The sequence below is a fragment of the Halomicrobium katesii DSM 19301 genome (assembly GCF_000379085.1).
Classification (GTDB): Archaea; Halobacteriota; Halobacteria; order Halobacteriales; family Haloarculaceae; genus Halomicrobium; species Halomicrobium katesii.
The window spans coordinates 1,015,711-1,126,335 of sequence record NZ_KB905378.1; the positions used below are offsets into that span (position 1 = coordinate 1,015,711).

Genomic DNA, 110,625 nt, shown 5'->3' on the forward strand with positions numbered 1-110,625 from the left:
CGGCCATCTCCCGGCGGAGCGGATCGGCCAGCACGCCGGTCTCGCCGCCGAAGAACCGCTCGACGCTCGCCACGTCTTCGGCGTAGTCGGCGGGGCCGATCTCGCCGGTACAGGGCGCGGTACAGAGCCCCATCTCGTAGTCCAGACACGGCCGGTCGCGCCCCTCGTACTTGTGGTCGGAACACCCCCGCAGGCCGTAGGTCTCCCGCAGGGCCTTGACGACGGTCTCGACCCGGCCTTTGTCGGTGAACGGGCCGTAGACGGTCGCGCCCTCCTCTGGGTCGCGGGTGACCTCGATCCGGGGCACCGGGTGGTCGGTGAGCTGGACGAGCGGATACGACTTGTCGTCCTTGAGCCGGACGTTGTACGGCGGCTGGTGACGTTTGATCAGGTTCGCCTCCAGCAAGAGCGCCTGCGTCTCCGTGTCGGTGACGCTGAACTCGATCGACTCGGCGCGCTCGACCATCTGTGCGATCCGCGCGGACCGCGGGTCGGCGTAGGAGCGGACCCGGTCGCGCAGGTCGACGGCCTTGCCGACGTACAGCACGCGGTCGGCGACGAAGTGGTAGACGCCGGGCTCTCGGGGGAGGGCGTCGGCGGCCTCGCGGACCCCGGTCGCGTCCATCGCGGTGTCGTTGGCACTGGGCGGCTTTGAACGTCACGCACCGGGACCAGATTTATCAGCCATCTGGGAACCACTCCACGTATGTGCGAGTCTGGTTGCGGAGACGAGGCGAGCGGTGCGAACGCCGACGGGGAGACCGACGAGGACGGCCAGACGCTGCTGGACGGACTCTCCGACCGGCTGGCAGAGCAGGGCGTCGAGCCGTCGCGCCTCGAAACGGCGGTCGACCGCGACGCGTCGCCACTGGACGCGCTCGTCGAGACGGCCGCCGAGTTCGACGCCGTCGTCATGGTCGAGTCCGACCCGTCGCTCCCGGCGTTCGTGTTCGGGATGCCGACCGACCAGGTCGCCGAGCGGTTCCTCGCCCCGGTCCTCGTCGTCCAGCGCAGCCCCGAGACGGACGCTCGGTGACGCCCGGCGTGGATCACGACTCGCGCGGGAGGATCACGGACTCCAGTCGCGCGGCGACCTCGGCGGTGTCTTCCGGCGCTGGCAGCCGCAGGTCCCCCTCGTCGCCGGCCACGGAGACGACGAGTTCGGCCTCGCGCGACCAGGCGTAGACGCCCAGTACGACCGCTCCGAACAGCAGTGCCAGCGCACCGAAAAGCGTCAGCAACTCGTCTAGCTGGGCCATCAGCGAGAGGAACGTCTGGAGCAGTCCCAGCATGCCCCCCATCCCGACCTGTCCCGCGCTGGCCCCGATCTCGATGCCCTCGACCATCGAGTCGAGGCTCACCGTCTGGCCGGCGACCAGCAACACGCCACCCACGACGAGGGCCTTGATCGCCCGCTGGAGGAAGGCCCACTCGCCGCTGGTCTCGGCGGCGACGCCGACGACGTTCGGTCGGTCCACGTCCCGGAAGTTCGCGCCTTCACCGCCGGGCGTAAACACCAGCACGCGGTGGGACGTGACCACGACGCCCCCCTCACCGATCCGGACCCGCTCGACGGACTCTTCCCCGTCGTACAGGAGTTCGTCGGCCCGGTCGAGCCAGCCGGTCATTGTCGGCCGTTTGCGAGCCCCCGATATGAATCTGCTGGCGGGAGTACCAGAATCGAGAACGGCGGCCACGCCAGCGGGGAAGGTTCCCTCGGAGAAGCTACACCAGTTCCCGAAAGAGAGAGCGTGAAAGCGTTCAAAGTCGCCGACGACCACATCTCGAAGCGACTGCAGGAACTCCCCTCGCGCCGGGAGGTGCAGTACCGGCTCATCATCCTCGGCGGCGTCCTCGTGTCGGTCGTGGCGCTGCTGCTGACAATCGCCTCGTTCAACGTCGGCGTCCTGTGATACGGACGGTTGTAGGCGTTTACCTAGTCGACCGCACGACGGCGTGCGGTCGATCTGGTAAAGACCTACAACTGTATGAGGCCGCCGGACCCACAGGCCCTAAACCGTCGGCGGCGAAGGGAGCGTCATGACCGAGACCGTGCGGTGCTGGCTCGTCGAACGGGACTACTGGGACAAGAACCTCGTGACGCTGGTGTACGCGACGCCGGACGGCGAGCGCGCACAGACGAGTCAGCGCTCGACGACGATGTTGCGCCAGCAGCCACCGACCGCGGCCACGGAGGTCCCGGTCGAGGACCTAGAGCCCGTCGAAGACAGCGACGACCGCGAGCGGTACGCCCGCGAGGTCGAGCGCGTCCGAGAGCAGTTTGGGCCCGACGACGAAATATAGCGGGCAGTTCGAGCGGGACCGGCAGCGTCAATCGATGTATCGGCGCGGCTCGGTCTCGTCGCCGCCGTCGACGGCGATCCGCTGTGTCGGTTTGAGATAGGTGACCCGGACGTGGCCCGCCGTCGCCAGCGGCTCGACGCTGACGTTGCTGGCCTCGTCGGGAATGTCGACCTGCTCTCCGTCCGTTCTGACTTCGGACACGACGCGATAGTGCTGTGACATGGTTCGACAGTGTCCGTGTGCGACCGGTTCACGCACGGCGCTCTTACACACGGCTTACTCGGTGGGTTAGAAAAGGATTTCGCCCGATGCGCGAACACGAACGAATCCCGGCGACGGGACGCCCGTCACCGGTAAGAACGGCTTATACTGCCGGCCGTCACTGTTTCGAGATATTTGCGACCACGGGGTCGCAATATTCTTCACAGATTACAGCCGGCAGTGTCACAGCGTGTTTGCGGGCCGCTCGGCTACTGGAAGCCGATGCGGTGATGGTTATCGCGTGCCTGCTCGGATTTGGGCAGCGTGATCCGACAGACGCCGGCTTCGTGTTTCGCCTTCGCCGCCTCGATGTTCGCGTCGACCGGTAACTGGAGGTAGCGCTCGAAGCGGGTCGGGCGCTCCTGGGTGAGCAGCGTCTCGTCGTCGTCGATCGAGAGGGTGCGGCTGGCGGCGATCCGCAGCACGTCGTCGTCGACGTCGAGCTGGATGTCGTCCTCGTCGAACCCCGCCATGTCGACCAGCACGAGCAGCTCGTCTGGCGTCTCCAGCACGTCGACCGGCGGCTGCTGTGTCGATATCTGGGTCGGCGTTGCCGCCGCCCGTGCCGGTTGCTGTCCCTGCATGGACTGCACACCGGCGGATTGCTGGCTCGCCTGTGCGGGCTGCTGGACGCCTATCTGCGTCGCGCTCCAGCCCTGCTGGGCCGCGCCGGTCGCGGCCTGTGAGAGTTGCCGGGCGTCGGTCACGTCGGGCACAGTTCCCTGGGCGACGCGCTGTGGTGACTGGACGGACCGCCACCGGGGAACCGCCTGAGAGGGTTGCCGAGACATCGTGTCGTTACCGGACCCCGCCGGTGGGGCTTTGCTGGCCGAGCGGTGGCTGTGTGGCGAGATCGGACTGGATCGGGTCGCTTCCGGACTGAAAGGAACTACCCACCTCGCCGGTCGACGGCTCCAGTTGGTTCGGGAACTGGCCCGACTGAGCGGCCCCGGCGAAGCGGCCGGAGTGCTGTCCGGTGGACTGGTCCGTCGGGAGTTGCTGAGACGAGAACTGATAGTGGCCCGCCAGGGTGGGCTGCTGGGCGGCCGGCTGTTGAGCGGCTTGCTGGGCGGCCGGCTGTCGAGCGATCGGCTGTTGTGCGGCTTGCTGGGCGGACGGCTGCTGAACTGATGGCTGCTGGGCGACCGGTTGCTGGGCGATCGGCTGTTGAGCGGCTTGCTGAGCGGCCGGTTGCTGTCCGGACGCCTGCTGGGCGGCCGGCTGCTGGGCGACCGGTTGCTGGGCGATCGGCTGTTGAGCGGCTTGCTGAGCGGTCGGCTGCTGAACTGATGGCTGCTGGGCGGCCGGCTGTTGTGCGGCTTGCTGGGCGGCCGGCTGCTGTGGCGGGTCCTGCGTGTTCGGGCGCTGGGGTGGCACCTGTGTGGCCGGCGACTGGCCCGCTATCGGCTGTTGGTTCGGGAGTTGCGCGGCCGCCGGCTGCTGACTCGCCTGCTGGGCTGCCTGCGGGACGGCTCCGCCGGCAGGTTCCATCGTCGAACGCGGTGGGATCTGCTGCTGTGTCGGCTGTGTGGTTGGCTGCTGGCTCGCGCGGTTTGGCTGGCTATACATGTCACTCGCCATGGGCTGCTGTTGCTGGTGTGTCATCGACGTACCTCCGGTGGCGCGCCGGTGTCCCACGTCGGGAGCCGACGGCGCAGTCGGCCGTACTACCGGCCCCCGTATTAAACGTAGAGACGGTTAGAGCGTGTTCAGGCCGTAGCTCCGAAATACCGTCGGATAACCGACTCTATCTGATCCGAGGGAATCGAGAAAGGTCGCCGATAGAGAGGGGCACGCCGACGTTACCCGAGTACGTCGTTCCTGAGCGGGTCCGCGTGTCCTCGGCGGCTGGGCGTGACGAGTCAGTTCCACGAAGATTTTACGTCACCGGGGTAAATTCGGCGCGTATGGCTGCAATAGAACTGGACGGAGTAACGAAGCGGTTCGACGGCGTGACCGCGCTACAGGAGGTGGATCTCACCGTCGAAGAGGGTGAGATCTTCGGCTTCCTCGGCCCAAACGGCGCGGGGAAGTCGACGAGCATCAACATCCTGCTGGACTTCGTCCGGCCCACGGAGGGTCGCGCGGAGGTACTGGGCTACGACTCCTACGAGGACTCCACGCGGATCCGCGAACGGATTGGTGTCCTCCCGGAGGGCTACGACGTGTACGATCGGCTTACCGGCCTCCAGCACCTGGAGTTCGCGATCGAGTCCAAGGACGCCGACGACGACCCACACGCCCTGCTGGATCGTGTCGGACTCAGCGAGGAGGACGCACAGCGCAAGGCGGGGGGCTACTCCAAGGGGATGGCCCAGCGCCTCGTACTGGCGATGGCGCTGGTCGGCGAGCCCGATCTGCTGATCCTCGACGAGCCCTCGACCGGGCTCGACCCCAACGGCGCGCGGATGATGCAAGAGATCGTCCGCGAGGAGAACAAACGCGGCGCGACCGTCTTCTTCTCCTCGCACATCCTCGGGCAGGTCGAGGCCGTCTGTGACACCGTCGGGATCCTCAGAGAGGGCGAACTGGTCGCCAAAGACACTATCGAGGGGCTGCGCGAGGCCTACGACACCGGCCTCACGCTGACGGTCACCGTCGGCGGGACCGCCAGCCAGATCGACGACGGGGTGGCTGCCGTCCGGGCACTGGACGCCGTCTCCGACGTGCGCGCGGACAGTGACACCATCACGGTCACCTGCGAGGGCGACCAGAAGATGGCGGTCCTGAACGCGCTGGAAGACGCCGAAGTCAGCGTCGAGGACTTCGAGACCGAGGAGGCGTCGCTCGACGACGTGTTCAGCTCTTACACCGAGCGCCAGGAGGCCGAAGCATGAGCTGGCAGGCCGTCGCGCGCAAGGACTTTCGGGACGCCTCGCGATCCTACCTCCTCTGGGGCCTGACGATCGGGTTCATCGCGCTGGTCTCGCTGGCGGCGGCGGTGCTCGGGTGGGTCCAGTCGAACCCCACCTCCACGGACATCCTCAACGTTCTCCACATACTGTTCCAGTACGTCGTCCCGCTGATCGCGATCGCAATCTCGTTCGGGGCGATCGTCAACGAACGAGACTCCGGGTCACTGAAGATCCTGCTATCGCTCCCCCACTCTCGGACGGACGTGATCCTGGGGAAGGTGCTGGGCCGGACGGCCGCGTTCGTCGTCCCGCTCGTGCTGGGTATGGTCGTGCCCGCCGTGGCACTCCTGGTCGTCGGCGTCGAGTTCGAGGCCGCGAAGTACTTCGGCTACCTCCTGTTTGCGACGCTGTTCGGCGTCGCGTTCGTCTCGGTGGCCACGGGGATGTCGGCGACCTTCGAGTCCCGCTTCCGCGTGCTGCTGGCCGTCTTCGGCTTCTACTTCCTGTTCAACATCCTCTGGCGGGCGATCAACACCGCGTCGTTCGTCATCGTCCTCGCACTCAGCGGCAAGTGGCCCAGCTGGATGCCACTGACCGTCCAGGAGACGCTGCGCGTATTCCGGATGCTCAGCCCGACCGGCGACTTCCACATCCTCCGACAGGCGCTGATGAACGACGTGCTGTTCGCCTCCGAGGTCCCCCAGGGACTGCCGGACGTCCGGCTCCAGCTGGGCGCGATGGCGATGCTGCTCGTCTGGATCACGCTGCCGATCCTGATCGGTATCCTCCGGTTCGAAGAAGCGGACCTGTAGCCGTCTCGGGACCGCGTTCTCATACGGAAAGTTGTAGGTCTTTACCAGATCGACCGCACGCCGTCGTGCGGTCGACTGGGTAAACGCCTACAACCGTCCGTATCAGTTCTCGATCCCGCGGTCGGCGAGCAACTCCTCGAACGATTCTTGATCGATCGTCTCGACGCCTTCCGCCTCGGCGTCGTCGCGCTTGGACTGTCCGGGGTTGTCGCCGACGACGAGATAGTCGGTGTTGCCCGAGACGCTGCTTGTCGCAGAGCCGCCGTGGGCCTCGACGAGGTCCTGTGCCTCGCTGCGGGTGTATCCCGCCAGCGAGCCCGTGAACACGAACGTCAGCCCGTCGAGCGCGTCGCCGGTCTCCGTGTCGGCCGGCTGGGGATCGACGTGGTCGAGCAAGTCGTCGAGCACCGCCTCGTTGCGCTCGCCGCGGAAGAACTCGCAGATGCTCTCTGCGACGATCGGCCCCACGTCGTCGACGGCCTCGAACGCGTCCGTGTCGCCGGCCACGCCGGCCTCGCGGATCGCCTCGAAGCTCTCGAACTCGCGGGCGAGATTCCGGGCCGTGACCGTCCCCACATCGTGGATCCCGAGCGCGACGAGGAAGTTCGCCAGCGGCGGCTCGCGGCTCGCGTCGACCTCCGCGACGAGAGTCTCGGCGCTGCGCTGGCCCCACCCCGAAAGGGCGGCCAGTTCGTCGCCGGTCAGATCGTAGAGGTCCGCCGGGCTCTCGACGAGCCCCGCGTTCAGGAGCTTCGCGACGGCCTTCTCGCCGAGGCCTTCGATGTCCAGCGCGTCGCGGCTCGCGTAGTGTTCGATCGCGCGCTCGCGCTGGGCGGGACAGGCGAGTCCGCCGGTACAGAAGGCCATCGGCCCGTCGCGCTCGACCGCGCTCTCACAGACCGGACAGCGGTCGGGGAACGAAAACGTCGCTTCGCCGCTCGACTCGACGACTTCGACCACGTCCGGGATCACGTCGCCGGCTCGCTTGATCCGGACCGCGTCACCGGCGTTGACGCCCAGTTCCTCGATCTGTGCGGGGTTGTGCAGCGACGCTCGCGAGACGGTGACGCCGCCGACCTCGACGGGATCGAGCAGCGCGACCGGCGTCAGCCGACCGGTCCGGCCGACCTGGACGGCGATGTCGCGCAGCGTCGTCCGTTCCTTGCGAGCGGGGAACTTGTAGGCGAAGGCCCACCGCGGGGCGCGGCTGGTCGACCCCAGCAACTCACAGGCCCGGCGGTCGTCGACCTTGATCACGACGCCGTCGATCTCGTAGTCCAGATCGTCTCGCGCGTCGAGTTGCCGGTCCCGGTAGTCGATGGCGGCGTCGATGTCGTCGACGACAGTCGTCCGGTCACAGACGCGCAGTCCACACTCCGGAAATCGCTCGTGGAGCGCGCCGTGGGAGTCGAACTCGACCGACGAGTCGAGGACGCCGAAGAAGAAAATCGAGAGCGGTCGCTCGGCCGTGATCGACGGATCGAGCTGTCGCAACGTCCCGGCCGCGGCGTTGCGGGGGTTCGCGAAGGGGTCCTCGCCGCGCTCGATGCGCTCGCTGTTGTAGGCCGTGAAGGCGTCCCGGGGCATGTACACCTCGCCCCGCACGGCGAGGAAGTCGGGGAAGTCACCGCGCAGGCGCTGGGGCACGCTGGCGATCGTGCGGACGTTCTCGGTCACGTCCTCGCCGACCGCGCCGTCCCCGCGGGTGGCGGCCCGCCGGAACTGCCCGTCCTCGTAGACGATCTCGACGGAGAGCCCGTCGAACTTCGGCTCACAGAAGTAGTCGACTTCGCCGTCGTAGTCCGTGTCGGCCAGGCGATTCCGGACCCGGCGGTCGAACTCTCTGACCTCGCTGGCCTCGCCGCCCTGGTCGATCGAGCCCATCGGCGCGACGTGCTCGACTGACTGGAGTTCGTCCAGCGGTTCGCCCCCGACGCGCTGGGTGGGACTGTCCGCGCGGTCGAGGGTGAACGCGTCTTCGAGGGCTTCGAGGCGGGCGAACAGCGCGTCGTAGGCCCGGTCCCCGATCACCGGATCGGCCAGCACGTAGTAGCGGTGGTCGTGGTACCGGATCGCCTCGCGGAGCCGCTCGGCCTGCTCGCGGGCCTCGTCGTCGGAGAGGGCGTCGACCGGTTCGAACTCGGTTGGCGGGTCCTCGACGTAGCGGTTGTTCGGCGGTGGTGTCGATTCCGTCTCCGAACTCATACGCTGTGGGTGTGGCCGTCGGGGGTTAAAAGGAGCCATCCCGAGTGGCGACGACGGGGGTGAGCCGTCACCGAGGAATTGGAGACCGTCCAACGGGTCCGCTCGGTCGGAGCGTCCTACCGCGGGCAGCCGACGTCGTCGGCCGGTTCGTCGCTGCCGTAGTGGTTGGCCTCGTACTCGACGTTCGCCCAGTCGCCGGTGTTGACCTGCGTGATCGCGCTGCCGTCCCAGTCGGCGGGAGTCGACTTCGGTTCGTCGGCGTTGTAGAACCAGTTGTGGTGAATCGAGGCCACGCCGTCGGGCGTGCCCCGGATGGCGACGGCTTCGGGCTCGCCGCCGTTCTGGACGTGCTCGGTCGCCTCGACGGTGTTGTGGTGGATCTCCATGGTCGTCCCGCCGGGCTCGTGCTGGTCGATGACGTGGTCGACCGTCTCCGGTCCGAAGTGGTTGTACCGGGCGGTGTAGCCGCAGTTGCCGCTGCCGGCGACGCTGTGGCGGTTGTAGTTGAAGTAGTTGTACTCGATCAGGGGCTCGCCACGGGTGACGCTGACGCCGTAGCCCAGCCCGCCCATCGGATTGTGGTGGACGTCGTTGTGGTGGACGTGGGTGTCGGAGAAGGGTCGGATGGCCGCGTGAGAGAAGCCGAAGACTTCGTTGTTGTCGATCTCGACGCCGCTGTCGGCGACCTGCAGGCCGATACTGACCGGGCCGTCGGTAAGGTCGACGTACTCGTCGTACTGGCCGCTGACGCGCAGTCCCGTCACGCGGGCGTTCGCGCGGACGACGAACATCGGCCACGGGAGATCGGTCGTCTGGAGGTGGCCGCCGGGTGCGCCGTCGATCCCGCGGTCCGAGGCCAGCGTGACGCCCTCGGGGACCGACCACTCCGCACCGCCCATGTCGATGGTCGCGTCGCCAGCGACGTACACCACGTCGCCGCTGGACGCGCTCCCCAGCGCGTCCCGGAGTTCGCTCCGGGTACCGACGGTAACGTCTGCCTGCTCCGGTCCGACGGTGTGCTCGTACCCGGTGCCGCCGCCGACGACCGGTGCGTCGTTCGCGTCGCCGTCGCCCGCCGGTTCGGACGCGCGGCCGGTCACGTCGTCGTCGGCCTCGGCGGCCGATTCGGAGTCGCGTGCGCTCGCAGCGCCAACGCCCACGCCGCTCATGAGCATGAGGCCAGTCAGTTCCAGACAGCGGCGTCGGCTGACGGGCAGGTCGGTCTGTGTCGTCGGTGCGGTACGGTTCCGGTCGCCGTTAGGTTCCGGCATAGTCGAGTACAGTGATCTTACCGGTAAAGGGGATTTTTACGGGGTGGTAACCGGGTTGTCACACCCACAGCCCAGCGACGGTCGGACGCTCGGCAGTTGCTTGCCAGTTCGGTGCGAGCCGAGCCGGGCGAGAACGGTTCGATTACCCCGTGACAGGTCAGCATTATCGCGAGTAAGGCACGATTACGGCTTCGAGCGGGGGTCTCAGTGGTCTGGCACAGAACGGTGCGCACGAGCGAGTCGGGTGGCGGTGCTATAGTAACAATTGAAACGATTTACACACCGATCGCACTGCCATCGTGCGATCGAGTGTGCATTGATTCTCAATGGCTACTATAGTCGGCCGGGGTCGTCTCGGACGCGGTCGTCGGACGCAGCGACGTGGATCCGACCGCGTCGAGGTTCGCCAGCAAGAACCCGGCAAAGCCCACGCGGATGAGGACGGCCATGTACTGCTGGATCACCAGCGAGACGAAGGCGTCGAAGACGCCGAACAGCGAGATGACGGCGTAGGCGATCAACATCCCGATGAGGAACAACACCAGGTTCCGGGCTTTCCAGTGGAGGAGCCGGCGCTGCTCGGGCACTCCACGTGTCTGCGTCCAGACCGGCCCCAGGAGGTAGGCGGCGATCGCGAGGTGCCCGCCGACGACGATCACCAGACCGAGCAGGGCGACGATCCCGCCCGAGATCGCCGCGACCTCGAAGGCGATGCGCTGGACGACCGGCGTGAGCACGATGGCCGCGAGCGCGCGACCCTCCACGTCGGCCAGTCGCGCCATCACGGCGTACAACACCCCGTACGCGATCATCGATTCGACGAACAGCGGGACGACGACTTCGCTGCCGTTGACCGTGATCGTCCCGACGCCGGCAGCGACGACCGCCGACGCCACTCCGGCGAGCCCGACGACCAGCACGATTGGGGTACAGAACCGCCGGTGTTCCGGTGAGACCTGGCGGAGCCACCCCCACAGGACGACGAGCGCGACTGCGTAGACCACGGCGGTGAGACCGTGGACGGTCGTCGCCTCAATCATCGTCGTCACCCGCCGTTGCGCCTGCGGTCTGGACTGCTCCGGTGTGGTCTGTGTCTCTGGTCTCGAACGAATCCAGCAGCGCCATCAGGTCGGCCGTCTGGTCGCTCAGTTCGTCGGCGCGCTCGCGAACGCCACGCATCGTCGACGCCGTCTGCTCGGCCGTGTCGGCCAGCTCGTTCGAGCGAGTCGCCACCTGCTGGGCGGACTCGGCGACCTGGTCGAGCGCTGCCGAGACCTCCTCGGTGGCGGCCGCACCGTCGTCGGTCGCGCGGGCGATCTCCGCCATCGCGTCGTCCACGTCGTCGACGGTCTCGGTCAGCGTGTCCAGCGTCTCTCCGGCTTCGGTCACCGTCTCGACCCCGTCGTCGATCCGGCGGCGCGTCAGCGACATCTCCTCGGTCACGTCGTCCACGTCGTCGCGGGCACCGTCGACGATCGACTCGATCTCGTCGATGGCGTCCTGGGTCTGCTCGGCCAGCCCCTTCACTTCGTCGGCGACGACGGCGAACCCGTCGCCACCGCTCCCGGCGTGAGAGGCCTCGATGTTGGCGTTGAGCGCGAGCATATCGGTCTGCTGGGCGATCTCGTCGATGAGTCCCGTCGTCTCCGCGACCTCGTCCATCCGGTCGTCGAGGGCGGCGACGAGCCGGTCGAGTTCGTCGACGGCGTCGGCGACGCGTTCGATCGTCTCGACTGCCTCCTCGGTGCGCTCTGCGCCGACCTCCCCGACCTCGGCGGCTTCGGTCGCCCGCCCCGCGACCTCGTCGGTCGTCGAAGCGACTTCCTCGATCGTCGCCGAGAGGTCGTTCGTCTCGGCGACCGCGCTCTGGAGGCGTTCGGCCTGTCCGGACACGTCACTGGCGAGTTCGCGGATGTCGGCCGCCAGCGACTCGTTGAGGCGCTCGACCTCGGCGGCGTCCTCGGCGACGGCCCCGCTTGTCTGTTCGACCGTCGTCGCGAAGGCTCGAATCTCGCCGACAGTATCCGAGAGGTCGACGGTCATCGACTCGTAGGCGTCGGCGATCCGCTCGATCGCGTCGACCTCGCTGTCGGTCGCCAGCCGATGGGTGAAGTCGCCGTCGGCGGCGGCCGCCATCGCGTCGCCGATCGTCTCGGCCTGGTCGACCAGCCGGTCGTTGAATTCCTCGGCCTCGGCGCGGGCCGCTTCGGCCTCCGACTTCGCCTGTTCGGCCTCTTTGCGAGAGGTCTCCGACTCTTCGAAGGCCGACGTGAGCGAGTCGCGCATGCTGTCGAACGCGTCGGCGAGCCGGCCGAACTCGTCGGCTCGATCGACCTCGGGAGTGGCGTCGAGGTCGCCGTCCTCGATCGCGGCGGCCGCGTCGGTGAGCTGTCTGAGCTCGACCGCGACGTTGCCGGCCAACACGATCCCCAGCAGGCCGAGGTTGAGCGTGACGACGAAGATCGTCCCCGCGAGCCCGGCGAGTCCGGCCTCCGGCGAAGTGGCGACGTGGGCGGCAAAGACCGCACCGAAACCGACCGTCACTCCCAACGTGATCGCCAGCGCCGTGCCGATGCGGCGGCTGTACTGCGAGGCGAGCCACGTGACTGTCTGTGATTGCATCTTACTGAGAACAAACTCGATACAACTCTTGAAGCTGTGGCCCCAGATTCCACAATTGATAACGCAGCGGGCTCGATCGGCCCGCTGGCAGCGACGGCCGACGGCGTGCGACGGCTCGGCGTTACAGGTCCGCGACGTCCTCGATGGCGTCGGTCAGCGTCCGGATCGACTCGACATCGTGTTCGCCCATGTGTCCGATTCGGAACGTCTCCTCGCCCAGCGCGGAGCCGTAGCCGTTCGAGAACACCATGTCGTACTTCTGGGACACCTCCTCGATTGTGGCGGCCACGTCGATGCCCTGCGTGTTCTCGATACAGGAGACCGTCTGGGACTCGTACCCCTCCTCGGGGAACATGTCGAAGTGATCGCGCGCCCACTCGCGGGTGTACTCGGCCATCTCGCGGTGGCGCTGGTCGCGCCCGTCGTGGCCCTCTTCGAGCATGTGTTTCATCTGCTTGCGGTAGGCCAGCATGATCGGGATTGCGGGCGTCGAGTGGGTCTGTCCCTTCCGGTCGTAGTAGTCCAGACAGCGCTGGAAGCCGCCGTACCACGAGGCGGACTCTTTCTCGATCTCGCGGTCGTAGGCGTCGTCGCTGACGACACAGACGGTCAGTCCCGGCGGCATGGCGAACGCCTTCTGGGTCGAGGCGAAGATCATGTCGACGTTGTGCTGGTCGATGTCGACGTAGTCACCGCCGAGCGAGGAGACGGCGTCGACGACGAAGTAGGTGTCCGGGTACTCCGCGACCACGTCGCCGATCTCCTCGATGGGGTTGCGGACGCCGGTCGAGGACTCGTTCATCACCGTCGCGACCACGTCGTAGTGCTTGTCGCTCGATTCGAGTTCGGCGCGGATGTCCTCGGGCTTGATCGCCTGTCCCCACTCGTATTCGAGTCGGTCCACGTCCTTGCCGAGGCGCTCGGCGACGTTGGCGTGGCGCTCGCTGAAGCTGCCACAGGTCGGCACGAGGATGTTCTCGTCGACGAGGTTCAGCGTCGATGCCTCCCAGAACTCCGTCCCGGAGCCCGTGAGGATGATCACGTCGTTGTCGGTGCCCAGGAACGTCTTCGTGTCCTCGACGATGGTCGTGTAGAGGTCGGTCATCCGGTCCATCCGGTGGCCGAACATCGGCTGAGCCATCGCCTGGATCACGTCGTCGCGGACCTCGGTCGGGCCGGGAATGTACAGCGTCTTGTCGGGATAGTCGTCCGTGTATTCGCTTTTTTTCGTCACTGAAGCCACCTCTCAGTGTTGCGAACGGTCGTCGCCGAACGGTATGGTAGTTGTGATACCGTCCGCACGAATCCGGGTATAGTAGCCATTGAAAATCAATGCACACCCGATCGCACGACAGCAGTGCGATTGGTGTGTAAATCGTTTCAATTGTTACTATAACCTCGCCTTATCTCCCCTGGCGGCGTCGCCCCGTCGATACGGTTCGCTTTCCGGGTCCCCGCGGAGGGGATCGTGCCGGCAAACAAGCGGTCGTTATCGAGCGAGCGCGGGACAAACGACCGCCTTACTCCGGAGCGCCGTGGCGGGCGCGGGACGGCGACTGCGGCGGGCGAGCGCTTGCTCTCGCATAACAAAGGGGGAGAGGGCGGATGACTCTACTGCATGCCAGACAGCACACGCGGTACAGCACTCGTACTGGTCCTCTCGGTCGCGCTCGTGGCGAGCGCGGCCTTCGTCGGGGTCGGCTTCGGCCAGCAGGCCGAGGACGACGCCGACGACACGGAGTTGAGCACACAGAACACGTCGTACCTGCGCGTCGCCCACGCCGCGCCCGGCGCGACGTCGGTCGACGTGTACGTCGACAACGAGACGGTCGCCGAGGGCGTCGCGTTCGACACGTTCAGCGATTACATCGCCCTCGAATCGGGCAACCACACGGTAACGGTCACCGTCGTCGACAGCCCCGACGAGGTCGTGTTCAACGAGACCGTCGACCTCGAACCGCGGTCGGTGACGACCGTGACCGCGGCCATCGCCGCGAACGACAGCGAGGGCGGGGTCGTCCCCGTGGCCTACGACGACAGCGCCGCCACGCCGGCAGACGACGAGGCCGCACTCCGGATCGCTCACCTCTCGCCGAACGCGCCGGCAGTCGATATCGTCGCCGTCGAGAGCGGCGACAGCGCCACCGAGGAGACGGCGACCGAGACGGAGGCAAACGAGACTGACGAGACCGAGACGGAGGCAAACGAGACCGACGAGACTGCGACCGGCGAGACGGTCCTCGCGGAGAACGTCTCGTACACCAACGCGACCGACTACGCGAACGTCCCGGCCGGCGACTACACCGTCGAGGTCAGAGTCGCGGCCGAGGACAACGACGGATCGGTCGTCGCCAGCACGGACCTCTCCCTGGAGAGCGGCATCGCCCACACCACCTGGGCGCTCGGGAACGTCCCCGAGGACGGCGAGGAGATGCCACCGACCTTCCGCGTCGCCACGACTCAGGACGCCAGCAGGACCATCGACTTCCCGGGCGCGGAAAACGAGACTGAACAGACGGACACCGAAACGGAATCCGAGGACGGCGAGACGACCGACGAAGAGACCACGGACGAAGAGACGACCGACGAGGAAGAGACCACGGACGAAGAGACGACCGACGAGGAAACGACCGACGAGGAAACGACCGACGAGGAAACGACCGACGAGGAAACGACCGACGAAGAAGCGACGGAGACCGAAGCCGCGACGTAGCCGCTCACCCCCTCGCTTTTTACCGAGCACCAGCCGTCGATCCTGGGACCCATCCCGATAGCCGGCTCGCTCGATTCTCGATCAGCGGGCCGGCGACCGTCTGGCGTTTCGACCAGACTTATGCCGTCGCTGGCCGACCACTCGTGTATGGATCACGAGACCGCCGGCCGGGCCTGCGCCGAGATTCTCGACGCCGTCGGGAGCGCGGTGATCGCCGAGGACGCCTTTCTGGAGTCCGTGCTGACCGGCGTCCTCGCACGGGGCCACGTCCTGCTGGAGGACGTGCCCGGCACCGGCAAGACGCTGACCGCCCGGAGCTTCGCGAACGCGCTCGATCTCTCGTTCAACCGCATCCAGTTCACGCCGGACCTGTTGCCGGCCGACATCACCGGCTCGAACGTCTACAACGAGGGGACGGGGAGCTTCGAGTTCGCGCCGGGGCCGATCTTCGCCAACGTCGTGCTGGCCGACGAAATCAACCGCGCCCCGCCCAAGACACAGGCCGCGCTGCTGGAGGCGATGGGCGAGGGGCAGGTCACCGTCGACGGCGAGACCCACGCGCTGCCCGAGCCGTTTTTCGTCATCGCGACGCAGAACCCGGTCGAGCAGGAGGGGACCTTCGGGCTGCCCGAGGCCCAGCGGGACCGCTTCGTCGTCAAGACCGCGATGGGCTACCCCGACTTCGACGGCGAGCGAGCGCTGATCGACCGGCGGGCCGACCGCACCGCACAGGCACCGAGCGTCACGGCGATCGTCGACGCCGAGCGGATCCCCGACCTCCAGCGCGTCGCCGAGACCGTCACCGTCGACGGGAAGCTCAGGGACTACGTCGTCGAACTCGGGCGGGCGACCCGCGCCGACGAGCGCGTCGACGTCGGCGTCTCGCCGCGCGGGATCCAGCGGCTGTTCGAAGCCGCTCGCGCTCGCGCCGTCATCGAGGGGCGGGACTACGTCGTCCCCGAGGACGTACAGCGGGTCGTCCGCGACGTGTTCGCTCACCGACTGGTGCTGACCGCCGACGCGAGCGTCCGCGAGGTCGACCCCGACGAGGTGGTCCGGGACGTGCTCGATCGGATCGAGGTGCCGGCCGTCTCGCCGACCTGAAGCGGCCGATATCGCTGTTCTCTCTGGATGCCGAGTCGTCCGTCAGCGCAACGCGACCAGCAACGCCAACAGCCCCGCGACGGCGACGACCAGGCCGGCGACGACGGCCCCGTCGGCGACGGTGACCGCGCCGACGGCGGCGTCGGTCACGGCCACGGCGACGGCGACGCCGACCCCGCCGATGGCCAGCGTTCCCGTCGTGTGGACCAGTTCCGCCCGAGGGTGTCGGCCCGCCGTCCGATCTCCTCGCCCAGCGTCGTCCCGAACTCGCCCACGTCCCAGACGAGGACGGCCGCGACGAGACTGCCGAACAGCAGCGCCGTCGGAACGCCGACGACGCCAGCGAACGCCGCGACCACGAAGAGTGCGCCACTGGCGATCCCGACGCCGGCAGTGCGGTCGTCGAGGTACTTCGTGAGCAAGACGAGCCACAGACACATCGCCGCGACCGCGGCGACCAGCAACACGAAGCCGACGCCGGTCAGGACGATCGGGACCGGGCCGTAGAAGTCGACGACGGAGCCAGACAGCTCGCGAAACCGCGGGCCGAACTCGCCGGGCAGCGTCGCCGCGACCCAGCCGCGAGCCGCCGATAGGACCGGGCCGGCGACGAGGGCGGCCGCGACGAGCACCCCGCTCCCGGCCGCGAAGGGCGCGACCGCGGCCCCGATCCGGTCGGCAGCGGTCCGGGCGGTCCGCCGGAGCACGGCGACGGCGACGAGCGTCGCGACACAGAGGGCGATCACACGCCACGCGAGCCTGCGAGCCGGCGGCGCGGTCGTCACCGCCGTCAACAGGTCGAAGGCGGGCGGCGTCACCACCGACTGGAGTCGCTCGGGCGGGAACACGTAGTCGGTGAAAAACCCGACGGGGACCCCGAACCCGGCGACGACGGCCGCCCGGAGCAGCCACGACCGGACGCTCGCGACGGCGCGCTCGACCGCCGGATCGGTCGTGAGTTCGGTGAGCGGCAGGGCACCGACGGTCCGTCGGACGACGAGGAGCGCGGCCGCGACGAGCAACAGGAACGTCGTCACGCTGGGTCGGACCGCTGGGGGCTCGAAGACGATCGTCGTGGTCGTCCGGAGCACGTCGCCGAGGACGGCCCCGACTCCGGGTGCGTCGCGGGTGGATTCGAGATACCGCAGCGCCTCCCCGGCGACGAGGACCAGCCCCACGCCGAGCGGCGGGATCGTCGTCTTCAGCGACGCCTCGGCGGTCCGCCTGGCCGTCTCTCGATCGAGGACGTGTCCGATCGCCACGCTCGCGCCGAAGACGGCCCCGGCCGCGCCGACGACGACCATCGCGCGGGCCGACAGGTCGACGACGGTCGCCGGCAAGCGGGACAGCGACTCGACGGGGAAGAAGACGCCCGCCAGGACGATGACGGTCCCGACCGTCGCAGCGACGACGCCGACCCCGATCGGGAGCGCGAGCAGGCTGGTCAGGACGGTCCCCAGCGTGCGGTGGCGGTCCCAGCCGGCGGTCCAGACCGCCAGTGCGAGCGCGACCGCGCCCGCCCCGCCGAGCGCGGCCGGCACCGCGACGCCGATCGCTCGAACGAGCACCGTCGCTGTCAGCAGCGTGACGAACACGACCAGCCCCGTGCTCGCCGTCGTCGGCCGCCACTCCGTGCGATCGTCGATCATCGGTTGAACAGCTCCGCGAGCGAGGCCCGCATGGCGATGTCGATCGGTTCGTCGAGGTCCCAGTCGATCAGCGTCGCCCCGGTCAGCTCCACCGACTGGAGGCGCAGCCGGCGTTCGAGCGCGACGACGGTCTCGGCCGCCCCCTCGCCGCGAGTCACGTCGGGACTGACGACGGTCGTCGGGTAGCTCCGCGCCCGGAGGCTCGTGATCAGTTCCGTCGGCCAGTCGTCGAGCAGCGGCGAGAAGACGACGACCTGGGCCGTCGGCGGGAGGCGAGCGAGTAGCGTCTCCACGTCGGGTGTCGTCCGCTCGGACGCGGGCTCGCCCTCCTCGTGGGTCGCGCCGCCGTCGGGGGCGACGCTGTCGCGCGCGGCCGCCGACTGGACGCCGTCGAACAGACGACTCGCCTGCGGGCTCTCGACGCCGCCGTCGGGATCCGTCCAGGCCAGTCCGTCCGGACCGAGCCCGCCCACGAGGTCCTCGTCTGCGAGCCCGACGGCGGTGACGCTGGCGACGACACTCGATCTGGACAGGGCATCGAGCAGGCGCTCGGCGGCGTAGGCGGATAGCTCGGCACCCGTCGGATACCCCGCTTCCGGCGTCACCCGCGTCGGGGGGCGTGCGTCGACGACCAGCACCGTGCGGACGGCCTGCTCCTCGCGGTACTCGACGGTCGTCAGTTCGCCGGTCTTGGCCAAGCGCCGCCAGTCGATCCGCGAGACCGGATCGCCCGACTGGTAGTCGCGGGTCGCGTGAAACTCCAGCCCGCTGCCGCCGCTGTCGGTCGGAAGCGTGCCGGCGCGGGGCAGCGTCGCGTCGGCCAGCGGTGCCTCGGCGACCACGTTGGCACAGGTCAGGGCGGTGTCGCCCGTCGCGGCGACCGTCGCCGTGGCGATCTCGGTGGCCGCCAGCGGCCGGATTCGGACGACGGGATCCTCGAAGGCGTAGGTCCCCCGCTTCGAGCGGACGGCGTACTCGACGGTCGTCGACTCGCCCGGCCGCAGCGAGCGACAGGCCCGCGGCGAGCCCGAGACGACGGTCAGCTCGGCGGGGACGCCGTCGACGATCCGAACGTCGGTCAGGGTCCGCCGGCCGGTGTTCTCGACGGTCAGCGTCACGTCGACCGGATCGCCCGGCGTCGGTGCGGCGGCGGCCACGGTCCGGTCGGCGTCGAGAGTGGCTCCCGACGGGACGCGCGACAGCGACCCGACCAGCACGGAGGCGAGGGGGATCGCCGCCCCCGCGAAGAGGGCCGGTTCGGCGGCCAGGAGACCGACGCTCAGTAGCGTCACCGTCCCCGCGAGCGGGACGCCCCAGCGCCGGACGCGGTCGGTCACGGCCACCCCTCCGTGAGCTCGCGCGTGGCACGGACCGTGCGGTGCAGTCGGCGTCGGCGCTCGGCCGCCGGATCGAGCCAGAGCCTGAGACGCGACCACAGCGAGTGCGACGGCCCCTCGTCGTCCGAGAGGAGGGCCGCGGCGGTCCGGTCGTCGGTCCAGTCACCGCGCTCGACCGCTCGCCGGGCGTCCTCGGGGCCACAGCCGGCCGTCTGTGCGTAGGCCGCCGTGGCCGTCTCCCGAAACCGCTCGCGGACGGCGTCGAGCGCCTCGTCGTCGCCCGCGATGGCGTCGTCGATCGTCGCCGCCAGCGCCGCACCGGTCCGACGCTGACGCGCCGTCGTGACCGCCTCTGGCGGTTCCGCGGTCGCGGCGTCGAACGCGTCTCCGCCCTCCCCAGCGCGGCTCGGCAGCGTCGCCGACCGGGCGGCGACGAGCAGGTAGAGCCCGGCGAGGAGGCTACCGGCCAGCAACAGCTGGCGCGCGTTCGCCGCCTCGCCGAGGGTCACGAGCGGATCGACGGGCGCGACCGACAGCAGCGTCTCGGGAGCGAACAGCAGTCCGGCGGCCAACGCCGTCGCGACCGTCCCCACGACGCCGAACAGGACGACTCGGACCCGCATCAGTCGGCCACCTCCGGCTGGCCGCCGGGCGCGTCGCCGTCGGCGTCGTCGGCGCGCTCGGCGGCGCGCTCGATCTCGGCGACGGCGTCGGCGACGGCCGGCACCCGTTCCGTGGGTTCGCGCTGGCCGTACTCGACGGCCCGGAAGGCGTCGACGATCGTCCAGACCGCGTCGGCCGGGAGGTCGTCGACCTCGACGGCGTGGGCGGCGATCGCCTCGGGCGTTCGGCGCTCCGGCCGGGTCACGGAGACGTGCCCGAGGAACTGCGACCACCCCTCTCTGATGGTCGCGTGAGCGTCGTTTGACCCGGCGTCACCGTCGCCGGCAGGGGCGAGCGACTCGAAGCGGGCGGTCACCGTCGACTGGACGCCCCCCGACCGGTCCGCGAGCCAGCGCCGGAGCGCAGCCAGCAGCGCGGCCGGCGAGACGCGGCCGGTGACGAGCGCGAGCAGGTGCTCGACGGTCAGCGCCGTCCGCCGGTAGAGCCGACGGATCGCGCGATCGAGCACCGATCCGAGCCCCACCAGCGCGACGACGACCAACTGCCCGCTCCGGGCGAGCGCCGCCGCGATCCGTCTGGGCGTGACTCCGTAGCGGCGAGCCAGCGCGACCGCGGCGAGGACGGCGACGAGGAGGGCGGCCGCGACCGCCGCCAGGTTCGCGTACAGCCCCTCCAGAGCGGTCCGGCGAGACTGGCCGTACTGCGAGACCGCGACGGTCGCGCTGTCTGCCAGTGGCAGCGAGACCGTCGTCGTGCCGTCGACGCCGGTCGTCCCGATCCGTTCGCCGTCCAGCGCGACGGTCGCGCCGGCTGTCGGTTCGCCCGCCACGGTCGCGTTGACTCGGGCGTCGGTCAGCGGGAGGGCCAGCGGTGCCGTCGGCTCGACGCTCACGTTCAGTCGCCCGAGCGTGAGCCTCCGGGTGCCCTCGACGGCACCGCGACGCACCCCCAGGGTCGTCTCGCCGGGCTCGTCCGGCAGACGCACGGTCGCCCGGCCCCGATCGTCGGTCATCGCGACCTGCTCGCCCGACAGTGTCACCGCCGCCCGCCGGAGCGGCTCGCCGTCGACGAGCGCGAGCAGAGACACCTCGCTGCCGGTGGTGAGATCGCCGCTCACGGAGATCGCCGCGGTCGTGTTCAGGTCGAAGGTCTCGGTGTCGCGGGTCGCGGGGCCGGCCGGTCGGAACAGCCGCCCGTTCTCGCGGCTCGGCGCGCCGTAGACGACGACGCGCTCGTCGGCGGTGCCGGCGATCGTCACGTTGAGCGTCGCGGCGTAGGGGACGGTGGCGGTCACGTTCCCGTCCGTGGCCGTGGCACCGACCGGCTCGCCGTTGAACAGGACCCGCGCGCCCATCACCGGAACGCCGTCTTCGGTGACGGTCACAGTCACCGGCACGCCGGGGACGGCCGTCCGGTTCAGCGACACGTCGTAGCCGTCGGCGGTGTCGTCTCGCTCGGTCGGCGTCGGTGTCGCCGTGTCCGTCGGGGTCGCCGTGTCCGTCGGGGTCGGCGTGTCCGTCGGGGGCTGGTCCGCCGGTGTCGGTGTGGGTGTCGCCGTGGGCGGCTCGTCGTCGAGCGCGGCCCGCTCCTGTTGCCGGCGTTCGTCCCCCGGCGTGGCGTCGAAGCGGACCCAGCCCACGTCGGGGAAGTACACCTCGGTCCAGGCGTGGGCGTTCATCCCCCGGACGGTGTAGCTGTTCTCTCCGACCTGCTCGCCGGTGGAGTAGCCGACGACGTAGCGGGCGGGAATGTCCTGACTGCGCAGCATCGCGACCATCGACGTGGCGAAGTACTCGCAGTACCCCGTCTCCATGTCGAAGACGAACTGCGTCGCGACGCCGGCCTCCCGCTCGGGGTCGTGGCTGGCGTTGAGCGAGTACTCCTTGTTCGATTCGAGCCACCGCTCGATCGTGCGAGCGGTCTCGTAGGGGTCGTCACTGTCGGCCGTCAGCTCGTCGGTGAACGCCCCGAGGCGGCCCTCGCTGTCTGCCGGGAGCTGGGTGTATCGGTCCTCGATCTCGGCCGGATACTCCCGACCGGCCTGGCTCAGCACGGCCGGATCGTCGGCCGGGCGCTGACTGACGCCGGTGTAGCTGGTCCCCTGCGGGACGGTCCCGTCGGCCGTGACCGCACCGTTCTCGGTGATCGAGACGCCCGGCCGAGAGAGCTGGGTCGGCCGCCAGACGGTCGGGAGCGACGCGGCGCTGCGTTCGAGGGTCACCTCGTAGGTGACGCGTTCGTCGCGAGCGCCCTCGACGGGCAGTTCGCCATCGACCGGCGTCGTTCCCTCGCGTCGCTCCCAGCCCGCGCCCGTGTACTCGCCGTAGGCACCCGTCCGCCAGTAGCTCGCCTGCGTGCTCTGGACCCGGAAGTGGACGTCGTCGCTCCGTGATCGCAGGGCCGACTCGCCGCCCAGCGACCCGCCCACGTCGGTGCTGTCGCCGGGACTCAGCGCGCCGAGCCCGCCGCCACCGCCCGAGCTGCTGCCCCCCGACCCACCCCGGACCTCCTCGGGGATCGGGACCAGCGACGAGGCGGGCGAGTCGGTCCCCGCGGGCGACAGCGCCGGCACCGCGGTCGTCGCCACCACCAGCGCGAGCAGCGTGACTACCACGAGCGCGACCCGCGAGTAGTCGCGCGTGCCGCCGACCTCGAAGAGAGATTCGTCATCTGCCATGGCTCGTCGATGTGGGACGACCGGCCGGGACGTGACTGAAGATGGACGTACGTCAGTCGTGGCGCGATATAAGCTTTGACCAGACGGGACGGTCGCTGGACGGGCGGTCGACGACGACCCGCCAGCGGACGACGCACCTGCGAGTTTTGCCGTAACTCGTGGTTATAGATGGCTAGAGCAATATGCGTGTTGTACATGACTGACGACACCCAGGGGTTCGGGACGCGCTGTGTCCACGCCGGCCAGGAGGAGCCGGATCCTGCGACGGGCGCGCGTGCGCCACCGATCTACCAGACGACGTCGTACGTGTTCGAGGACGCCGACACCGCCGCCCAGCGGTACGCCCTCGACGACACCGGCAACGTCTACTCGCGGTTCGACAACCCGACGGTGTCGATGCTGGAGCGGCGCATCGCCTCGCTGGAGAACGGCACTGGGGCGGTGGCAACGGGCTCGGGGATGGCCGCGCTGGACGCCGGCACGTCCATCCTCGCGAGCGCGGGCGACAACGTCGTCACGGCCGCCTCGATCTACGGGGGGACCCACTCCTATCTGGCCAACATGGGACCTCGCCGCGGCATCGAGACGCGCTTCGTCGACACGCTCGACCCGCAGGCCTACGCCGACGCCATCGACGACGACACCGCCTACGTCCACTTCGAGACCATCGGGAACCCCTCGCTCGTGACGCCGCCGATGGAGGCGATCGCCGAGGTGGCTCACGACCGTGGCGTCCCCGTGTTCGTCGACAACACCTTCGGCACGCCGTACCTCTGTAACCCGCTGGACCACGGCGTCGACCTCGTCTGGGAGTCGACGACCAAGTGGATCCACGGCTCGGGGACGACCGTCGGCGGCGTCCTGGTCGACGGCGGCTCGTTCCCGTGGTCGGAGTACCCCGAGAAGTTCCCGGAGCTGGGGGCTCCCAATCCGGCCTTCGACGGGATCACCTTCGCCGAGCGCTTCGAGGGCGAGGCGTTCGCACACGCGGTCCGCCAGCGCGCCGTTCGCTCGCTGGGCGACGGCCAGAAGCCCTTCGACGCCTGGGCCACCCTCCAGGGGTGTGAGACGCTCAAGCTCCGGATGCAACAGCACTGCGAGTCGGCGATGGCCGTCGCCGAACACCTCCGGGACCACCCCGAGGTGGCGTGGGTCACCTACCCCGGACTCGACTCTCACGAGACCCACGACAACGCGAGCCGGTACCTCGACGGCGGTTACGGCGGCATCGTCACCTTCGGCCTGGAGGGGGGCTACGACGCCGGCCGCGAGGTGTGTGAGCGGACCGATCTCGCGCAGTTCCTCGCCAACATCGGCGACGCCAAGACGCTCGTGATCCACCCCGCGAGCACGACCCACGCACAGCTCAGCGAGGACGAACAGCGGGCCAGCGGCGTCACGCCGGACCTGATCCGCTGTAGCGTCGGCATCGAGGACACCGAGGACGTCGTCGCCGACCTCGACCGCGCCATCGCGGAGGCCAGCTAATGTTTCGAGAGCAACGCGAAGACCGTCTCCGGAACAGAGACACCGAAAGCCCTCGGCCCGCTCGACGCCGTCTGTGCAGGATATCCTCGCAGTGCTCGGATAGCGCCTGCACAGACGACGCGAGACGCGCCTCGCCCTTTCATCCGCCAGGGCGTAGACTGTGGGGCTATCCACGAGCCTGGCGGATGAAAGGGCGAGTGCCGCGTGACGGCCTCGCCGTCACGTTATCGCCAGCCGGTTCGACCGGCCGGCCCTTCCGGGAACCCCGACGACGCAAGCACGCGAGCGAAGCGAGCGCGCGCAGGGAGTCGCGGGACCGGAACTGTACGAGGGCTTTCGGTGTGTTCACGAACGTAGCGAGTGACTGTTCGAACGCCGATCGAAGCGAGTCGTTCGGTACCTTCAGGTCGTTCGATACCCCTTGTGGAGAGACACCAACACGAGGCGCACGATGGACGTAGACCACCAGACCCTCTCGCTGGGCGAGTTCGAGTTCGCCTGTGGCGAGACGATCCCCGAGCTCGAAGTCGCCTACGAGACCTACGGCGAGTTCGACGGCGACAACGCCGTCCTCGTCTGTCACGCGCTCACCGGCAGCGCACACGTCGCCGGCCGCGGGCGCTTCGAAGACTCCGATCAGGCCTTCGCCTGGTGGGACAACATCGTCGGCCCGGGCAAGGCCATCGACACGACCGAGTACTACGTGATCTGCGTGAACGATCCCGGCTCCTGTTATGGCACGTCCGGGCCGGCCTCGACGAACCCCGAGACGGGCGAGCCCTACGGGACGGCGTTCCCGCCGGTGACCGTCGGCGACTGGACGGAAGCCCAGCGGGCCGTACTGGACGAGTTGGGGGTCCCCCACCTCCACGCGGTCGTCGGCGGCAGCGTCGGCGGCATGAACGCGCTGGACTGGGTCAAGCGCCATCCCGATCACGTCGAGCGCGTCGTCGCCATCGCCGCCGCCGCGCGACTCGATCCGCAGTGTCTCGCGCTGGACGGCATCGCCCGCCGGGCGATCACGACCGACGACGACTGGAACGGGGGCGACTACTACGGCGACGACCGCCCGGACCCGGACGACGGGCTGGCGCTGGCCCGCGAACTCGGCCACGTGATGTACCTCTCGAAGGCGACGATGGAGCAGCGCTTCGGCCGTCGGGCCGCCACGAGAGAGTACGAGCGGGCCTTTCCGACGGACCCGGCGGGCCGCTTTTTCCCCTACCGGGACGTGGAGTCCTATCTCGACCACAACGCCACGAAGTTCGTCGACCGCTTCGACGCCAACAGCTACCTCTACCTGACCCGGGCGATGGACAACTACGACCTCTCGTCGGGCTTCGAGTCCGACGCGGACGCCGTCGCCGCCTTCGACGGCGAGGCGCTGCTGATGTCCTTTACCGGCGACTGGCACTTCACGACAGCACAGTCCGAGGAGCTGGCCGAGTCGTTCCGCGAGACCGACACCGCGACCGCACACCACATGGTCGACTCCGACTACGGCCACGACGCCTTCCTCGTCGAGCCCGATCGCGTCGGCCCGCCCGTCGCGGACTTCCTCGATGACGGCGTCGGTGGCAGCGCCGTCTCCGACACCACCGACGACGACGGCGACGACGGTCCCGACCACGCACCGGTCCACACGAGCCTCTTCTCGTGACCGGGACGAGCTGTTGTCCCAGTGACCTTTATTGGCGTGTGGTGTGAACTGTGTTACACAATGTCAGAGATGCCAGACGCGGCCAGCGACATGGGACTGGGCTTCGGAGAGACCGTCTACGACGAGGACGGCCAGCGACTCGGGACGATCCGCGGGTTCGACGAGCGGGGGTTCTACGTCACGCTCGACGGCGGCATGGCCGCCATGTCGATCGAACACGTCCGCGCCGGTGAGTCCGGCGAGGCCGAACTGATGTGGCGCTGCTGGGACTGTGGCGCGATGGGCGAGATCGAGGACATCCCCGAGGAGTGTCCCGACTGCGGTGCGCCAAAGGAGGACATCTACTACTGGACGGAGGATTAGGGGGGCGGCCCGACGGAACGAATGCCGGTCCGCGGAACAGACGAACGGCGACCGCGGGGAGCCAGCGCCCTGGGGACGGCGACCTGTCGCCCCCGCTACGAGACGCCTTCGAGTCGCTCTCGCAGCGACGACGGCAGCGACGACTCGACGGCCTCAATCGCCTCGTCGGGCATGGCGAACGTGAACCGTTCGTCGCGCCGCGTGACGATCGCGAGTCCGTCGGCGTCTCGAACCACCAGCGTGCGGATCTCCGGGGACACGTCTGCCAGCGCGTCGAAGGTGTCGCCGGTCAGTGGAACCGATCCGGTGGTCTCCTCGTGGCCGACCGCCACGTCCGAGTGGGCGGCCAGATCGGCCAGCGCGTGGCGGACGCGGTCGCGGTCGTCGCGTCGGCCGGACCCCACGCGGACGGTGGCCGCGGCCGGTGATCGGGGGCTCTCGTCGAGCACCGTCGCCAGCAGCTCGATCGACGCCAGTTCCGGTGCCGTCGCCGGGACGACGAGACGGTACCGCGGCGTCTCGGCCGGCCACTCGGCGTCGTCGAGGGGGTCGTCGGAAGCGGATCCGTCGGTCATACCCGTCGTTGGCGACGGCGCGGCAAGTGGGTGGTGATCCCCGTCGCGTTTTTCAGCACCCGCGACGGAGTGGGCGCATGGAGATCGTCGTCTTCGGAGCGGGCAGTCTCGGCAGTCTGATCGGGGGGCTGCTGGCACGCAGCCACGACGTGACCCTGGTCGGGCGAGAGCCACACGTCGGGACGGTCGAGCGGTCGGGGCTGGCGATCGAGGGCGCGATCGACGCGCACGTGAGGCCGGCCGCGGGGACTACATCGCCCGCCGCGGCAGACCTCGCCGTCGTGACGGTCACGGCCGGCGACACCGACGCGGCCGCCGCGGCGCTCTCTGACACGGCACTCGACGCCTGCCTCTCGCTGCAAAACGGCATGGGCAACGAGGCGACGCTCGCCGAGCGACTGGGCTGTCCCGTCCTCGCGGGCACCTGCACCTACGGCGCACGCCTGACCGAGCCCGGCGTGGTCGCGTGTACCGGCGTCGGCGAAGTCGTGCTGGGTCCCCGCGAGGGCGGCCGCTCCGAGCCGGCCGACCGCGCTGGGGCGGCGTTTACCGACGCCGGTGTCGAGACCACCGTCGCCGACGACATGCCGCGACGGCTCTGGGAGAAGCTGGCGGTCAACGCCGGAATCAACGCCGCGACGGCGCTGGCCCGCGTCCCCAACGGCGCGCTCGTCGACGGTCCGGCCCGGCGCGTCGCCGAGCGCGCTGCACGGGAAACGGCGGCCGTGGCCCGCGAACACGGCGTCGATCTGCCGGACGAGCGGGCCGCCCAGATGGCGATGCAGGTGGCTACGGACACCGCCGCGAACCGCTCCTCGATGTTGCAGGACGTGGCCGACGGACGACAGACCGAGATCGACGCGATCAACGGCTACGTCGTAGAGCGGTCTGGGGGTGTGGCAGTCCCCGTCAACGAGACGCTGACCGCGCTCGTGCGAGCGTGGGAGGGCGAGAACAGTGCGGGACGACGTTATAGTAACAATTGAAACGATTTACACACCGATCGCACTGCTGTCGTGTGATCGGGTGTGCATTGATTTTCAATGGCTACTATCGCTCCGACGGAGCACGAACACCGCCGCCGCGCCGCCCACGAGGAGCGCGAAGACGTAGCTCGCGACCCGGTAGAGAATCGAGATGGCGGTCGCTCCGTCGCTGGCGATCGGCGTGAGCGCGACGATCAGAATCACCAGGAACGCCTCGACTGCCCCCGAGCCTCCCGGCGAGGGCGCGAGCCCGCCCAGCGTGCTCGCGGGGACGACAAAGAAGACGAGCAAGAGCGGGATCGCCGCGTCGCCGACGGCCATCGCGACGAAGTACAGCGGGAGCGCGAAGAAGATCCAGCCGATATACGAGTAGCCAAGCGCCCGCACGAGCGCTCTCCGGTCCGTCGCGATCCGCTGGAAGGCCTCGTCCAGTTCCGCAAGGCGGCTCCGGAGCCCGTCGACGGTCAGGCGCGGCAGGAGCCGGACGATCGGGACCACGACGCTGGCACCGACTCGTCCCAGGGACAGCCGGTAGCGCCAGCCGACCGCCGCGAGCACCGGGACTCCCAGGGCGACGGCGAACAGCGCTACAGCGAGTGGCTCCAGCACTGCCGGCAGCGACGACTGGTAGAGCAGGGCCGCAAAGCCCACCCCGGAGAAGGTGACGAACGGAAAGAGGTTCAGCAGGTCCGCGGTGACGACCGAGGCCAGCGCGTCCTCGTAGCTGGCGTCCGTGTCTCGCGAGAGGACGTAGGCGATGAAGGGCTCGCCCCCGGCCTGGCCCAGCGGCGTCACGTAGTTGGCGAACGTCGCGGCGTAGTAGGTCACGACCAGTCGGCGAAACGACTCGCGGACGCCGGCCACGCCCAGGACGATCTGCCAGGCTTTCCCCCAGAACGTGAGACAGAGCAGCGTCGAGAGACAGCCCATCGCCAGCCAGCGCAGGTCCGCCGTCGCCAGCCGATCGAGGACGTTGCGCGTCCCGACGAACTCGACCAGCGCGGAGAGGACGAGGCCGGCGACGGCGAACCCCAGGACGGTCTGGACGACTGTCCGACGGTCGAACAGGTCACCGATCCCGCCTGCGTCGTCGCTCACGATCAGTCGATGTAGCCCAGGTCTTTCAGGCGATCCTTCGCGTCGTCGTCCATCGAGTCCAGCACCTCGCCGTCGGTGCCGTCGGCCTCGTCGGGCCAGTCGGCGTCGACGCGGTCGACGAAGTCGGAGAGCTCCGCTTCGAGGTCGGCCAGCAGTTCGTCGTCACTGCCCGCACGGTCCTCGGTCTCGCCGGGGTCGCTGTCGATCCGGTAGGCCTCGTCCGGGATGCGCGTACAGTGGATGTACTTGCCCTCGGGCGAACGGGCCGCGCCCATCCGGGAGTAGAACCGCGAGTCCGTCTCCAGGGCGATGCCGGCCGCGCTGGCTTTCCCCTCCAGCTGGCGGAGCTCGACGACCGGCTGGTGGTACTCGACGAAGCCCACGTCACCGCGGGGGCCGTGTGCGCCCGCACCGTTCGAGGTCGTCCCAGCGAACTCGCGATACTCCGTCGAGAGCAGGGAGCGAGTGGGGTCGAGCGAGACGCCGTCGCCCGCGACGCCGGTCGCGTCCAGCACGGAGTGATACAGGTCGACGAGTTCGACGACCGTCTCGTCGTCGCGTTCGGGCTCGATCTCGGGGTGTTTGACCATGCAGGGGACGTTCACCAGCGGATCGTAGATGCAGAACTCGTGGCCGTAGAGGGCGTGTTCGCCGTGCAGTTCGCCGTGGTCGGCCGCTACGACGACCATCGTCTCGTCCCACTGGCCGGTCTCTTTGAGGTGGGTAAAGAGCCGGTCGAGCTGGTCGTCGATGTGGCGGATCTCGGCGTCGTACAGCCCCTCGATGTCGTCCCACTCCGCGTCGTCGATGTCGCGAGCGCCGCAGTTGAACTCCTTGGAGTTCTGGCACACCTCGGCCGAGTCGACGCCGGGCGCGAACTGCTCGACGTACTCCTCGGGCGGGTGGTAGGGGAGGTGGGCGTCCATCAGGTTGATGAACGTGAAGAAGTTCTCCGAGTCGTCGATGAAGTCCATCGTCTCGTCGATCACGGCGGGGGTCTTCGTGTCGCCCCCGCCCTCGGAGGCGAAGTACTCGTGTAACGTGTTGCCCAGCTGGACCATCCGATCGGCGACGCCCCGCAGGGTGTCGCTGTCGTTCATCGTCTGCCAGATCCGGGCCAGCGGCCCCGAGAGGAGTTCGCTTGGCATGATCTGGAAGAAGTTGTCGTGGTCGTCGAACCCCGCGGTGAGGTTCGTGTAGGGCGTGATCCAGGCGTTCGAGGAGTAACAGGCCGTGTCGTAGCCGGCCGCCGAGAGCGACTCGGCCAGCGTGGTCGCCCCGTCGAGATAGGGGTCCTCCTGTGTCGCCTCGTGTTCGGAGGGGTACAGCCCCGTAAACAGGGAGGCGTGGACCGGCAGGGTCCAGGGGGCCGGCGCGACGGCGTGTTCGAAGACCGCCGCTTCCTCGGCGAACGCCTCCAGGGTCGGAGTCGTCGGCTCGTCGTACCCGTACGCCGAGAGGTGGTCCTTGCGGACCGTATCGAGCACGACGAAGAGCACGTTCGTCCCGTCCGCACCAGTCATACTGAGTACGGCATCGTCCACGAGTTTAAAGACCGCGTTTCGTGGCTCTGGGCTGGTTCCGAACGATTCGACCGACAGTGGGCGTCCACGGGAGCGACGACACCGGCGAAAAACAGCGACGGAGAGATCGTCGCTGGACTACTCGTCCGTCGTCACAGTCGAGTACAGTGACTGCCTGGCGTCCATAAAGGAGACTTCGGAGGTGACGACATCAGCCTCTTCGAGTTCAGAGAGTGCGTATCTCGTGGTTCGTTTCGACAACATGGTCTCTTCGGCGAGTTGCGACTGGGTCAGTTGTCCTTCGTGAGCGAGGACCTTCGTGACGAGTTTGGCACTCGGTGGACTGTCTGCCAACTCGTCTTCGAACGCGCGGAACACGTCCCCAGGATCGGATGGCATGTACAGGTCGATGCACGGGCGCAGCCGACATCAAAGCCGGTGCTTATACTGTTGGTTGTCTGGCTGCGAGTGTCGCCAGGGTCGGTGCCGAGACCGGTCCCGTCGGAACCGTGTCGTCGACGGCGAGACGATAGATCGCGGTGCTTGCCTGTTCGACCGAGAACGGGCGGTCGTCGCCGAGCCGTCGGGCCAGTGGTTCCCACCGCCCCAGTGTCGCGACGAGTGCGTTCGTGACTGTCGAGAAGTGTGGCTGGTCCGGTCCGTAAACGGGACCAAACCGTGGGACGACGACCGACAGTTGGAGGTCGGCGATTGCCGCTTCGGCACGGCGCCGAGCGTCGATGTACGCGTCTCGAACGCCGGGTGGCTTGGTCGACGACGAGACGTAGACGAAGCGATCGACACCGGCGCGTTCCGCCTCCAGCGCGGCGACGACGGCAGCGTCTCCGTTGAGACGTTCGAGCGTGACGCCCTGGTCCGGTGACTCGTCGAGCGTCCCGATAGAGTGAACAACGCAGTCGGTGCCAGTGAGTGTGTCTCGCCACTCGTGTGGAGCGAAGATGTCCGCCGCGTGCCAGTCGACTGCTCCTGCCCACGGACCGCGCTTTTCCGTTGCTGGCGGTCCGCTGCGGGCGACGCTCGTCACGTCGTGGCCGTCCGAAACGGCACGCCGGCAGACGCGCCGACCGATGAAACCGTTGCCGCCCGTCACCAGTAGCTGCATACGGACCCGTCGGGCTACAGAGTCAAAACAGCGCCGCCGACGAGCGAGCTACAGCACCCGGAGCCGATAGCCAGCTAGCGCCGTTTCGTCGGTGACGCGGCCGCTTTCTTCGGCGACATCGAGGACGCGTGAGACGAACTCCTTGGGGACTTCGACGCCGACGAAATCGGAGGTTTCTCTGTCGACGGTCAACCGTGCCATCGTCCGGTCGGTGCCGTCGTCGTTGTAGATGCTCCCGACCTGTCGACCGTCCCGCAGGAAGTGGAGTGTCACGTCCGTCGGTTCGATCCGATCGAAGGATACCTCGAACACCATGTGATCGTCCTCGATGCGGGTAAGCAAGCGACCGTCGTGCTCGGTCACGAACATACGCGTCGTACGGACTGGAAGCGGTTATACGGGCGGCCGTCTCGGACGGTGTTCGCAGGTAGGACGGGCCGCACGTCGGCAGCTACCGCCCGACCTCTACTCGTACTGTGAGCCGTAACTTCACAGATTCACAGCCCGCAGCGTCACTCGCGGTGACTCGGCGCGGCCGCCTCGACCGCCGTCGTCGCCAGTGTCTCGAAGTCGGCGGTGTCGGGAACGACGTCGACGTCGATGCCCGCGTCCGTGGCCGTCTGTCGGGTCGGCTCGCCGATCGCGCCGACGACGGCGTCGTTCAGCCCCTCGACAGCGTCCGCTCGAATTCCTCGCTCGTCGGCTACCGCGAGGAAGTGTCGAACGGTCAGCGAGGAGGTGAACAGTGCGGCGTCGAGGTCGCCGGCCGCCGCACGCTCCGTCGACGCTCCGGCCCCCTCTGGCCGGACGAGTCTGTAGAGGATCGTCTCGTGGACGTACGCGCCGGCCGCTTCCAGTCCGTCGGTCAGGACCGCCGAGCCGTGATCCGAGCGCGCCACCTCGACGCGCGCGCCGTCGACGCTCTCTTCGAGCGCGGCGACCAGTCCGGTCGAGGAGTACTCCTCGGGCACCAGATCGACCGCGTAGCCGGCGTCTTCGAGCACGTCTGCGGTCGGCCGGCCGATCGCACAGACTGTCGCGTCGCCGGGGTCCCACCCGGCCTCTGTGGCCAGTTCGACGCCGGTCTTGCTCGTGAGGACGACGTAGTCCGCGTCGGATCGGGGCGTCGCCCCGGTCGCCTCGACGGCGAGCATCGGGTCCGGAACCGGGTCGGCACCGAGCGACTCCAGCAACTCGACGGCCTGGGTGGTCCGCTCGTCGTCGGGGCGGAACACGGCGACGCTGAGCCGCGGTTCCTCACGCATCGCCGTCACCGCCGTCGTCGACCGCCTCGTTCTCCGGCTCCCGATCGGCTCCGACGAGGAACTCCAGGACGTCCGCGCGCGTCGCCGCCACGTCGCCGATGACGGTGATCGCCGGCGGCTCGATGCCGGCCGCGTCGCGGGCGGAGACGATACTGTCGAGGGTCCCCGTCGCGACCTGCTGGCCCGGCCAGGTCGCGCGCTCGATCAGCGCGACCGGTGTCTCGGGGTCCATGCCGGCCTCGCGGAGCGCGGCCGTGTAGTCGGGCAGCTTGCCGACGCCCATCAGCACGACGATGGTGCCGCCGGTCGCGGCGAGTGCCGCCCAGTCGACGGCCGACTCCGCTTTCGTGGGGTCTTCGTGGCCGGTGACGAACGACACCGACGACGCGTGGTCGCGGTGGGTGACGGGGATGCCGGCGGCCGCCGGACCGGCGACGGCCGACGTGATGCCGGGGACGATCTCGACCGGAACGCCGTGCCGTGCGAGGTGGACGAGCTCCTCGCCGCCGCGGCCAAACACCGTGGGATCGCCGCCCTTGAGCCGCACCACGTCCTTGCCCTCGCGGGCCAGCTCCACGAGGCGACGGTTCGTGTACTCCTGGGGCGTCCACTCGCCGCCCGCGCGCTTGCCCACGTCCTCGCGTTTCGCCTCTGGGATCATGCCGATGATCTCCGGACCGGGGAGCTTGTCGTGTAACACCACGTCGGCCGCTTCGAGCAGTCGCTTGGCCTTCACCGTCAGCAGCTCCGGATCGCCGGGGCCGGAGCCGACGAGGTGGACCGTCCCGGTCGCTTCGCCCTCGCCCGTGTCGTCGCTCATTCGTCGCCGGCTCCCTGGGCCGTCGCCGCGTCGCCGCCCTCGCCCGCTCGCTTGGCCTGCTCGATCAGGTCGGCAGCGCCCTGTTCCGCCAGATCGGCGGCGAACGCTCGCGCGTCGTCGACGTGGCGATCCGCCGAGAGGTCGCGCGTGGCGGCGACCTCCCGCTCGCCCGCCTGGTCGAGGACGCGCACGGTCGTCCGGATCACGCTGCCCTGCAAGATCGCGTGGACGCCCAGCGGTGCGACACACCCCCCGCCCAGCTCGTCGAGGACGGTCCGCTCGACGGTCGTCTCCGCCCGCGAGCGCGGGTGGTCGAGGGCGTCATTGAGTTCCCGTGCGAACTCGTCGTCGGTCGCGGTGACCGCCAGCGCCCCCTGGCCGGGCGCGGGGACGAACGTCTCGGTCCGGAGCGACTGGTACTCGACGTGGTGGAGCAGTCCGGCCCGTTCCAGGCCCGCGCGAGCGAGGACGACGGCGTCGTACGCCGTCTCGACCTCGCGGCCCAGCGCCCGGCGCTCGATCTCGGTGAGTCCGTCGAACCACGTCTCTACGTCCTGCTCGTACGGGAATTCGTACTCCTCGTCGTCGACCTTCTCTTTTTGCTCTTTCTCGGCCTCGCTGCGCTCCTCGTGTTCGGACTGGAGGGTCGGCGCGAGCAGCTTCTCGATGCGCGTGTCGACGTTGCCACGGAGCGGTTGCACGTCGAGATCCGGTCGCTCGGCCAGCAGCTGGGCCTTTCGACGGAGGCTCGACGTGCCGACGGTCGCGCCGTCGGGCAGCTCCTCGACGGTGGCTCCGTCCGGCGTCACCAGCACGTCGTCGGGCGATTCCCGCTGGGGCACGCCAGCGACGACCAGCTCCTCGGGCTGTTCGGTCGGCACGTCTTTCATCGAGTGGACGGCGGCGTCGACCTCGCCGTCGACGACCTGTTCGTCGAGGCTGCGGACGAACGCGCCGGTCTTGCCCAGCCGGTGGATCAGTTCGTCCCGGATCTGATCGCCTGTCGTCTCTACCTCGACGATCTCGACCGTGTACCCCCGCGCTTCGAGCGTCTCGGTGACGGTCGCGGCCTGACGCAGGGCCAGGTCCGAGCCCCGCGTCGCCAGCCGCACCGTCGTCGCTGTAGTCATACACGGTCGTCGTCGGCCAGCGTAGAAAAGCCCACCACTTTCGTCGCTCTCGGCGAACTCGCCCCGCGCTATCTCGGCCCGCCGATCACCACGGCTCGTCTTTCAGCCCCAGCGCGTACGCGATGCCGTTGGTGGCGACGTGCAAGAGCGGCGTGATCACGACGACTGCGACCAGTACTGACGGCCGAAACGTCGCCAGCGCCCACTCGGGTGCGAACAGCGTCGCCAGTGCGAGCGCCCCGACGACGAAGTCGAGCTGGTCGAGCCCCGGGAACGCCGCCCCGCGTTCGCGACCGGTGCGACGCTTGAGGAACGAAGCGCCGATGTCGCCGACCATCGCGCCGAGTGCCAGCCCCAGGCCGGCCACCACCGGGAACGGGTCGGCGACGACCCCCAGCGTCGCGGCGACCGGCTCGTAGACGGCGTTGAGCGCCAGCGCCAGCGCCGTCCCCGCGAGCGTTCCGGCAGCGGTCCCGCGCCAGGTCTTCCCGTCGCCCAGGAGCCGCCGGCCCCCCCAGCTCCGTCCCCCGTCGATCGGCCGTCCTCCTCCGGCGAGGACGGCCGCGTTGTTGGGGACGTACGCCGGTAGCATCGCCCACAGCGCCGTCGCCACGATCGGGAGTACGTCCATGTCGCGGTGCTGTCCCGCGGGCGGCTTAACGTCGGCGACTCTCCGCGGCACCTGACGGGCCGCGGAACAGATCGCCTCGGTGACAAACCTCATAGGGAGGCGGGTCCTACCGGCAGACGATGATTCCGCCACTGGCCCGGCGGTTCGTCGCGGGTGAGACGACCGCCGGCGCACTGGAGCACGCGCGACAGTGCAACGAGGAGGGGATCGGCGTCATCCTGAACCAGCTGGGTGAACACTACGACCGTCGCGAACCGGCCACGGAGGCGGCCGCGACCTACGAGGCCCTCGTCGAGGAGATCGATCTGGCGGGGCTGCGCGCCTGCCTCTCGATCAAGCCCTCTCAGCTGGGTCTCGACGTGAGCGAGCGGCTCTTCGAGTCGAACCTCGACAGCGTCGTCACGCACGCCGCGGCCCGCGACGTGTTCGTCTGGATCGACATGGAGGACCACGAGACGACGGACGCGACGCTCGACGCCTTCGAGCGACTCGCCCGCCAGACCGACGGCGGCGTCGGGCTCTGCGTGCAGGCGAACCTCCGACGGACGCCCGACGACCTCGAACGGCTGGCCGATCTGCCGGGGAAGATCCGGCTCGTCAAGGGCGCGTACGATCCGCCGCCGTCGATCGCGCTCCAGGACAAGGCCGAGATCGATCAGGCCTACCGCGACCAGTTGCGATACCTCTTCGAGCAGTTCCGGGGCGAGGTCGCCGTCGGCAGCCACGACCCGGAGATGATCGACCTCGCCGCGTCGCTACACGAGGAGTACGGGACGCCGTACGAGGTCCAGATGCTGATGGGCGTTCGCGACGACGCCCAGCGCTCGCTGGCGACGGACTGCGAGGTCTGGCAGTACGCTCCCTACGGCGGCGAGTGGCTCGCGTACTTCTATCGACGGGTCGCAGAGCGGAAGGAAAACGCGTTGTTCGCCCTGCGGGCGATACTCTCCTAGCTGGCAGTCGTCTGACAGAGACGAAGGGAAGGGCTGATAACGGGTGAGGGCTACGGACTTGACATGGCCTCGGCGACGTGGAAACGTGACTTCGCGAGCGGACTGATCATCCTGCTCCCTCTGTTGGTGACGGTCTACGTACTCGCCTACCTCTACGGCATTCTGGCCTCGTTACCGCTCGCGAACGTCATCACCCCCGGGCTGCTCGCTCCGCTGCTCAACATTCCGGTGGAACACCAGCTGATGACACAGTTGGTGACGTTCGTCCGCGTGCTCACGACCCTCGCGGTCTTCGTCCTCCTCGTGTTCTCGATCGGCTATCTGATGCGGACCGCTTTCGGCGACGTGATCGAACAGGCCCTCGACGACCTGATGAATCAGGTCCCCGGTCTCCGAGTAGTGTACAACGCCTCGAAGATGGCCGTCGAGACGGCCGTCTCGGGGGCCGACGAACTCCAGACGCCGGTGAAACTCGAAGTGTGGGACGGGCTGCGGATGACGGCGTTCAAGACCGGCCAACAGACCGAGGACGGCCGCGACGTGCTCTTCTTGCCGACTGCGCCGAACATCACGACCGGCTACGTCATCGAAGTCGATCCCGACGCCTACGAGGAGACCGACGAGCGCGTCGAGGACGCGCTGACGCGGATCCTCTCGGCCGGCTTCGGCGACGCCGAGGAGAACCACACGCAGGTGCCGGCCGGACTCGTCAACGCCGACGACGACTGATACGGAAAGTTGTAGGCGTTTACCCAGTCGACCGCACGACGGCGTGCGGTCGATCTGGTAAAGACCTACAACTTTCCGTATGAGCCACCACCTTTTTCCAGCGGGGGTGCGCTCCGCGCACCCCGCTTGCAAAAACGTGGGCGAAAAAGACCGGAATCGCCGACGGCGATTCCGGTGAACCGGGCGACCTGCCGGGTCCTGACGGACCGCTCGGTCGCCCGGATGCTCACAGCCATTGTTTGGTCAGTATAGGCTACAGAGCGACCGCACGAGAACAGAATTTCGATCACGATTTAGGTTTATACCAAGATTAATTTATAGGGGAAATGTACCTTTCATTGTGGCTGCTGCTGATTCAGTCTGGCTTGACATCCTCGCTGCTCTTAGAGCGATCGCATTAGTACTCTTTGCCCTCCAATTGACTGTAATGAGGGTGTCATAGAAGTCTTCACACACTATGGTCGAGATTGTGATTATTATAGAGCGTTACTAGCTTAGAAAGCCGTGCACTTGGTGCACGGTGCGTTGAAATGTTTAGAGTATCCCTTTTCGTTTCCGAATTATGATTTCTCTCACTCGTTCAGCGTGATTTGACTCGGATTGAACGAACGCTGTGAGGATGGCCTCGACGATCTCGGAGCGGCTGGCTCCGAGATCGTCACACTCAGCAACTAATTCGTCCACTTCTTGTACGATCTCTTCGTCAACAGCAACGCCGAATTTCTCTTTGCCCATATCTATAACCCACTAAAAATGGCGTGCACCAAGTGTACAGCGTTTTGAGGAAGTCAACGAAACCATGAGAACCGTTCTATGACACCCTCTGTAATTGGTGTCTTCGCAGGTGATGGTTCATTCTTTTTAATCCTGTCAGGGTTTTTTATTAGTGTGATTGCAATGCTGTCGATATACTGATTTGGAAGCGCCCTCTATCGTGTAATCCTCAGTGCTCAGTTTGCACATCTACCAAACAGCAGATTCTCCGGAGATACTATAGTAACAATTGAAACGATTTACACACCGATCGCACTGCCGTCGTGCGATCGGGTGTGCATTGATTTTCAATAGCTACTATATGAGACGAACTCAAGTATAGCAGCCGTGTCACTCAAATCAACTCCTGACGAGACGGTGTCTCACGGCGCAGCGCTGACTCCATCAGCGTCGATCCACCGCGGGGGACATCACCCGAGAACCCGATCTCGTCGTGCCAGATCTGTAGTTGCTTCGTGCGGGTGTCAAACGACTCGCGCCGCCACTCATACGGATTATTGTAGCGATTTACCGGTGATCGTCACCACGGAGTAGACGATCACCGGTAAGCAACTACAATAAACCGTATCAGACGTACTTGAACCAGTCGTCGTACTGCTCGGGTGGCTCTTCGAGGATGTCGAAAAACCGCGTCTGGATCTCGTCGGTGACCGGCCCCTTCGTTCCGGCACCGATCTCGTTGTCGTCGACGCTGCGGATCGGCGTCACCTCGGCGGCGGTGCCGGTGAAGAACAGTTCGTCGGCGGCGTACAGCTCGCCCCGCGAGATGGTGGCGTCGTCGTGGACGGTGTAGCCCAGATCCTCGGCGAGGGTAATGACGCTGCGGCGGGTGATGCCGTCGAGGATCGACTCCGCCAGACCGGTGGTGTAGATCTCGCCGTCGCGGACGAGGAAGATGTTCTCGCCCGGCCCCTCGGCGACGTTGCCCTCCTTGTTGAGGACGATCGCTTCGCCGTAGTCGTTGCCCTTTGCCTCCAGCGAGGCGAGGACGCTGTTGACGTAGGCTCCCGTCGTCTTCGCGCTGGTCGGGATCTGGCTGGAGGCGTGCTTGCGCCACGAGGAGATCGCCGTGTCGATACCCTCTTCGAGCGCTTCCTCGCCGAGGTAGGCACCCCACGGCCAGACGCCGATGGCGGTCTCGACTGGCGACTCGCTCGGGTTGAGCCCCAGCGGGCCGTAGCCGTAGAAGGCGATCGGGCGGATGTAACACGACTCCAGCCCCTCCCGGCGGATCAGCTCGACGGTCGCCTCGGTGAGTTCTTCCGGCGTGTAGGGAATCTCGATGTCGTAGACCTTCGCCGACTCGTACAGTCGGTCGAGGTGTTCCTCCCAGCGGAAGATCACCGGGCCGTCGTCGGTGTCGTAGCAGCGCACGCCCTCGAAGACGCCGGTGCCGTAGTGGAGCGCGTGAGCCAGCACGTGGACCTGTGCGTCCTCGAAGTCGACGAACTCGCCGTCCTGCCAGATCGTCTCGACCCCTTCGAACATCTCCGGGCGTTCGGTCATCGCGTCGACCCCCCGCGCGTGGTCTGCTCCTCGCGATACTGTCCAGGCGTCGTCTCAGCGACGTACATACCGGGGCATTGCGGGCCACCGTTAAGAGTGTTGACGATGTGTGTGTCTGAGCCACACGGCTCGGACCGCACGTTTTCGGGTCACGACTTGTGTGGGCAGTAACATAGACCGACAGCCGACGGAACGACCCAATATGTGTGGCCCACGCGGTGCTACAGTAGCGGCTCGACCAGCCCGACCGTTCTGATACACGCCGCGATCGCCATACAAACGGCGGCGACGGACCAGAGCCACTCTCTGGGCACGATTCGGTCCTCGTCTGTCCCCACTGTGGGAATCGTCCCGGTGAGAAATCCACCCGTGTAGATCGCGCCACTGATCGTCATCAGGGCTCCAGCCACGACTGTCCGTGAGAACCGTATCACAAGCTCGTGGGATGGGCCCAGTAGTCCACCCACAGTGATCCCAACCCCCAACCAGATTGTGGCGAAGCCGAACCAGAGGCGTCCGATCTGGTTGGTCTCGTCAGCCATCGTCCGTTCGATAATGTCGCTTTCAATTAAAATCTGACGCCACTCATACGACGGTGTTCAGATAAGAGATCGAGAGTGGCGGAAGTGAAGCACCGAAAGCCCTCGTGCAGTTGCGGTCCCGGGACCCACGCTGCGCTCCGGTAGGTGCTTGCGGGGTCCGGGTTCCCGCAAGGGCCGGCCGGTTCCACCGGCCGGCTATAACGTGACGGCTCCACCGTCACGCAGCACTCGCCCTTTCATCCGCCAGGGTTCAGACGATCAGATAGCCGATACCTGGCGGATGAAAGGGCGAGGCCCGCTCGGCGGTTCTGCGGCGGCACTATCCGAGCGTAGTGAGGATATCCGCCACAGAACCGCCGAGCGGGCCGAGGGCTTTCGGTGTCTACAAGTCCACTGACGCAGTTGCTTATCTGAACACTACCGTGGAGCCGGGCCGTGGGATTATGCATCTCGCTGCCTAACTGCGGGTATGCGTCTGGGGCCCCTCGCGGTCGTCGCCGTCGCGCTCCTGGCGGGGTGTGGCGGGCTGATCGGCACGTCTACGGAGACGACGGTGACGCCGGCACCGGTCCCCGAACCGCCCGCCACCGAGTCGACCGGCAGCGCGATCGCACCGGGCGTCGGGGGTGCGCGGATCGTCGACGCCGACCGGCTGGCCAGAGCCCACCGAACGGCGATCCGGAACCGCTCGTACGTCTGGCAGGAGCGCCAGCGCGCGAGTCCCGTCGGGACGAACGAATCCGAGCGAATCGACACGCGGCTGTGGGTCGAGCGCGAGCGGCGCTATCGCTACGAGCTGTCGACATCGTGGCGGCCCGTCAACACCTCGGGATACACCGAGGGCGAGACGCGCTACCGACGTGACGTGAGTCGCGCCGGCTTCACCTACTCGACGGCACCCGGAACGAACGTCACGGCACGCTACGGCCACCAGCCCGAAGTGGCGATCAGCCGGTATCTCGCGATCGGGTCGGCCACCGTCGCGGCGACCACGGTCGACGGCCAGCGGTACTATCGGATCACGGGCTCGGCCGAGACGTTGCCCGTGACCGGTGAGATCAGCAACTACAGCGTCGAGGCGCTGGTGGCTCCTTCGGGGTTCGTCCGCTCGCTGTCGGTCAGCTACGAGGACGTGATCGGCAGCAACCGCGAGCGGATCGACTATCGCTACCGGTACAGCGCCGTCGGCGAGACGGCGGTCCAGCCCCCGGAGTGGGTCCGAGCGCGCTGGCCGGAGAACGTGACGACGGCGAGGACCACCCCCACGGGGAGCGCGACCGATACGCCGGACTGATAGGTTCTTTGACTATCGAAACAATCTTTGTACTACAGGAGGTGTTCCCCACCGTGACCGAACGCCAGAACCAACTGCGGGCGCTGTTTTTCACGCGATTCGCCGGTGCCTTCGGGCTGGTGACGCTCCTGACGCTGTTGCCGACGTACATCGAAGTCCTCGGGGCCGAGGGGTTCGTCGTCGGGATGTTCGTCACCGGCCTGACCTTCGCACAGGCAGTCGCGGTGATCCCGGTGTCGTACCTCGGGGACCGCTACGACAAACGGACGATCCTGCTCGTCGGTCTCGGCCTCGCCGCCGCCGTCTACGGTGCCTTCACGTTCGTCGAGACGAGCTGGGGGTTCGTCCTCGTCCGGGGGGTCCAGGGCATCGCCGCGACCACTGCCGGCCTGCTCGGACTCGCGCTCGTGGGCCAGTTAGCCAGGGACAGCAAACGCGGCAACACCATCGGCAAATCGAACTCCTGGCGGTTCGCCGCGGACATCGGCGGGACGCTCTCGGCCGGGATCCTCTACGACAACTTCGGCTTCTCGACCGTCTTCGGGCTCCTGATGGTCGTCACCGGGCTGGCCTTCCTCGCGGTGCTCGCGTGGGTCGAGCCCGACGAGACGACCGTCGAGGAGTTCGCGTTCTTCGATCTGGCGGTCAACCGCCGGATCGCGACGATCACGAGCTTCCGGGCCCAGTACGCCGTCGCGGTGACGCTGGTCCGTAACTGGGTGCCGATCTTCGCCGGCGTCGCGGCCGCTCAGGGCGGACTGGGGTTCAACGCCGCCGTCAACGGTGCGACGGCGGTGAGTCTGACCATCGTCAGCGCCCGCTTCATGAACATGCTGAGCCAGCCGTTCACGGGCCGGCTCTCCGACCGGTTCGGTCGCGCGCGGTTCGTCTTCGTGGGCGGGCTCGCATACGGGATCGCCGCCCTCCTCGTCCCGTTCACGCCCGCGATCGGCTCCGCGCTGGCGCTCCCGGCCACGTTCCCCTACTTCGGCGAACTCTCCGCGGCGTTCCTCCCGCTGCTGGCCGTCAGTGCCCTGCTCGGGATCGCCGACTCGATCCGGGAGCCCGCCAGCATGGCGCTGTTCGCAGACGAGGGGACGGGTGAGGGCGTCGCCGCGAGTTTCGGGATCCGGGACATCGTCTGGCGACCGGGCGCGGTCGTCGCACCGCTGGTCGGTGGCTGGCTCATGAGTAGCGTCGGCATAGACTGGGTGTTCTTTCTGGGCGCTGGGGCCGCCTTCTCCGGCGTGATCGCGTTCGTCGGCATCCTCTCGTACGACCACGGGCGCGAGGGGCTGGCGAAGTGGTGATCAGAGCCGGTCGGCGACGGCGCTCGCGGCGCTCACGTCGCTGACGGCCCGTTCGATCGTGTCGGTGCCGTAGACCCGTTCGACGCCGGCACTCGCCAGCTTCGTCTGGGCGTTGGCCGCCAGCATCGGGTGGACACAGGAGACGAAGACCCGGCCGGCCCCCCGGTCGTTCAACACGCCGACGGCCTCGCTCATCGTCGAGCCGGTGGCGATGATGTCGTCGGCGACGACCACGTCCCGGTCGGCGACGGTCGCGTCGCTTGGCGAGATGTCGACCGCGCCGGTGTCGTAGTCTCTCTCTTTCTCGAAGTAGTCGACGGTCCCGCGCCCGTAGGCGTCTCGGACGGTCGTCGCGATGTCGACGGCCCCCTCGTCGGGCGAGAGAAAGAGCGGTTCGTCGAGCGTCGCGGGCAGCGGGTCGGCCAGGACGCCGGCAGCGTCGACCGGTTCGGCGGGCACGTCGAAAAAGTCGCAGACGGTGTCCTCGTGGGGGTTGACCGTCAGCACGCGGTCGGTGCCAGACGAGATGGCGCGCGCCATCGCACGCGAGGAGACGGGTTCGCCGGTCCGAAACGCCTCGTCCTGGCGGGCGTAGCCCATGTACGGCAGGACTGTGAGGACCTCGTCGGCACCGGCTTCGCGGGCGGCGTCTTGCAACTGGAGCAGTTCGACGTGGGCGTGATCCGAGAGCGTCGAGGCGACGACGACCGCCCGGTCGATCTCGTCGGGGACGCGCACGACCGACTCGCCGTCTGCGAAGTCCTCGTACTCGACGCGCCCGAGTGACTCGTCGCTCGCATCGGCCAGCGCCGCCGCGAACGCCTGCGATTCCGAACCGGGGATGATCATGTTCGCCCATCTACCGGCCGCGCTAAACCCCTTTTCGGTTCCCAGAGAGCCCCGTCCGGCGAGCTACGGCACGGCGACGCCGGTGACTCCGGCCAGCCCGAGCGCGCGCGAGCGCCACTCCGGTGCGCCGTCTTTCGCGGTCACCGGGTCGATCGCGACGGTACCGTCGGCGGTGACCGTCACCGTCGCGGCGGCGTAGGCGACGTCGACGATCCCGGACACGGTCGGGTCGACCGCCGCCCACTCGCCGCTGGCGCGTGCGAAGAGGTCGCCGTCGACGACTGCGTGTGCGCGGTCGCCGTCGCGCTCGGCCGAGACGACGGTCGCGTCGCCGGCCAGCTCGGTCGTCCAGCCGTCGGCGAGACGGTCGACGCCGTCCGCGCTCGCGGCGTACGGTCCGGCGGCGGCCACGTCTCGGACGGCGTCCCCGCCCAGCGCGACGAGGTCGCCGCCGTCGATCCGGACGCAGCCCTCGGCGGCCGCCACGAGATCGCCGTCGACGGCGCGGGGCTCGTCGACAGCGCCCAGTGTCACCCACTCGTCGCCGTCCAGGCGGGCGACCGTTCCGTCCTCGCCCGCGACCACGACGGTCTCGCCGACGCCGACCGCCGTCGCCGGGCCGAAGCCGGTGGCGGTGAATCCCGTCCCGTCCCCGACCAGCACGTCCTCGTCGGTCGCGACCGCGAGGCGGCCGTCGCTGCCGGCGATGTCGCGGGCCGTACACCCGTGTTCGAGCCCGAACCGTCCGATCTGGTCGTCCGAGAGCGCCACCGTCGCCACGCCCATCTCGCAGGCGACGTAGGCGCAGGTCTCCTCGCGGCGCTCCTCGTAGATCCGCTTCTCGTCGAGGGCGATGTCGTCGTCGCTCATGGGCGGGAGTTGGTCGGGTCGGCTGGAAAGGCTACCGCCTCACCGGTTCGGGACCGGCGGTGTGACGGACGGCCATCGGAATCTCGAAGCACGGGCCGGCGTCGGGGCCGCCGGGACACACCACGACGTGACTCAAAGCGCCATTTCACCGTTCAGGGCCTTGATGCGACCGTCTGTCGTACGATCTGACGGACCATGCCAACGATACCCGTGACCAGACGACAGATCGCCCTGCTCGCCGTCGTCGTCCTCGTCGCCGTCGCCGGCTGTTCGGGTGCCGAAAACACCGCCGACAGCGGCGGCTCCGACCTGGCGATGCAGTCGGCCGGCGACGGCAGCGGCGGCAGTAGCGGTGGTGGCGGCGTCGGCAGCTACTACGACGCCGACGGGGATCGCGTGATCGTCCGCGAGTCCCGGATGGACCTGCGGGTCGACAACTTCACGCGGGCGTTTCGCTCGACCCGCGAGGTCGCCGCGGCCCACGGCGGCTACGTCGGCGACCGCTCGCAGAACTCCCGGGGCGACTGGGACGAGGGCCGGATCACGGTCCGGGTGCCCCCCGAGAACTTCTCCGAGGCTCGCGACGACCTCGCGGCGCTTGGCCACGTCGAGGACGAGTCGGTGTCGGTCCAGGACTTCACCGACGAGTACAACGACCGCGAGGCCCGCATCGAGGACCTCCAGCAGGAAGAACGGGCCCTCGAAAGCCTGCTGAGCCGGGCCAACGACAGCGAGGAAGCCGGCGAGATCAGAACCGACCTCCGAGACGTGCGAGACGAGCTCCGAACCCTCCGCCAGCAACAGTCCTCGCTGGAGCGCCAGGAGTCCATGTCGACGATCCGGATCGACGCCCACGAGCCGGTGAGCGAGCAGCCACCCGAGAACTACCGCTCCTCGTTTGGCTTCGACGACGCGTTCATGGAGGCGTTCTACGGCGGCCTGACGGCGGTGAAGTACGTCGTCGTCTTCTTCGGCTACGCGATCCCGATCGGGCTCTCGCTGTTGCCCCTGGCGGCCTTCGGCCTCGTGCTCGTCGACGGCGTCCGCCGGACTCGCTCGTTCGTCTCGGGAGCGATGAGCACCGACTCGGAGAGGGCAAGCGACTCGGAGAGGGCAAGCGACTCGCCGGCAGTCGTCGAGACGAGCGGTGACGAGGCCGGGACGACCGACGACGGCGAGCCCGACGGCGGCGAGACCGACGAGTAGCTACAGGGCGTCCTTGTACGCTTCCAGCGCCTCGTCGATGTCCGCCTCGGTGTGGGCGTCACAGACGAACTGCGACTCGAACTGGTTGGCCGTGAGGAAGACTCCTTGCTCTCTCATCGCCGGCCAGAACAGGCGCTGCCAGCGCTCGGTCTCGGCCCGTTTGACGTCCGCCCCGGTCTTCGGGCAGGTCCCGAACCGCTCACAGTCGGGGTCCTGCGTACAGCCGGCGTCACAGGGGCCGCCGGCCTGCGTGCCGTCGGCGTCGCGGGTGAACACCACCTTGAACATCGAGTCGGTGCCGACGACGGTGTACTCGGGTGCCTGATCCGCGAGGATGTCCGTCAGGCCGGCGCGCAGCCGTTCGCCCAGGCCGTTCACGTGGTCGTACACGTCGTTCTCGGCGGCGTAGCGCAGCGTCTCCAGACCCGCAGCCATCGTCACGGGGTGACCCGAGAAGGTGCCCGACTGGAACACGTCGCCGGCGGGGGTGAACCGATCGACGATCTCCGATCGGCCGCCGACGGCTCCGACCGGGAACCCGCCGCCGACGATCTTGCCGAAGGTCGTCAGGTCGGGCGTGACGCCGAATTTCCCCTGAGCACACTGGAGGCCGCCGACCCGAAAGCCCGTGATTACCTCGTCGAAGACGAGCAACGAGCCGTGGTCGTCACACAGCTCGCGCAGCGTCTCGTGGTAGCCCTCGACCGGGTGGACGATGCCGTAGTTGCCCAGGATCGGCTCGGTCAGGACCGCGGCGATGTCGTCGCCGTGCTCGGCGAACAGCTCCCGTGCGGCCTCGGCGTCGTTGAACGGCAGCGTCAGGGTGTGCTCTGCGAACTCCGGGGGGATGCCGGGACTGGAGGGGGCGGTGTGGTCGCCCTCGCCCTCGACCAGCGTCGACTCCTGTGCGCCGTGGTAGCCCCCCCGCATGACGACGATCTTGTCTCGGCCGGTGTAGGCCCGCGCCAGACGCACCGCCGACACCGTCGCCTCGGTGCCGCTGTTGACGAAGCGGGTCATCTCGACGCTGGGGACGTGCCGGCGGACGAACTCCGCGAGTTCGACCTCGACTTCCGTCGGCGCGCCGTACATCGGCCCCTCGGCGGCGCGTTGCTGGACCGCCGACTGGACCGGTTCGGGCAGGTCGTGGCCCAGCAAGAGCGGGCCGTAGCCCATCACGAAGTCGAGATATCGGTTTCCGTCGGCGTCGATGACGTGGCCGCCGTCCCCGCGCTCGACGAAGAAGGGGTAGGGCTGGGTCGCTCGCACCGAAGAGTTGACGCCGCCGGGCATCACCGACAGCGCCCGATCGTACAGCGATCGCGACTGCTCGTGGTTCATGGCCGTGGATTTGGCCCAGGTCGGAAAGATACTGTCGGTCGTGGAGCCGTCACCTCGACACGTCTGTCGTCTCCGCGACGACGGGCACCCGCTCGTGGCCGGCTGCACCCAGCAGCGCGATCGTCCGCGCGGTCAGGAGCGTCCCCGCGGAAACGGTCTCGCGGCCGCCAAGCGTCGTCGCCGAGAGGACGTTCTCGCCGGGGACCACCGGCTCTCTGAGCGCCACGTCGTCGTTTCGACGGCTGGCGTCGTCCGTCTGGACGACCGCGTCCGTGGTCGGGGGAAGCGGTGCGCCCGCGGCGACCGCGACGGCAGTCCGCAACGGCGTCTCGGCCGGCGGCTCGCCGTGGGGAGCGAGGTCGGCGACCACGTCCATGACGACCGGCGTCGCCCGGCGCGTGTCCTCGACCTCGACGGCCGCGACGGCGTAGCCCGCGACGCGAGCGCGGTCGTACTCCGGGGTGGCGGCCGGCAACTCCTCGGTCAGGACCTGGCCGCGGGCCTCGGCGAGGGAGACCGTCCGACTCACGGCTCGGCCGTGACTGTCGGACTCATCGACCCGCCAGCCCGACGACGTGGCCGATCTCGGGCAGGAGCACGTCCTCGACCCCCAGCGCGATCGCGTCGGGGCTCCCGGGGAAGGCGTAGACGGCCGTCTCGCCGACGATTCCCGCCGTCGCGCGGGTGAGCATCGCGGCGGTGCCGACCTGCTCGTGGCTCAGCCGCCGGAAGTACTCGCCGATGCCGGGGATCTCGGGGTCCAGCAGCGGCCGGATCGCCTCGATGGTCACGTCGTCGGGCGTCAGTCCCGTCCCGCCGGTGGTGACGACCACGTCGACCGCGTCACCCTCGGCTACGCCGCCGTCGCGCTCGCCCGCCAGCGTCTCGACGCGCTCGCGGATGGCCGCCGCGTCGTCTGCGACAACGTCGGTGACGGCGACGCGGTGGCCGGCGTCCTCGATCGCCGCGCTCGCGACCGGCCCGCTCTCGTCCTCGTCGCTCGACCGAGAGGAAGAGATCGTCAGCACGGCGAACGCGAGGGTCTCGTCGGTGCCGTGGTGATGGTGGTGGCCGTGCTCGCCGTCGCCGTGATCGTGGCCGTGCTCGTCGCTCATGAGTCCCCCTTGACCTTCGCTTCCACGCGCACGTCCGAGATGCGCGTGTCCAGATACTGCCCGTCGGCGTCTTTCTCGGCCGATTTGACCATGTCCCAGACCGTCAGCAGGGCGCGGGTGACGCCGTTGAGCGCCTCCATCTCGACGCCGGTCTGGCCGGTCGAAGACACCTCGACGGTGCTCTCGACGCCGTCCTCGCGGACCGCGAAGTCGACGGTGACGCCGTCGATCGCGAGCGGGTGACACATCGGGATGTCGTCCCAGGTGCGCTTGACGGCCTGGATCGCGGCGACGCGGGCCGTCGCCAGCACGTTGCCCTTCACGACCGCGCCGGTCTCGATCGACTCGGCCGTCGACGGTTCCAGGTCGATCCGTCCGCTCGCGACCGCCCGGCGGTCGACGACGGCCTTGTCGCCGACGTCGACCATTTGTGCCGCGTCGTCCTCGACGTGGCTGAACTCGTCCATACCGCCCGCAACGGCCGGGGCCTACAAACCGCTTTGTGCTTCCGTCGCTGGTCGTGTGGAAAAACCGAAGGTGGAGTCGACCACTGGCTCATTCTCACGTCTGCGTGACAACGGTGTCCGTTTTCTTCCCGATCATCTTCACCGAAAACACGCGTTCTCGGGGAACGAGCTCGTGGACATCCCGACCGTCTTTTTTCCCCTTTTGACCTTCCAGTGTTGGGTCTCGTCGTTGTATTCTATCTCGGAGCTATCGACACGTAGTTCCTGAACGCCGTCCGGAGTCTCGTATCTGATCGCAGGCATATTTTCGTTTCGGACCGGACGGGTTTATTTCTGTGTCACGTCGGCTTGTCTGGGTGAACACGTCCCACAGAGGGAATCGACGACCGTGTCGAGGGTTTTGGATGCTCGAACCCGTTTACAGTCACAAGTGCTACCGGTCGTTCCAGACGAGTGAGAGCCTGGGCAACGTATAGGTAGCTCGGGCAGTCAGTTCCGGTATGCACGTTCTGGGAGTCGCCGGCCCGTCGGACGCGGGGAAGACGACCCTCGTCGAGCGGGTCTGCGAGCGGTTGGCCGAGCGGGGCCGCGTCGCGACGATCAAGCACTGCACGCACGCGCCCGACGTGGACACCGAGGGCAAGGACACGGCGCGCCACCGGGCGGCCGGCGCGGCAGTGAGCTACGGTCTCGCCGACGACGCGTGGTTCGCGACGGGCGGGGATCGGGGCCTCGACGAGACGCTCGACGAACTCGCGCGGTCGTACGACTACGCCGTCGTCGAGGGGTACTCCGGGGCGCGGATTCCGACGGTGGCGCTTGGCGGGCGCGACCACGCCGGGCGACGGCTCGCGGCGGGCGAGACCGCGAGCGACGTGGACGCGGCGGCGCTGGTCGAGGCGCTCCACGACTGCGAGCCCTACGAGACACTGGGCTCGCTCGTGGCGCGGATCAAAGCGTCGAGCGACAGCGACCGTGCCGGCGCGATCGCGACGTTTACCGGACGGGTCCGCGAGCGCGACGACCACGACGACACGCCGACGGAGTACCTGGAGTTCGAGAAGTACGAGGGCGTCGCCGAGGAGCAGCTGGCGACCATCCGCGACGACCTCTGTGCGCGCGATGGCGTCTTCGAGGTCGCGCTGCACCACCGCACCGGCATCGTCGAGGCCGGCGAAGACATCGTCTTCGTCGTCGTACTGGCGGGCCATCGCCGCGAGGCGTTCCGAGCGGTAGAGGACGGGATCGACCGCCTCAAAGAGGAGGTCCCGCTGTTCAAAAAGGAAGTGACCGTCGAAGACGCCGTCTGGGCGCACGAACGCTGACGGCAACCATCTGGTTTCCTTCTTGTAATTCTCTCCTCCAAAGACGTTCGTTTGTGTACCTCAGAGTTTTGTCCCCGTGTATACACCAACCACATAGTTAGATATCGCATGGATCGTCAACCAGAATACCGCACGAACGTTCGTGATCGATGAGCGACTGGATACCGACCATCTGTATGCGCTGTGCCGTCGGCTGTGGCCACCTCCAGCGTGGCGTCGACGTCGGCAACGGGATCGACACCGTCCGCGGGGACGCCACCCACCCCGTCAACCAGGGGCTTGCCTGCCAGCGCGGCGTCAGCGAGACCCAGGACCCCGACGAGCGCGCGCTGGTCGCCGAGGAGTGGGGCGTTCCCGTCGATCGACTCCCGGACAGCACCGGCCCCGATCCGGTCGGAACCGTCGAGGCCGTCGACGACGAGGTGAACGCGGTCTGGACCGTCGCCACGAACCCGGTCGCGGAGATGCCCGACGCCAGCGCCGCCCGCGAGCGGCGACGACTGAGGGTCAGCACCGACAGTCGAATGCCACGTCGCTTTTGTACGCTCTCGAAGCGTCCGGGCTACCACGCCGACGCAACGGGCCGAACTGCCGTCCCCGTCGGTCCCAGCCCGAACGGGGTCGGAACAGCGTCGTTCGCGGCGGCCGTCACCGGCGATCCGCGCGGCCCTCTGATTGTTTTCTAATAGAGCGTGGACGAAAAAGGGAACTATACCATGAGAGTAGTTATACTTGGATTAGCTTTAGCTGCCATTTTTGAGAGATTGTCGAGGAATATACTCTCCGAATATGAGTCTGAACGAGGGTGTCATAGAACGGTTCTCATGGTTTCGTTGACTTCCTCAAAACGCTGTACACTTGGTGCACGCCATTTTTAGTGGGTTATAGATATGGGCAAAGAGAAATTCGGCGTTGCTGTTGACGAAGAGATCGTACAAGAAGTGGACGAATTAGTTGCTGAGTGTGACGATCTCGGAGCCAGCCGCTCCGAGATCGTCGAGGCCATCCTCACAGCGTTCGTTCAATCCGAGTCAAATCACGCTGAACGAGTGAGAGAAATCATAATTCGGAAACGAAAAGGGATACTCTAAACATTTCAACGCACCGTGCACCAAGTGCACGGCTTTCTAAGCTAGTAACGCTCTATAATAATCACAATCTCGACCATAGTGTGTGAAGACTTCTATGACACCCTCGTCTGAACATCAAAAGTACCCAAGTGGTATAAAAAACGAAAATAATAATGACTCTTCCTGGAGTTCGCGGGCTAATATCACCAAATGGGAGAACAACTATTACAATAATAGTAAATAGCATTGACACAGCAAATGCTGAAGTTATTTTAGCCATCATTAATGCAGCCCCTCTGGTATTTCTCCAACGCATAAGCAAGTGCTCACCTGTATTTTTCTATTGTCTTGATTATAAAAGTATTCCTCAAATTGATTTTCCCCAAAATTTCCTATTTCTACTCGCCTGCCCATCACCGTTTTGCGGATTGTACTAGGCAATTGGCAGCGTTGTCATTATGTGTAATCGCTGTAGCTTTAACTCGTCGTCGCAATCACCAATTTTGAGCGAGGCGACAACCATAGCCGCGAGATGGTCAAATTATAGGAGTTTTGGCCGTGTTTAGACGCTAGTAAGAGCGGCTAAATGTCTAACTTACTAGGAAGTGAAGCGGGAAAAGCCGGTTGTGTCTACACAGCTCGCCCGCTTCACTGATCGGGTTGTCTCGCTTGCTCAAAAAGCCGTCGTCGGCGAACCGGATCCAGCGTACGAAGAAGGAGAAAACGGCTACGCAGATTGGGTGATCGTCACGCTTCACGGTCTCCGCGAGTATCTTGATCACACGTATCAGCGGTTGCTGGACGTGCTCCACGAAATGCATGGAATTGTCGCCAAACTCGGCCTAGCAGTGGCTAATCTGCCTGATTTCACGACCGTGTGTACACGCAAGCAGGACCTGGAAATGCGTATCTGGCGTGTCTTGCTGCGGCTGTCGGCGGAGTTGCACGATCTTGGCGATGTTCAGGCGATCGACGCAACCGGCATGGATCGGATAGCCGCCAGCCAACACTACGCAAAACGGACGAATTACACGTTCGAGCGGTGAAAACGACCCTCCTCAGTGATTGCAAGACAGGTGCGATTCTAGATATACATTGCTCGATGAAACAACCGCACGATTCTAAGATCGGCTGGCAAATGGTCAAACGCAACCTCGACAAACTGAACATTCTTACAGCTGACAAGGGCTACGACTGGTGGCTCCTCCGCCAAAGGCTCCGTACTGAAGGCGTCAAACCGGTGATTAAGCACCGCGAATTCGGCTGGCACGGCGTCGCCAACAATTTCTTGCAAGATGATACGATCTACCATCAACGCTCGAACGCCGAATCCACGTTTTTCGCGCTGCGACGCAAATACGGCGAGATCGTTCGGGCTCGAACCTGGTTCGGTCAGTTCCGCGAACTCGTTCTGAAATGTGCTGTCAGAAACATCGAACTCAGCGTCAGCCACTCATGACCGTGAAATCACGCGTCTAAACAAGGCCGAATGTAGCGGTCTTCGTGACTCGGATCAGGACGATAGTGAGAGACGAGTCTCCCGTCCGTGTACACGGGTAACTGTTCGTCGTTACCTGGCCCCCCGGTACCGAGCGGTTGCACTGTACTGTCCGACGAACGCTCGGCGGTTGCGCTCTGTACCGCACCGAGTAGCGATGTGGAGGCGATGCCCTTGAGGAATTTTCTTCGTTTCGTCATTGCAAGCAGATTTTGGTTTAGAGTGCAGTCAAAAAAATTATTATCTCTATTTGATTTTCAATGAAGTGGTTTGTAGGCAATGTAGAGGTTGATATAAAAGATAACGAAGATTTGGAATTGAGACCGGGAGAGTCGCCATAAATAGCAGAAAGTGTCTGAAATGGCCTTGTTTAGACGCAGTACAAATCGGCTCTTGCGGCGTATGCTCCGCGAACAGATCGACACAATGAGGCACTCAGGACAGATTTTAGACAACCGCTACGGTCCGTGACTCGCCGATCGAGGAGCGTCTAAACACGGCCGTCTGAAATCGTTTTTGATGATATCGTTAACCGAAGCGCCGGCCAGCGAAAGACGCCGTCCGAGTCAGTCCCGAAAGTTCTCGGGGACCTGGATGCTGTAGCGGCCGTCCTCTTGGAGTGCGACGATGTACTCCTCACGGTCGTACAGCTCCATCAGGTTCAGCTCGTACTGACCGGGTTCGAGCACTTTGATGCTCTCGAACTGGTCGTTGAGCTCCTCGCGGAGTTCTTCCAGCCCCGGTCGGTCCGCGCGGGGTTTCTGGTCGGCAGTTGGCTCGGCGTCGTCCTCGGCGGCGTCGGCCGAGACACGATCGGCCGGGGCTGACTCGGAGGGCTCCGTCTGGGTAGGGCGAGCCGACGCGGGATCGTCGGTCTGGACCGGCTGAAAGTGATGCTCACCGTCGTCCGACGGTTCCGCAGGGAGCTCGTCGACGGAGACCACGTCCGTGCGGGCGCTGGCCTGGGCGGTATCTTCGGGACTGGGGCGAGAGTCCCCACGGTCGGGACCCGTCGTGTCGGGACCGTCGCTTCGGGTCGGCGACTCCTCGGCAGTGGCACTCCCCATCAGGTCTTTGACCGTCGCAGCGGTCTTGCCGACGGTCTGTGCCACCGAGGATCCACCGGACGGTTCCGGTGGATCTGGCGGTTCCGCCGCGGTGTCGACAGAGTCGGCACCGGCGGGTTTGAACTGGAACTTGTTGCCGCCACAGTCCGGACAGCCCGACAGCATCTCCTTGGAGCCGTCCGAGAACGTGCGGTCGCAGTTCGTACACTGGTGTGGCATTATTGCCGGGTGACGAGGGCACTGATGACGTTTTCGTCCTTGTGAAGCGTCTCGATCTGGTTGGCCGGCCCGATCACGGTGAGTTTCTTCGTCGACTGGGTGCCCATGAGTCGGTCGAGGAAGCTCGTGTCGGACGTCTCCGAGCGCGGGTAGGTCTCGATCTCGATGCCGTTGAACTCGTCGGGGCTGATCTCGGTCATCGTCACTTCGATCAGCCGCGATTCCTCGTCCGGGGACAGCCCCTCTTCGAGGACGACGATTTTGCCGTCGCGGACGCCGTCGAGGATATTCCTGATCTTCTCCATGGAGGTCAGTCCGTCCATCTGCTCGCCGCTGATCAGGTCGATCTGCACGCCGTCTTGTGGTTTTGCTTCAGCCATCCACGATCACCCGAAGTACTCCGCGATCTTGTCGTACACTTCGTCCATGTTGTCTCCTTCCAGGGCCGACAGCGGAATCGTCTCGTGTTGTGGGAACGCGTTGCGGATCCGCTGGACCGACGACTCTTCGAGGTCCGTCTTGTTCGCCAGAATCAGGACCGGCAGGTCCTGGCTCTCGATGATCCCGATCAGCATGGTGTTGACCTGCGTGAACGGATCCGTCGAGGAGTCGAGCACGTAGATGACGCCGTCGACGTCCTCGCGGAGCCAGTGCATCGCCTCCGCGACCCCCTCGGTGGCCTCCCGCGAGCGACGCACGGCGTCGTCTTTCTCCATGTCGTGATCGAGGAACTCCTCGTAGTCGACCTTCGTCGTTACGCCCGGCGTGTCGACGATGTCGATGTTGACCGTCGCGCCGTTGCGCTCGATCTCGATGTCCTCTTTCCGGCGCGCGCGCCTCGTTTCGTGTGGAATGTGACTCTCGGGGCCGACGGCGTCACCGGTCCAGTCACGGGCGATTCGGTTAGCCAAAGTCGTCTTCCCAGCGTTCGGCGGGCCGTAGATACCGATACGCTTGGGGTTCTCTTCCGAGAACAGCGTCGATGCCGCGCGTGAAATACTGTCTTTGAGATCTGTGAGCAGTCCCATCCTCGTTCCTCCCGCCCGAACGTCCGTATTCGGGGGCTTGAGCGTAGTAGAAAGGCGAATTCACTTAAGGCTACGTCAGACAACCATACCAGAATTGATAGTACATCGAAAGATACAGCGAGAAAACCTGTCGAGAAAACGCGACGGGGACGAGACAGATGAGACGTGAGGGGCTGGGTCAGTGCTGGCGTGAATGTGTCGAATGGTACCAATTCGAGAGCGGAATACAACACCCCCACCCCTTCGTTTCGAGTGGAACACCACAACCCCCCGTGGGGACCAGCGGGAGAGACGGGGCTCGCGCGGGAAATTCATGTGTGGTTCGCGCGGGAGGTTTCATCTGAAACGTCACTAGAGAGACGTGAGAACGTGTAGAACAGCGTCTAGAATACTAGATACGACTAATTATATGTCTCTGTTTCTAGTGCGGTTTTGGTTCGCACGTATTATATATAAGTCTTCTCTTATCTAGTGAGACCTCGACAGACTGCCGTACCCCCCACCCCCCTCTTCAACCCGTTCCACCCGAAACGAAGGGGTGGGGGAGGGGAGATTCGTGTACACCCTCCCAAAATCCCACTCGAAGCCGTTCATTTCTTGCTAACACTTCTCTTACACCTCCTCTCGAACACACCCGACAGTACAGATCCCCGTCCGTTTCTGGTCCGCCCGCTCCCATCCGCGGGCTCCCGTCCGCCCGCTTCCGTCCGCCGACCGTTCTCACTGTCGACACCCACCTCACCGTCGAGTGTGAATACGTCACGAACGTCTCCGTCTCGGGGGAATGCCTGCAGAACGGGACAGCTATCCACATCACGAAGGTACGGTGAAGCTGCCGTCAGTAACGACAGAGACACGAATCGGGGACCCGACGTAGCGCTGGATCGACACGAGTCTCCGTTCCGACCGAAATGTTTAATATCGAGTCACCCACGGGTTCTTGTGGTTCAACTGGACTCGCGCCGCTCGGCGAAATCCGCGTACAACGTCTTTCCGAGCGGTCTCGGTCGCGATTCCACACTGCGCACCGGTCTTTCCACCTGAAACGAGGGGGTTGTCACCACGACTATGGACGAGACAGGAAACGACGCCGACCCGAACACGCCGGATCGAGAGTCCTCAGAGGAGACCGACGACGACCAGCCCGACCGCGACAACTTCGGGACGGACCTCGACGACGTGGTGCTGGACGACATCGACACGGGCGAGGACGGGGCCACCGACGAGGCGTCCCGTGGCCTCTTCGACGACCTTCTCAGCGGCGAGCCGATCTTCGAGAACAAGGAAGTTCTCCGTCCCTCGTACACGCCACACAAGCTCCCACACCGGGAAGAGCAGATCAACAACATCGCGACGATCCTCGTCTCCGCTCTCCGTGGGGACACGCCCTCGAACATCCTCATCTACGGGAAGACGGGGACCGGAAAGACTGCCAGCGCCAAGTTCGTCAGCGAGGAGTTGGAGACGACCTCACAGAAGTACGAAGTCCCCTGTATGGTCGAGTACATCAACTGCGAGGTGACCGACACGCAGTATCGCGTCCTCGCACAGCTCGCCAACAAGTTCATCGAGCAGAACCGGACGTACATCGGCGATCGCATCGAGGAACTCGATACGCTTCGCGAACGCGCGACCTCGAACCCGGACGAGAACCCACTCGCCGAGACCGACTTCGCGACCGTCGACGAGATCGAGGCGGAGATCGAACGGCTCGAAGCCGATCGCGCTGAGTTCGAGGAAGTGCCGATGACCGGGTGGCCGACCGATCGGGTGTACAGCTCGTTTTTCGACGCCGTCGACTACCACGAACGCGTCGTCGTCATCATGCTCGACGAGATCGACAAGCTCGTCGAGAAGTCGGGCGACGACACGCTGTACAACCTCTCCCGGATGAACTCCGAGCTCGAACGCTCGCGGGTGTCGATCATGGGCATCTCGAACGACCTGAAGTTCACCGACTTCCTCGATCCCCGCGTCAAGTCCAGCCTCGGCGAGGAAGAGATCGTCTTCCCGCCCTACGACGCCACGCAGCTCCGGGATATCCTCGATCACCGCTCCGACGTGGCGTTCAAGTCCGACGCACTGACCGACGACGTGATTCCGCTCTGTGCCGCCTTCGCGGCCCAGGAACACGGCGACGCTCGGCGGGCGCTCGACCTGCTCCGGACGGCCGGCGAACTCGCGGAGCGGGACCAGACCGACTGCGTCGAGGAAGACCACGTCCGACAGGCCCAGGAGAAGATCGAACTCGACCGGGTCGTCGAGGTGGTGCGGACGCTGCCGACCCAGAGCAAGATAGTCCTCTTCGCGATCATCCTCCTGGAGAAAAACGGCGTCCACAACATCAACACCGGCGAGGTGTTCAACATCTACAAGCGCCTCTGCGAGGAGATCGACGCCGACGTGTTGACCCAACGTCGCGTCACCGACCTCATCAGCGAACTCGACATGCTGGGGATCGTCAACGCCGTCGTCGTCTCGAAGGGACGCTATGGCCGGACCAAAGAGATCAGCCTCTCGGTTCCCATCGACGAGACCGAGGCCGTCCTGCTGTCGGACTCCCGGCTCGGTGACATCGAGGACGTGCAACCGTTCGTCCAGGCCCGGTTCGACAACTGACCGATCGGCACGCTCGCTCGACTCGAAACGAAGGGGTATCGCGCCGCTCGACACGCTCGTTCGCCCTTCTCTCTACAGGCGCGAGAACACCGCCGACTCGCTCGTCTCCCGACGATCAGGCCAGCGCTCGCTGGAGCTGGAGCCGGATGTTGCCCAGTAGTGGCACTCTCGTCTCGGCGGTCCCGACGACCCAGGACTTTCGGACCGGATCGCAGGCACCGGGGCCACAGCTCGGCAGCCCGTTGACCTGGTCGTAGCCGGCGTTGTTGTCGCCTTTCGTCACGAAGCCGGCCGAGTCGGCCGGGCAGTTGCGCAGTTCCTCGCAGCTGTCGGCGTCGATGTAGGCGGGATCCGCCTTGTCGTACCAGTTCTCGCTCTCGTTGACCCAGAACATCGCTCGGTGTATCACCGGTGTCCTCGCACTGTCGCCGTCGGGCCGGAAGACGATCACGTCGCCGTCGTTCTGGAACGACCTGTAGCCGGTGTCAGCGCCGCGGTTCGCGGGCACGACGCCGGTGTCGACGTAGGCACCGTCTCCGGCGAACCGGTCCTCATCCATGACGAAGACGAGGTCGCCGGTGTCGATGTGTGGTTCCATACTTCCGGACTCGATCGCGACCAGCGGCGGCCACACGCCGCTGATCGCGAACAGCAACAGGCCGACCGCGACGACTGCGCCGGCACTGCTGACGAGATCGAACAGGTAGACGAGCCCGCCCGGTTGGTCGTCGTCGGGCGGGTTCGGACCGCGTGGCTCGCTCATCGTCGTAGAGTGCGTGGAAACGACGTATCAACCTTCTGTCTCGGAGTTCGCTAGCCTTTTCTCGACTGGTGCCTAGCTGTCTGTGTGCCCCTGGAGACGCCGGCCCGACTCGTGAGCGAACTCGCCAGCCGTGGCTACAACGCCGAACGCGAGGCGGTGACGCTGCTCGCCGACGCCTCCGATCCGGACGTGGCTCTCGACCGTGCACTGGAAACGATTCCCGAGGACACGCTCGTCCTCTCGGCCGATCACGTTCGAACGGCCCTGGAGAGCGAGCACGACGCCGACGGTGGCCGATCCGGGAACGAGACGCGTCCGGCCGACACGACGAACCCGGCGGACACGGACCCCTCTGTTTCGACTGGAACTGGCCCCACCTCGTCGACCGATTCCGGCGGGTCGACTCCAGTCGAAACGGAGGGGTCTTCGACGGCTCGCTCGGTCCGCTCGTCCGATCCCGACCAGCGATCGATCGAGGTCCACAACGACATGACCGGTCAGTCGACCGGAACGGGCGAGTACTCGGATTTCGTCTCCGTCTTCCGGGACCGCTACGAGAAGCTCTCGAAGCAACTGCGCGGGCGCGTGAACCACCGTCCCACGAACGCGCTCGAACGGATGAGCGGCGGCGAGGAAGCGGCCATCGTCGGGATGGTCTCGGACATCCGCTCGACGGCCAGCGGTCACTGGCTGATCGAACTCGAAGACACCAACGGCACGTTCCCGTGTCTGGTGATGAAAGACCGCGCCATCGCCGACCTCGTGCAGGAACTGCTGTACGACGAGGTGATCGCCGTCGACGGGACGCTGGCCGACGACGGCGGGATTCTCTTCGTCGACTCCCTGCACTTCCCCGACATCCCACGGACGCACGACCCCTCGACGGCCGACCGGCCGGTTCAGGCGGCGCTGATCTCGGACGTCCACGTCGGCAGCCAGGAGTTCATGGCCGACGCCTGGCACCGCTTTGCAGACTGGCTCCACACCGAAGAAGCCGCCAACGTCGAGTACCTGCTGTTGGCCGGCGACATGGTCGAGGGGGTCGGCGTCTATCCCGACCAGGACGATGAACTCGACGTGGTCGACATCTACGAGCAGTACGAGCGCTTCAGCGAGTACCTCAAGGAGATCCCCGGCGACATCGAGATCCGGATGATCCCCGGCAACCACGACGCCGTCCGCCTCGCCGAGCCCCAGCCGGCTTTCGACGAGGAGCTTCGGGACATCATGACGGCCCACGACGCCCAGGTCCACTCGAACCCCGCCCTCGTGACGATCGAGGGCGTCACGGTCCTGATGTACCACGGCGTCTCGCTGGACGAGGTCATCGCGGAGTTGCCCGACGAGAAGGCCAGCTACGACGAGCCACACAGGGCGATGTACCAGCTCCTGAAAAAGCGCCACGTCGCGCCCCAGTACGGCGGTCACACCCGACTCGCACCGGAAGACCGGGACTACCTCGTCATGGAGGAAGTGCCGGACGTGTTCCACACCGGCCACGTCCACAAGCTCGGGTGGGGGAAGTACCACAATGTGCTGGCGATCAACTCCGGGTGCTGGCAGGCCCAGACGGACTTCCAGAAGAGCGTCAACATTGATCCCGACGCCGGGTTCGCGCCGATTCTGGATCTGGATACGCTGGATATGACCGTCCGGAAGTTCTCTTGATGACTGTTACCTTTTACTAAATTTGCTGATAATTCGAGTCGGTACTGTGATTGCCTCGACCGCCTCCAGTAATTTCAACTGATGATCAGATGCGGAACCTATATTTAACCATCGTTCAATCCAATCGATATCTATGTTCGAACTGGCAGGGCTTCGGGAACACAACGCGGTACAGGCGACTGTCGTGCTTGTGGCGTGTATCCTCGTTGCCGCGTACTTCCTGTATCTGGTGCCCGTGATCGGGATCGCGTTACTGTATCTCGGCATCTCGTGGTATCGAACGGGAGAACCTGCGAGAAAGAGAGCGGGCCTCATCCTCGTCACTGGTGGTGCGGTCCTGCTAGCGGTGTCTCCGGTCGTCTACGCTGGACTCACACGACAGCCGGGATTCGAGATGGTTCGGTAGTTCACGTAGCCTTCTTTCCCGAGTTGAACGCGTTCGCCGTCCATCCGAAATACCGCCGCTATCCCGGACAGCGAGCGGGATCTACCGCTGTCACCGGGACTTAAGACGAACTGGGCAGACGTGCAAACGTATGAGCGACGACGACCGCGGATTCGAGACCGACGCACTGCACGTGGGACAGGAAGAACCGGAGTCGCACGCACGAGCGCGCGCACCCCCGATCTACCAGACGACCTCCTACGTCTTCGAGGACGCCGAGGACGCGGCGGCACAGTTCGGCCTCGAAAAGCCCGGTCACATCTACTCGCGGCTGATGAACCCGACCACGGGCATGTTACAGGAACGTATCGCTGCACTCGAAGGCGGGGTCGGTGCGGTCGCGACCGCTTCGGGGATGGCGGCGCTGAACCTCGCGACGTTCCTGCTCGCCGACGCCGGTGACAACATCGTCACGGCGTCCTCGCTGTACGGCGGCACGTACACGTACTTCACTCACACCGCACCGCGCAACGGCGTCGAGGCCCGCTTCGTCGACACGCTGGACTACGAGGCCTACGAGGAGGCCATCGACGAGGACACGGCCTACGTCCACTGCGAGACCATCGGCAATCCGTCGCTGGTGACACCGGACTTCGAGCGACTGGCCGACATCGCCCACGACAACGGCGTCCCGCTGTTCGTCGACAACACCTTCGCGACGCCGTACCTCTCGAACCCGATCGAGCACGGGGCCGACATCGTCTGGAACTCCACGACCAAGTGGATCCACGGCCACGGCACCACCGTCGGCGGCGTCCTCGTCGACGGCGGGAGCTTCCCGTGGAACGAGCACGCCGAGAAGTACCCGGAGATCGCCCAGGACAACCCCGCCTACCACGGGATCAACTTCGACGAGACGTTCGGCCCGGCGGGGCTCACCTACGCCGCCATCGCTCGCGGACTGCGCGACATGGGCAACCAGCAGTCCCCCTTCGACGCCTGGCAGACGATCCAGGGCCTCGAAACCCTGCCCGTGCGGATGGAACGCCACTGCGAGAACGCGATGGCCGTCGCCGAGCACCTGGCCGACCACCCCGAGGTCTCGTGGGTCACCTACCCCGGACTCGACGACCACGAGACCCACGACAACGCCAGCGAGTACTTAGACGGTGGCTACGGTGGGATGATCACGTTCGGACTGGAAGACGGCTACGACGCGGCCCGGGGCACCGTCGAGTCGACAGAGATCGCCTCGCTGCTGGCAAACGTCGGCGACGCGAAGACGCTGATCATCCACCCCGCCAGCACGACTCACCAGCAACTCACCGACGAGGAGAAGCAGGCCGCCGGCGTCACGAACGACCTCGTTCGGCTCTCCGTGGGTCTGGAGTCGGCCGACGACATCATCGCAGACCTCGATCAGGCGATCGAGCGGGCGACGCGCTAGAGGCCACTCAGCACGCCCGCCGCGCCGGCCACCAGCGGCACCAACACGAGCAGATACGCCGCCGCCGAGACGGCCCAGTCACGGGTGATCGTCCGCACCCGCTGGCGGGCCAAGCCCGGGCGCGGGAGGACGACGACGGCGAAGAACACGACCATTAGGACGAGCAGGACGACCGCGGTCAGCAGGTACGTCACCACGCCGTCGCCGAGGACGTTCCCGACGAGCAACAGTAGCGTCACGTATAGCGGCCCGGTGAGCCAGCCCGCGACGTGGTGGACGACGGCGGCGAGGCGCTTCGGCGCGGTGTCGGGGTCCTGCTCGGTCAGGACGCCCGACGCGACGAACGGCGGCGTCTCACCCTCTGGCAGGCGAGCCATCACCACGTCCATCGCTCTGGTCGCGAGCATCCCGGCGACGACGCCGAAGGTGATCAGTAGCGCCACTCCCGGTGAGACCGACGAGAGAATCGTCATACCAGTGGATGGGGTCGCCACCGACTTTGAAGCGATACCAAACGACTACAGCACGCTCTCGCCTTCCAGCAGGTCGGACAGCTCGGCCATCGTCTCGACGATGGTGTCACACGAGGGGGCGACCGCGGGCTTCGGGTCGAAGCCGACGGCCAGTCCCGCCACTTCCAGCATCGGGAGGTCGTTTGCTCCGTCGCCGACGGCGATCGTGTCGTCGCGGTCCTCGCCGACGACCGTCGTCACGATGTCTAAGGCGTCGTCCTTGGTGCCCTCGATGAGCGGCCCCTCGACTGCGCCGGTGAGTTTCCCGTCGGCGACGGGCAGGCGGTTGGCGACGATCGCGTCGACCTCTACCCCCTCGGCTTCGAGTGCAGCCTCGACGCCGCGTTCGAAGCCGCCGGTGAGGATACAGACGTAGACGCCCGCTTCGCGCAGGGCCTCGATCACGTCGGCCGCGCCGGGGCGAAGCTCGACCCGCTCGAACGCCGCCTGTGCCGTCTCGTCGTCCATTCCCTCCAACAGGGCACACCGCTGGTAGAGGCTCTCCGCGTACTCGATCTCGTCGTTCATCGCCCGCTCGGTGATCTCGGCCATGTCCTCGGCCGTGTCGTTCTGATTGCCCAGCAGGACGGTCATCTCCGAGTCGGAGAGCGTCCCGTCGAAGTCGAAGGCGACTAGCATTGGCAGACGGTTTCTCGCGGAGGGTTTCAAAGGGTCCGGTTTCGAGTGGAGCGGTCGCGGATCGACGGGTTCGGTCGCGACGGGCTACGGCGTCGGCGGTGGCCCGTCGTAGCCGTCCACGTCCTGGTAGAAGTTCAGCATCGCGAACTTGAGCTTCTCGGGATCGATATCGATCATCTCCGCGCGCTCCTCCGGCGGGAAGGTTCCCCGCACCGCGTAGTCGTGCATCTCCATCTCGGCGGCCTCGGTGTAGCGCCGATCCAGCAGGATGCGGACGCCGAAGTCCTCGGGCGAGCGGACCACGCGGCCAAGCGCTTGCCTGGTCTTGCGGATCGTCGGGATCTCGACGGCGTAGTGCCAGCCCGCCTCTTCGTCGTCGCCGAAACTCATCGCGTAGGCGTTCTGGACGGCGTCCATCCGGTCGTCGAGGTGGGGGTAGGGGACGCCGACCACGACGACGGTCCGGGCGTCGTCGCCGTCGTAGCTCACGCCCTCGCCGAGTGTGCCCCACAGCGACGTACACAGGAGCGCGTCGTCCCGATCGACGAACGAGTCTCTGAGGTCGCGGGCCTGCGTTCCGGGCTCGTCGAGGTACTGCTTCCCGTCTACGTCGACTCGCTCGTGGTATCGTTCGGCCTCGGCGTAGCTCGGGAAGAAGGCGAGCGTGTTCCCGGGCGTCATCTGGGCGGCGTCTTCCAGCACGCCAGCGACGGCGTCCTGGGTCGACGGATCGTCGCGTTCGCTGGAAAACAGCGCGGGGCCGTCGACGGCGTAGGTCCGTCGGCGTTCCTCGGGGAACTGCTCGCCGTAGGCCATTGCCTCGGCGTCGGCCAGTCCGAGCACGTCCTGGGTCACGTCGAAGGGTCGCAACGTCGCGCTCATCAGCACCGACGCGTGCAAATCCGAGAAGAGGTCCCCGGTCACGTTCGAGGGGATGCAGGTGTACAGCTCCGCCCGACCGTAGATGTCGCCACTCTCTTCCCGGCGTCGGACACTCACCACGGGGTACTGCCCGAGATCGTCGCTCTCTTCGAGCCACACCGAGAGGAACTGGGCCGCCTGCAGGGTCTGACACTCCTTGCGCGTATCGAGGTCGCCCTGCTTGAACGCCTCCTCGTACTGCTGGTCCAGCTCTCGGCCCAGTTCCAGCGCCTGCTCTAACTCCTCGTGGAAGCCTGGGCCGCTGTACTCCTGGAGGAAAGCGAGTGTCAGCTCGTCTCGGCGGTCGTCGTTGGCGATCGAGAGGTCGTACCAGTGGTCCTCGACCTGCTCGCGCTCGCCGAAGCCGAACGCCTCGTCGTAGGTCGTCCGCAGGGCCCGCAGGAAGGTCGCGAGCACGTTGTGAGCGGCCTCGCTTCTCGCGCTTTCGCCGCCCGACGCTCCCTCCTCGCTCTCGGCCAGTTCGTCGATGGCGCTCTCGACGGTCGTCTCGGTGAGGGTCCGGCGAGCGTGGTCGCGGGCGGCGTTCTCGACGTTGTGGGCCTCGTCGAAGACGGCGACCACGTCCTCCGGGTCCCGGCCGAGCCACCGAAAGAACTGTTCGCGGATCATCGGATCGAGCAGGTGGTGGTAGTTACAGACGACCAGATCGACGCCTTCGATGCCCTCCTTGAGCAGTTCGTAGCCACAGAGCCCGCGGTCGTGGGCGTACTCGTACACGTCGTCGGGCGTGCGAACGTCTTCGTACAGCCAGGCGTAGAACTCGGTCGTGTCCACGGTGAGGTTCCGGTAGTAGTGATCGCAGATCGTCGCGTCCGTCTGTAGCTCTTCGAGGTCTTCTTCGACCGCCTGGAGTTCGTCCATGACGGCGTTGCGGGCCTCTAGCGCGTTCTCCTGGTTCCCGCCGTCGCTGGGGCCTTCGGTGGCCTGGTCGAGCAGCTCGCTCTCCTGGCGTTCCAGCTCGGCCCGTTCGCGCTCCTTGTCGACCAGGTCTCGGGTGGTATCGCGGAGCGCCTGACACTCCTCGTAGTCGACGTCGATGTGACACATCGACCCCTTGCCACGGAAGACGACCGCGCGGATCGACTCCTGGGCGGTGATCGCGCGGGCGTCCGCGACGAACTGACGCATCTGCTGGTGGACGTTGGTCGTGATGACGACAGTCTTGTCTGCCTGCCGAGCGTACTCCAGTGCCGGCACCAGCGAGGCCAGCGTCTTGCCGGTCCCGCAGGCCCCCTCGAAGAGCACGTCACGACCGTCGGTCAGCGCGTCGTAGATGCCGCCCATCGCCTCGCGCTGGTGGTCGTAGGGCTCCTCGTAGGGGAAGAAACGCAGATAGTCGTCGTCGGTCGTCGCCACGTCACTCTCTTGGCCGCTATCGGGCAAAAGGGTTCGGCTCGGAACGAATGCGGTCGCGTCTCAGCGTTCGGGCTCGACGTAGACTTTCCCGATGTCGGGTTCAGCTGCCCGGAGCTCCTCCTCGATGGCCGTGATCTGCGCGTCCATCTCGTCTGTCTCCAGTCCGTCCTCGAACTGCACGTCTGCGGTCACCAGCACGTTCCGTGGCCCGAAGTACACCGTCCGGAAGTCGACGAGCGAGTCGACGCCCGAATGTGCGGTGACGATCCCGCGCAGTTCCTTCTCGACGTCGGGCTGGAGGCTCTCGCCGAGGATGAGCCGCTTGTTCTCCCAGGCCAGCGCCAGCGCGAACCCCATCAGCATGAGCCCGATCAGCAGTGCGGAGAGCTGGTCGAAGACGGCGTTGCCGGTGAGCTGTTCGAGCGTGATGCCGGTCAGCGCGATCACGATCCCCAGCAGCGCGATGGTGTCCTCGGTCAGGGCCGTCAGCGTGGTCACGTCGCTGGTCTTGCGGAACGCCTCCCGGTAGCTGGTCCAGTCGTGGTCGTCCATCTGGCGCTTCATCTCGGCGCGGGCCTTGTACAGCGCCCACGTCTCGAAGACGAAGGCTCCGATCAGGACGGTGTAGTTGACCCAGACTGGATCCAGCCACCCTGGCGGCGTGTAGCTCAGAAAGAGGAAATCGACCGTTTCTCCCGCGTGCTGTCCGCCGCCGTGGCCGCCGCCGGTGAGCTGACTGTAACCGTGTTTGGCGCTCTCCCAGCCGGCGATCCCGAAGAGGAACACCGAGACGAGGAAGCTGTAGAAGAACTGTGACTTGCCGTAGCCGAAGGGGTGTTGCTGGTCGGCGCTCCGTCCGCTGAAGCGAATGCCGATCAACAGGAACACCTGGTTCCCGGTATCGGAGATGCTGTGGTACGTTTCCGACAGCATCGCCGCGCTCCCGGTCAGGAGAAAGCCACCGAACTTCAGGATCGCGATCGCACCGTTCGCGATCAACGCCGCGAGGACGACCGACTTGCTTCCAGCCATTGTCTACGCGCTCTGGCGGCCCCAACTAAGTGTTTCTGGAACGGAACAGCGATATGCTCGCGATCATCTCGGACACGCACGGTACCGACGACCACCGACTCACCGGTCGGACGCTCGACGCCGTCCGCGAGGCCGAGGTCGTCGTTCACGCCGGTGACTTCACGACCGAACAGGTCTACGAGGCCATCGCGGCCGAGGCCGAGACACTGGTGGCCGTCCAGGGCAACAACGAGACGGCCCCACTGCGCGAACGACTGCCAAGCGTTGCGACCGTCGAGTGGCACGACCGGCGGTTCGTCGTCGTCCACGGACACGAGCACAGCGAGACGGCGCTGTCACTGCTGGCTCGTCAAGAGGCTGCAGACGTGGTGATCGCCGGCCACTCACACCGGCCGGAACTGTCGACCTCGCTCGGCCCGTTGCTGATCAACCCGGGGAGCTACGCCGATCCACGGCGGTATCGCCCTGCACACGCAGAAGTGGTGGACACTGGAAGCGAGTTGCGAGTAACGCTGTACGAGCCCGACGGAACGACGATAACGGAGGTGTGCCAGTGAATCTGGACTCACCAGCGTCGACGGATCGTGTGTCAGTCTGGTCACGGCCCGTACTGCGGTGGGCCAACGCAGTCAGGAGTACACACCTGAGGTAAAAAGAGGCGACGGTAAGACAAAGAGCCGTTTGACAGACCTCCGAAGGTGGGTCAAGCGATAGTTTCACCGACCGAAGTGCCAGACTGCGAACATCGCGAGGAGGACGACACAGCCGCCCGCGAAAAACGCTGCACCCGGTGGAACGGCGTTTACAGCCGCCTGTGCACCACTCTGTGCGACGGTGCCGCCGTCGGCCGCGACCTGTCCCGCGCTCTCTGTCACGCTCCCGGTAGAACCGGACGGCAGATAGCTGCTCCCCGGCTGTCCCGTGCCGGCACTCCCCTCCTGGACGCCGCTTCCCAGCAGCGATCGACCCAGCAGTTCTTGGACGAACAGGCTGAGGACCCCCACGACGGCGACCCCGCCGAGCAGACTGGTCACCGCGCTGCGCAGCCCCGAGGTCTCCTGTTCGTCGCCCGCACAGATGACCAGCGGCTGGTCTGCAGGTGCGTACACGTCCATCTCTCGTCCCTTCTCGGAGTAGGCCGTGTCGGCGACTTCTACCGCACCGGCCGTTTCCAGCTTCTCCAGGTGGTACTGGGCGTTCTGGAGGGAGGTGTCGACGCGGTCGGCGAGCTCGCCAGGCGGGGCCGGCTCCTCGTGTATCTCCGCGAGCAACTTCCGGGCGGTCGCCGCCGACAACGCCGAGAGCACGTCGTCGGCGTCATCACTGTCGACCGAGATCACCCGAGGGTCCGCGTCGGTGACTGCGGGATCTTTCGAGGGGAGCAGTGACATGCACTCTGGGTACGTACTACGAGCGTATGAGTCTTTACCATACATCAAAGAGCTATTTTACAGACGCGAAAACCGGTCGAGCGGCCCGATTTCCGGACGTGCCGAAACGACTTTGTTCGGCCGGCTACAACGGCCGGCCATGCCCGGTTGGGAAGTGTACGCGATACTGGCGGTCCTGCTCCTGTTGGTCTTTTTCGTCTACCTGATGGTTCGCCGAACGGTGACGGGGTTCAAACAAGGGATCAAAGAGAGCCAGCGCAAGTAGACGAAACTGGTTAGTTCACGCACTCAGTGGCTGTCGACATGGACCCACGTGTCCGCGAACACGCAGAGATCGTCGCAGACCACTCCGTCGAGTTGCAGGCCGGTGACGACGTCGTCATCGACGCCCATCCCGACGCGGCGGACCTCGTGACGGCGCTCCACGAGGTGATCGGCGACCGCGGCGCGAACCCACTCACCGTCCAGGACCGCCTCGGTGCTCGCTTCCGACGCGCGTACCTGCGCAACCACGACGGCGACTTCGAGACGCCGGCACACGTCCAGGCGCTGTACGACGAGATGGACGTGTACATCGCCATCCGCGGCGGCGGCAACGCCACCGAGACCAGCGACGTCGACCCCGAGACGACCGCGGCCTACCAGCAGGCCCAGCAGCCGCTGCTCGACGAACGCCTCTCGAAGCGGTGGTGTCTCACCCAGTACCCCGCCCAGACCAACGCCCAGCTGGCCCAGCTCAGCACGGAGGGCTACGAGAACTTCGTCTGGGACGCGGTCAACAAGGACTGGGACGCCGTCCGCGAACACCAGTCCCAGATGGTCGACATCCTCGACCCCGCCGACGAGGTCCGGATCGTCTCGGGCGACACCACCGACGTGACGATGAGCGTCACCGGCAACCCGACGCTCAACGACTACGGCGAGCGCAACCTCCCCGGCGGCGAGGTCTTTACCGCCCCCGTCGCCGACAGCGTCGAGGGCGAGGTCCTGTTCGACAAGCCCCTGTACCACCAGGGCCGAGAAGTGACGGACGCATACCTCACGTTCGAGGACGGCGAGGTCGTCGACCACAGCGCGTCGAAAAACGAGGACGTGCTGACGGAAGTGCTCGACACCGACGCGGGCGCGCGCCGACTCGGCGAACTCGGGATCGGGATGAACCGCGACATCGACCAGTTCACCTACAACATGCTGTTCGACGAGAAGATGGGCGACACCGTCCACATGGCCGTCGGCCGCGCGTACGACGACACCGTCGGCGAAGACAACGAGCAAAACGACAGCGCCGTCCACGTCGACATGATCGTGGACATGAGCGAGGACTCGTACATCGAGGTGGACGGCGAGCGCGTACAGGAGGACGGGACGTTCGTGTTCGAGGACGACGAAATCGAGCAGTAGCGAACCGGAACGCTGCACGGCTGGTGCAGCGAAGCGGGGGAGACGACCCGTCTGGCGTTTACAGACCGAGACGCCGACGGCACGTGACCCGGGCCACCCGCTCGCGCTGGTGAGATCTCACTCGGAGGATGTGTTCTGGTTCGAACATTGTTTCTGGAATACGAACACTCTGCCTTGTTGAATCCAGGGATGGCGTAGCGATCACTCCTTGATGGCTTGTTCGAGGTTGTAGACGGCGACGGTCAGCACCAGTTCTCGGAATTCGCGGTACCACGCGCTCGGCCCGACAGCGGACCAAATCGGCGCTTGATGGCCGAGAATGCGGTCTCGGCCATCCATCGCTGCCCGTAGAGATCGCTGTCCAACCGTGCGTTGTGGGCGTGATCGTAGTGCGCGAACAAGCGGTGTCTGATGACCGGCCGGACGCCTTCGGAACGCAGTGCGTCCCGCAGTGACTGATCGTCGTAGCCTTTGTCACCGGCGAGACTCTCGATTTCAGCGGTATTGCGCAGCGCCACTTGACGGCCGACCTGTGTATCGTGGGGCCAGTGTGCCGAGCAGTGGAGGTCAAGGACGGCACACGACTCCGTGTCTACGAGGGCCGTCGTTTTCAGCGTGCGTATGTGGCGATCCGACCGGTCGACGTAGTGGCTGGATGCCGCTTCACGGTCGAAAAACGTGGCATCCAGCGCCCCATGATTGCCGGGATCGCAGCGGGTCGCCGACCGACGGAGCAGTTGCCGCCAGATACGGATCGGCACCCGTTCGAAGGATCGACACAGCGTCGAGGGGGCCGGGAAGTCGGTCCGAGCCAACTGTAACAGGCCACGAACGCGATCCATCTCACTCGCCCAATCGACGATTTCGCGGTAGCTCGCGTCCATGTGGATCCGCAAGAAATGCAGCGTCAGATGCTTCCAATCCGCAAATCCGTTGCCAGCCGGGTCACTCACCACCGCCGTGGGGCTAGGGTAGTGTTCAGATAAGCTGATTCCATGCGAAGCTGAAGGATCTGAGCCAGTCGTCAGCTGTATCTGGATCGACGTGACTGAAATAGTTTGAGAACGAAGAGGTTCATCGCTTTACTTCTCGAAAGACACGTTCGACGCTATTCCGATTTCCATGTTTTTGGTATCTGAAATCGAGACCATGCCGTGAACACGCGTCTTTCAACGGAGTCGCACCATCGACGAGAAACACGGCGTCGTCGACATCGTGTTTCTCGCGTAGCTCGGCAAAGAATGCATGAGAAATAACGTTCGTACGCGTTGGCTCAAGCTTTATATGGAGCAATTCGTTTGAATCTGGATCGACGGCGGCGTACAGCCAATACTGTTCGTCATCGATTCGGATCACCGTTTCGTCAACCGCAACCTGATCCGGAGATCGGCCAGACTCTGGCTGTAGCTCGGCCTTGTGAACCCAGTTATGAACGGTGGATCGAGCACGTTCGACACCAAATATCTCAAGAACTGAAACAGTATTAGAAAGCGACAATCCAGCGAGATGCAACTGAATACTGAATTTCATCAGCGCTCATCCCGATACATTGTAACACAGCAGTTTCTTGAACCAGTCGTCCGGTGAGTTGAGTTTCAGTGCGAGAAATCCGAGGTATTTTTGGAGATGATGCTTCGAGATGCCTCTGAACTTCGCCAGCCACTGGCGAAGGAAGCTGTGGCGGTTCTCGCAGGTATTTGTGTGGGCGTCACCGATGACGTAGGTGTCGGAGTGGGTGACGGCCAGATGGCCGTCCACCCCCTCCGTCTCCTCGATATCCTCATAGATCGTGTAGCCGTCGGTACAGAGGATGACGCTTCCGTCGCCGTACTCAGAGATGTCCTCGTCGGCCTCTTGCAGATCCTTACAGACGAGAAATCGCACTCGTCCGTCGCTCCGACGGACGAGTGTCAACACTGGCGGTTTGTCTGATTCGAAGGTTCCGCGCCCCTTTTTGAGAGTCCGCGCGAGCGCGGACTCCCATCCTCATCTTCGAGTCCCTTCTCACCAGCCGTGACGTAGACCTCGTCAGCTTCGCACACGTCGTAGAGGTCGAATTCGTCGATATTATCACTCACTTCCTGCACTTTGTGAACGTAGTTGAGAACAGCCTCGTAGTCTCGATCAAGGTCACGAGCGATCTGAGCGGTCGGCTCAGATCGCATCTCCTTGACGATATAGAACATCTCTTCGAGATCGAAGCGATGCTGGCCGAAGATCGTCTTTGTGAGGTCGTTGAAGTAGGTTTCGCAGGATTTGCACCAGTACTGCTGAGCGTCCTTACCGGTCGTTCCTCGGTCGACAACCGCGTCACTCTCGCAGTGAACACACGTCACCGTCTCGCCGAACCGGGCGAGACGGAGACGCTCGAAGTATCGCTCACGCGGTGGAAGGAACACTTGAGCTGACTGCTCGTCCATCGTTGGCTGCTACTGAGTCGCCAGCAGAATTGATGTTACGATCTATCGAGATGAGCGTTGTCTTCTTTGTCGGTTTCTTTCTCAGCGAGGACCAGCTTCACGTCTCCCAACTGGGAGACGGGAAGCTTCTTCGTCTAGATGTGGTAGATTTCGTCCTCAACGTTACGCTCAACCGTGTCGATGCGCTCTTCCAGCGCATCGACGCGGATCACTTCTCCGCCGTAGGTCACCTGTCGATTGCTCCGGAGCGGGCCAATCCAGTCCTTGTCGTATGATTCGATGAGTTCAGGAAGGCCGGAGTTGTGGGCGAACCACGAGTCGAAGAGGTAGGTGTCCGCCGGGACACCTACCTCGTCTTCGAGTTCTGTGACGATATCGCGGGCGAGGTCGTACTTAGTGTCGTGGTCTTGGCCGTCTCCATCCTGTTTTTTGTAGAGGCGGAAAGTGAGCGGATAGGCGGTTTTGTCGTCAGCGTAGAAGGCGTAGATGAGGTCTTGGCCCCAGACAGTGTCGCCTTGGGCGTGATCGTAGAAGCGACCGACGCCGGGGACGTCGTCCCCGGCTTTCTCGGTGATCGTGTCGTCGAGGATGATGTAGCCATCCTTCGACCAGCGCGTTTCACCGTGTTTTTGGAGTTCTTCGAGGCGTTCGTGGTTGAATTGCTGTTCGTCCCAGTCGTACTCGGTGAGGAACTTGTTGAGAGCGCGTTTGTCTCCAGCTGGAAGGACTTCGCGTGCGATACCTGCCACGGTCTTGTTGCTGGCCGCAACAAGACCTGTGGCGTAGGTTTTGGCGTGATAGCGTTGCGCCGGTGAGAGCGACTCGAACTCGTCGAACACACGCATACACGACAAGAAGTCCGTAATCGGCATCATCCGTCTTCGCTACCGCCTATGTCACGCTCCAACTTCAACGTTCAAAGCTGAGGGCCTTGTTTAGACGCAGTACAAATCGGCTCTTGCGGCGTATGCTCCGCGAACAGATCGACACGATGAGGCACTCAGGACAGGTTTTAGATCAACCGCAACGGCCCGTGACTCGCCGGTTGAGGAGCGTCTAAACACGGCCAAGCTGAGTAATAAGAAAAGTCATCACACAATGATGATGGGCTCTTGTGACAGAGATTGTTAGTGAGTCATAGCGCAGTTTCGAAGATTTTTGAGCTCTTTTTCCCGGTTTTCAGAACACTTCACCGCGGAGCTGAAATGCTTGGAAATACGGTGTACGCTCGTGTGAAGCACGTTGTTGGTAAATCAGAGGACGGTTCGAACGATTTCTTTGAGCGCTTCTTCACCGGGTTTGCGTAGGATTCGTCAGCGAAGTTGGAATACTCTGAGATACGGCGTCAGTTTGTCTTTGGAGACTCCTCGCAGGTATTCACGTGTGCGTCTCCATCCACGTATTCACCCTCGCTGTGAATGACCGCTTCTCGCTGGTAGTGCTCGTCGTCTTCGAGTGGATCGTACGCTCGAAATCCATCAGTATAGCTGGTTAGCGACTCTTCCTCGCAGTCGCCGAGGAGGAGTCGCACGGTCGATTCGTCAGCGGATTTCGCCGAGACAACGTAGCGCTCACCCCTGCCACGATCGACCAACGTGAACACCGGTGGTTTGTCACCATCGTACGATCCTCGTCCACGCGTGGACAGACCACGCGAGCGCGACTCTTGATCGTGCTCGTGGCCCTTCAGCCCCGCAGTCACGTAGACTTCGCCGATTTCGGCCGGGCCAACGAGGCTGATGGCTGGCGCGTCGAGCGTTCTGGCGAACTGCTCGACGCGCCGCCATAGTGACCGATACGAAACGGGGAGTTCAGCGTCCAACTGGTGGATACTCGTGTTGAACCGAAGAAACGAGTAGAACGCGAACAAGAGCTTGTCGGGAGCTTGTCCTCAGCGTATGTTCCACGTCCGCTCGTGAACAGGTCGCACTCGTGGCCCTTGAGACCCACTTTCATGTAGAACTCGTCGGTCTTAACGGGGCTTTCGAGGTATGGTTGAGGCAAGCGCGTTCAGCGCTTGCAGGAAGCGCTGACACGCCGGTGGACCGTCTTGTAAGAAACGTCAATTTCTGCGTCTAGCTGCCTGAGACTCGTGTTCAAGCAGATGTGGATGTAGACGGCGAGAACTCACTTTCTGAGCGCGACCGTATAGTATTCGAAGATTGTGCCAGTCTGATCGTTGAATGTGCGGTCGCAATTATCCCATAGAAGCTCTGAAACACTCGATAACTGCCGTACCGAATCACAGATCGGCACAGTAGCGTGGGAAATAGGCCGTCGCGCCGAGACGAACGCCTTGATTGGCATCATCGTTTGTCGGGTGATACGGTCACGTCACCCTTGCCTGCTGTGACTTCCAGTTACTGGTGAGAACTGACCAACAATCTTCTACCCAAGAGCGTCCAATCATTGTCCTATAGTGTATTGGAATTCAATATTAAACACTCAACACCACCTAGTTAATTCTTCTATATTACTTATACTAAATTATTTGAAGAATGGTTCGAATAGGCGTTAAATATATTCTCCCGGAAATACAATGTACGCTATGAATAGTGAGAAGATACTTATTATCGTGGGTCTGGGCTTCTTTGTCGTAGGGTTGGCTTCGCTCTACGAACCAAAACTCGACATGGCTCTCTCAATGGGATATTTTGTGCTTTCGTTCTATGCCTTTTTCAAATACGTTAGATACAATAGGTGAATCGAGTGTGTGAATGAAATGTATAGAAACTCTCAATAGAATACATTTGACTGTCGTTTTGTTGTTGGTGAAGATGCTGGGTGCTTCTTGAATTGCTGTCTCTCGATCGCCGTTACGTGTGCGTCGATGCGTGGCGTGGATGAGACGGCCCTCACCGAAGGCTCGAATCACAGTCCTGTCCTCCCGCCCGTCTGATCGTCGACTGTATCGAGCCACGGGTGTTTTTGTTGGACCCAACCGTTCGGTCGTCAATGACGGTCCGCGAGATCGCCGCGGAGGCCTACCGGGAGACGCTCCCGGTGCTGGTGTTGAGTGCGATCGGCGGCCTGTTCGCCGGGCTCGTCCTGGTGGGGATGGAGGCAGAACTCGCGGCCGTTCCCGGCCTGCTGGTCCTGGTGCCGGCGCTGCTCGCGACGCGGGGCAACGTCTACGGTTCGCTGGGCGCGCGGCTCGGCTCTGCGCTCCACCAGGGTGTCATCGAACCCACGCTCGACTTTGGCGACGAGCGGCTCAACGCCGCCATCGCCGCGGCGCTGGCGAACGGCATTCTCGTCAGCGGGTTCGCCGCCGTGCTGGGCGTCGTCGTGCTCCGCGTGCTGGGTAGCGAGTCGGCAGCTCTCTCGACGCTCGTCGCGATCGCGCTGATCGCCGGCCTGCTCTCCGGGCTCTTGCTGACAGTGGCCGTCGTCACGGTCGTCGTCGTCGGCTACCGTCGCGGGCTCAACCCGGACACGCTCGCCGGGCCGGTGGTGACGACGACGGGCGACGTGGTCGGCATCGCGACGATGCTGGTGGCCGCTCGGATCGTGCTCGCCGTCGGGGGTGGCTGAGATGGTCGAGGGGTCGGCCGAGTGGTCGGTGTCCGGCATCGTGCGGACGATGCTGCCGCTGCTGTGCGTGTTGACCGCGATCGAACTGGTCAGCGGACTCGTCCTGGAGTCCTTCGAGGAGACGCTGCTGGCCGCGCCGTCGCTGCTCTTGCTCGTCCCGGTGACCATCGGGATGGGCGGGAACCTCGGCAGCGTGCTCGCCGCGCGGCTCTCGACGGCGTTTCACCTCGGCCTGCTCTCTTTTTCGCCGACGGACGACCGCCTCGCGGGCAACGCCGTCGCGACGATCGGGCTCTCGCTGACGGTCTTTCCGCTCGTCGGTGCCGGCGCGTGGGGGCTGACCGCCGTCGTCGGCGAGACGGGGCTCACACTGGCCACCGTGGTCCTGATCGCGCTCCTGAGCGGCCTCGTGCTGTCGGTGCTCGCCGTCGTCGTCACCGTCGTCACGACCTACGCGGCCTACCGCTATCGGCTGGACCCGGACGACGTGGTCGTGCCCGTCGTCACCAACGTCTGTGACGTGCTGGGCGTGCTGGTGCTGTTCGGCGTCTACCGGGTCGTGGCGTGATCGACCGGGACCGACGCGCCTTTGCTCGGCAGGTCCTCAGCACCGCCGTGCAGTCACACGTCGCCCTCCAGTCGGTCGGGCCGGTCGTCGATCTGCTCTGGGGGACGGTGCTCCCGCGGGTGGGAACCATCGCCGTCACGCTGGCGCTGGGCGTGTTCCTCGCCGACCTCGCCGTCGCCTTCGGGATCGTCGAGTACATCGCGACGCTCTCGAAGTACCTCACCGAGCCGGCGAACCTCCCCCGCGAGGTCGGCACCGCGATCCTGGCGACGACGGCCTCGCCGACCGCGGGCTACGGGATGCTCGCGGAGTTTCGCGAGTCGGGCGTGCTGGACGACCGCGCGACGCTGGTGGCCGTCACCATCAACACGTTCTTCGGGTTCGCCCAGCACATCTTCACCTTCTACGCGCCCGTTCTGATCCCGATTCTCGGGCTCCGGGTGGGGCTGCTGTACGTCGGCGCTCGCGCGGCCATCTCGCTGGCGATCACGCTCGTTGGCATTCTCGCAGGCGCACTCTTGCTCTCGAATCGCAACGTCGACCGCAGCCGGATGCCCGAGGTGGCGGACCCGACCGAGGAGCACGGCACCGCTCGCGAGAAGCTTCGGGACGCGGCGGCGTCGACCGCCGAGAAGCTCCGGGACATCCTGCCGCGCCTGCTGGTCATCTACGCGATCGTTGCGGTGCTGGTCGCGTGGCGCGAGATCCCCGCACTGGTGACGCTCGTGGCGGTGCTGAGCGAGTCGGGCGCGGCCGGCGTGGTCCCGTCGCTGTCCGAGAGCGTCGGCGCGTTCACCAGCGCCGTCGGACTGCCGAGCGCCGCCGTCGGCGTCGTCGCCGTCTACACTATCGACACCACCAACGGCTCGATCGTCCTCGCGCCGTTCGTCGAGAACGGGACCTTCACCCCTCGTCAGGCCGTCGCGACGATGCTCGTCGGCGGGATCGTCTCCTTCGCCGTCTCGACGTTCAAGCGCTCGATCCCGTTCCAGTACGGCATCTGGGGGGCCGACTTCGGCTCGAAAGTCATCGCCGTCAACACGACGCTGAAAGTGCTGTTCATCGCGCTCGCGGTGGTCCTGTTACTCGTCCCCTAGACGAGCGGTCCCAGTCCGCCCCGATCGACGAACCGATCGGTCCCGTACCGGACGAGCGCCTCGGCGAGTCCGGGCACCAGTGCGAACCCCAGTAAGAGGGGCCAGACGACGAGGTACGAACTGAGCGGATGGAGGTGCGTGCCGTAGGCCCACTGGTACACCGTATCGCCCAGCAGCCAGAGCGTCGCGGCCGCCGGTGTGACCAGTGACAGTCGGACGAGCAGGTACAGCGGGACGGCACCGATCAGGAAGAGGCCGACGAGGGCGTAACCGACGCCGAAGGCGGTCGCGGCCACGTCGTCGGTCGCCCAGTACACGCCGTTCGCGCGCAGCCACGCGAACACGACGGCCGCGTAGACGATACCACCGACAGCGGCGACGACGCGAGGGTCGCGGAGCTTGGAGGGCATCGTCCGTCACTGCACCCCCCTCGCACATCAATCTCGTCCCGACGCTAGAGCTTTGGGTCTCCCCGGCCACCGGCCACACGATGGACCGTCGGCGCTCACTGCTCGTCGCCCTGGTGGCCCTGGCCGCCCTCGCCGGCTGTCTCTCGGGCGGGCCACAGACGCCAGCCGCGCCCGGCGACGCCGTCCCGGCAGGGAGCGACACCGTCAACGCCACGGTCACCCGCGTCGTCGACGGCGACACCGTCGAGATCCGATACGACGACGGGACGTTCGACACCGTCCGGCTGCTCGGGATCGACACCCCCGAGACCCGCGGCGGGACGAACTCCGCGGAGTTCGAGGGCGTCCCCGACACCGCGGCCGGCCGGGCCTGTCTCGAACGGGCGGCCGGCAACGCGACCCGCGCCCTCGAAGCCCTCGTCGGCGGTGTGCCGGTCGTCGTCGCTGTCGACCCGAAAGCCGACCGACGGGACCGCTACGACCGACTGCTGGCGTACCTCGTCGTCGACGGCGTCGACGCCAACGAACGGCTCGTCGAGCGGGGCCACGCGCGAGTGTACGACTCGACGTTCTCGCGCTCGGACCGGTTCTACGACCTCGAAGCGAACGCACAGGACGCCCGGCGGGGCGTCTGGGCCTGTGTGGACCCCGCCACGCCGACTGGCGGCGTCGGCCTCCGGGTCGTCGCCGACGCCCCGGGCGACGACCGCGAGAACCCCAACGGCGAGTCCGTCGTCGTCTCGAACTCCGGGGGCGACCCGCTCGCGATCGGCAACTGGACGGTCACCGACGAGGCCGGCCACAGGTACACCTTCCCGCCGGGCGCGACGGTGCCCGCGAACGGTTCGGTCCGACTCCACTCCGGTTCGGGGACCGACACCGCCACAGAGTTCTACCGCGGGAACGGCCCGATCTGGAACAACGACGGCGACACCGCCACCCTGCGCGCCGCGAACGGCACGGTCGTCGCCGCGGCGTCGTACTGACCGTCCGCGAGTTTCGCGGGCCGCGCGACACCCACAAACCGATCCGGTCCCAAGGGCAGGTATGCGCCGGCCCGACTGGCTCCCTGCGCGAACGGTCGCCGCGCTCGAACCCGGCCCGCGAGTCCTCGACTGGAGCCTCGCGGCCAGCGTCGTCTTCATCCTCACGACGGGATTCTACAGCCTCGTCGTAGGTCGACCCGCACAGGCCTGGGTCTTCGATCTCCACGCGATCGCCGGTCTCGGGCTGGTCGTCCTCCTGGTCTTCAAACTCCGCCGGGTCGCGCCACGGGTCGCGCCCGATCGGCTCACCGCTCCCAGAGTCTTCTCGCTGTCCCTCGCATTCGTCACCGCGGCGGCGCTCGCTACCGGCCTGTGGTGGGTGCTGGGTGGTTCGGTCTCGATCGGCCCGTGGGGACTGTTGAACCTCCACATCGGCGTCGGGCTGGTCGTCCCGGTCGTCCTCCTCTTGCACCTGCGCCATCGGTTTCACGACCCACGGAACGTGCCGAGCCGCGACCGCCGCACAGCACTGCAGTACGCCGGCATCGCCGGCATCGCGGCCCTGACCTGGCGGAGCCAGCGAGTGCTCAACGACGCCCTCGATACGGCCGGCGCAGACCGGCGGTTCACCGGCTCTCGCGAGGTCGGGACGGACGAGGGCAACGCCTTCCCGCCGACGAGCTGGATGGCCGACGACCCCGATCCCATCGACAGCGACGAGTGGGTCCTGTCGGTCACCGGCCGGGTCGGCAGTCCCGCGACGTTCGGCGTCGACGACCTCGAACTGGACGACCCAGAGGGTGCCGACGAGCGGCGGGCCGTCCTCGACTGCACCAGCGGCTGGTACTCCGAGCACGACTGGCAGGGCGTCGCGGTCGCGGACCTGTTGGCGGCGGTCGAACCGGACGACGCCGCCCGGTGGGTCCAGTTTCGCTCCGTGACGGGGTATCGCTGGTCGCTCCCCATCTCGGAGGCCGAGGACGCACTGCTGGCGACCCACGTCGACGGCGACTCCCTCACGCACGGTCACGGCGCGCCGATGCGACTGGTCGCGCCGGGACACCGCGGCCTCCAGTGGGTCAAGTGGGTCGACGAGGTCCGGCTCTCTCGCCGCCGCGAGATCGGCGAGTCGGTCGCGATCTTCGTCAGCGGCTTCGAGGAGTGATCACAGCATCGCGGTGAGGATCGCGAACAGGTCCGTCTCGGCGTCCTCGTACTGCACCGGCACGAAGCCGGCCTCGCGGGCGGCCACCACGTCCGACTCGTGACTGTCGCCGACCATCACGTACTCCTCGGCGTCGACGCGCTCGCGGACGGCGTCGTAGGGGTCGCCGTCGGTCTTGTGCCCGCCCACGTCGTAGGAGATCACCGTCTCGTCGAAGTCTGCGAGGTCGTGGCGGTCGATCTTCGCGCGCTGTCACTCGCCGACGCCGTCGCTACAGACCACGAGCGTCGTCGCCTCGTCCGCGCCCAGTTCCGAGAGGCAGTCCCGCGCGGCCGACGACACGCCGGTCGCCGCGAGCTCCTCGTCTCGTAGCGCCGCCACGAGCGCGTCCACGTCCGCGTCGTCGGTGTCGATCTCGGCCTCCGCCAGCGCGGCCCGCATCCCCGCGTGGTACGGCTCCGGCTCACACTCCTCGAACGTGTCGAAGAAACCGGTCTCGTAGGCCGCGACCATCTCCTCGGTCGCGGTCCCGACCTGGCGCTCGAAGGCCCTCTCCAGTATCTCGTCGAACGAACGATCGTACTGGACCAGCGTCCCGTCGAGGTCGAAACAGATCGCCGTCGTGGTACTCATTCGGTGTCGATGGGCGCGCCGTCCTCGGTCGGCGGTGCGATGGCGTCGATGAAGGCCTCGGCCGACGGCTCGGTCACGCGCACCCGGACGTGGATGTCGCCGAGCTCTGCGGGCCCGCCCACCGAGAAGTTGATCCGCCCCTCGAAGGCCGCCTGCTTGTTCAACTCGAAGGTGAACGTGTCGTCGTCGAGCGTGCCGAGGAAGACCCCCCGTGCCGTGTCGAGGATCTCCTCGCGGTGGAGCAGCTCCGAGACGTGGCTCATGTCGTGACACTCCGCGACGATCTGGTCGCCCTCGTAGCTTGGATCGGCCGTCGGGAAGATGTTCGTGACGGCGTCGGCGACCCGATCCGTCACCTCGCTGTCGTGGACCGGCGCAGTCACTCGCACGTCGACGCTGTAAACCGCGCTCATGCGTCTCCCTCCGCGGCGTCGTACTGGCTCCGGTAGGCGTCGATGCCGTCGGCCAGCAGCGTCCGCACCTTCGACTGGAACGCCGCCAGACTGTCGGTGTTGTCGATGTGTACGTCGGCCCGTTCCATGGCCGCGTCCATGCCGAAGCCTCGCTCGCGTTCGTCGCGCTCTTCGAGGGATTCACCGCCGTCGTCGCGATCGCCGTCTCGGCCCCGTTCTGCCAGCCGCGCTTTCCGGACCTCGAACGGTGCCTCGATGCTGACCAGCGAGAACGACGCCCCGAACGCCTCCTCGAAGGCGTCGACCTCCACGTCCGACCGGACGCCGTCGACCAGCACCGCGTCGCTCGACGCGAGCTCGTCTTCGATCAGCGGGAGCGACCGCTCGGCGATGGCCGCCGGCCCGTTCTCTTCGCGCAGCGCCGTCGCCACGCGGCCGTGCTCGGTCGCCGGATCCAGCCCGCGGTCCCGACACGCCGCACGGATCACGTCTCCCATCGTCACGACCGGCACGTCCAGCTCGCGGGCGACGTTGGCGGCCTCGCCCTTGCCGCTGCCCGGTAGCCCGACCGTCGCGAGTACTCTCATGGTGCTGGGATAGTCGCAGCCGTCGCTTAAGCACTGTGCTCCACCCGCGACAGCAAACATATACCGCTTCGTGATCTATCGCCGGCCATGGCTCAACGCTCGCTGGTCGTCCGTGCTCTCTGGTTCGTCTTCGACGACCGTTTTCCGCGTCGGGTCTCCTCGATCGCTCCGCTCGCTGCGGGGACCCTCGCGCAAAACCGTCGATGAAAAAGGCAGCCACTCACTCCGTTCGTGGCTGATGCTGCTCTCCTCGCCCGCAAGCATATACCGCTTCGTGATCTATCGCCCGACATGGCTCAACGCTCGCTGGTCGTCCGTGCTCTCTGGTTCGTCTTCGTCGGCTGGTGGCTCACGCCGATTCTGGTCAACGTCGCGTGGCTGTTGAACGTTACCGTGATCTTGCTTCCGTTCGGGATCAAGCTCGTCAACCTCGTCCCGACGGCGCTGACGCTGGCCGAACCCCGATCGCTGGCCGAGGGAACCGGGGCGTCACAGCCGTCGCTCGTGGTGCGGGCGATCTACTTCGTGCTCGTGGGCTGGTGGCTCTCGTGGCTGTGGGCCAACGTCGCCGCCGCGCTGTCGATGACGATCGTCGGCATTCCGATCGCGATCTGGCTGTTCAACCGGCTTCCGTACGTCACGTCGCTGTACCGATTCCACGGGCGATAGCTACCGTTCGCGGACGACGACGAACTCCGCCAGATCCTGCAGGTACTCCGTCGCCTGGCTGTCGTCGGTGTCGACGGTCGCGAGCGCTTCGAGCGCGGCGTCGGACTCCGCGCGAGCCCGTTCGTTGGCCTCCGCTGGCGTGAGATCGGTCACCTCGACGAACGAGGGGCGGTCCATCTCGGCGTCCTGGCCGGCGGGCTTGCCCAGTTTCTCCGCGTCGGCCGTCGCGTCGAGCACGTCGTCGCGCATCTGGAAGGCCACGCCGACCCGCTCGGCGTACTGGCCGAAGGCCTCGACCGTGTAGGCGTCGGCGTCGGCCGCGATCGCGCCCAGCTCCGCCGCCGCCCGGAACAGCGCGCCGGTCTTCCGGCGGGCCAGCTCGATGTACTCGGTCTCGTTGGTCGGTTGGCTGACGAGCTCGGTCGCCTCGCCCTCGCCGAGTTCGACCATCGACTCGGTCACGGCCTGCATGGCTCGCTCGTCGCTGGAAAAGAGTGCGAACGCTTCGCCGAGCAGCCCGTCGGAGGCGATGATGGCCGGCCCGTGGCCGAAGGCCGCCCACGCCGAGGGCGTCCCGCGACGCACGTCGGACTCGTCGATGATGTCGTCGATCACCAGCGAGGCGTTGTGGACCAGTTCGATCCCGACCGCGAACTCCACCGCGTCGGCGGGCTCCCCGCCCAGCGCCTCACAGACCAGCACCGTCACTGTCGGCCGAACGCGCTTCCCTCCGGCCAGGGCCACGTGGCGGAGTTCGTCGGCGAGTTCGTCGGGTTCGACCCCGTCGAGAACGGCCTCCAGCCGTTCCTCGACGCGGTCCCGACGCCGCTGTAAGTACTCCATCATCGGTCTTTAGGACTACCCCGAAAAGTACCTACTCATCCGTCTGCTTCTGGCCTCGTCTCTGTGCCGGTCTCTGCGGGCCCCGACACCGGAGCCCTCTTGTACCCGCGGCGCTGACGGAGACACGACGGCACGGTCGGCCAGCGATCTTTCGGCCCGCGTGGTTTCCACGCGTGGTTCTCGCTGGCTTTCCTACCCCGTCTCTCGAACACCGACGAGCGACGGCGTTCTCACTCGAACCCCTCGATCAGCGCCGGCACTACCTCAGATACATCTCTTCCGCTGGGGATTTCCCGGTCGCTGCGCCCCCCGCGGGACCTCGCGTAGAAAGACGTGGACAAGCGTCTCATAGAAACAGCCTCTCGAAGCTCGTTCACCGATAACGGATCGAATCGGCCGGTTCGTGAGCGTGCGAACCCACTGAATTGGAAGACTAGTGACTCGCTTTAGCAACGGTTATCTTCCTTTCATTCGATATGATTTTCATATGAAGCGCCGAACGATTCTGTCTTCGGCAGGAACTGCTCTCAGTATGAGCGTGGCTGGTTGCCTGTTCGATCAGACTGAAACAGGGCCGGATTTTACCCTTCACAATATTCGTTCTCATCTAGCTGATCAAGAGACAGCAATCGTAGTGGGGAGAGTTAAAAAACGGGGGGACGCTGCCGGAAATGTCTCAATTAGGGCAGAACTCCTGATCGAAGATGAGTATAACCACGCAAGTATACAGACGTTCGTGATCTCTGAAGACGTAGATGGTCGTGTAATCGCACTTCCGTTTACATCAGACTCATCGTTTTACGACGAACAGACCTTTACCGCGCGGGCAAAGATCATCCGGCACGGCGAGGCGGACGGCGAATGGGTGAGTGAAACAGCATAACTGGGGCTCAAGTAATATTCAACTGCTTCGGAGAGATCTCTGGATTTACTGTAGCCCGTCTGCTGGGGCTTTGAGACTGGTTCTCTGATGGAGGCTGGGTAAAAAACGCGACCGACGAGCCACTCGCGCGAACGGCGGACTAGCTCTCGAACCCCTCGATCAGCGCCGGTACCACGTCGAAGAGGTCGTCGACGATCCCGTAGTCGGCGATGTCGAAGATCGGCGCGTTGGGGTCGTCGTTGATCGCGACGATCGTGTCTGCGCCTTTCATCCCGGCGACGTGCTGTACCGCGCCGGAGATGCCGATGGCGATGTACACGTCCGGCGTGACGACCTTGCCAGACTGGCCGACCTGCCTGTTTTTGGGCAGCCAGCCGTTGTCGACGATCGGGCGGGACGCCGACAGCGTCGCGTCGAGTGTGTCGGCCAGGTCGCGGATCAGATCGAGGTTCTCCTCCTCCTCGATCCCGCGACCGATCGAGACGAGCACGTCGGCTTCCGAGATGTCGACGTCGCCGCCGCCGACCTCCTGGAAGCCGGTGACCGTCGAGCGTATCGCCGATTCGTCGATCGTCGCCTCGAAGGGCTCGACCGTGGCGTCGCCGCTGCCCTCGGCCGCGGGCCACTCGGCGGGTCTGATCGTGACCGCGGTGCTGTCGGCGTGACTGTCGATCGTGGTCTCGACCTTCGAACCGTACAGCTCTCGGGTGGCGGTCAGTCCGTCGTCGTAGGCGAGATCGACGGCGTCGGTGATCAGCGGCAGGCCGACCCGGTTCGCGACGGCCGGCGCGTAGTCGAGCCCGTTGACGCTCTGGGGCATGAGCAGTACCGTGGGATCGATCTCTTCGGCCAGTTGCGTGACCGCCTGCGTGTACACGTCGTGGTTGAACTCCTCGCCGTGGGCGACCGTGTGGATCACGTCGACGCCGTCGCGGTCGAGCCGATCGGCGTACTCCTCGACCGAGCCGCTGACGACGGCCACGTGGAGGTCGCCGTCGGTCGCGTCTGCCAGCTCGCGGCCGGCGGTCACGAGTTCGTGGCTCACGTCTCGCAACTCGCCGCGGCGGTGTTCGGCGACGGCCAGGACCGTCATTGGCCCACCCCCCGTTCGGCGAGCAGGCCAGCCAGCTCGCCGGCCGTCTCCTCTGGCGTGCCTTCGTACAGCGTCGCGCCACCCTCGGATTCTGGCTCGTACAGGGCGGTCTGTTCGATCGGGCTGTCCAGCGCCGTCGCGTCGAGCCCGATATCGGCGAGCGTCTTCTCGGCCAGTTCCTTGCTCTGGGCCTGTCGAATCCCGCGGAGGCTGGCATAGCGGGGGTCGTTGATCCCGGTCTGGATCGTCAACACGGCGGGCAGCTCCACGTCGGTCAGCTCTTCGACGCCGCCTTCGAGTTCGCGGTGGACGTGTGCGACGCCCGCTTGAGCGTCGAGATCGAGCGCGTTGACGACGGCCGCCCACTCGGTCCCGAGCTGGTCGGCAAGCGTCACGCCAGTCGCGCCGAGGCTGTCGTCGGCCGACTGGACGCCCGTGAGTATCAGGTCGGGGTCTTCCTGTTCGGCAACGGCCGCAAGCAGGCGCGCTTTCGTCGCGGGATCGAGCATTGCGTCGTCGTCGAGGGCGTCGTCCCAGACACGAATCGCGCGATCGGCACCCTTCGCCAGTGCCTGTCGGATCGTCTCCTCGGCGTCACTGGGGCCGATCGTCACCGTCACGACCTCGACGTCGTCGAGCGATTCGGAGAGCTGAACGGCTTCCTCGACGGCGTACTCGTCCCACTCGTTGAGGTCGGCCGTGACGTACCGATCGTCGATGCCGAGTCCGTCGATCTCGAACTCGTCGTCGACTGCGGTCACCTCCTTTACCGTGACAAGGACTTTCATACCACGCAGTGGGGCCGGCCGCCCGATAAACGTTTCCGAACCACTGGCCACGCGACCAGAGTTTTTTCGGAGGGCCGGCACTCCCCGCGGTGTTCTCCTGGGGTTCGCGACGGTCTCAGTTCTCGATGTCCGTGACGTCCTCGTCCGGGAACGAAATCAGGTTCTCGCGTCCGATCCTGAGCTTGTCGATCTGGCCGTCCTCTTCCATCGAAGAGAGCAGCTGTGAGACTTTCGCGTTCGACCAGCCGGTCTCTTTGACGATGTTCGCCTGCTTCATTCGTCCGCCGTTGCGCTCCAGCAGGAGTTCGACGCGTTCCTCGTCGCTGAGCAGCTCTTCGTCGATCTCTTGGTCGGGCGCTTCGTCGGTTTCTGTCGGGGCCGCTGTCGGCACAGTGGCAGGTGGTTCGTCCCCGTCGTCGTCGGACTCGGTCGCGAGGGGACTTCTGTCGAACGCGTCGCGGTCTATGACGCTGTCGTCCCGAAGCAACAGCACGTAGACGCCGGAGGCGGCGACTACGGCACCTAACAGGGCGAGCCCGCCCCAGAGCAGTGACGATCCGCCGTCGGGGTCCCCACCGGGGCCTCCACCGGGGGACGACGGCGAGTTAGAGGGTCCCTCCGCTCCGGGAGTGTAGGCGAGTTCGAGTTCGGACTCCGTGAACGTCGTCGGACCCTCCCAGACGATCTGTCCGTCCCGCACCTGTTTCGGGACTGTCCGGATCCCGGCTCCCGGCGGCAACTCGAGGACGAGCGTCTGGTCCGCTTCCAGGCCGGTCAGCCAGGGATCCGTGGTGTTGTACACGTCGTCGACGTACCGGGTCTCTCCCTCCGAGCGCGCGAAGTTGGTCCAGGTAAAGGACAGCGTCAACGTCCCATTGGTGAGATTGCTGCTTCGCCGTACGTCGCGCAGTTCCATCGGGCGACCGGTCGCTTCGCTCGCGGCCGCGTTCGCCCGCCGGAACGCCGACAGCCCGAGCGTGTCCGCTTCGCCCTCGATGAACCGCTCTGCCGTCGTGTTGAAACTGTCTCGCTCCTGCTCGTTCGCGACGTCGAAGCCACTGGCGGTGATGGAAAACGTGGCGTTACCGTCAGACCGAAGCTGTATCAGGATCGTCGTGTGGCTGGCGGTCGACGACGCTGTCGGCGGCGGCGTTTGCTGGGCGTCGACACCGCCGACCACGCCACTGGTGGCCGCAACTGGTGCCGAGAGCACCACCAGCAGGAGGGCGAAGTGGGCGGCTCGTAACCGGTGTGACATCTTCACCCCGTGACTGTGCTGCCCGGGAGGAAAACGCTTTCCATCACGGGATAAAACGTCAGCGTCGTCGTTGAAACGTCTCGCGGACTCTCATCGGAGAACACCGATCCCACGGAAGAGAGGGATTTTTGTGGGACGGGGGAGAAGGGCGTAACGATGCGTCCCGCCACCGTCTCGATCCTCGCCCTCCTCTTCGTCGTGCTGTCGCTGCCCGCCGTGGCTGCGGGTCCCGTCCCCGCTGGACAGGGGACAGCGGCGCAGTTCGACGACCCGTCGCCGGTGATCGTCCCGATCCAAGAGTTCGCGAACTACCTGACGATTCCGCCTGGCAACGTGACGGTCTCCGACCACGGAGCCGTCAACGTCAACACCGGAACAGCAGTCGCGACCGACGCCGCGTCCCTCCACGGACAGCATCGGACGACCGCCTTCGAAAACGAGTTTTACGACACCTCCTCGACCAGCGAGCGCTCCGATATCATCCGCTCGGAAGTGAGCTGGGCAGAGACCAGGTCCGACGAGTTGCGCGTCCGACGCGCCGGTGCCATCGAGGCGTACGCCTCCGGGACGATATCCACCACGAAGTTCGTTCGGACGATGGCACTGATCGACACCGAGGCACGGCAGATCTCGGCGACGATCGGTCGGGTCAAAGACGTCGCCAGACGGTCGAGCTACTCGCTCCCGCGGCGACTCGACACGCGTATCGAGAACCTCAGAGGCGAAGTCGAGGTACTCCGTGGGCCGGTCGCCCAGCGTGCCAGCGAGGCCGTCACCGGTGACCGGACGATCGAATCGGTCTACGTCGAGAGTTCGGACTCGGGGTACACGCTCGCGATGGTCGACGGCGACTCGTACTACCGCGAGACGTATCTCGCCGACGAGCGGCGGCCCGAGGCCACCGATCAGTTCCGGGAGAGCGACCTCTATCTGGTCAACGCGGCCAACCGTCGCGGCATCGAGCTGTACCCCTGGGTGACCAACGACACCTCGCCGTCCGGCCAGGCGATCGGCGAGACCGGCATCTACCGGTTCCGGGCCGAGTACACCAGCGGCGACCTCACGGCGTATCTCGACGGCGGGACCACCAACGTCTTCCGCGAACACCAGCGCCAGTCGCTGGCGGCGATTCCGGTTACCGACACGGTGACCGAACAGGACGACTCGCTCCGGCTCCGGATCAATCGGACGTACGAAACCGGGCCGATGCACGTCCGGCTGGTCGACAGTGCGACCGGCGAGCCGGTGTCCGGAACCGTCCGGATCGACGGCGAGTACGTCGGGACGACCGGTGCGGACGGGGCCCTCTGGACCGTCGAGCCACGCCCCGGTGTTCCGCTGACGGTCCGCACCGACGACGGCAGCGTCTTCGACGCCCGGCTCCCACCCTGACGTTCAAACCGGAACGGGCCACACCGGCCGTATGGACCGCGCCACCTCGCCGGTCGTCGGTGTCGCGCTACTGCTCGCGCTGACGGTGCTGGCCGCGACCGCGGTCGGCACCGCCGCTGTCGCTCTCGATACCCCGACCCCGGCACCGACGGCGTCGTTCTCGCTGACGGCCGACGCCGCAACCGACACGCTGGTCCTGACACACCGGGGCGGCGACACCGTCTCAGTCGAGCGACTGCGGCTGGTCGTCACGGTCGGCGGGGACGAACTCGACTCCCAGCCGCCGGTGCCGTTCTTCGCCGCCGAGGGGTTTCGAGGCGGCCCCACCGGCCCGTTCAACAGCGCCGACGACGGCACCTGGAGTGGCGGCGAACGGGGATCGTTTCGAATCGCGTCGACGAACGCACCGCTGCCCGAAGCTGGGGATACCGTCGTGGTCCGGCTCCTCGCCGGTGACACGATCGTCGGGACCGTCCGCGCGACGGCGAGCTGACGGCCTGTAGGAGCGTCGCCACACCGACGCGGCGAGTCGTTTCTCGGCGGCCGCCTCGACCGTCTCGTACGGCCTATTGTAGATCGGTACCGGAGATCTCACTCGGGGACGCGTGCGATCGTGGTGATGGCCTTCGGACTTCCCGGTCTGTTCTGCTGAATGAAGTGCTCGAAGTCGGTGAAGCCAGCGTCTTCGAACATCCGGTCGGCCTCGTCCTCGTCGTAGAACAGCATGATCGCGTCCGCGAGCTTCTGGAAGACACTCTGGCTCGGGTAGTCCGGACCGACGATCAGCACCCGTCCGCCGGGCTTGGTGATGCGTCGACACTCTTCGAGCGCGTCGACGGGGTTGGGCCAGTACTCGATCGATCCCGACGACCAGACCACGTCGAACGTGTCGTCCTTGAAGGGGAGACGTTCCGCGTCGCCGCGGTGGAACGCGACCGGACCGCGCTTGCCGAACTTCGCGTACGCCTTCTCCAGTTGGTGGGCGCTCTGGTCGAGCCCGTAGACGTGTTCGGTCGCTTCGAGCAGTCCCTCCGTGGCGAAGCCGGTGCCACACCCCACGTCGAGGACGTGATCGTCCGGTTCGATGTCGAGCTTCGCGATCGCCTCGTCGCGCATCTCCTCGTTCCAGATGAATGGGTTGACACGGTCGTACACCTTCGAGAGGTACTTGTAGAACGTCCGCGCACGCGACTTGTTTTCGAGGACTCCCATTGCTCAGGGTTCGGGCTTGGCAAGCATAATTGCCCCGGATCGTCGTCGCGGTGACACGCCCACTCCGCACCGGTGGCGGTCGACCCGTCGTTTTTTCACGGCTCCTCGCACGCCACAGAACCGGGCCAACTTCGCAACTACCAAATAGCCGCTACAGCAACGTCAGGGTGATTAGAGAATGCCACGGCCAGAAGTTCTCGACCGTATCAAAGCGGCCGAACAGGACGCCGACGACATTGTCGACGAGGCCGAACAGGACCGTGAGCAACGACTCGAAGACGCTCGCGAGGAAGCCGAGCAGATCCGCGAGACGGCCAAAGAGGAGGCCCAATCGGCAGCCCAGGAGCGTCTCGAAGAGGCTCGTGCCGAAATCGAGACCGACCGCAAGGAACTGCTCGAAGAGGGCGAGCAGGCCCGCGACGATCTCGAATCGCGCGCTCAAGAGCGCACCGAGGACGTGATCGAACACGTCACGGAGCTGTTCGAGGAGGCGGTACATGCTCAGACCTGAGCGAATGAGCCGCGTCTCGGTGACCGGCTCGAAACGCGTCATGGACGACGTCATCGAGACCGTCCACGACCTGGGTCTGTTGCACGTCACCGAGTACGACGGCTCGTGGGACTACTTCGAACCCGGCGACCCGTCCGAAGGAGCCGAAGACGGCTCGGAGAAGCTCGTCACCGTCCGCTCGCTCAAGTCGATCCTCGACGTCGACGAGGCCGACGCCGGCCCGACGCGGCTGGTGACCGACGAGGCACTCGACGAGGAACTCGAAGAGATCCGTCAGACGGTCAACGAACTCGACGACCGACGCGACGAACTCACGGACGAACTCCGAACGATCGAAGACGAGATCCAGACGATCGACCCGTTCGTCACGCTGGGGATCGATCTGGACCTCCTCCAGGGGTACGAGAACCTGTCCGTGGTCGTCGGCGAAGGCGACATCGAGACCGTCCGGGACGCGCTCGCACACAGCGACGTCGACCTCTACCAGTTCTTCCAGGAAGACGACGTCATCGCGGTGGCCGCACGCACGGACGAGGACACGCTGCAGGATGCCCTCGTCAGCGCGACGTTCACGGAGCTAACGGTACCCGACAGCGAGGCCGATCCCGAGTCTTACCGCGAGGAACTCCAGCACCGCAAACAGCAACTCGAATCGAAGCTCACGACCGTCGAGGACGAACTCGAAGACCTTCGCCTCGACGTCGCCGGTTTCCTGCTCGCGGCCGAGGAGAAGCTGGCGATCGACGTGCAAAAGAGCGAGGCACCGCTGACGTTCGCGACGACGGAACACGCCTTCGTCGCCGAGGGGTGGATCCCCTCGGATCGGTACGCGGACCTCGCGGAAGCGCTGACCGACGCCGTCGGCGAGGCGATCGAGGTCGACGAACTCGAACGCGCAGACTACAGCGACGAGGGCCACCCGGAGTCCACCGAGACGGTCGAGACCGACGACTCCGGCGGCTCGGGCGGCGCGTCGACCGGCGAGACAGTCGAGGCGTCCGCCAGCGACGAGACCGAGAGTCAGGAGGTCGCCGCCGACGGCGGACTCGTGACGATGGGCGACAGCCGTCCGCCGGTCGTCCAGAACAACCCCGGCGTCGTCAAGCCGTTCGAGGCGCTCGTCGAGATCATCAACCGACCCCAGTACGACGAGCTCGACCCGACGGTCGTCTTCTTCCTCACGTTCCCGGCGTTCTTCGGGTTCATGATCGGCGACCTCGGCTACGGGATCCTCTACATGGGACTTGGCTACTGGCTGTTGAAGTCCTTCGACAACGACGTGGTCAAGAGCCTGGGCGGTGTCGGCCTGCTGTCTGGCCTGTTTACCGCCGTCTTCGGCGTGTTGTACGGTGAACTGTTCGGTCTCCACCAGCTCGGAGATATCCTCTGGAACGGCCATCCGCCGATCCACAAGGGGCTCCAGCCACACTACCTGGCGTACGGACAGGCCTGGCTCCTCGTCAGCGTCATCGCTGGCGTGCTCCACCTTGTCGTGGGCCGGATCTTCGACTTCTACAACAACCTCGATCACGGCCTCGGTGGGGCGATCATGGAGAGTGGCTCGTGGATCCTCTTCACCGTCGGCCTCTGGCTGTGGGTGTTCACCCGGACCGCCATGGGACCGAAACCCTCGTTCATGTTCGAGGTGTTCGGGAGCGGTGAGGGCGCGGCACTCCCGCTCGGCTTCACCGGCTTCCCCGTTCTGGAGCTGTTCCGAGTCCCGATTGGTGGGTTCGACCTCGTGATCGGCGTCGCGCTGGCCATGACGATCGTCGGATTGATCATGGTCATCGCCGCCGAGGGCGGGATCGGTCTCATCGAGTCGATCACCCAGGGCTTCGGGCACGTCGTCTCCTACACCCGGATTGCGGCGGTGCTGCTGGCCAAGGCCGGGATGGCACTCGCCGTCAACCTGCTCGTGTTCGGTGCGACCCTGCACGGTGGAGAGTTCCACCTGATCTGGTTCATGTCCGAGGAGCCAGTCGCCGACGACGTCGTCTTCCAGGGGCTGCTGAACCTCGACGGGCCGATGGCGATCGTCGGCCTCCTGTTCGGGCTCGTCCTCCTGGTGCTCGGGCACCTGCTGGTGCTCGTGCTCGGGATCACCTCTGCCGGCCTCCAGGCCGTCCGTCTCGAATACGTCGAGTTCTTCGGCAAGTTCTTCGAGGGCGGCGGCAAGGCCTACGAGCCGTTCGGGTACGATCGCGAGTTCACGACCGAGGAGTAACTGACGGCTCACATCGTTTTCTCGGCGCGTCGTCCGTGCTTCGAGAGACAGCCTCGAACGGCGTCCCGTGTCTGGCGAACTCGACAGCGACCGGTACGGTGTCGTCGTCTGACACGCTGTGGCGGCGACAATCGGGAGTGCGCGCCGTCGGACCTCGGCGACGTTCCGGGAATGTCGCTTGGCCAACGAGTCTCCGACGGCGCTTACAAAACGGATAGATATCTCTCGTTCTGTGGATGATCGTTTGTTTAAGATCCGGTCTGCAATTCATATCGCCATTTCTTCGCACAGCGTCGCCTCGCGGGTCGTTCGTACGAACTAATTTCACCCGGTCCGTGGCCGAGTACTTGCTAGGCGTTCACGTCCCAAGGACCCAGCCGAGACGGCCCAAACCAGCCGAGCAGGGCCGTGACCATCTGTTTTGGGAAGCTTTATGACTCCGGTATGGCCATATGCGCTTGTCCGGAACCAACTACAGGATTCCAACAATGTCATCCGCACTACTCCAAGCGTTTGTCGGTAGTACCGCTGCTGCACCTGCAATCCCACCGCTGGCCGCCGCCGCACTGGCCGTCGGACTCGCCGCAATCGGTGCAGGCTACGCGGAACGTGGAATCGGTGCCGCCGCAGTCGGTGCGATCGCGGAGGACGACTCCATGTTCGGTCGTGGCCTGATTCTGACAGTGCTCCCGGAGACCATCGTCATTCTGGCACTGGTCGTCGTGTTCCTCACGCTGGGACAGTAGACTCCACCCCTTTCAAACCCATTTATGAGTCTTGAAACAGTCGCAGAGGACATCCGAGACGAGGCCCGCGCGCGTGCAGAGGAGATTCGTAGCGACGCCGACGAGCGCGCCGAAGAGATCATCGAGGCGGCCGAGGCCGACGCCGAAGAGATCCGCGAACAGCGACAGGCCGAGGTCGAACGCGAAATCGAGCAGGAGCGAGAGCAGAAACTCTCCAGCGCGAAACTGGAGGCAAAGCAGGAGCGACTCGAGGCTCGCCGCGACGTACTCCAATCGGTCCGCGACAGCGTCGAAGCGGAGATCGCCTCCCTCGAGGGCGATCGGCGAGATGAGCTGACGCGGACGCTGCTCGACGCTGCCACGGCGGAGTTCGACGACGACGCCGGTGTGCAAGTGTACGGGCGAGCCGACGACGCCGACCTGCTGGAGTCGATCCTCGCCGACTACGACGGCTACGAGCTGGCCGGCGAGTACGACTGCCTGGGCGGCGTCGTCGTCGAGAGCGAGAGCTCGCGTATCAGCGTGAACAACACGTTCGACTCCGTTCTCGACGACGTCTGGGAGAACAACCTGCGAGACATCAGTTCACGGCTCTTCGAGGAGCAATGACCGTACGCTTCGAAGAACAGAACTGGGAAAGCGCAAACTACGAGTACGTCATCACGCGTGTCCGCTCTCGTCGGGCGAAGCTGTTCGACGACGACGACTACCGGAAGCTCGTCCGCATGGGTCCCTCCGAGATCTCCCGGTTCATGGAGGAGACGGAGTACGAGACCGAGATGAACGCCCTGGGAGCGCGATACAGCGGCGTCGACCTCGTCGAGTACGCGCTGAACCGGAACCTCGCGAAACACTTCGATGACCTGCTGCGCTGGTCGGACGGGCGACTGTACGACTACGTCGCCCGCTACCTCCGGAAGTTCGACGTGTGGAACGTCAAGACGATCGTCCGGGGGATCTACTCCGGGGCCGACGCCAACGAGGTCGAGGACGACCTGATTCGTGCCGGCGAACTGTCCGAACAGCTGCTCGACCAGCTCGTCGCCGCCGGTTCGATCGAGGAGGTCGTCGAACTCCTCGACGGCACGATCTTCGGCGACGACCTCGCCGAGGCGTACCAGGACTACGAGGACAGCGGCGTGCTCGTCCCGCTGGAGAACGCGCTCGACCGGGCGTTCTACGACGTGTTGCTCTCTGGGCTGCCCACACAGCCCGAAGTCGACTCGCCGACTGGCCTGTACGTCTCCTTTCTCACGGCCGAGATCGACTTCCGGAACCTCCGGAACGCCCTTCGACTCGCTCGCAGCGGGGCGGAGATCGATCCGGCAGAGTACCACATCGAGGGCGGTCGCCTGTTCGACGCCGACGAGATCGGCGCACTCGCAACGAGCACCGACCAGCTCGTCCAGCGGGTTCGTGAGAGCACGTACGGCGACGACCTCGACGCGGCACTCGACACCCTCGAAGCGGCCGACAGCCTCATCGAGTTCGAGCACGCCCTCGACGCGGCGCTGCTCGAGTACTCCGACCAGCTGTCGAACCGCTACCCGCTGTCGGTCTGTCCGGTCCTGTCCTACATCCTCGCCAAGGAGCGCGAGGTCGACAACATCCGAGCGATCGCTCGGGGCCGCGAGGCCGGACTCGACAGCGACGAGATCGAACAGGAGCTGGTGATACTATGAGTCAGGAGATCGGTGTCATCGGCAGTCCCGACTTCACGACGGGGTTCCGGCTGGCCGGCGTACGGAAGTTCGCCGACGTGCCGGACGCCGACAAAGACGAGGAACTCGACGCAGCCGTCGAGGAGATGCTCGACGACGAGGAGATCGGGATCATCGTGATGCACGACGACGACCTTGAGCACCTCTCGCGCGGGGTGCGCAAGGACGCCGAGACGAGCGTCGAACCAGTGATGGTGACACTCGGCGGCGGCACCGGCAGTGGTGGCCTGCGCGACCAGATCAAACGCGCGATCGGAATCGACCTGATGGAGGAAGACTAATATGAGTCAAGCGACAGAATCCGACGTCCGTGAAGACGGCGTCATCGACAGCGTCTCGGGGCCAGTCGTCACGGCGACCGGCCTCGACGCCCGGATGAACGACGTGGTGTACGTCGGTTCGGAAGGGCTGATGGGCGAAGTGATCGAGATCGAAGGCGACATCACCACGATCCAGGTGTACGAGGAGACCTCCGACGTCTCTCCGGGCGAACCGGTCGAAGGGACCGGTTCCCCACTGTCCGTCGACCTGGGTCCGGGGATGCTGGACGCGATCTACGACGGCGTCCAGCGCCCCCTGGACGTTCTCGAAGAGAAGATGGGATCGCCCTACCTCGACCGCGGCGTCGACGCTCCCGGGATCGACTTAGAGAAGACCTGGGAGTTCGAGCCCGAAGTCGAGGCCGGCGACGAGGTTTCCAGCGGCGACATCGTCGGGACCGTCCCCGAGACGCCCAGTATCGACCACAAAGTGATGGTGCCTCCCGACTCCGAGGGCGGCGAAGTCGTCGCCGCCGAGTCGGGTAACTTCACCGTCGAGGAGCCGGTCGTCGAACTCGACACCGGCGAAGAGATCAAGATGCGCCAGGAGTGGCCGGTGCGCCAGCAGCGTCCCTCCGAGGAGAAGCAGACGCCGACCACGCCGCTGATCTCCGGCCAGCGAGTGCTCGACGGGCTGTTCCCCATCGCGAAGGGCGGGACGGCCGCGATTCCCGGTCCTTTCGGGTCCGGAAAGACGGTCACCCAGCACCAGCTCGCCAAGTGGGCCGACGCGGACATCGTCGTCTACGTCGGCTGTGGCGAGCGTGGCAACGAGATGACGGAAGTGATCGAGGACTTCCCCGAACTGGAGGACCCGACCACCGGCAACGCGCTGATGGACCGGACCTGCCTCATCGCGAACACCTCGAACATGCCCGTCGCGGCGCGTGAATCCTGCGTCTATACGGGAATCACGATCGCGGAGTACTTCCGTGACATGGGCTACGACGTGGCACTGATGGCCGACTCCACCTCCCGGTGGGCCGAGGCCATGCGGGAGATTTCCTCCCGCCTCGAAGAGATGCCCGGCGAAGAGGGGTACCCGGCCTATCTCGCCGCGCGCCTCTCGGAGTTCTACGAGCGGGCCGGCTACTTCCAGAACATCAACGGCTCCGAAGGGTCGGTCTCCGTCATCGGGGCGGTCTCGCCGCCGGGCGGGGACTTCTCCGAGCCGGTCACCCAGAACACGCTGCGTATCGTCAAGACGTTCTGGGCGCTGGACGCGGACCTGGCGGAACGTCGCCACTTCCCGTCGATCAACTGGAACGAGTCGTACTCCCTCTATCGCGACCAGCTCGACCCGTGGTTCGTCGAGAACGTCCGCGACGACTGGCCCGAGAAGCGCCAGTGGGGCATCGACACCCTCGACGAGGAAGCGGAACTCCAGGAGATCGTCCAGCTCGTCGGGAAGGACGCGCTGCCGGAAGACCAGCAGCTCACGCTGGAAGTCGCACGCTACCTGCGTGAGGCGTGGCTCCAGCAGAACGCGTTCCACCCGACGGACACCTACTGTGAGCCCGAGAAGACCTACCGCGTCCTCGACGCCATCAAGACGTACAACGACGAGGCGTTCGACGCGCTCGACGCTGGCGTCCCGGTCGAGGAGCTGACGGATCTCGAGACCGTCCCGCGGCTCAACCGGATCGGTGTCCAGGAGGAGTACAACGAGTACATCGACGAACTCGAAGCGGACATCGAGAGCGAAATTCAGGAGCTGTACTAACGATGAAGAAAGAATACGAGACAATTACGGAGATCAGCGGCCCGCTGGTGTTCGCGGAAATCGACGAGCCGGTCGGCTACGACGAGATCGTCGAGATCGACACCGGCGACGGCGACGTTCGCCGCGGCCAGGTGCTGGAATCGACGAGCGACTACGTCGCGATCCAGGTCTTCGAGGGAACGACGGGGATCGATCGAAACTCCTCCGTTCGCTTCCTCGGCGAGACGATGAAGATGAAGCTCACCGAGGACCTGCTGGGGCGTGTCCTCAGCGGTTCCGGTGACCCGATCGACGGTGGTCCCGAGATCGAACCGGACGAGCGCCGTGACATCGTCGGCAAGGCGATCAACCCCTACTCCCGGGAGTACCCCGAGGAGTTCATCCAGACCGGCGTCTCCGGTATCGACGGGATGAACACTCTCGTTCGCGGTCAGAAACTGCCGATCTTCTCGGCGTCGGGGCTACCCCACAACGATCTGGCACTCCAGATCGCCCGTCAGGCCAGCGTCCCGGAAGAGGAGGAAGGCGACGACGACGAGGGGTCGGAGTTCGCAGTGATCTTCGGGGCGATGGGGATCACCCAGGAAGAGGCAAACGAGTTCATGGACGACTTCGAGCGCACCGGCGCACTCGAACGCTCCGTCGTCTTCATGAACCTCGCAGACGACCCGGCCGTCGAGCGAACGCTCACCCCGCGGCTGGCACTGACGACCGCGGAGTACCTCGCCTTCGACAAGGGGTATCACGTGCTCGTGATCCTCACGGACATGACCAACTACTGTGAGGCACTGCGCGAGATCGGTGCCGCACGAGAAGAGGTCCCGGGTCGTCGTGGCTACCCCGGATACATGTACACCGACCTGGCACAGCTCTACGAGCGCGCGGGTCGAATCGAGGGTCGCGAGGGCTCTGTCACCCAGATCCCGATCCTGACGATGCCGGGCGACGACGACACGCACCCGATCCCGGACCTGACCGGCTACATCACGGAGGGCCAGATCTACATCGATCGGGACCTCAACAGCCAGGGAATCGAACCGCCGATCAACGTCCTGCCGAGCCTCTCGCGGCTGATGGACGACGGGATCGGCGAGGGACTGACCCGTGCCGACCACGCGGACGTGAAAGACCAGATCTTCGCCGCCTACGCGGAAGGTGAGGACCTGCGCGACCTCGTCAACATCGTCGGCCGCGAGGCGCTGTCGGACCTGGACAACAAGTACCTCGACTTCGCAGACCGGTTCGAGACGGAGTTCGTCGATCAGGGGATCGACACCGATCGCTCCATCGACGAGACGCTCGAACTCGGCTGGGACCTCCTCTCGATGCTCCCAAAGGACGCACTCAACCGTATCGACGAAGACCTGATCGAGGAGCACTACCGCGAAGACGAGACCCAGGAAGTCACTGCGGACTGACGCCCCGCTTCCGTCTATTTTTTGCCAGTCGTGATCGGGTCGCCAGCGGCCGCACTTTCTCGGTGCGACTGTCTCGGCGAGCCCCGTTCGAGCGCCGAATGGTCGTCTTCGGAGAGGACGGCGAGTCCCACCGCTATCCTGTGGTTTCCCTTTCGGCAGATTTTGCCGTGCGGACGAAGCCGCTCTCCCCGGTGTCTGTGTCTGGTTCGCGTCTCCTCGTCGGACTTGGGCAGGTGTACCAATCCCTGTTGGCATGGGCTGTTTAAGTGCCGGGCCGTTATTACAATACGAACCATGTTACAGTCTGGCATGAGTACGTACGTACCGGGCGGCGAAAGCATATTCCTGTGGGTCGGAACGGCAGGAATGTTCCTGGGGATGTTGTACTTCATCGCCCGGGGCTGGAGTGTCTCCGACCAGCGTCGTCAGAAGTTCTACATCGCGACGATCATGATCGCCGCGATCGCCTTCGTGAACTACCTCTCGATGGCACTGGGTTTCGGTGTCACGACCATCGAACTCGGCGGCGAGGAACGGGCGATCTACTGGGCGAGATACACCGACTGGCTGTTCACGACGCCGTTGCTGCTGTACGACCTCGCCCTGCTGGCGGGGGCCGACCGGAACGCGATCTACTCGCTGGTCGGTCTGGACGTGCTGATGATCGGTACCGGCGCGCTCGCGACGCTGTCGGCGGGTTCGGGCGTCCTCCCGGCGGGTGCCGAACGCCTCGTCTGGTGGGGTATCAGCACCGGCTTCCTGCTGGTCCTGCTGTACTTCCTGTTCAGCAACCTCACCGACCGAGCGAGCGAACTCTCGGGTGACTTGCAGTCGAAGTTCTCGACGCTGCGCAACCTGGTGCTGGTCCTGTGGCTCGTGTACCCCGTCCTGTGGTTGGTCGGGACCGAGGGCCTCGGACTCGTCGGCCTCCCGATCGAGACGGCCGCGTTCATGGTGCTCGACCTGACCGCCAAGATCGGCTTCGGGATCATCCTGCTCCAGAGTCACGCGGTCCTCGACGAGGGCCAGCCCGCGTCGGAAGGCGCAGCCGTCGCCGACTGATCGCGGCTCCCCTCTCGCCACTCCAGTCGAAACACTCTGGGCGATCTGCCCGATAGTGTGACCGAGCGGACCGCGGTCGCCACGGCGGTCCGCCGACGCACCGCCGGCACAGCCCCGTCCAACTACAGCCGTATTTCAGTACGTCACCAATGGCCGCTTTCACATACGTCCAATTTCACGCGCTGTTCGTCCTCCCGGCGCTCGCGGTGCTCGTGGGGGTAGCGGGGATTCGCTCGCGCGCGACCCGAAGCGAGGTCCGCCCCCTCGCCGTCGCAGTCATCGTCGCAGTAGCGATGCTGTACACCGTGCCCTGGGACAACTACCTCATCCTGCGGGGCGTCTGGTCGTACGGCACCGACAGCGTCGCGGCCGTCATCTGGCACGCGCCCATCGAGGAGTACCTGTTTATCCTCTTGCAGCCACTGGTCGCCGCGCTGTGGCTGCACGTGATCTCGCCGGGGATGCCGGCGAACGACGAGACGACGGTCTCCGCTCGTGATCGGGTGGTCGGGGCTGCGGGGGGAGCGCTCGTCGGTCTCGTCGGCGTGGCTCTCCTCACGAGCGACGCGACCTTCTACCTCGGTGCGATCGTCGCCTGGAGCGGCCCGGTACTCGCGCTCCAGTGGGCCGTCGGATGGCCGTACCTCCTCGCTCGGGGACAGACGCTCGTCGTAGCCGTCTTCGCGCCGACGGCGTACCTCTGGATCGCGGATCGCGTCGCCCTGGAGTCGGGCATCTGGATCCTCTCGGAGCAGTACACGACGGGGCTGGCCGTCCTCGGCCTGCCACTCGAAGAGGCCGCGTTCTTCCTCGTGACAAACGTCTTCGTCGTACAGGGGTTGCTGTTGTACCCGTGGGTGATCGACCGATGGCGGTCGAAGTAACCGCCGATCGGGACCGACGGCTGCGGTCGGGCCGTCGACGCCTCGCTCGCTGGACCTTTCTGCCGGCCTGGCTGCTGCTCGGCGCTGTCACGGTCGCACACGTCCTGGGCGTGTCGACCGCCGTTCCGGTTCGCTACGGCGTCTTGCTGGTGACGCTGCTCTGCTTCGGGCTGCCACACGGCGCTGCCGACCACCACTCGGTCGCACGAACGCTCGGCGTCGATCTCACGCCTCGGTTCCTCGTGGCGTTCTGTGCGGGGTATCTCGGACTCGCAGTGCTGTACACCGCCGTCTGGTTTCTCGCACCGGCCCTCGCGTTCGTCGCGTTCGTCGCCCTGACGTGGTTTCACTGGGGACAGGGCGACGTGTATCCGCTGGCGACACTCGCCGACGGTCGCCATCTCGACAATCGAGTCGTCGCGGCGCTGACGGTAATCGTCCGCGGCGGCCTCCCGATGTTGGTCCCGCTGGTCTTCTTTCCGGACCGATACGCCGCCGTCGCCCGGACGGTCGTCTCGCTGTTCGACCCCGGTCGGGTCGGGTCGCTCGCGCCGCTGTTCACCCAGGAGGCGCGTCTCGCCGCCGGGGTCGGATTCGCCGCCATCACGGTGGTGACGCTGGCAGCCGGGCTCGCAGTGGCCGGCCCGAGACGCGTCTGGCTCCTCGACGCCGCCGAGACGGCGCTACTGTGGGGATTTTTCGCCGTCGTTCCGCCGGTCCTCGCGATCGGGGTCTACTTCGCCCTGTGGCACTCGGTACGCCACATCGCTCGACTGACCGAACTCGACGGAGTCGCGCTGGCGGCACTGGATCGCGGTGCCGTCGCCCGTGTGGTCGGTCGCTTCACGCGAGACGCGCTGCCGGCGACGGTCGGTGCAGTCGTCCTGTTTGGCGGCCTCGCACTGGCCGTTCCGACGGCGGTGGCCGGCGTCTCCGAGGTCGGCGGGCTCTATCTCGTCTTGCTCGCAGTGCTGACCCTACCCCACGTCGTCGTCGTCACATGGCTCGACGTGCGACAGGGAATTTGGGGGTAACGACCGCGTCACGACGGCGATTGGCATCGTCTCGGTCGTGGAATCTGTAAAAGGTTATCCGACTGGGCCCGTAACGCCCCGGTAATGGCCAAGGACGTCAAACCCACCCGGAAAGAGCTGATGCGGATCGAGGATCGCATCGACCTCTCGGAACGGGGCCACGACACGCTGGAGAAGAAACGCGACGGCCTCATCATGGAGTTCATGGACATCCTCGACCAGGCACAGGACGTTCGATCCGACCTCGACGACTCCTACGATCGCGCCCAACACGCGATCAACATGGCCCGGGCGATGGACGGCGACGTGGCCGTCCGCGGTGCCGCGGCCGCACTGAAGGAGCACCCGGAACTGACGACCCAGTCCAAGAACATCATGGGCGTCGTCGTCCCCCAGATCGAGTCCAGCAAGGTCCGCAAGTCCCTCGACGAGCGTGGATACGGCGTCATGGGCACGTCGGCCCGGATCGACGAGGCCGCCGACGCCTACGAGGAACTCATCGAGAACATCATCCTCGCGGCCGAGGTCGAGACCGCGATGAAGAAGATGCTCGAAGAGATCGAGACCACCAAACGCCGCGTCAACGCGCTGGAGTTCAAGCTGCTGCCCGATCTGTACGACAACAAGGAGTACATCGAGCAGAAACTCGAAGAACAGGAGCGCGAAGAGATCTTCCGCATGAAGAAGATCAAGAACAAGAAAGAGGAAGAGGAGGCTGCCGCCCGCGAGGAAGAGAACGCGGAAGCCGAAGAGGCCGCCGCCGTCACCGCCGACGACTGACCGGCGTCGACGCCGCTTTTCGCCGCCGAGCTTTTGCCCGTGTCACGTCCACGTCAGTACATGGACTGTCCCGAGTGTGGCCACGAGACTGTCGTCTTCGCCGTCGATCCCGAACTCCGGGCATACCTCCCCGGCGATGAACCGGGCGCGTCGCTGTGCCCGCGGTGTCTGTCCGTCCGTCCCGCCGTGGACCCGCCCGCCGGCGAACCTGACTTTTCGCCCCTCGGCGATGCGTTCCCCGACGGCGGGGCCGCCGTCCCGATGGCGCTGTTGCTCGGCCTGCTCTCCTCGCTGGCGCTGTATCGCGACGAGATCGCCGCGCTGCTGGAGCGTGTCGAGCGTGCCGGTACCGATCCACTGCTGGTGATCGATAGACTCGACGCCGACTCCGGGATCGAGAGCGAGGTCGACCTCGGCCGTCGTCGCCACCAGCTCGAACAACTGCTGTGACGATCTCGCGGGGATCGTCGGCAGAACCAAACTAGTAAGGTATCGGTTCTTTATATGTATGGGCTATACAACCATGTGCGGCATCAGGACGTGGACGTTCCAGTCCACGACGCCACAGCGGTGTTGTGCCCACTCACCATCCCCACCCCACCACAACATCATCCTTCCCATGCCACCTTGGACGTGCCGCACCCGGTCGTCCTGTCCCGGGCGACCGTGCCTCTGACTTTCGGACGGTTCACACGAAGCGCCAGCCATCGCTTCCCGTCCGTCTTCGCACCGAAAAACGCGTCCGTTAGACGCCGGTCGAGTAGCGCAGGAGTCCGGCGACGCCGCCGAAGGCCGACAGGAGCTGTTCGCCCTTCTCGAAGTCCGTCGAGATGAACAGCGTCTCGGTTCCGCGCTGCTGGGCGATCTCCATGAGGTGGTCGATCGCGTCCTCGCGTTCGGCCTCCTCGACGGGGACGGTCTCGCTACACCGCGAGCAGTCGTGGTCGTCGATCGACGCCGACCGGTCGACCATCTCGTACTCGTCGTGGCCGTTCTCACAGGTGTAGGTGAGCACGTCCTTCCGGAGGTCCTCGGAGATGAGCAGGCGGTCGACCGATCCCATGATGAGGTTCTCGCGGGTCGGTCCGAAGCCGTAGGTCGCCAGATCGCCGTCGTGGAGCTCCTTGAAGAACTCCTCCATTGCCTCCTTGTCCTGGAGGATCTCGTGTTCGGCCAGCACCTCGCTCGCGGCGTCGACGAGATCGTACAGTCCGGACTCGTCGGTGTAGGCCACGTCGAACTTCCCGAGGACGTTGTCGCCGAGTTCGTGGTGGAGGTAGTCGCCGTCGAGGAACTCGTCTTTGGTCGGGGAGGGACCGCCCACGAGGATACCGTTCATCTCGTGGCGACGCGAGACGAACAGGTCGTTGGCCATCTCGGCGACCTCCTGATAGAAGTTGTCGATGGCCTCCAGGCGCAGCCGTGCGAACCGCTGTGCGGACTGACCACCTTTCCGCTGCTTGCCCGGGACCAGCGACGAGGCGGACTTGACGGGTTCGACGCGCTTGCCCTTGAGCCAGCCGACGTTTGCCTCGCGGCGGTCGAGGACGATCAGGCCGAACAGTCCCTTGTCGGCCAACATCTCTTCCAGTGGCTCGGTCAGGAAACCCGAGTCACAGTGGTAGCGAAACGACTCGATGGGGTCGGGCGGACTCTCCAGGACCTCCGTGACCATCTCGGTGCGTCCGCCACTGGAGTCGACCGCACCGGAGAACAGGACCATCCCGTTCTCGGGCGGCGCGTTCCCGTAGTAGCGAAGCCGGTCTTTGATGCTGGTCAGGGCGTCCTGGACGTTGGTCCGGGTCTGCTTTGACTTGATGTTGGACGCTTCGGAGTGTTCCTGTGTGACGTGGGCGACGACGTCGCTGATCTGCTTGTCCTCTGGCACGTAGATCGTCACCAGTTGCGTCCCGGATCCGTCGTACCCCTTGAGCTTCTCGATGACCTTCTTGAACTCGTATTTTTGTTTGTCGGATTGCTCCTGCTCGGACTCGCTCATTGGGTCAACGTTGGCTGAGCGCGGGTAAGTAACTGTTGACAGCGAGAGCCGTCGATCACGTGTGACGGGCGGCTTTATATGATAGCCAACCTTGGGCTACGGTATCTAACTATGGCGGGCTACGTGTGTACCATCGCGGGTGGCAAAGGCGGGGTCGGCAAGACCACGACGGCGGTCAACGTCGGAGCCGCCCTCCAGGAGGCAGGCCACGACGTCGTCGTGGTCGACGCGGACCTCGGGATGGCGAATCTCGGATCGATGCTCGGCATCGAGCATCGCGCATCTCTCCACGAAATTCTCGCCGGGGACGCGGCGGTCAGTGACGCCCTGACCGACGCACCGGGCGGACTGACGATCATCCCCGGCGAGCAGTCCCTGGAGGCGTTCGCGGACGCCGATCCGGCGAAGCTGCGCAAGGTGATCAAGACGCTGCGCAACGCCTACGACGTGGTCCTGATCGACACCGGTGCGGGGCTGAGCCACGAGGTCGCCGTTCCGCTCGGCCTGGCCGACGGCATCCTGCTCGTGACGACACCGGACGACGTGGCCGTCGGTGACACGGTGAAGACGGCCCAGCTGGCCGACCGCATCGACGGGGACGTGGTCGGCGTGGTCGTCAACCGCGTCACCAGACACACGGACATCGCCGAGATCTCCGAACGGCTCGGCTTCGAGTTGCTGGCGGTCATCCCCGACGACCAGGAGGCCACCGCCGTCGAGCCCCTCGTGCTCAACGCCCCCGACAGTCGCGCGGCGAGCGCGTTCGATCAGCTGTCCGAGTCGATGGCGGCGATGTTCTTTCGGGGCGAGCGGGCGGCCGACCTCGAGACCGTTCTCGAAGAGACGTGGTTCGTCGACGAGAGCGGCGACGACGAGGAAGAGGAGGACGAATCCGGCGGCGTCTTCGGTCTGTTCAGCTGATTTTCCGGCCGATCGCGCTCACATCGAACGGGGAGCCGCGACGCCGATGGCGTCTAACGCGTTCGCGATCGCGTGTCTGGCCGCATCGACGAGCGCGAGGCGCGCCCGCTTGGTGTCCGGATCGGCGTCCAGTACCGGACACTCTCGGTAAAAAGTGTTGAACTGCTCGGCGAGCGTGCGAGTGTAGGTCGCGACGACGTGGGGGCGGTGTTCGTCGGCGGCCCGCTCGATCACGGCGGGGAACCGCGCGATCTCTCGCAGGAGGTCCCGTTCGGCGTCGGTCGCCAGCGGGGCCGCGTCGAGATCTCCGGCCGTCGAGTCGGGCTCTCGCTCTTTGCCCTCCTCCACAGCGTGTCCCGCCTCGCTGCGGATGCCACAGCACCGCGCGTGGACGTACTGGACGTACGGTGCCGACTGCGCCTCGAAGTCGAGCGCGCGGTCCCACTCGAAGGTGATCCCCTTCGTCGGCTGTTTGGAGACGATGTCGTACCGGACCGCGCCGATGCCGACCTGGTGGGCGATCCGTTCGACATCCGTCTCGTCGAGGTCGTCGTCGCGGCTGCGGGTGTCGATTCGGCTCTCCACTTCCTCGCGCGCACGATCGATCGATTCGTCCAGCAGGTCGTCGAGATCGATCCCGGTTCCCTCGCGGGTACTCATGCCGCCCTCGGGGAGGTTCACCCACGAGTAGAACACCTGGCTGAGCTGGTCGGTGTCGTGGCCGAGCAGGTCCAGCGTGGTGTCGAGCTGGTCGGCCTGGAGCTTGTGGTCTTCCCCGAGCACCGTCACCGCCCGGTCGTAGGTGTCGAACTTCCACTCGTGGTGGGCCAGGTCCCGCGTGGTGTACAGCGAGGTCCCGTCCGAGCGCAGGAAGACGAGGTTCTTTTCGAAGCCGGGCAGATCGAGCTGCCAGGCGTCTTCTTCGTACACCGCCTGGTCGAGGGCTTTGAGCCGGTCGACGAGGTCCTCGGTCGCGTCGTTGCGCATGAACCGCGTCTCTTTGACGAACTCGTCGAACTCGGCCGGGAGCCGACCGAGCGTCTCGCTCATCCCGCCCAGCACGGTGTCGACGACCTCGCCGACCCGTTCGTAGGCGTCTTCGTCGCCCGCCTCCAGGCCCTGGAGGATCGCCCGGATCTCGCTTTCGGCGTCCTCGACGCGGTCGGCGTCGGCCTCTTCGAGGAAGCTGTTGCCCTTCCGGTAGTACCGGACCATCTCGTACTCCGGCGAGTCCCGTTCGGGCTCCGGGAGGTCGTCCTCGTCGAAGGTCTCGTAGGCCCAGGTGAACACCGCCATCTGGCGGCCGGCGTCGTTGACGTAGTAGTGGCGGTCCACGTCGTAGCCGGCGTAGTCGAGCACGCGAGCCAGCGCGTCGCCGATGATCGGATTGCGGGCCCGGCCCACGTGGACCGGCCCCGTCGGGTTCGCCGACGTGTGCTCGACGACGACGCTCGTGTCGCGATCCGGGAGCTGCCCGTAGTCCTCGGCCTGTGCGGCCGCCAGCGTCTCGCCGAAGTAGGCGTCGCTGGGCAGGAAGTTGACGTACGGGCCTCGCTGTTCGACGCTGTCGACGTAGGTCAGGTCGCCGGGGTCGATCGCTGCGGCGATGTCGGCGGCGACTGCCGGCGGTGGCGCACCGACCTCGCCCGCGAGCCGAAACGCCGCACTGGACGCGAGCACGGCCGCCACGTCTTCGGGCGGTTCCTCGATACCGAGGTCCTCACTGGGGAGATCGAGCGCCTCCAGCGCGGCTTCGAGCGCCGTCTCGACCTCCGAGCGGGTCTGGCGGAACATACCGGGCCTTTCCCAGCGGTCCGTTTAGCATTGACGAAGTGTCTCGATCGCCGGGCCGAGCGAACCCGACCCGCCGACGGGCGGGCTACCCGAGCAGCTGCGGGACCGCGATGATGAAGACGAAACTCCCGATCATCGTCAGCGAGACGCCGTAGGTGATCGCTTTCACGAGGGATTCGCGGCGCTCGATCGGGAGGCGAGCGGCGATCGACTCCGAACACACGCGCAGGATGTGGCCGCCGTCGAGGGGGTAGGTCGGGACGAGGTTGAACTGGCCGACGACGAGGTTGAGCCACCCGGTCCAGAACAGGAGATTCGCGACGACGAAGGCTCCGTCAGTCCCCAGCGCGCTCAGAGGCCCCGAGACCGTGTAGAAGTTCGCGGCGATCCCGGTGAAGCCGGGGAAGTTGTAGCTGAGTCCCTCGACGATCGACGCGAAGGGCAGCGCCAGCGCCAGTCCGATCCGCTGGAGGAACGGAGTCGACTCGAAGGGCTGCTGGCCGGGCACGTCACCGCCAAGCATCGCGAGGAACCGCTCGGCCGGGTACGTCTCGATGCCGAAGTCGCCCACCGAGAGCCCGCTGGTCCCGCGCGCGACGTAGTCGACGCCGATCCCCGGATCGCTCTGGCTCGCTTCCGCGAGCGTGATCTCGTAGCTCTCGCGCTGGCCGTCGACGTAGCCCGCGAGCCGGATCGTCTCGCCGGGTTCGCGCTGGCCGACAGCGCTCACCAGATCGGCCGCCGTCGCGGTCCGCTGGCCGTCGACGGCCGTCACGACGAACGACTCGCCTGCGGGTGCGCCCTCGGCTTCGAGCGGACCGTCTTCGGCGACGACGGTGTAGCCGCCGATCGCCGTCTCGACGGTCTCGCCGTTGTCCAGCGTGAGCCGTGCGATCGGCTTGTCTTCGACGGCGTCGTTGAACGCGGTCGTCGTGTTCACCGCGGTCCCGTTGACCGCGACGATGGTCCGGTTGGTCTGGACCGGTGCGCCGGACACCGCTCCGACGACGACCACCGCGCGGTCGACGGTCGTGACCGTTCCGTTCTGGAGCGTGACATCGACCGTGCCACCGGCCTCGTCGAGGCGCTGTTGCATCTCCGTGGCGTTTGCGACCGACTGACCGTCGATCCCGGTGATGACAGACCCGCTCTCGATGCCGGCCTGGTCTGCCGGCACGCCGGGGAGCGTCCCGCCGACGTGGACGCCGTCGACGACGCCGAAGCCGGCGATCACCGGCCCGAACAGGAGCGCCAGACAGAGCAGGCTCACCGCGAAGTTGTTCGTCACGCCCGCGACGTACATCCGGATCTGCTTGCCCCGGTCCGAGAGGCTGACGCCCTCTTCGTTCGGTTCGACGAACGCGCCCAGCGGCACGATCGTGAGGAGCGCCAGCCCCATCGACTCGATCTCGATGTCGCCGACCCGACACAGCAGCGCGTGCCCGCCCTCGTGGACGACCAGCGCCACCACGAGACCGGCGACGATCTCGCCGGCCACCGACAGCGGGAGGAAGTCGTTGACGCCCGGAATGACGAGGACGTTTCGCGGTTCGGTGACGGCACTCGGAGCCGGATCTCGCGCTGCGAGGACGGCCGCCAACACGACGTAGAAGAACGAACCGACCATGACGACCAGTCCGACGCCGACGCCGACGTTGCCCCACGCTCGCCACGCCCGTTTCGGCGTCGCGAGCCAGTCGACGAACCGCCGGCCACGCTTCGTGTGGAGGGTCGCGATCGGGCCCGAGAGGTGGACGTACTCCGGGAGCAGGCCCCAGGTTCGCAGGAGCATCCCGAGAATAGAGTAGGCGACCACTCCGACGAGGACCCACGTGAACGTACTGACCATTCGAGCGGATACAGGAACCACCCGGCAAAGAGCGTTTGGTCTACCGATTCCGACGGAACCGCTCGACGACGAACTCCCGGTCGAGCTTCGCGACGAAGGGACCGAGCTGTGGCCCCTGGGTTTCGTCGAAGAGGAGCCGGTAGCCGGCGCTGAAGAAGTCGCTGATAGGCACGCCGTGGCGCTTTGCGGTCTCGTAGATCTCGCCCTGAATCGTCTCGCCGTCGTGGCCCTCGGCGACGAAGTCTGCCAGCTCGTCCAGTGCGGCCTCGGTGGCCTCGTCGAAGTCGGTTTCGGGCAGTGTGGCGCGTTTGAGCTCGTAGTTGAACTCGTTGTCCGTCCGGCGGGCCCACTCGCTGGCCAGATCGACCCGCTCCATCGCGGTCTCGACGGCCCACTCGGGGGTGTCGTCGGCGAGATGGCCCTCCTTGCGGGCCACGTCCGTTCGCAATTCGGGGTCGTCGAACATCCCGAGCACCGCGGCGAAGGTGTAGGGAATGCGGATCCGATCCGCGTACCGCTCTTCGAGGAGTCCGTCGACGGTCTCGCGGGCCGTCCGGTCGTTTGCGACCGACCGCCACGCTCCCTCGCCGAACTCGTCGTCGAAGCGGTCGGCGACGGTCGGCCTGATCGAGGGCGGGTAGGCCCGCTCGCCGAGCGCTTCCTCTCGGTCGGTCCCGCTCTCTTCCCCGAAGTAGAGCCGTTCGGTTCGGTCGAAGTCGTCGACCAGCTGGTCGAGGCGCTCGATGCTGAAGTCCCGTGCCTTGCTGGGATCTTTCGAGAAGAAGTAGCGGACGACCGCCGGCTCCAGCAGCTCCAGGACGTCGTGGACCATCACCACGTGGCCCTCGGAGGAGGAGAACGGCTCGCCGTCGAGCGTGAACCACTCGTAGACCATCGGGACGGGGGGATCGATCTCGAAGACGTTCTCCGCGATGTCGACGCCGGAGGGCCAGGACCCCTCGGCGTGGTCCTTCCCGAACGGCTCGAAGTCGACGCCCAGCACGTCCCAGCCCGCGGGCCACTCGAAGCGCCAGGGCAGTTTCCCCTCGCGTAGCGTCGCGGTCCCCTCGTGCCCACACCCATCGATGACCTGATCGCCCGCCTCCATGTCCGTACAGCGGTACTCGACGGTGCCGGCGTCCGTATCGACGGCCGTGACGGTCTCGGTGACCTTGCCACACTCTCCGCAGATCGGATTGAACGGGACGTAGTCCGCGTCGACCTTGTCCTGGTACTCGCCAAGCACGTCCCGCGCCCGGTCCTGGTTGTCGAGGACGTAGCGGGTCAGTTCCTCGAAGGAACCGTCTTCGTAGAGCTCCGTCGTCGAGACGATCTCGATGTCGACGCCGAGCAGCTCCGCACAGTCGGCGATCAGGTTCGAGAAGTGCTCGCCGTAGGAGTCACAGCAGCCGAAGGGGTCCGGTACGTCCGTGTAGGGACGCCCGAGGTTCTGCCCGAGCGCCCCGGCGTTGACCGCGCCGAGATCGACGATGTTGCCGTCGAGATCGGCGAGCTTGCGGGGGAGCTTCCGGAGCGGGTCCCGGTCGTCGGTGGTGAACACCTGCTGGACCTCGTACCCGCGCTCTCGAAGGGACTCGGCGACGAAGTAGCCCCGCATGATCTCGTTGACGTTGCCCAGGTGGGGCACGCCGGAGGGCGAGATCGCGCCCTTGATGACGACCGGCTCGGTGGGCTCTCGGGCCTCGATCTCGTCGGCGACGGCGTCCGCCCAGAACACCGCCCGGTCGTCGGGGCCCCTTTCGCCGTCGTGATCGCCCAGCGCGTAGGGGTCTCGCGTGCGCTCGGCGCTCTCTGCCGTCTGTCCAGTGTCGTCCCCCGAATCGCTCTCGCTCATGCTCGATCCCACGCCGTCGGAGCGACACCGAGATTCTCGGGCACTACGTCGGTGCCGTCGTGTTCGCCCGTCTCGACGGCGCGTCGAACCGCCGTCGGGTCGGTGCCGTCGAGGACGATCGACCGGAGCCCGGCCCGCTCGATGATCTTCGCCGCCAGCAGGTCGACCGGCGCGTTGCTCCCGGCGTTCATCTCGATGCCGGCGATCAGGTCGACGAGTTCGCCGGCAGCGATCTCCTCGTAGCGCTCGGCGTCGTCGTCCTCGTTGGGGTCGGCACTGAACACGCCCGGAACGCTGGTCGCGTACACGAGCAGATCCGCGCCGACGTGTTCCGCGAGTGCGGCGCTGACGGCGTCGGTGGTCTGGCCGGCGACGGTCCCACCCATGACGGGAACGTCGCCCCGTCTGAGAGCCGCCCGTCCCTCGTCGTAGCTCTCGACCGGTGCCGGCGCGGCCGCCTCGCCCAGCGCGGCGATCAGGAGCCGGCTGTTGAGCCGCGTGACGGCGATCCCGAGCTGGTCGAGCTCGATCTCGTTGGCCCCGAGGTCCCGCGCCGTCGTGATGTACTCCCGCGCCGTGGGGCCGCCACCGACGACGATCCCGATCTCGTGTCCCGCTTCGTCGAGTGTCTCGATGACGCGAGCGTACTCGCCGATCCGATCCGGTTCCAGATTGGGGGCGAGGACGCTCCCGCCGACGGAGACAACTACTTTCATCGTGCCTGCGTAACCCCGATGCAGGCTTAAGGGTTGTCAAGACGCCTGACACCGTCGGCGTCCATCTGTGAACGATTTCGCTACCCCGGGGGCGAAGCTCTTCATACTGCCGGCTGTACGTCTGTACAGAATTTCGCGACCCCGTAGTCGCGAATATCTTGAAACAGTTACGGCCGGCAGTATCACGAAGTTCCAGCCAGCGGTCAGACGCGTGTCAGACACGCTCCCGAAATGCGGCAAGAAGCTCTTATTTTTGAGCGGGAACGACTGGCTGAACGCATATTATTTCATTTTCTATGTCTTGGATATTATATTGGGCGAAACGCGCTCAGAACCGTCCGTAAAACGTCTCGAAGGATTTGGGGCGCTCGTAAAAGGTCTGTTTTTCGGCGCTTCACGCTGAAAGTGGTCGAATCGTCCCGAAGCTTCCCGCCTTTATATACTCCTACGGGGGGTACAAGCGAGTGAGGTTACAAAGATGAGCACAACTGTGCAGCCCTCCACGGACGAGCTGAGCAAGGAAGAGCGTCTGGCTGCCTTCCTCAAAGAGAAGGCCAACAACGGTGAACTCTACTTCAAGAGCAAGTTCATCGCAGACGAAGTCGGTCTCTCGCCCAAAGAGATCGGCGCGCTCATGGTCAAGCTGAAGGAGTCGGCGTCCGAGATCGAGGTCGAGAAGTGGTCGTACACGAGCGCGACG

General features: G+C 65.8%; 108 protein-coding genes and 7 pseudogenes (2 of these 115 cut by a window edge). 52 read left to right on the top strand and 63 right to left on the bottom strand.

Annotation, left to right across the window (positions count from 1 at the left end):
- Positions 1-625: the 5' portion of an excinuclease ABC subunit C gene (locus HALKA_RS0105380; RefSeq protein ID WP_018257015.1), read on the bottom strand. It extends 1,100 nt beyond the left edge of the window; 625 of the gene's 1,725 nt are visible here — the first part of the coding sequence; the start codon lies at positions 623-625; its stop codon lies beyond the left edge, outside the window.
- Positions 626-706: 81 nt separating this feature from the next.
- On the opposite strand from HALKA_RS0105380, the gene HALKA_RS0105385 reads away from it, so the two are divergent.
- Positions 707-1,036 (top strand): hypothetical protein, encoded by a 330-nt coding sequence (locus tag HALKA_RS0105385; RefSeq protein WP_018257016.1) that lies wholly within the window; start codon positions 707-709, stop codon positions 1,034-1,036.
- 13 nt (positions 1,037-1,049) lie between these two features.
- On the opposite strand, the gene HALKA_RS0105390 is transcribed toward HALKA_RS0105385, so the two are convergent.
- Positions 1,050-1,628, bottom strand: a complete 579-nt coding sequence (locus tag HALKA_RS0105390) for a hypothetical protein (protein ID WP_018257017.1) — start codon at positions 1,626-1,628, stop codon at positions 1,050-1,052.
- Between the two features lie 123 nt (positions 1,629-1,751).
- Between HALKA_RS0105390 and HALKA_RS21310 the strand changes: the two genes are divergently transcribed.
- A complete protein-coding gene (locus tag HALKA_RS21310) occupies positions 1,752-1,913 on the top strand; it encodes a hypothetical protein (RefSeq protein ID WP_018257018.1) in 162 nt (53 codons plus the stop codon).
- Positions 1,914-2,040: 127 nt separating this feature from the next.
- Positions 2,041-2,304, top strand: a complete 264-nt coding sequence (locus tag HALKA_RS0105400) for a DUF7967 family protein (protein ID WP_018257019.1) — start codon at positions 2,041-2,043, stop codon at positions 2,302-2,304.
- A gap of 27 nt (positions 2,305-2,331) precedes the next feature.
- On the opposite strand, the gene HALKA_RS0105405 is transcribed toward HALKA_RS0105400, so the two are convergent.
- The 3 genes from HALKA_RS0105405 to HALKA_RS0105415 form a co-directional block, all read right to left on the bottom strand.
- Positions 2,332-2,526, bottom strand: a complete 195-nt coding sequence (locus HALKA_RS0105405) for a hypothetical protein (protein WP_026190165.1) — start codon at positions 2,524-2,526, stop codon at positions 2,332-2,334.
- A 248-nt stretch (positions 2,527-2,774) separates the two neighbouring features.
- Positions 2,775-3,356 carry an Hsp20/alpha crystallin family protein gene (locus HALKA_RS0105410; RefSeq protein ID WP_026190166.1) on the bottom strand — a complete coding sequence of 194 codons (582 nt, stop codon included), beginning with the start codon at positions 3,354-3,356 and terminating at the stop codon, positions 2,775-2,777.
- 7 nt (positions 3,357-3,363) lie between these two features.
- A complete protein-coding gene (locus HALKA_RS0105415) occupies positions 3,364-4,170 on the bottom strand; it encodes a hypothetical protein (protein ID WP_018257022.1) in 807 nt (268 codons plus the stop codon).
- 302 nt (positions 4,171-4,472) lie between these two features.
- On the opposite strand from HALKA_RS0105415, the gene HALKA_RS0105420 reads away from it, so the two are divergent.
- Entirely contained in the window at positions 4,473-5,402 is a 930-nt protein-coding gene (locus HALKA_RS0105420; protein ID WP_018257023.1) for an ABC transporter ATP-binding protein, read from the top strand.
- Positions 5,399-6,232: an ABC transporter permease gene (locus HALKA_RS0105425; RefSeq protein WP_018257024.1), complete on the top strand. Its 834-nt coding sequence runs from the start codon at positions 5,399-5,401 to the stop codon at positions 6,230-6,232. Before HALKA_RS0105420 ends, HALKA_RS0105425 begins: the two co-directional genes overlap by 4 nt.
- A 102-nt stretch (positions 6,233-6,334) precedes the next feature.
- Here the strand turns inward: HALKA_RS0105425 and ligA are convergent, their stop codons facing one another.
- The 5 genes from ligA to HALKA_RS0105450 all read right to left on the bottom strand — a co-directional run bounded on the left by ligA (position 6,335) and on the right by HALKA_RS0105450 (position 13,564).
- On the bottom strand, positions 6,335-8,437 hold the full coding sequence (gene ligA, locus HALKA_RS0105430; RefSeq protein WP_018257025.1) for an NAD-dependent DNA ligase LigA: 2,103 nt from the start codon (positions 8,435-8,437) through the stop codon (positions 6,335-6,337).
- Positions 8,438-8,553: 116 nt separating this feature from the next.
- Complete coding sequence (locus tag HALKA_RS0105435; RefSeq protein ID WP_018257026.1) at positions 8,554-9,708, bottom strand: hypothetical protein; 1,155 nt, start codon at positions 9,706-9,708, stop codon at positions 8,554-8,556.
- Positions 9,709-10,031: 323 nt separating this feature from the next.
- Positions 10,032-10,748, bottom strand: coding sequence for a G protein-coupled receptor family protein (locus HALKA_RS0105440; RefSeq protein ID WP_044956486.1), 717 nt, complete (start codon positions 10,746-10,748; stop codon positions 10,032-10,034).
- The gene (locus HALKA_RS0105445; RefSeq protein WP_018257028.1) at positions 10,741-12,330 is read right to left on the bottom strand and encodes a methyl-accepting chemotaxis protein; all 1,590 of its coding nucleotides are present in this window, start codon (positions 12,328-12,330) and stop codon (positions 10,741-10,743) included. The genes HALKA_RS0105440 and HALKA_RS0105445 overlap by 8 nt, the downstream gene beginning before the upstream one ends.
- A 121-nt stretch (positions 12,331-12,451) precedes the next feature.
- The gene (locus HALKA_RS0105450; protein WP_018257029.1) at positions 12,452-13,564 is read right to left on the bottom strand and encodes a pyridoxal-phosphate-dependent aminotransferase family protein; all 1,113 of its coding nucleotides are present in this window, start codon (positions 13,562-13,564) and stop codon (positions 12,452-12,454) included.
- Between the two features lie 384 nt (positions 13,565-13,948).
- On the opposite strand from HALKA_RS0105450, the gene HALKA_RS0105455 reads away from it, so the two are divergent.
- Both HALKA_RS0105455 and HALKA_RS0105460 read left to right on the top strand, forming a co-directional pair.
- A complete protein-coding gene (locus HALKA_RS0105455; RefSeq protein WP_018257030.1) occupies positions 13,949-15,043 on the top strand; it encodes a DUF4397 domain-containing protein in 1,095 nt (364 codons plus the stop codon).
- A 147-nt stretch (positions 15,044-15,190) separates the two neighbouring features.
- Complete coding sequence (locus HALKA_RS0105460) at positions 15,191-16,147, top strand: AAA family ATPase (RefSeq protein WP_026190167.1); 957 nt, start codon at positions 15,191-15,193, stop codon at positions 16,145-16,147.
- Between the two features lie 146 nt (positions 16,148-16,293).
- On the opposite strand, the gene HALKA_RS0105470 is transcribed toward HALKA_RS0105460, so the two are convergent.
- From HALKA_RS0105470 to HALKA_RS0105485, 4 genes are read right to left on the bottom strand one after another with little or no spacing between them, the layout of a single operon-like run.
- The gene (locus HALKA_RS0105470) at positions 16,294-17,796 is read right to left on the bottom strand and encodes a DUF7519 family protein (RefSeq protein ID WP_026190168.1); all 1,503 of its coding nucleotides are present in this window, start codon (positions 17,794-17,796) and stop codon (positions 16,294-16,296) included.
- The gene (locus HALKA_RS0105475) at positions 17,793-19,133 is read right to left on the bottom strand and encodes a DUF58 domain-containing protein (RefSeq protein ID WP_026190169.1); all 1,341 of its coding nucleotides are present in this window, start codon (positions 19,131-19,133) and stop codon (positions 17,793-17,795) included. Before HALKA_RS0105475 ends, HALKA_RS0105470 begins: the two co-directional genes overlap by 4 nt.
- Entirely contained in the window at positions 19,130-19,756 is a 627-nt protein-coding gene (locus tag HALKA_RS0105480) for a DUF7269 family protein (protein WP_026190170.1), read from the bottom strand. Before HALKA_RS0105480 ends, HALKA_RS0105475 begins: the two co-directional genes overlap by 4 nt.
- Positions 19,756-22,434 carry a transglutaminase TgpA family protein gene (locus HALKA_RS0105485; protein ID WP_026190171.1) on the bottom strand — a complete coding sequence of 893 codons (2,679 nt, stop codon included), beginning with the start codon at positions 22,432-22,434 and terminating at the stop codon, positions 19,756-19,758. Before HALKA_RS0105485 ends, HALKA_RS0105480 begins: the two co-directional genes overlap by 1 nt.
- Before the next feature lie 195 nt (positions 22,435-22,629).
- Here HALKA_RS0105485 and HALKA_RS0105490 point away from each other — a divergent pair, with 195 nt between their 5' ends.
- The 3 genes from HALKA_RS0105490 to HALKA_RS0105500 all read left to right on the top strand — a co-directional run bounded on the left by HALKA_RS0105490 (position 22,630) and on the right by HALKA_RS0105500 (position 25,945).
- Entirely contained in the window at positions 22,630-23,922 is a 1,293-nt protein-coding gene (locus tag HALKA_RS0105490) for an O-acetylhomoserine aminocarboxypropyltransferase/cysteine synthase family protein (protein WP_018257034.1), read from the top strand.
- A gap of 451 nt (positions 23,923-24,373) precedes the next feature.
- Positions 24,374-25,582 (top strand): homoserine O-acetyltransferase MetX, encoded by a 1,209-nt coding sequence (metX, locus tag HALKA_RS0105495; RefSeq protein WP_018257035.1) that lies wholly within the window; start codon positions 24,374-24,376, stop codon positions 25,580-25,582.
- Between the two features lie 60 nt (positions 25,583-25,642).
- A complete protein-coding gene (locus HALKA_RS0105500; protein WP_015762071.1) occupies positions 25,643-25,945 on the top strand; it encodes a DUF7130 family rubredoxin-like protein in 303 nt (100 codons plus the stop codon).
- A 95-nt stretch (positions 25,946-26,040) separates the two neighbouring features.
- Here HALKA_RS0105500 and HALKA_RS0105505 read toward each other — a convergent pair whose 3' ends face one another.
- Complete coding sequence (locus tag HALKA_RS0105505) at positions 26,041-26,520, bottom strand: hypothetical protein (RefSeq protein WP_018257036.1); 480 nt, start codon at positions 26,518-26,520, stop codon at positions 26,041-26,043.
- A 77-nt stretch (positions 26,521-26,597) separates the two neighbouring features.
- Between HALKA_RS0105505 and HALKA_RS0105510 the strand changes: the two genes are divergently transcribed.
- The gene (locus HALKA_RS0105510) at positions 26,598-27,506 is read left to right on the top strand and encodes a ketopantoate reductase family protein (RefSeq protein WP_018257037.1); all 909 of its coding nucleotides are present in this window, start codon (positions 26,598-26,600) and stop codon (positions 27,504-27,506) included.
- 54 nt (positions 27,507-27,560) lie between these two features.
- Here the strand turns inward: HALKA_RS0105510 and HALKA_RS0105515 are convergent, their stop codons facing one another.
- The 9 genes from HALKA_RS0105515 to HALKA_RS0105555 form a co-directional block, all read right to left on the bottom strand.
- Positions 27,561-28,604: a lysylphosphatidylglycerol synthase transmembrane domain-containing protein gene (locus tag HALKA_RS0105515; RefSeq protein WP_018257038.1), complete on the bottom strand. Its 1,044-nt coding sequence runs from the start codon at positions 28,602-28,604 to the stop codon at positions 27,561-27,563.
- Between the two features lie 2 nt (positions 28,605-28,606).
- Positions 28,607-30,127 (bottom strand): sulfatase, encoded by a 1,521-nt coding sequence (locus tag HALKA_RS0105520; RefSeq protein ID WP_018257039.1) that lies wholly within the window; start codon positions 30,125-30,127, stop codon positions 28,607-28,609.
- A gap of 138 nt (positions 30,128-30,265) precedes the next feature.
- Positions 30,266-30,526: a MarR family transcriptional regulator gene (locus tag HALKA_RS0105525; RefSeq protein ID WP_018257040.1), complete on the bottom strand. Its 261-nt coding sequence runs from the start codon at positions 30,524-30,526 to the stop codon at positions 30,266-30,268.
- Positions 30,527-30,569: 43 nt separating this feature from the next.
- A complete protein-coding gene (locus HALKA_RS0105530; protein ID WP_018257041.1) occupies positions 30,570-31,250 on the bottom strand; it encodes an NAD-dependent epimerase/dehydratase family protein in 681 nt (226 codons plus the stop codon).
- A 48-nt stretch (positions 31,251-31,298) separates the two neighbouring features.
- Positions 31,299-31,619: a hypothetical protein gene (locus HALKA_RS0105535; protein WP_018257042.1), complete on the bottom strand. Its 321-nt coding sequence runs from the start codon at positions 31,617-31,619 to the stop codon at positions 31,299-31,301.
- A gap of 143 nt (positions 31,620-31,762) precedes the next feature.
- Positions 31,763-32,515 (bottom strand): uroporphyrinogen-III synthase, encoded by a 753-nt coding sequence (locus HALKA_RS0105540; RefSeq protein ID WP_026190173.1) that lies wholly within the window; start codon positions 32,513-32,515, stop codon positions 31,763-31,765.
- The gene (gene cobA / locus HALKA_RS0105545) at positions 32,508-33,335 is read right to left on the bottom strand and encodes a uroporphyrinogen-III C-methyltransferase (protein ID WP_018257044.1); all 828 of its coding nucleotides are present in this window, start codon (positions 33,333-33,335) and stop codon (positions 32,508-32,510) included. The genes HALKA_RS0105540 and cobA overlap by 8 nt, the downstream gene beginning before the upstream one ends.
- A complete protein-coding gene (hemC, locus tag HALKA_RS0105550) occupies positions 33,332-34,465 on the bottom strand; it encodes a hydroxymethylbilane synthase (RefSeq protein WP_018257045.1) in 1,134 nt (377 codons plus the stop codon). The genes cobA and hemC overlap by 4 nt, the downstream gene beginning before the upstream one ends.
- A gap of 85 nt (positions 34,466-34,550) precedes the next feature.
- On the bottom strand, positions 34,551-35,096 hold the full coding sequence (locus tag HALKA_RS0105555; protein WP_018257046.1) for a CDP-2,3-bis-(O-geranylgeranyl)-sn-glycerol synthase: 546 nt from the start codon (positions 35,094-35,096) through the stop codon (positions 34,551-34,553).
- Between the two features lie 119 nt (positions 35,097-35,215).
- Here HALKA_RS0105555 and HALKA_RS0105560 point away from each other — a divergent pair, with 119 nt between their 5' ends.
- Both HALKA_RS0105560 and HALKA_RS0105565 read left to right on the top strand, forming a co-directional pair.
- Positions 35,216-36,049, top strand: a complete 834-nt coding sequence (locus HALKA_RS0105560; protein ID WP_018257047.1) for a proline dehydrogenase family protein — start codon at positions 35,216-35,218, stop codon at positions 36,047-36,049.
- A gap of 63 nt (positions 36,050-36,112) precedes the next feature.
- Positions 36,113-36,778 carry a DUF502 domain-containing protein gene (locus HALKA_RS0105565; RefSeq protein WP_018257048.1) on the top strand — a complete coding sequence of 222 codons (666 nt, stop codon included), beginning with the start codon at positions 36,113-36,115 and terminating at the stop codon, positions 36,776-36,778.
- A gap of 534 nt (positions 36,779-37,312) precedes the next feature.
- Here HALKA_RS0105565 and HALKA_RS0105570 read toward each other — a convergent pair.
- The 3 genes from HALKA_RS0105570 to HALKA_RS0105580 form a co-directional block, all read right to left on the bottom strand.
- Entirely contained in the window at positions 37,313-37,513 is a 201-nt protein-coding gene (locus HALKA_RS0105570; protein WP_018256768.1) for a ribbon-helix-helix domain-containing protein, read from the bottom strand.
- Positions 37,514-38,119: 606 nt separating this feature from the next.
- Positions 38,120-39,058, bottom strand: a complete 939-nt coding sequence (locus HALKA_RS0105575) for a branched-chain amino acid transaminase (protein WP_018257049.1) — start codon at positions 39,056-39,058, stop codon at positions 38,120-38,122.
- Positions 39,059-39,279: 221 nt separating this feature from the next.
- Positions 39,280-39,600, bottom strand: coding sequence for a hypothetical protein (locus tag HALKA_RS0105580; RefSeq protein WP_018257050.1), 321 nt, complete (start codon positions 39,598-39,600; stop codon positions 39,280-39,282).
- Between the two features lie 469 nt (positions 39,601-40,069).
- Here HALKA_RS0105580 and HALKA_RS0105585 point away from each other — a divergent pair, with 469 nt between their 5' ends.
- Together HALKA_RS0105585 and HALKA_RS0105590 are read left to right on the top strand one after the other, a co-directional pair.
- A complete protein-coding gene (locus HALKA_RS0105585) occupies positions 40,070-40,894 on the top strand; it encodes a hypothetical protein (RefSeq protein WP_018257051.1) in 825 nt (274 codons plus the stop codon).
- Positions 40,895-40,947: 53 nt separating this feature from the next.
- Positions 40,948-42,204: an MFS transporter gene (locus HALKA_RS0105590; RefSeq protein ID WP_026190174.1), complete on the top strand. Its 1,257-nt coding sequence runs from the start codon at positions 40,948-40,950 to the stop codon at positions 42,202-42,204.
- Here the strand turns inward: HALKA_RS0105590 and prs are convergent, their stop codons facing one another.
- Both prs and HALKA_RS0105600 read right to left on the bottom strand, forming a co-directional pair.
- Complete coding sequence (prs, locus tag HALKA_RS0105595; RefSeq protein ID WP_018257053.1) at positions 42,205-43,053, bottom strand: ribose-phosphate diphosphokinase; 849 nt, start codon at positions 43,051-43,053, stop codon at positions 42,205-42,207.
- 63 nt (positions 43,054-43,116) lie between these two features.
- Positions 43,117-43,923, bottom strand: coding sequence for an HVO_0234 family beta-propeller protein (locus HALKA_RS0105600; protein WP_018257054.1), 807 nt, complete (start codon positions 43,921-43,923; stop codon positions 43,117-43,119).
- 195 nt (positions 43,924-44,118) lie between these two features.
- Here HALKA_RS0105600 and HALKA_RS0105605 point away from each other — a divergent pair, with 195 nt between their 5' ends.
- Positions 44,119-45,129, top strand: a complete 1,011-nt coding sequence (locus HALKA_RS0105605; RefSeq protein WP_044956488.1) for a DUF4349 domain-containing protein — start codon at positions 44,119-44,121, stop codon at positions 45,127-45,129.
- Here HALKA_RS0105605 and hemL read toward each other — a convergent pair whose 3' ends face one another.
- Genes hemL through moaC form a run of 4 tightly spaced genes read right to left on the bottom strand, consistent with a single transcriptional unit; the run spans position 45,130 to position 48,052 of the window.
- A complete protein-coding gene (gene hemL, locus HALKA_RS0105610; RefSeq protein ID WP_018257056.1) occupies positions 45,130-46,470 on the bottom strand; it encodes a glutamate-1-semialdehyde 2,1-aminomutase in 1,341 nt (446 codons plus the stop codon). It abuts the gene before it with no gap.
- Between the two features lie 49 nt (positions 46,471-46,519).
- The gene (locus HALKA_RS0105615; protein WP_018257057.1) at positions 46,520-46,999 is read right to left on the bottom strand and encodes a hypothetical protein; all 480 of its coding nucleotides are present in this window, start codon (positions 46,997-46,999) and stop codon (positions 46,520-46,522) included.
- A 22-nt stretch (positions 47,000-47,021) separates the two neighbouring features.
- Positions 47,022-47,585, bottom strand: coding sequence for a MogA/MoaB family molybdenum cofactor biosynthesis protein (locus tag HALKA_RS0105620; RefSeq protein WP_018257058.1), 564 nt, complete (start codon positions 47,583-47,585; stop codon positions 47,022-47,024).
- On the bottom strand, positions 47,582-48,052 hold the full coding sequence (gene moaC, locus HALKA_RS0105625) for a cyclic pyranopterin monophosphate synthase MoaC (protein WP_018257059.1): 471 nt from the start codon (positions 48,050-48,052) through the stop codon (positions 47,582-47,584). Before moaC ends, HALKA_RS0105620 begins: the two co-directional genes overlap by 4 nt.
- Positions 48,053-48,552: 500 nt before the next feature.
- On the opposite strand from moaC, the gene HALKA_RS0105635 reads away from it, so the two are divergent.
- From HALKA_RS0105635 to HALKA_RS20215, 4 genes and pseudogenes are all read left to right on the top strand, one after another.
- Positions 48,553-49,377 carry a molybdopterin synthase gene (locus HALKA_RS0105635; protein ID WP_018257061.1) on the top strand — a complete coding sequence of 275 codons (825 nt, stop codon included), beginning with the start codon at positions 48,553-48,555 and terminating at the stop codon, positions 49,375-49,377.
- 149 nt (positions 49,378-49,526) lie between these two features.
- Positions 49,527-49,697, top strand: a pseudogene (locus tag HALKA_RS20210) (hypothetical protein); the annotation flags it as partial.
- Between the two features lie 570 nt (positions 49,698-50,267).
- On the top strand, positions 50,268-50,468 hold the full coding sequence (locus tag HALKA_RS0105645; RefSeq protein WP_018256768.1) for a ribbon-helix-helix domain-containing protein: 201 nt from the start codon (positions 50,268-50,270) through the stop codon (positions 50,466-50,468).
- A 584-nt stretch (positions 50,469-51,052) separates the two neighbouring features.
- Positions 51,053-51,906 (top strand): annotated as a pseudogene (locus HALKA_RS20215) (IS5 family transposase).
- A gap of 605 nt (positions 51,907-52,511) precedes the next feature.
- Here the strand turns inward: HALKA_RS20215 and HALKA_RS0105660 are convergent.
- The 3 genes from HALKA_RS0105660 to HALKA_RS0105670 are packed head-to-tail and all read right to left on the bottom strand — an operon-like array spanning position 52,512 to position 54,259.
- On the bottom strand, positions 52,512-53,231 hold the full coding sequence (locus HALKA_RS0105660) for a Zn-ribbon domain-containing protein (RefSeq protein ID WP_018257064.1): 720 nt from the start codon (positions 53,229-53,231) through the stop codon (positions 52,512-52,514).
- Positions 53,231-53,611, bottom strand: a complete 381-nt coding sequence (locus HALKA_RS0105665) for a divisome-positioning protein B (RefSeq protein ID WP_018257065.1) — start codon at positions 53,609-53,611, stop codon at positions 53,231-53,233. Before HALKA_RS0105665 ends, HALKA_RS0105660 begins: the two co-directional genes overlap by 1 nt.
- Before the next feature lie 6 nt (positions 53,612-53,617).
- Positions 53,618-54,259 (bottom strand): divisome-positioning GTPase DipA, encoded by a 642-nt coding sequence (locus HALKA_RS0105670; RefSeq protein WP_015761793.1) that lies wholly within the window; start codon positions 54,257-54,259, stop codon positions 53,618-53,620.
- Between the two features lie 1,068 nt (positions 54,260-55,327).
- On the opposite strand from HALKA_RS0105670, the gene HALKA_RS0105675 reads away from it, so the two are divergent.
- Positions 55,328-56,878, top strand: a complete 1,551-nt coding sequence (locus tag HALKA_RS0105675) for a Cdc6/Cdc18 family protein (RefSeq protein ID WP_018257066.1) — start codon at positions 55,328-55,330, stop codon at positions 56,876-56,878.
- A gap of 115 nt (positions 56,879-56,993) precedes the next feature.
- Here HALKA_RS0105675 and HALKA_RS0105680 read toward each other — a convergent pair whose 3' ends face one another.
- Positions 56,994-57,641, bottom strand: coding sequence for a S24/S26 family peptidase (locus tag HALKA_RS0105680; RefSeq protein WP_018257067.1), 648 nt, complete (start codon positions 57,639-57,641; stop codon positions 56,994-56,996).
- An 84-nt stretch (positions 57,642-57,725) separates the two neighbouring features.
- On the opposite strand from HALKA_RS0105680, the gene HALKA_RS0105685 reads away from it, so the two are divergent.
- The 3 genes from HALKA_RS0105685 (at position 57,726) to HALKA_RS0105695 (ending at position 61,141) form a co-directional block, all read left to right on the top strand.
- Positions 57,726-59,309 (top strand): DNA-directed DNA polymerase II small subunit, encoded by a 1,584-nt coding sequence (locus tag HALKA_RS0105685; protein WP_018257068.1) that lies wholly within the window; start codon positions 57,726-57,728, stop codon positions 59,307-59,309.
- Between the two features lie 133 nt (positions 59,310-59,442).
- On the top strand, positions 59,443-59,715 hold the full coding sequence (locus HALKA_RS0105690; protein WP_018257069.1) for a hypothetical protein: 273 nt from the start codon (positions 59,443-59,445) through the stop codon (positions 59,713-59,715).
- A 130-nt stretch (positions 59,716-59,845) separates the two neighbouring features.
- Entirely contained in the window at positions 59,846-61,141 is a 1,296-nt protein-coding gene (locus HALKA_RS0105695) for an O-acetylhomoserine aminocarboxypropyltransferase/cysteine synthase family protein (protein ID WP_018257070.1), read from the top strand.
- Here the strand turns inward: HALKA_RS0105695 and HALKA_RS0105700 are convergent.
- The 4 genes from HALKA_RS0105700 to HALKA_RS0105715 all read right to left on the bottom strand — a co-directional run bounded on the left by HALKA_RS0105700 (position 61,138) and on the right by HALKA_RS0105715 (position 65,622).
- Positions 61,138-61,614: a hypothetical protein gene (locus HALKA_RS0105700; protein WP_018257071.1), complete on the bottom strand. Its 477-nt coding sequence runs from the start codon at positions 61,612-61,614 to the stop codon at positions 61,138-61,140. The two genes, HALKA_RS0105695 and HALKA_RS0105700, sit on opposite strands and share 4 nt — an antisense overlap.
- A 45-nt stretch (positions 61,615-61,659) precedes the next feature.
- Positions 61,660-62,292 (bottom strand): phosphoserine phosphatase SerB, encoded by a 633-nt coding sequence (serB, locus tag HALKA_RS0105705; RefSeq protein ID WP_018257072.1) that lies wholly within the window; start codon positions 62,290-62,292, stop codon positions 61,660-61,662.
- An 84-nt stretch (positions 62,293-62,376) separates the two neighbouring features.
- Positions 62,377-64,590, bottom strand: a complete 2,214-nt coding sequence (locus HALKA_RS0105710) for an ATP-dependent DNA helicase (protein WP_018257073.1) — start codon at positions 64,588-64,590, stop codon at positions 62,377-62,379.
- A gap of 60 nt (positions 64,591-64,650) precedes the next feature.
- The gene (locus HALKA_RS0105715; RefSeq protein ID WP_018257074.1) at positions 64,651-65,622 is read right to left on the bottom strand and encodes a cation diffusion facilitator family transporter; all 972 of its coding nucleotides are present in this window, start codon (positions 65,620-65,622) and stop codon (positions 64,651-64,653) included.
- Positions 65,623-65,675: 53 nt separating this feature from the next.
- On the opposite strand from HALKA_RS0105715, the gene HALKA_RS0105720 reads away from it, so the two are divergent.
- Complete coding sequence (locus HALKA_RS0105720) at positions 65,676-66,179, top strand: metallophosphoesterase (RefSeq protein WP_018257075.1); 504 nt, start codon at positions 65,676-65,678, stop codon at positions 66,177-66,179.
- Positions 66,180-66,338: 159 nt separating this feature from the next.
- On the opposite strand, the gene HALKA_RS0105725 is transcribed toward HALKA_RS0105720, so the two are convergent.
- The gene (locus HALKA_RS0105725) at positions 66,339-67,013 is read right to left on the bottom strand and encodes an ArsR/SmtB family transcription factor (RefSeq protein WP_018257076.1); all 675 of its coding nucleotides are present in this window, start codon (positions 67,011-67,013) and stop codon (positions 66,339-66,341) included.
- A 139-nt stretch (positions 67,014-67,152) separates the two neighbouring features.
- On the opposite strand from HALKA_RS0105725, the gene HALKA_RS22100 reads away from it, so the two are divergent.
- Positions 67,153-67,278, top strand: a complete 126-nt coding sequence (locus HALKA_RS22100; protein WP_018257077.1) for a DUF7859 family protein — start codon at positions 67,153-67,155, stop codon at positions 67,276-67,278.
- 38 nt (positions 67,279-67,316) lie between these two features.
- A complete protein-coding gene (locus tag HALKA_RS0105735) occupies positions 67,317-68,414 on the top strand; it encodes an aminopeptidase (RefSeq protein ID WP_018257078.1) in 1,098 nt (365 codons plus the stop codon).
- A gap of 201 nt (positions 68,415-68,615) precedes the next feature.
- On the opposite strand, the pseudogene HALKA_RS19150 reads toward HALKA_RS0105735, so the two are convergent.
- The 6 genes and pseudogenes from HALKA_RS19150 to HALKA_RS21830 all read right to left on the bottom strand — a co-directional run.
- A pseudogene (locus HALKA_RS19150) lies at positions 68,616-69,442 on the bottom strand (IS5 family transposase).
- Positions 69,393-69,947 (bottom strand): annotated as a pseudogene (locus HALKA_RS20220) (IS6 family transposase); the annotation flags it as partial. The pseudogenes HALKA_RS20220 and HALKA_RS19150, both read right to left, overlap by 50 nt.
- 3 nt (positions 69,948-69,950) lie before the next feature.
- Positions 69,951-70,834 (bottom strand): IS1595 family transposase gene (locus HALKA_RS20225; RefSeq protein WP_155119368.1). Its coding sequence is split into 2 segments (ribosomal slippage): positions 69,951-70,372 and positions 70,372-70,834, totalling 885 coding nucleotides; the frame shifts between segments, so codons are not numbered across the junction.
- Positions 70,835-70,893: 59 nt separating this feature from the next.
- Positions 70,894-71,709, bottom strand: a pseudogene (locus tag HALKA_RS19155) (IS701 family transposase); the annotation flags it as partial.
- A gap of 438 nt (positions 71,710-72,147) precedes the next feature.
- A pseudogene (locus HALKA_RS19160) lies at positions 72,148-72,710 on the bottom strand (IS1595 family transposase); the annotation flags it as partial.
- Between the two features lie 2 nt (positions 72,711-72,712).
- Positions 72,713-73,144, bottom strand: a pseudogene (locus HALKA_RS21830) (IS1595 family transposase); the annotation flags it as partial.
- A gap of 238 nt (positions 73,145-73,382) precedes the next feature.
- On the opposite strand from HALKA_RS21830, the gene HALKA_RS20800 reads away from it, so the two are divergent.
- From HALKA_RS20800 to HALKA_RS0105780, 4 genes are all read left to right on the top strand, one after another.
- On the top strand, positions 73,383-73,538 hold the full coding sequence (locus tag HALKA_RS20800; protein ID WP_018257082.1) for a hypothetical protein: 156 nt from the start codon (positions 73,383-73,385) through the stop codon (positions 73,536-73,538).
- A 251-nt stretch (positions 73,539-73,789) separates the two neighbouring features.
- Positions 73,790-74,368 (top strand): magnesium transporter, encoded by a 579-nt coding sequence (locus HALKA_RS0105770; protein WP_018257083.1) that lies wholly within the window; start codon positions 73,790-73,792, stop codon positions 74,366-74,368.
- Between the two features lies 1 nt (position 74,369).
- Positions 74,370-74,936: a magnesium transporter gene (locus HALKA_RS0105775; RefSeq protein WP_026190177.1), complete on the top strand. Its 567-nt coding sequence runs from the start codon at positions 74,370-74,372 to the stop codon at positions 74,934-74,936.
- Positions 74,937-74,983: 47 nt separating this feature from the next.
- Positions 74,984-76,033 carry a nucleoside recognition protein gene (locus HALKA_RS0105780; RefSeq protein WP_026190178.1) on the top strand — a complete coding sequence of 350 codons (1,050 nt, stop codon included), beginning with the start codon at positions 74,984-74,986 and terminating at the stop codon, positions 76,031-76,033.
- On the opposite strand, the gene HALKA_RS0105785 is transcribed toward HALKA_RS0105780, so the two are convergent.
- Complete coding sequence (locus tag HALKA_RS0105785; RefSeq protein WP_018257086.1) at positions 76,030-76,443, bottom strand: hypothetical protein; 414 nt, start codon at positions 76,441-76,443, stop codon at positions 76,030-76,032. The genes HALKA_RS0105780 and HALKA_RS0105785 overlap by 4 nt on opposite strands.
- Before the next feature lie 80 nt (positions 76,444-76,523).
- Here HALKA_RS0105785 and HALKA_RS0105790 point away from each other — a divergent pair, with 80 nt between their 5' ends.
- Both HALKA_RS0105790 and HALKA_RS0105795 read left to right on the top strand, forming a co-directional pair.
- Complete coding sequence (locus HALKA_RS0105790; RefSeq protein ID WP_018257087.1) at positions 76,524-77,429, top strand: lamin tail domain-containing protein; 906 nt, start codon at positions 76,524-76,526, stop codon at positions 77,427-77,429.
- 61 nt (positions 77,430-77,490) lie between these two features.
- Positions 77,491-78,594, top strand: coding sequence for a molybdopterin-dependent oxidoreductase (locus HALKA_RS0105795; RefSeq protein ID WP_018257088.1), 1,104 nt, complete (start codon positions 77,491-77,493; stop codon positions 78,592-78,594).
- Here the strand turns inward: HALKA_RS0105795 and HALKA_RS21835 are convergent, their stop codons facing one another.
- The 4 genes from HALKA_RS21835 to HALKA_RS19170 are packed head-to-tail and all read right to left on the bottom strand — an operon-like array spanning position 78,595 to position 80,227.
- Positions 78,595-78,834 (bottom strand): HAD-IA family hydrolase, encoded by a 240-nt coding sequence (locus HALKA_RS21835; protein ID WP_080505794.1) that lies wholly within the window; start codon positions 78,832-78,834, stop codon positions 78,595-78,597. It abuts the gene before it with no gap.
- A 12-nt stretch (positions 78,835-78,846) separates the two neighbouring features.
- Entirely contained in the window at positions 78,847-79,227 is a 381-nt protein-coding gene (locus tag HALKA_RS21840; RefSeq protein ID WP_018257090.1) for an HAD family hydrolase, read from the bottom strand.
- Entirely contained in the window at positions 79,224-79,640 is a 417-nt protein-coding gene (locus HALKA_RS0105805; protein WP_018257091.1) for an RNA-binding domain-containing protein, read from the bottom strand. The genes HALKA_RS21840 and HALKA_RS0105805 overlap by 4 nt, the downstream gene beginning before the upstream one ends.
- Complete coding sequence (locus HALKA_RS19170) at positions 79,637-80,227, bottom strand: AAA family ATPase (protein ID WP_018257092.1); 591 nt, start codon at positions 80,225-80,227, stop codon at positions 79,637-79,639. Before HALKA_RS19170 ends, HALKA_RS0105805 begins: the two co-directional genes overlap by 4 nt.
- 291 nt (positions 80,228-80,518) lie before the next feature.
- On the opposite strand from HALKA_RS19170, the gene HALKA_RS0105820 reads away from it, so the two are divergent.
- Entirely contained in the window at positions 80,519-80,896 is a 378-nt protein-coding gene (locus tag HALKA_RS0105820; RefSeq protein WP_018257094.1) for a YccF domain-containing protein, read from the top strand.
- On the opposite strand, the gene HALKA_RS0105825 is transcribed toward HALKA_RS0105820, so the two are convergent.
- The gene (locus HALKA_RS0105825; RefSeq protein WP_018257095.1) at positions 80,897-81,739 is read right to left on the bottom strand and encodes a polyprenyl synthetase family protein; all 843 of its coding nucleotides are present in this window, start codon (positions 81,737-81,739) and stop codon (positions 80,897-80,899) included. It lies immediately after the preceding gene.
- Between the two features lie 532 nt (positions 81,740-82,271).
- Between HALKA_RS0105825 and HALKA_RS20810 the strand changes: the two genes are divergently transcribed.
- On the top strand, positions 82,272-82,622 hold the full coding sequence (locus HALKA_RS20810) for a hypothetical protein (RefSeq protein ID WP_155119369.1): 351 nt from the start codon (positions 82,272-82,274) through the stop codon (positions 82,620-82,622).
- Between the two features lie 139 nt (positions 82,623-82,761).
- Here HALKA_RS20810 and HALKA_RS0105830 read toward each other — a convergent pair whose 3' ends face one another.
- The 3 genes from HALKA_RS0105830 to HALKA_RS0105840 form a co-directional block, all read right to left on the bottom strand.
- Positions 82,762-83,715, bottom strand: coding sequence for an electron transfer flavoprotein subunit alpha/FixB family protein (locus HALKA_RS0105830; protein ID WP_018257096.1), 954 nt, complete (start codon positions 83,713-83,715; stop codon positions 82,762-82,764).
- Positions 83,712-84,503 (bottom strand): electron transfer flavoprotein subunit beta/FixA family protein, encoded by a 792-nt coding sequence (locus HALKA_RS0105835; protein WP_018257097.1) that lies wholly within the window; start codon positions 84,501-84,503, stop codon positions 83,712-83,714. The genes HALKA_RS0105830 and HALKA_RS0105835 overlap by 4 nt, the downstream gene beginning before the upstream one ends.
- Before the next feature lie 115 nt (positions 84,504-84,618).
- Complete coding sequence (locus tag HALKA_RS0105840) at positions 84,619-85,761, bottom strand: helix-turn-helix transcriptional regulator (protein ID WP_026190179.1); 1,143 nt, start codon at positions 85,759-85,761, stop codon at positions 84,619-84,621.
- A gap of 156 nt (positions 85,762-85,917) precedes the next feature.
- On the opposite strand from HALKA_RS0105840, the gene HALKA_RS0105845 reads away from it, so the two are divergent.
- Together HALKA_RS0105845 and HALKA_RS0105850 are read left to right on the top strand one after the other, a co-directional pair.
- A complete protein-coding gene (locus tag HALKA_RS0105845; RefSeq protein WP_018257099.1) occupies positions 85,918-87,153 on the top strand; it encodes a DUF7096 domain-containing protein in 1,236 nt (411 codons plus the stop codon).
- A 31-nt stretch (positions 87,154-87,184) separates the two neighbouring features.
- The gene (locus tag HALKA_RS0105850; protein ID WP_018257100.1) at positions 87,185-87,646 is read left to right on the top strand and encodes a type IV pilin domain-containing protein; all 462 of its coding nucleotides are present in this window, start codon (positions 87,185-87,187) and stop codon (positions 87,644-87,646) included.
- A 98-nt stretch (positions 87,647-87,744) separates the two neighbouring features.
- On the opposite strand, the gene HALKA_RS0105855 is transcribed toward HALKA_RS0105850, so the two are convergent.
- Positions 87,745-88,365: a methyltransferase domain-containing protein gene (locus HALKA_RS0105855; RefSeq protein ID WP_018257101.1), complete on the bottom strand. Its 621-nt coding sequence runs from the start codon at positions 88,363-88,365 to the stop codon at positions 87,745-87,747.
- A 178-nt stretch (positions 88,366-88,543) separates the two neighbouring features.
- Between HALKA_RS0105855 and ahaH the strand changes: the two genes are divergently transcribed.
- From ahaH to HALKA_RS0105920, 13 genes are all read left to right on the top strand, one after another.
- Positions 88,544-88,876, top strand: coding sequence for an ATP synthase archaeal subunit H (gene ahaH / locus HALKA_RS0105860; RefSeq protein WP_018257102.1), 333 nt, complete (start codon positions 88,544-88,546; stop codon positions 88,874-88,876).
- A complete protein-coding gene (locus HALKA_RS0105865; RefSeq protein ID WP_026190180.1) occupies positions 88,863-91,103 on the top strand; it encodes a V-type ATP synthase subunit I in 2,241 nt (746 codons plus the stop codon). The genes ahaH and HALKA_RS0105865 overlap by 14 nt, the downstream gene beginning before the upstream one ends.
- Positions 91,104-91,591: 488 nt before the next feature.
- Positions 91,592-91,849: an ATP synthase subunit C-like protein gene (locus HALKA_RS0105870; protein WP_015762244.1), complete on the top strand. Its 258-nt coding sequence runs from the start codon at positions 91,592-91,594 to the stop codon at positions 91,847-91,849.
- A 24-nt stretch (positions 91,850-91,873) separates the two neighbouring features.
- Positions 91,874-92,458 (top strand): V-type ATP synthase subunit E, encoded by a 585-nt coding sequence (locus HALKA_RS0105875; protein WP_018257104.1) that lies wholly within the window; start codon positions 91,874-91,876, stop codon positions 92,456-92,458.
- Positions 92,455-93,531: a V-type ATP synthase subunit C gene (locus tag HALKA_RS0105880; protein ID WP_018257105.1), complete on the top strand. Its 1,077-nt coding sequence runs from the start codon at positions 92,455-92,457 to the stop codon at positions 93,529-93,531. The genes HALKA_RS0105875 and HALKA_RS0105880 overlap by 4 nt, the downstream gene beginning before the upstream one ends.
- A complete protein-coding gene (locus HALKA_RS0105885; protein ID WP_015762247.1) occupies positions 93,528-93,851 on the top strand; it encodes a V-type ATP synthase subunit F in 324 nt (107 codons plus the stop codon). The genes HALKA_RS0105880 and HALKA_RS0105885 overlap by 4 nt, the downstream gene beginning before the upstream one ends.
- A 1-nt stretch (position 93,852) precedes the next feature.
- On the top strand, positions 93,853-95,613 hold the full coding sequence (locus tag HALKA_RS0105890) for an ATP synthase subunit A (RefSeq protein ID WP_018257106.1): 1,761 nt from the start codon (positions 93,853-93,855) through the stop codon (positions 95,611-95,613).
- 2 nt (positions 95,614-95,615) lie between these two features.
- A complete protein-coding gene (locus tag HALKA_RS0105895; RefSeq protein ID WP_018257107.1) occupies positions 95,616-97,031 on the top strand; it encodes a V-type ATP synthase subunit B in 1,416 nt (471 codons plus the stop codon).
- A 309-nt stretch (positions 97,032-97,340) separates the two neighbouring features.
- The gene (locus HALKA_RS0105900) at positions 97,341-98,093 is read left to right on the top strand and encodes a bacteriorhodopsin (RefSeq protein WP_080505795.1); all 753 of its coding nucleotides are present in this window, start codon (positions 97,341-97,343) and stop codon (positions 98,091-98,093) included.
- 149 nt (positions 98,094-98,242) lie between these two features.
- Positions 98,243-98,977 (top strand): lycopene cyclase domain-containing protein, encoded by a 735-nt coding sequence (locus HALKA_RS0105905; RefSeq protein ID WP_018257109.1) that lies wholly within the window; start codon positions 98,243-98,245, stop codon positions 98,975-98,977.
- Positions 98,947-100,011: a Brp/Blh family beta-carotene 15,15'-dioxygenase gene (locus HALKA_RS0105910; RefSeq protein ID WP_245545338.1), complete on the top strand. Its 1,065-nt coding sequence runs from the start codon at positions 98,947-98,949 to the stop codon at positions 100,009-100,011. Before HALKA_RS0105905 ends, HALKA_RS0105910 begins: the two co-directional genes overlap by 31 nt.
- 84 nt (positions 100,012-100,095) lie before the next feature.
- Positions 100,096-100,791, top strand: a complete 696-nt coding sequence (locus HALKA_RS0105915) for a V-type ATP synthase subunit D (protein ID WP_018257111.1) — start codon at positions 100,096-100,098, stop codon at positions 100,789-100,791.
- Positions 100,792-100,851: 60 nt separating this feature from the next.
- The gene (locus HALKA_RS0105920) at positions 100,852-101,241 is read left to right on the top strand and encodes a DUF6276 family protein (protein ID WP_018257112.1); all 390 of its coding nucleotides are present in this window, start codon (positions 100,852-100,854) and stop codon (positions 101,239-101,241) included.
- A gap of 295 nt (positions 101,242-101,536) precedes the next feature.
- Here HALKA_RS0105920 and prf1 read toward each other — a convergent pair whose 3' ends face one another.
- Positions 101,537-102,790 (bottom strand): peptide chain release factor aRF-1, encoded by a 1,254-nt coding sequence (gene prf1 / locus HALKA_RS0105930; protein WP_018257114.1) that lies wholly within the window; start codon positions 102,788-102,790, stop codon positions 101,537-101,539.
- Positions 102,791-102,901: 111 nt separating this feature from the next.
- Between prf1 and HALKA_RS0105935 the strand changes: the two genes are divergently transcribed.
- Positions 102,902-103,711: a MinD/ParA family ATP-binding protein gene (locus HALKA_RS0105935; protein ID WP_018257115.1), complete on the top strand. Its 810-nt coding sequence runs from the start codon at positions 102,902-102,904 to the stop codon at positions 103,709-103,711.
- An 18-nt stretch (positions 103,712-103,729) separates the two neighbouring features.
- On the opposite strand, the gene argS is transcribed toward HALKA_RS0105935, so the two are convergent.
- The 4 genes from argS to pyrH all read right to left on the bottom strand — a co-directional run bounded on the left by argS (position 103,730) and on the right by pyrH (position 109,925).
- A complete protein-coding gene (gene argS / locus HALKA_RS0105940; RefSeq protein ID WP_018257116.1) occupies positions 103,730-105,505 on the bottom strand; it encodes an arginine--tRNA ligase in 1,776 nt (591 codons plus the stop codon).
- Positions 105,506-105,590: 85 nt separating this feature from the next.
- Complete coding sequence (locus HALKA_RS0105945) at positions 105,591-107,354, bottom strand: site-2 protease family protein (protein ID WP_018257117.1); 1,764 nt, start codon at positions 107,352-107,354, stop codon at positions 105,591-105,593.
- 40 nt (positions 107,355-107,394) lie between these two features.
- Positions 107,395-109,209 carry a lysine--tRNA ligase gene (gene lysS / locus HALKA_RS0105950; RefSeq protein ID WP_018257118.1) on the bottom strand — a complete coding sequence of 605 codons (1,815 nt, stop codon included), beginning with the start codon at positions 109,207-109,209 and terminating at the stop codon, positions 107,395-107,397.
- Complete coding sequence (pyrH, locus tag HALKA_RS0105955; protein ID WP_018257119.1) at positions 109,206-109,925, bottom strand: UMP kinase; 720 nt, start codon at positions 109,923-109,925, stop codon at positions 109,206-109,208. Before pyrH ends, lysS begins: the two co-directional genes overlap by 4 nt.
- Positions 109,926-110,403: 478 nt before the next feature.
- Between pyrH and HALKA_RS0105960 the strand changes: the two genes are divergently transcribed.
- On the top strand, positions 110,404-110,625 hold the 5' portion of the coding sequence (locus HALKA_RS0105960; protein ID WP_026190181.1) for a DUF7123 family protein. It continues 24 nt past the right edge of the window; 222 of the gene's 246 nt are visible here — the first part of the coding sequence; it begins with the start codon at positions 110,404-110,406; its stop codon lies off the right edge, out of view.

What these genes read in the sequence shown, in the direction of transcription:
- HALKA_RS0105385 (WP_018257016.1), top strand. Translation starts at nt 707, where the DNA reads ATGTGCGAGTCTGGTTGCGGAGACGAGGCGAGCGGTGCGAACGCCGAC.
- HALKA_RS0105390 (WP_018257017.1), bottom strand. Translation starts at nt 1,628, where the DNA reads ATGACCGGCTGGCTCGACCGGGCCGACGAACTCCTGTACGACGGGGAA.
- HALKA_RS0105400 (WP_018257019.1), top strand. Translation starts at nt 2,041, where the DNA reads ATGACCGAGACCGTGCGGTGCTGGCTCGTCGAACGGGACTACTGGGAC.
- HALKA_RS0105405 (WP_026190165.1), bottom strand. Translation starts at nt 2,526, where the DNA reads ATGTCACAGCACTATCGCGTCGTGTCCGAAGTCAGAACGGACGGAGAG.
- HALKA_RS0105410 (WP_026190166.1), bottom strand. Translation starts at nt 3,356, where the DNA reads ATGTCTCGGCAACCCTCTCAGGCGGTTCCCCGGTGGCGGTCCGTCCAG.
- HALKA_RS0105415 (WP_018257022.1), bottom strand. Translation starts at nt 4,170, where the DNA reads ATGACACACCAGCAACAGCAGCCCATGGCGAGTGACATGTATAGCCAG.
- HALKA_RS0105420 (WP_018257023.1), top strand. Translation starts at nt 4,473, where the DNA reads ATGGCTGCAATAGAACTGGACGGAGTAACGAAGCGGTTCGACGGCGTG.
- HALKA_RS0105425 (WP_018257024.1), top strand. Translation starts at nt 5,399, where the DNA reads ATGAGCTGGCAGGCCGTCGCGCGCAAGGACTTTCGGGACGCCTCGCGA.
- ligA (WP_018257025.1), bottom strand. Translation starts at nt 8,437, where the DNA reads ATGAGTTCGGAGACGGAATCGACACCACCGCCGAACAACCGCTACGTC.
- HALKA_RS0105435 (WP_018257026.1), bottom strand. Translation starts at nt 9,708, where the DNA reads ATGCCGGAACCTAACGGCGACCGGAACCGTACCGCACCGACGACACAG.
- HALKA_RS0105440 (WP_044956486.1), bottom strand. Translation starts at nt 10,748, where the DNA reads ATGATTGAGGCGACGACCGTCCACGGTCTCACCGCCGTGGTCTACGCA.
- HALKA_RS0105445 (WP_018257028.1), bottom strand. Translation starts at nt 12,330, where the DNA reads ATGCAATCACAGACAGTCACGTGGCTCGCCTCGCAGTACAGCCGCCGC.
- HALKA_RS0105455 (WP_018257030.1), top strand. Translation starts at nt 13,949, where the DNA reads ATGCCAGACAGCACACGCGGTACAGCACTCGTACTGGTCCTCTCGGTC.
- HALKA_RS0105460 (WP_026190167.1), top strand. Translation starts at nt 15,191, where the DNA reads ATGGATCACGAGACCGCCGGCCGGGCCTGCGCCGAGATTCTCGACGCC.
- HALKA_RS0105470 (WP_026190168.1), bottom strand. Translation starts at nt 17,796, where the DNA reads ATGATCGACGATCGCACGGAGTGGCGGCCGACGACGGCGAGCACGGGG.
- HALKA_RS0105480 (WP_026190170.1), bottom strand. Translation starts at nt 19,756, where the DNA reads ATGCGGGTCCGAGTCGTCCTGTTCGGCGTCGTGGGGACGGTCGCGACG.
- HALKA_RS0105485 (WP_026190171.1), bottom strand. Translation starts at nt 22,434, where the DNA reads ATGGCAGATGACGAATCTCTCTTCGAGGTCGGCGGCACGCGCGACTAC.
- HALKA_RS0105490 (WP_018257034.1), top strand. Translation starts at nt 22,630, where the DNA reads ATGACTGACGACACCCAGGGGTTCGGGACGCGCTGTGTCCACGCCGGC.
- metX (WP_018257035.1), top strand. Translation starts at nt 24,374, where the DNA reads ATGGACGTAGACCACCAGACCCTCTCGCTGGGCGAGTTCGAGTTCGCC.
- HALKA_RS0105500 (WP_015762071.1), top strand. Translation starts at nt 25,643, where the DNA reads ATGTCAGAGATGCCAGACGCGGCCAGCGACATGGGACTGGGCTTCGGA.
- HALKA_RS0105505 (WP_018257036.1), bottom strand. Translation starts at nt 26,520, where the DNA reads ATGACCGACGGATCCGCTTCCGACGACCCCCTCGACGACGCCGAGTGG.
- HALKA_RS0105510 (WP_018257037.1), top strand. Translation starts at nt 26,598, where the DNA reads ATGGAGATCGTCGTCTTCGGAGCGGGCAGTCTCGGCAGTCTGATCGGG.
- HALKA_RS0105520 (WP_018257039.1), bottom strand. Translation starts at nt 30,127, where the DNA reads ATGACTGGTGCGGACGGGACGAACGTGCTCTTCGTCGTGCTCGATACG.
- HALKA_RS0105525 (WP_018257040.1), bottom strand. Translation starts at nt 30,526, where the DNA reads ATGCCATCCGATCCTGGGGACGTGTTCCGCGCGTTCGAAGACGAGTTG.
- HALKA_RS0105530 (WP_018257041.1), bottom strand. Translation starts at nt 31,250, where the DNA reads ATGCAGCTACTGGTGACGGGCGGCAACGGTTTCATCGGTCGGCGCGTC.
- HALKA_RS0105535 (WP_018257042.1), bottom strand. Translation starts at nt 31,619, where the DNA reads ATGTTCGTGACCGAGCACGACGGTCGCTTGCTTACCCGCATCGAGGAC.
- HALKA_RS0105540 (WP_026190173.1), bottom strand. Translation starts at nt 32,515, where the DNA reads ATGCGTGAGGAACCGCGGCTCAGCGTCGCCGTGTTCCGCCCCGACGAC.
- cobA (WP_018257044.1), bottom strand. Translation starts at nt 33,335, where the DNA reads ATGAGCGACGACACGGGCGAGGGCGAAGCGACCGGGACGGTCCACCTC.
- hemC (WP_018257045.1), bottom strand. Translation starts at nt 34,465, where the DNA reads ATGACTACAGCGACGACGGTGCGGCTGGCGACGCGGGGCTCGGACCTG.
- HALKA_RS0105555 (WP_018257046.1), bottom strand. Translation starts at nt 35,096, where the DNA reads ATGGACGTACTCCCGATCGTGGCGACGGCGCTGTGGGCGATGCTACCG.
- HALKA_RS0105560 (WP_018257047.1), top strand. Translation starts at nt 35,216, where the DNA reads ATGATTCCGCCACTGGCCCGGCGGTTCGTCGCGGGTGAGACGACCGCC.
- HALKA_RS0105565 (WP_018257048.1), top strand. Translation starts at nt 36,113, where the DNA reads ATGGCCTCGGCGACGTGGAAACGTGACTTCGCGAGCGGACTGATCATC.
- HALKA_RS0105570 (WP_018256768.1), bottom strand. Translation starts at nt 37,513, where the DNA reads ATGGGCAAAGAGAAATTCGGCGTTGCTGTTGACGAAGAGATCGTACAA.
- HALKA_RS0105575 (WP_018257049.1), bottom strand. Translation starts at nt 39,058, where the DNA reads ATGACCGAACGCCCGGAGATGTTCGAAGGGGTCGAGACGATCTGGCAG.
- HALKA_RS0105580 (WP_018257050.1), bottom strand. Translation starts at nt 39,600, where the DNA reads ATGGCTGACGAGACCAACCAGATCGGACGCCTCTGGTTCGGCTTCGCC.
- HALKA_RS0105585 (WP_018257051.1), top strand. Translation starts at nt 40,070, where the DNA reads ATGCGTCTGGGGCCCCTCGCGGTCGTCGCCGTCGCGCTCCTGGCGGGG.
- prs (WP_018257053.1), bottom strand. Translation starts at nt 43,053, where the DNA reads ATGATCATCCCCGGTTCGGAATCGCAGGCGTTCGCGGCGGCGCTGGCC.
- HALKA_RS0105600 (WP_018257054.1), bottom strand. Translation starts at nt 43,923, where the DNA reads ATGAGCGACGACGACATCGCCCTCGACGAGAAGCGGATCTACGAGGAG.
- HALKA_RS0105605 (WP_044956488.1), top strand. Translation starts at nt 44,119, where the DNA reads ATGCCAACGATACCCGTGACCAGACGACAGATCGCCCTGCTCGCCGTC.
- hemL (WP_018257056.1), bottom strand. Translation starts at nt 46,470, where the DNA reads ATGAACCACGAGCAGTCGCGATCGCTGTACGATCGGGCGCTGTCGGTG.
- HALKA_RS0105620 (WP_018257058.1), bottom strand. Translation starts at nt 47,585, where the DNA reads ATGAGCGACGAGCACGGCCACGATCACGGCGACGGCGAGCACGGCCAC.
- moaC (WP_018257059.1), bottom strand. Translation starts at nt 48,052, where the DNA reads ATGGACGAGTTCAGCCACGTCGAGGACGACGCGGCACAAATGGTCGAC.
- HALKA_RS0105635 (WP_018257061.1), top strand. Translation starts at nt 48,553, where the DNA reads ATGCACGTTCTGGGAGTCGCCGGCCCGTCGGACGCGGGGAAGACGACC.
- HALKA_RS0105645 (WP_018256768.1), top strand. Translation starts at nt 50,268, where the DNA reads ATGGGCAAAGAGAAATTCGGCGTTGCTGTTGACGAAGAGATCGTACAA.
- HALKA_RS0105660 (WP_018257064.1), bottom strand. Translation starts at nt 53,231, where the DNA reads ATGCCACACCAGTGTACGAACTGCGACCGCACGTTCTCGGACGGCTCC.
- HALKA_RS0105665 (WP_018257065.1), bottom strand. Translation starts at nt 53,611, where the DNA reads ATGGCTGAAGCAAAACCACAAGACGGCGTGCAGATCGACCTGATCAGC.
- HALKA_RS0105670 (WP_015761793.1), bottom strand. Translation starts at nt 54,259, where the DNA reads ATGGGACTGCTCACAGATCTCAAAGACAGTATTTCACGCGCGGCATCG.
- HALKA_RS0105675 (WP_018257066.1), top strand. Translation starts at nt 55,328, where the DNA reads ATGGACGAGACAGGAAACGACGCCGACCCGAACACGCCGGATCGAGAG.
- HALKA_RS0105680 (WP_018257067.1), bottom strand. Translation starts at nt 57,641, where the DNA reads ATGAGCGAGCCACGCGGTCCGAACCCGCCCGACGACGACCAACCGGGC.
- HALKA_RS0105690 (WP_018257069.1), top strand. Translation starts at nt 59,443, where the DNA reads ATGTTCGAACTGGCAGGGCTTCGGGAACACAACGCGGTACAGGCGACT.
- HALKA_RS0105695 (WP_018257070.1), top strand. Translation starts at nt 59,846, where the DNA reads ATGAGCGACGACGACCGCGGATTCGAGACCGACGCACTGCACGTGGGA.
- HALKA_RS0105700 (WP_018257071.1), bottom strand. Translation starts at nt 61,614, where the DNA reads ATGACGATTCTCTCGTCGGTCTCACCGGGAGTGGCGCTACTGATCACC.
- serB (WP_018257072.1), bottom strand. Translation starts at nt 62,292, where the DNA reads ATGCTAGTCGCCTTCGACTTCGACGGGACGCTCTCCGACTCGGAGATG.
- HALKA_RS0105715 (WP_018257074.1), bottom strand. Translation starts at nt 65,622, where the DNA reads ATGGCTGGAAGCAAGTCGGTCGTCCTCGCGGCGTTGATCGCGAACGGT.
- HALKA_RS0105720 (WP_018257075.1), top strand. Translation starts at nt 65,676, where the DNA reads ATGCTCGCGATCATCTCGGACACGCACGGTACCGACGACCACCGACTC.
- HALKA_RS0105725 (WP_018257076.1), bottom strand. Translation starts at nt 67,013, where the DNA reads ATGTCACTGCTCCCCTCGAAAGATCCCGCAGTCACCGACGCGGACCCT.
- HALKA_RS22100 (WP_018257077.1), top strand. Translation starts at nt 67,153, where the DNA reads ATGCCCGGTTGGGAAGTGTACGCGATACTGGCGGTCCTGCTCCTGTTG.
- HALKA_RS0105735 (WP_018257078.1), top strand. Translation starts at nt 67,317, where the DNA reads ATGGACCCACGTGTCCGCGAACACGCAGAGATCGTCGCAGACCACTCC.
- HALKA_RS20800 (WP_018257082.1), top strand. Translation starts at nt 73,383, where the DNA reads ATGAATAGTGAGAAGATACTTATTATCGTGGGTCTGGGCTTCTTTGTC.
- HALKA_RS0105770 (WP_018257083.1), top strand. Translation starts at nt 73,790, where the DNA reads ATGACGGTCCGCGAGATCGCCGCGGAGGCCTACCGGGAGACGCTCCCG.
- HALKA_RS0105775 (WP_026190177.1), top strand. Translation starts at nt 74,370, where the DNA reads ATGGTCGAGGGGTCGGCCGAGTGGTCGGTGTCCGGCATCGTGCGGACG.
- HALKA_RS0105785 (WP_018257086.1), bottom strand. Translation starts at nt 76,443, where the DNA reads ATGCCCTCCAAGCTCCGCGACCCTCGCGTCGTCGCCGCTGTCGGTGGT.
- HALKA_RS0105790 (WP_018257087.1), top strand. Translation starts at nt 76,524, where the DNA reads ATGGACCGTCGGCGCTCACTGCTCGTCGCCCTGGTGGCCCTGGCCGCC.
- HALKA_RS0105795 (WP_018257088.1), top strand. Translation starts at nt 77,491, where the DNA reads ATGCGCCGGCCCGACTGGCTCCCTGCGCGAACGGTCGCCGCGCTCGAA.
- HALKA_RS21840 (WP_018257090.1), bottom strand. Translation starts at nt 79,227, where the DNA reads ATGAGTACCACGACGGCGATCTGTTTCGACCTCGACGGGACGCTGGTC.
- HALKA_RS0105805 (WP_018257091.1), bottom strand. Translation starts at nt 79,640, where the DNA reads ATGAGCGCGGTTTACAGCGTCGACGTGCGAGTGACTGCGCCGGTCCAC.
- HALKA_RS19170 (WP_018257092.1), bottom strand. Translation starts at nt 80,227, where the DNA reads ATGAGAGTACTCGCGACGGTCGGGCTACCGGGCAGCGGCAAGGGCGAG.
- HALKA_RS0105820 (WP_018257094.1), top strand. Translation starts at nt 80,519, where the DNA reads ATGGCTCAACGCTCGCTGGTCGTCCGTGCTCTCTGGTTCGTCTTCGTC.
- HALKA_RS0105825 (WP_018257095.1), bottom strand. Translation starts at nt 81,739, where the DNA reads ATGGAGTACTTACAGCGGCGTCGGGACCGCGTCGAGGAACGGCTGGAG.
- HALKA_RS20810 (WP_155119369.1), top strand. Translation starts at nt 82,272, where the DNA reads ATGAGCGTGGCTGGTTGCCTGTTCGATCAGACTGAAACAGGGCCGGAT.
- HALKA_RS0105830 (WP_018257096.1), bottom strand. Translation starts at nt 83,715, where the DNA reads ATGACGGTCCTGGCCGTCGCCGAACACCGCCGCGGCGAGTTGCGAGAC.
- HALKA_RS0105835 (WP_018257097.1), bottom strand. Translation starts at nt 84,503, where the DNA reads ATGAAAGTCCTTGTCACGGTAAAGGAGGTGACCGCAGTCGACGACGAG.
- HALKA_RS0105840 (WP_026190179.1), bottom strand. Translation starts at nt 85,761, where the DNA reads ATGTCACACCGGTTACGAGCCGCCCACTTCGCCCTCCTGCTGGTGGTG.
- HALKA_RS0105845 (WP_018257099.1), top strand. Translation starts at nt 85,918, where the DNA reads ATGCGTCCCGCCACCGTCTCGATCCTCGCCCTCCTCTTCGTCGTGCTG.
- HALKA_RS0105850 (WP_018257100.1), top strand. Translation starts at nt 87,185, where the DNA reads ATGGACCGCGCCACCTCGCCGGTCGTCGGTGTCGCGCTACTGCTCGCG.
- HALKA_RS0105855 (WP_018257101.1), bottom strand. Translation starts at nt 88,365, where the DNA reads ATGGGAGTCCTCGAAAACAAGTCGCGTGCGCGGACGTTCTACAAGTAC.
- ahaH (WP_018257102.1), top strand. Translation starts at nt 88,544, where the DNA reads ATGCCACGGCCAGAAGTTCTCGACCGTATCAAAGCGGCCGAACAGGAC.
- HALKA_RS0105865 (WP_026190180.1), top strand. Translation starts at nt 88,863, where the DNA reads ATGCTCAGACCTGAGCGAATGAGCCGCGTCTCGGTGACCGGCTCGAAA.
- HALKA_RS0105870 (WP_015762244.1), top strand. Translation starts at nt 91,592, where the DNA reads ATGTCATCCGCACTACTCCAAGCGTTTGTCGGTAGTACCGCTGCTGCA.
- HALKA_RS0105875 (WP_018257104.1), top strand. Translation starts at nt 91,874, where the DNA reads ATGAGTCTTGAAACAGTCGCAGAGGACATCCGAGACGAGGCCCGCGCG.
- HALKA_RS0105880 (WP_018257105.1), top strand. Translation starts at nt 92,455, where the DNA reads ATGACCGTACGCTTCGAAGAACAGAACTGGGAAAGCGCAAACTACGAG.
- HALKA_RS0105885 (WP_015762247.1), top strand. Translation starts at nt 93,528, where the DNA reads ATGAGTCAGGAGATCGGTGTCATCGGCAGTCCCGACTTCACGACGGGG.
- HALKA_RS0105890 (WP_018257106.1), top strand. Translation starts at nt 93,853, where the DNA reads ATGAGTCAAGCGACAGAATCCGACGTCCGTGAAGACGGCGTCATCGAC.
- HALKA_RS0105895 (WP_018257107.1), top strand. Translation starts at nt 95,616, where the DNA reads ATGAAGAAAGAATACGAGACAATTACGGAGATCAGCGGCCCGCTGGTG.
- HALKA_RS0105900 (WP_080505795.1), top strand. Translation starts at nt 97,341, where the DNA reads ATGAGTACGTACGTACCGGGCGGCGAAAGCATATTCCTGTGGGTCGGA.
- HALKA_RS0105905 (WP_018257109.1), top strand. Translation starts at nt 98,243, where the DNA reads ATGGCCGCTTTCACATACGTCCAATTTCACGCGCTGTTCGTCCTCCCG.
- HALKA_RS0105915 (WP_018257111.1), top strand. Translation starts at nt 100,096, where the DNA reads ATGGCCAAGGACGTCAAACCCACCCGGAAAGAGCTGATGCGGATCGAG.
- HALKA_RS0105920 (WP_018257112.1), top strand. Translation starts at nt 100,852, where the DNA reads ATGGACTGTCCCGAGTGTGGCCACGAGACTGTCGTCTTCGCCGTCGAT.
- prf1 (WP_018257114.1), bottom strand. Translation starts at nt 102,790, where the DNA reads ATGAGCGAGTCCGAGCAGGAGCAATCCGACAAACAAAAATACGAGTTC.
- HALKA_RS0105935 (WP_018257115.1), top strand. Translation starts at nt 102,902, where the DNA reads ATGGCGGGCTACGTGTGTACCATCGCGGGTGGCAAAGGCGGGGTCGGC.
- argS (WP_018257116.1), bottom strand. Translation starts at nt 105,505, where the DNA reads ATGTTCCGCCAGACCCGCTCGGAGGTCGAGACGGCGCTCGAAGCCGCG.
- HALKA_RS0105945 (WP_018257117.1), bottom strand. Translation starts at nt 107,354, where the DNA reads ATGGTCAGTACGTTCACGTGGGTCCTCGTCGGAGTGGTCGCCTACTCT.
- lysS (WP_018257118.1), bottom strand. Translation starts at nt 109,209, where the DNA reads ATGAGCGAGAGCGATTCGGGGGACGACACTGGACAGACGGCAGAGAGC.
- pyrH (WP_018257119.1), bottom strand. Translation starts at nt 109,925, where the DNA reads ATGAAAGTAGTTGTCTCCGTCGGCGGGAGCGTCCTCGCCCCCAATCTG.